Genomic DNA, 115,343 nt, shown 5'->3' on the forward strand with positions numbered 1-115,343 from the left:
CTTACGCCCTGTTTCCGCACATGTCGGTCGAGGCCAATGTGGCGTTTGGCCTAAAGCAAGAGGGGGTGCCCCGCAATGAGATCCACGAGCGCGTGTTCGAGGCGCTGGACCTGGTGCAGATGGCGGGCTTTTCGCGCCGCAAACCCAATCAGTTGTCGGGTGGGCAACAACAGCGTGTAGCCCTGGCGCGTAGCCTGGTCAAACGCCCCAAACTGCTTTTGCTGGACGAGCCCATGTCGGCTCTGGATAAGCAGATTCGTCAGAAAACGCAGATCGAGCTGGTCAAGATTCTGGAGCGCGTGGGGGTGACCTGCATTATGGTCACTCACGATCAGGAAGAGGCCATGACGATGGCCAACCGGCTGGCGGTGATGTCCGATGGGCAGATCATCCAGTCTGGTACGCCTTACGATGTGTACTCCTTTCCGAATTCGCGCTTTGTGGCGGGCTTTATCGGCTCCACCAATTTGTTCACTGGCGTGGTGACGGTGGACGAGCCGGATCATGTTCACATTGAATGTGAGGAGCTGAACCGGCCCTTGTATGTCAGCCACGGGATCAGCGAACCGCTGGGCATGGATGTTTACGTGTCCGTTCGCCCCGAGCAGATCAAGGTGGGCCGCGAATTGCCCTCGGAGGATACCAACTGGGGCCACGGCATTGTGACCCACGTATCCTGGATGGGCAGTTACACCCGCTATCAGATTCGTCTGGATGCCGGCATGTTGATCGAAGCGCAAATGCCTAGCGGCACCTTGGCTCAACCTGATGCTCCGGGTGTGGATGAAGAAGTCTACGTGTCCTGGTCCGACGATAGCGCAACGGTACTGAGCACATGAAGAACCTGTCCTGGCGCAAACTGCTGCCCACCAGTCGCACGCTGGTGGTCGCGCCCACATTCTTGTGGATGATTCTGTTTCTGCTGGTGCCGTTTTTGCTCGTGCTCAAGATCAGTTTTGCCGATCTTGATTTCGGGGTGCCACCGTATACGCCCTTGGCCCAGTTTGCCGAGGAAAGCATTTCCTTTGTCCTGAACCTGCGCGGCTATATTCTGCTGTTCAGCGACAATCTGTATTTGGCGACCTACGTCAGTTCCCTGAAGATGGCCGCTGTCACCACGATCTTTTGTATTTTGATCGGCTACCCGGTGGCCTACTACATTGCGCGCTCTGCACCGGCTGTGCGTAGCCTGCTCTTGCTGGCGGTGATTTTGCCATTCTGGACCTCCATGCTGCTGCGCGTCTATGCCTGGGTAGGCATTTTGCGCGGCGATGGCCTGCTCAATCAGGTCTTGCTGTGGATAGGCATTATTGATGCGCCTTTGGAAATTTACCGCACCGACCTGGCTGTTTATATTGGTTTGATCTACGCTTATCTGCCGTTTTTCATCCTGCCCTTGTATGCGAATCTGGTCAAATTGGATATGCGCATGCTGGAAGCGGCTTATGATCTGGGCGCCCGTCCCTGGTCGGCGTTCTGGCACATCACTTTTCCCATGTCCATGTCCGGCGTGATTGCTGGTGCCATGCTGGTGTTCATCCCGGCAGTGGGCGAGTACGTGATCCCGGAAATGCTGGGTGGTGCCGATACCTTGATGATGGGCCGCGTCATGTGGACCGAGTTCTTCAATAATGCAGACTGGCCCATGGCCGCTGCCGTGACTTGCGTGATGGTCTTGCTGCTGATCATTCCTTTGATCTTTTTCCAGTACAGCCAGATGCGACAAATGCAAACGCAACGGGGAGGCCGCTGATGACCAAGCCTAATCCCTGGTTGCGTGCCCTGGTTCTGACACTGGGCTTTGGCTTTTTGTACATACCCATTCTGTTCCTGATTGTCTTTTCATTTAATGAATCGGCCATCATGACGTCTTGGTCGGGCTTTTCTTTGCGCTGGTACGAATCCCTATTTCAGGACAGGGCCTTGCTCAGTGCTGCCAAGCTGTCTTTTCTGATTGCTGTGTTGACGGCCACCATGGCCACGATTTTGGGCACCTGGGCTGCCTATGTGCTGGCTCGTATGGGCCGCTTCAAGGGGTTTGCGCTGTATATCGGCTTGGTCAGCGCACCGTTGGTCATCCCGGAAGTCGTGTTGGGCATTTCCTTGCTGCTCATGTTTGTGGAGCTGAACTCCTTGTTTGGCTGGCCGGAACAGAACGGTATTTTCACGATCTGGATCGGGCACGTGGTGCTGTGTACCGCCTATGCCACTGTAATTCTGCAATCGCGCATGCGTGAGCTGGACCGTTCTCAGGAAGAGGCGGCGCTGGATCTGGGGGCGACTCCCTTACGAGCGTTTTTCCAGGTTGTGTTGCCTTCGATCGTGCCGTCCTTGATGGCGGCCTGGTTGCTGGCTTTTACCTTGTCGCTGGACGATGTGGTGATTGCCTCTTTCCTGTCTGGCCCGGGTTTTACCACCTTGCCGGTGGAAGTTTTTTCGCGTGTCCGTCTGGGGCTCAAGCCCGAGATCAACGCCCTGGCAACCCTGCTGATTTTGGTGATCGGTATTTTTGTGATCGTCGCCAATCGCTTGCAGGTACGCCGCGAGCGTCGCGCCTGATTGATAAGGAGTCTTGCCGTGTTCACGATGTATGGTTTGAAAAACTGCAGCACCTGCCAAAAGGCGATGGCCTGGTTTGAGCAAAATGGTCTGTCGTTGACCTTTGTGGATTACCGCGAACATCCCTTGGAAGCGGCCCGTTTGCAACAATGGGCGCAGGAGCTGGGCGGTTGGCCCAAACTGGTCAACCGCGCTTCCATGACCTGGCGTAATCTGCCGGCGGAACGTAAAGAACCGCAGGACGATGCCCAATGGCTGGCCTTGATTGCCGAGTTTCCTGCCCTGGTACGCCGTCCCTTGCTGATTACGCCCGAGGGTGAAGTTAGCGTGGGCTTTAACGAAGGCAAATTTGCTGCTCGTTTTCTCAAGTAAACCAAAGGGGGGCCCAGCCCCCCGATTTTTATATTTGCCATGTACACACAGTCCGAACTCAAACAACAGGTGGCTCAGGCCGCCGTTGAATACGTCCTTCCTTTCCTGACTCCTGATTCGATTCTGGGTGTGGGTACGGGTTCCACGGTTGATCTGTTTATTGATGCCCTGGCGGCGCACAAGCATGCCTTCAAGGCTGCAGCTTCCAGTTCGGAGCGCTCGACCGCTCGCCTGCAAAGTCTGGGTATTGACGTGCAAGACTTAAACACCATCGAACGCATGGACTGGTATGTCGATGGTGCTGACGAAATCGACGCTGCCCTGAACATGACCAAAGGTGGTGGTGGCGCACTGACTCGCGAGAAAATTGTGGCGTCAGTCTCGGACAAGTTTTTGTGTATTGTGGACGACTCTAAATTGGTGGATCGGCTGGGTGCGTTTCCCTTGCCGGTGGAAGTCATCCCCATGGCCAAAAATGCGGTCGCCCGTCAGTTGCGTGCCCTGGGCGGTAATCCCGTCGAGCGTGCGGGCTTTGTCACCGATAATGGCGGCCTGATTCTGGACGTGTCCGGCTTGTCCATTGAAGATCCGGCCGCTTTGGAAGCGCGCATCAACAATATGCCCGGTGTGGTATGTTGCGGTCTGTTCGCTATTGCCCCGGCCAGCGTGGCCTTGATTGCCGGTCAACAAGGTGTGCGTACCCTGTCTGGCGACGGTTTCTGAAATTTAATGTCTCTGTCATAATCGGTGCTTAATCTATATACGGATTAAGCGCTGGCGCGAGCCATTTTGCTGTTAAAGAAGGCCACTATGAACGAACATACCAATAAGCAGTTTCACTCCGATCTGGAGGCCACCCGTTCGCTGTTCTTGCAGATGGGCGGTATTGTTGAATCTATGGTTCGCAGTGCGACCGAAGCCCTGCAAACCGGGGATATGTCGCTGGTTGACCAGGTTCGCGAGCGTGAAAAAGAAATCAACCGCCTGGAGGTGGAGATTGACGAGCGCATCACCAACTTGATCGCCCGTAATCAGCCCACCGCCATTGACTTGCGCATGTTGTTGTCCATCTCCAAAATGCTGACCGACATGGAACGCTGTGGGGACGAGGCCGAGCGCATCGCCAAGATGGCGCGCCGTTTGCACGAAGGTACCGCAGGCTATGAGCCGGTGGTCGAACTGCGTCACATGAGCTCCTCGGTGGCTGGTATGATCAACGACGTGCTGGACGCCTTTGCCCGTCAGGATGCCGTGCACGCGGCACAGATTGTACGCAGTGACAAGGAAGTGGATCGTGAGTGGAAGGGTTCGCTGCGTCACATCATCACGTACATGATTGAAGACCCACGTACGATCTCGCACTCTATTGACCTGATCTTTATTGCTCGTGCGCTGGAGCGCATTGGTGACCACGCCAAGAACATGGCTGAACGTGTAATCTACATGGTGCGAGGTGACGATGTGCGTCACACTGGTGTGAAAAATACCGAGCGCACGGCACGCGGCGAGCCTTTGCCCGAGCCAGAGTCTGAAGACAAAGCCTGATTCTGATCCCGGCCTTCTTGCTTCAAGCCTTGCATGCTTTCATGCAAGGCTTGTTTGCTTTCAGCGCCGTGAAAAGCAGCCGGTTTTTAGCGGGACGGCGATGTTTCAGAAACCAAAGCCGTAGCCCTGGGGAACGTGTCCGGGATAGAACTGGGTACGAACGAGCACCGCATCTTGGACTGTGATCAAAGCGGGTGAGTCCCACCAGGATGGCGTCAGGGTAGGCAGGGCAAGCAGATAGCCTTGTACGCCGTGTGCGCCAGACTGGCGCACCAACTCAAGGTCAGTCTCGTCCTCTACCCCTTCAATCACGACATAGGGGCAGTAATCGGCGCAGACATTGACCAGATTGCGCAGCAAGTGGGCCGGTTGTCCGGGGCTGCGTGCCCGCAGCAAAATAGAACGATCAATTTTGATAATGTCGGCGTGGGTCTGGGCCAGAAAGGCCAGCGTACTATTGCCTGAGCCGGTATCGTCCAGCGCAATGCGCACGCCCAGATTCTGCAATTGTGCAATCAGACGCAGCGCGGTGGGTTTGTGGGCAATGGTGCCGGTTTCAGTTACTTCCAGAATCAGACGCTGGGCGACATCCGGACGGCTGTCCAGATAGCTGAACAAGTCTTGCCACCACAAGTCATCCTGCAAAGAACCAGCGGACAGGTTGGCACCCAGACACAGAGTCGTTTGCGTGCTGAGCAGTTTCACCACGCTGCCCAGGACGCTGCGATCCAGCCGCGAGATCAGTCCCAGTCGCTCCAGGGCGGCAATTGCCTCGGGCAGGGAATAGTCAGTACCGCTGCTGTGGCGAATCAGTGCCTCTTCATAAAAATCTTTGCTCTTGTGGTGCTCACTTAGGTGAAAGAGGGGCTGAAAAGCCAGCACCAACATGCCGGTTTGCAAATCATCCAGCATACGCACTGCCAGGCTCATGTCGTCCCGGTAGGTCTTGGCCCAGACCTTGTGCCAGGCCGCCAGCGTGGCCGGATGGGTGTGAGAGCAGGGGTTGGGTGTTGGAGGGTGGAGCAGATCCGTATCGTACTGCCGGCTGTCATAGTGATAGGCCATCTGTGTATGCAAGTAGATGCGGTGCTCGTCCTGAGTGATGGGATCGCACTCCAGGGCTGCGCCCAGCAATTGGGCCAGTGCGTTGGGGTGGGTGCGCTCAAAGCGGTTCTGCTTACTCAGTTGCTTGAGGGCAATTAGGACAAAATCCCCCTGGATAAGGATCTCGTCTGTATTCAACCCACAATCCAGCAGCCTTTGCTGCACCGTGTCCAACACGAAAGCATGGAACTGTGGCCCATACAAAGCCTTCAGATAGCTCAGATTGACCAGCCACAGGCGCAAATGGGTGGAGTACTGGACAATCTCGGGGAGGTCTAGGCGGCACATGAACTTCTTTTCCTGTGGGTAAAGCAGTAAGTGGCTGTGCTGTTCAGGTCCGGCGCAAGGCGCCGAGCTTGGTTGCTCAGACATGGACACGTGATGGGCCTGTGTGGCTCGGGCTAGGCAAGCCAGTATTGAATTGGCGCAGGACTGTGCCAAGGCATGGCGGCAGCGTTGGGGAAGGGCATGCTCCCTGCAGCATTATTCCTGTGTTTGTGCTGCGCTCCATGCTTGGCTTGGGTGCTCTGCAAGCACATTAAGGCCAGCCGTGATTTTGTGCTTTAGGGCGATTCATAATTATAGAAAATTTCCATTTCTTTTGATTTTTAACCAGTCTGAAACTGACTTGTCGCGCAGTGTTTCATTTAATTACTGTTATGGGTGGCGTGCGAAAGGGGGGATGGTTTGCGTCTTGGGCAGGGAAAGGCAAAGAGACGGGAGCAGAAATAAAGAAACCCCGGAGCACGATGTCATGCTCCGGGGTCTGTCGCCTGTGGTCAGCGAGTGGGGCTGGTCCTAGGCGGAAGGGGCGGTGAAGCCGTCGGCTTCCACATCCTTGTCTTCAAACAGATACTGCTCCATTTGTTCTTTCAAATACGTGCGGGCACGGGCGTCAGCCAGATTCAGGCGGTTCTCGTTCACCAGACGGGTTTGCACATCCATCCAGTTGGCCCAGGCCTGTTTGGAAATTGAGTGCCAGATCTTGGTGCCCAGTTCGCCGGGGTAGGGGGGAAACTCCAGGCCCTCGGCTTCCTGTTTCAGCTTCACACAGTGAATCATGCGTGCCATATGTGTTCCTTTTCAATCAAATGCGTGGATGGGCGTATTGTACTGAGGGGCGCAGGACGGTCAAACCGGCTTACAGCTTTTTAATAAAGACCATGCTGTTGCGCGATCGGTTGTAATGCGACTGTTTGCCTTTAGGCAGATCAGATACGCCACCTTGCACAAACCCACGCTTGATAAACCAGTGAGAGGTGCGCGTGGTCAGCACGAACAGGCGCTTGAAACCGGCTGCACGGGCCTTGGCCTCGGTGTGCCGCAAAAGGATTTCGCCTTCGCCCGAGCCTTGCCATTCGGGGTGCACGATGAGACAGGCCATCTCGGCCATGCTTTCTTGTTCGTAGGGGATCAGGGCAACGCAGCCGTAAATAATGCCGTCATGCTCCAGAACCGTGAACTGCTCCACTTCGCGCTCGATGACAGAACGACCACGGGGCACTAGGGTGCCGTCAATTTCCAGTGGTTCGATCAGTTGCACAATTGCACCCACATCGTCCAGATTGGCCGGGCGCAAATCGTCCAGCGAATCTTCCACCACCATGGTACCCACCCCATCGTGGGTGAAGATCTCCAGCAAAATGCTGCCGTCCTGCTTGTAGGGCACCAGGTGTGCACGGGCAATACCGCGTTTGACTGCTTGCGAGGCATAGCGCAAAAAGGTCGAGCAGTCCTGATCCAGCTTGCCCGAGGCCAGCAGGCCATCGGCATCGGCACGGGCCAGTTCCGAGTCAATATCCAGATTATTGGAGTGACCAATATGTTCCGGTGTCAGGAAAATCAGTTTTTCAGCGCGCAGCGCGATGGCCGTGCTGGTTGCCAGATCTTCCATATCCAGGGTAAAGGCCTCCCCGGTTGGAGAAAAACCCAAGGGAGAGAGTAGAATAAGCGCACCTTGATTCAGGATGACGCGCATGGCGTCCACATCAAGTTTGCGCACCGAGCCAGAGTGCTTGAAGTCTAGGCCATCAATGACACCCACAGGACGCGCGGTCACAAAGTTGCCCGAAATAATGCGAATCTGGGCATGTGACATGGGGGTGTTGGGCAAACCCTGACTGAATGCGGCTTCAATATCCAGGCGAATTTCACCGGCGGCCTCTTTGGCGCATTCCAGAGCGACGGCGCTGGTCGGCTCGGTACCACGGCCAAATTGCGTGGTTTCCCCTTTCAGGCGTAGCTGTTCATTGACTTGGGGGCGTGAGCCGTGCACCAGCACCAGCTTGATGCCCAGCGCCGACAGCAGCGACAAGTCCGGGATCAGGGTGTAGAGCAATCCATCGTTGATGAGCTCGCCCCCAAAGGCCACCACGAACGTCTTGCCTCGAAAGTCGTGTACATAAGGCGCCACTTCCCTGAACCATCGCACAAATTGTGCCTGGGACTGATCAGGTGTTTCGATGGCGTTGTACGAGTCGGGGATGTCTGTGTTCATTGCGGGGGATCTTTGCGTCCAAATGGTTTCAAGCCAAAATTATAATGATGTCTGTACCAGAAACTACCTTTCATGCACGAGTCCGACGAATTGACTGAAAATCCACCCTCTTTACCAACAATTTCCTATCCTGATGACCTGCCAGTCAGCGCCCGACGGGCCGAAATTGCCCAGGCAATCAAAGACCATCAGGTGGTCATTGTGTGTGGTGAAACCGGCTCGGGCAAAACCACCCAATTACCTAAAATCTGCCTGGAGCTGGGGCGCGGCCTGCAGGGCAAGATTATTGGTCATACCCAGCCGCGCCGTCTGGCGGCTACATCGGTTGCCAAGCGTATTGCCCAGGAGCTGCAATCGGAGATTGGTGACTGGGTAGGGTATCAAATTCGTTTCAACGACAAGACCGGACCGCGTTCGGCCATCAAGTTGATGACGGACGGGATCTTGCTGGCCGAGTCCCAGCGCGATCCCTTGTTAAGCCGCTACGACACCATCATTATTGACGAGGCCCATGAACGCAGTCTGAACATTGACTTTCTGCTGGGCTTTTTAAAGCAGTTGCTGCCACGGCGTCCGGATTTAAAGCTGATCATCACCTCGGCCACCATTGATGCCGAGCGTTTTGCGGAGCACTTTGCCCACAAGGGCAAGAAGGCGCCCGTGATTGAAGTGTCGGGCCGTCTGTATCCCGTGGATATTGTGTATCGCCCGATTCTGGACCCGTCTTTGGTCGATGCCGAAGAACGCCGTTCTGCCTCCGAGGAAGAGCGGGATCTGATGCAAGGCATTGTGGATGCGGTGCAGGAATGCGCCCGGCACGGCACTGGCGATATTTTGGTGTTTTTGCCCGGCGAGCGCGAGATCCGTGAAGCCACCGAGGCACTGGAAAAAGAAAAGCCCATCAATACAGTGATCCTGCCTTTGTTTGCGCGTCTGTCGCAGGCGGATCAGGAACGTATTTTCCGCCCCAAAGGCAATGCGCGCCGTGTGGTGCTGGCGACCAACGTGGCCGAAACTTCCTTGACCGTGCCTGGCATACGCTTTGTGGTCGATAGCGGCCTGGCGCGTATCAAGCGCTATTCCTGGCGCAACAAGGTCGAGCAGTTGCGCATTGAAGCGATCAGCCAGGCCTCGGCCAGCCAACGGGCAGGGCGTTGTGGTCGTATTGGTCCCGGTATCTGTATTCGTCTGTATGACGAGCAGGACTTCAAGAGCCGCCCCCCCTTTACCGATCCCGAGATTCTGCGCTCCTCGCTGGCCTCGGTGATTCTGCGCATGAAGGCCCTGCATCTGGACGATGTGGAAACCTTCCCCTTTGTGGAGCCACCGACTGGCCGCGCCATTGCTGATGGCTATCAAATCTTGCAAGAGCTGGGCGCGCTGGATGAACAGCAGCGCCTGACCAAAGTTGGCCGTTCCCTGGCCAAGCTACCGGTGGACCCGCGTGTGGCCCGCATGATTCTGGCCGGTCACGAACATCATTGTTTGACGGAAATGCTGATCGTGGCCTCGGCCATGTCCGTGCAAGACCCGCGAGATCGTCCTGTCCATGAACGTGAAGCGGCCAATCAGGCCCATGCCCGTTTCAATGACGACAAGTCCGAGTTTCTGTCCTATGTGAAGCTATGGAACTGGCTGGAAGAGCTGTCGCAGGAACAAAGCTCGCAGCGCAAGTTTGCCAATAGCGTTAAACAGGCCCTGCTGTCACCCTTGCGGATTCGGGAGTGGCGTGATGTCCATACTCAATTGCGTAGCCTGGTGCAGGAACAGCGCTGGGTCGCCAATCCCTCGGCTGCCACTTATGAGCAGGTGCATCTGGCCTTGCTGACGGGGCTGATCGGCAATATTGGCTACAAGAGCGAAGAAACCGGCGTCTATCAAGGCACGCGTGAGCTGCGTTTTGTGATTCACCCCGGTTCCAAGCTGGTCAAGAAAGCAGGCCGCTGGATTCTGGCCGGCGAGCTGATGGAAACCACGCGCCTGTTTGCCCGCTGTGTGGCGCGTATCGAACCGCAATGGATTGAAAAAGTTGGCGCCCATTTGCTGCGTAAAACCTGGGGCGACCCGCGTTGGGAGAAAAAGGCCGGTCAGGTCGTTGCCAATGAGCGTGCGACCTTGTACGGCTTGCTGATTTACAGTGGCCGTCGCATTCACTTTGGCCGCATTGATCCGGTGCAGGCCCGTGAATTGTTCTTGCGTCAGGCTCTGGTGCCGGGCGAGATTGATTCCAACCTGCCTTTCCTGCGCCATAACCGTCAGCAAATTCAGGCGGTAGAGCGTTTGGAGCACCAATCGCGTCGTCCTGACATTCTGGTGGATGAGGAACTGATCTACGCCTTTTACGATCAGCGTATCCCCAAGGACGTGTACCAGACCGCCACATTGGAAAAATGGTTCAAGGGTTTGTCCAAGGAACAGGCTAAGGGCCTGGAGCTGAACCGCGACGAGCTGATGCAGCACGACGCAGCCGGTATCACCACCGAGGTGTTTCCGCGCTCGGTTGAATGGCAGGGCGTGAAGATGGCGCTGGATTATCACTTCGAGCCGGGTTCGGTGCGCGATGGGGTGACCTTGAGTGTCCCCTTGTTCGCCTTGAACCAGATCGACGCCGCGCGTTGCGAATGGCTGGTGCCCGGCATGTTGAAGGAAAAAGTGCTGGCTTTGCTGAAATCCTTGCCACAGCGTATTCGCCGTCATTGTGTGCCCTTGCCTGATTACGCGGCCGCCTTTCACCAGCGCTGGTTTGAAAAAGCATCCGATCCCGGAATGAGCCTGCTGGATGCGATTTCTCAGGATATGTGGGCGCACGTCAAACAAAGACCACAGCGCAGCGATTTCAAGCCGGAAACGTTGGCGACTCACTTGTTCATGAACTTCCGAGTGATTGACGAGCATGGTCGCATGTTGTCGGGCGGCCGTAATCTGGACCAGCTCAAGGCCGAACATGGCCGTCAGGCGCAGGCGTCCTTCCAGCAGATGGCTGCCAGCGACGAGCAAGTGGCGCAGGTGCTGGATCACGAGCAACTGACCAGTTGGAGCTTTGGCGAACTGCCCGAGCTGATGGAAATCAAGCGCAAAGGTCGCAGCTTTATTGGTTACCCGGCCTTGATCGACAAGAAAACCCATTGCGATCTGGATGTATTTGACGACCCGGCTCAGGCCCAGCGTCAGCACCGTTTGGGTTTGCGTCGCTTGTTCCGTTTGGCCTTGCGCGAGCAAGTGCGCTTTCTGGAAAAGAACATTACGGATCTGACCCGCATCAGCATGCTGTATATCAATCTGGGTACGCAGGAACAATTGCGGGATCAGATTATTGATGTGGCCCTGGAGCAATCCTGCATGATGGAGCCGTGGCCGAAAAACCAGGCCGAGTTTGAGGCACGCGTACAAGAAGGTCGCAGTCGCTTGGGTCTGGTGGCCCAGGAAGTAGCGCGTCTGGCCGGTCAGATTCTGAATGAGTGGAGTGCCGCCCAGAAAAAACTGGCGCAAATCAAAGCTCACCCCGAGGCCTTGAAAGACATACAGCAGCAATTGAATGCCTTGATGCCCGCCATGTTTCTGGAAAGCAATGAATACGCGCAGTTGGCTCATATGCCGCGCTACCTGAAAGCCGTACAAACCCGGGTGGACAAGCTGCGAGCCGATCCGGCCCGCGATCAACGCTTGATGCAGGATATGTCAGTCTTGCTGACGAAGTACCAGCGTGCCGTGGCGGCGCTCAAAGGCGCCACCGATAGCGGTTTGCGGGACTTTCGCTGGATGCTGGAAGAGTTGCGCGTGTCCTTGTTTGCGCAAGAGTTGCGAACTCCCATGCCGGTTTCGGTCAAGCGTCTGGAAAAAGCCTGGGCTGCCTTGCAGCGCTAGGTTGTTTGTTGTTTTGGTATTGGTCGGTAGGGGGCGGGTGATTGTGCGTTTGTTGTTCAGCCAGATGTGAACCAATCGAAACATATTGCCTGCCCTTATTCACCCTGAGCATCGCTTCAGGGCCACCAATGTCCATTGGCTTAAGTACAATTCCATCATGAGCGAAACCACCCCTTCCTTTGTCCATTTGCGATCCCACTCGGAGTTCTCCGTGGTGGACGGCATCGCCCGTATTCCCGAAATGATCAAAAAAGCGCAGGCCTATGGGCAGCCTGCATTGGCGTTGACGGATTTGTGCAACTTGTTTGGACAGATCAAGTTCTATACCTCGGCGCGTAAAGCCGGGCTGAAAGCCATCATGGGTTGTGATATTTGGCTGCAGAACGAGGAAGACCGCGAAAAACCGTCGCGCCTGCTTTTGCTGGTGCAAAACGAAGCAGGATATTTGAGCCTGTGCGACATCTTGACCCGTGCCTGGCTGGGCAACCAGTACAAAGGACGTGCCGAGGTACAGCGCGCCTGGTTGAAAGAGTGTAGTGGCCTGATTGCCTTGTCCGGCGGGCGTATGGGTGATATTGGCCATGCCCTGGCCGATGGCAATCTGGACTTGGCCCGGGATTGTGCCCGCCATTGGGAAGACTTGTTCCCCGGTGCCTTTTATATTGAACTGCAGCGCAGCGGTGCGGACGGCGATGAGCTTTATGTACAAGCCGCTATGCGTTTGGCCGCAGAGCTGGATTTGCCGGTGGTGGCGACGCACCCGATTCAGTTTATTGCACGGGACGATTTCCGTGCGCACGAGGTGCGGGTATGTATTGCTGAAGGCGAGCAATTGGCCAACCCCAAGCGAGTGAAGCGTTTTACGCCAGAGCAGTACTTTCTGAGCACGGATGAAATGCAGCAGCGTTTTGCGGACGTTCCTGTTGCACTGCAAAACACGCTGGAGATTGCCAAGCGTTGCAACCTGGAGCTGGAGTTAGGCAAACCTTATCTGCCCGACTTCCCGACACCCGATGGCATGTCGCTGGGCGACTTTTTGATCCAGCAGGCCAAGGACGGTCTGGAAATCCGCTTGACGCAGCTGTATGCCGATCCCCAGGAGCGCGAGAAGCAACGCCCGACCTACGAAGAGCGCTTGATGTGGGAGTGCAACACCATCATCTCCATGGGGTTCCCCGGCTACTTCCTGATCGTGGCGGACTTCATTAACTGGGGCAAGCACAATGGTGTGCCGGTCGGACCGGGCCGGGGCTCGGGGGCGGGGTCGCTGGTGGCCTACAGCATGGGGATTACCGACTTGGACCCCTTGCGCTATGACTTGCTGTTTGAACGTTTCCTGAACCCCGAGCGGGTGTCCATGCCTGACTTTGACGTGGACTTTTGCCAGGACAACCGCGAACGCGTGATTGATTACGTGAAACAGAAGTATGGCCGCCAGGCTGTCAGCCAGATTGCCACATTCGGTACCCTGGGTGCGAAAGCCGTGGTGCGTGACGTCGGTCGTGTGCTGGAGCTGCCCTACAGCCTGTGCGATGGCTTGTCCAAACTGATTCCTTTCAACCCTGCTGATCCCTGGACGCTGGAACGGGCGCTGGCCGATGAGCCTGCCTTTCGCGAGCGTTACGAGAACGACGAAGAAGTCAAAGCCCTGATCGATCTGGCCCGCCCCTTGGAAGGCCTGACCCGTAGCGTGGGCATGCACGCCGGGGGGGTTCTGATTGCGCCCGGCAAGCTGATTGATTTTTGCCCGCTGTACGCGCAGTCCGGCCCCGACGCCAACGCCGTGTCGCAATACGACAAGGACGACGTGGAGGCCGCCGGTCTGGTCAAGTTCGACTTTCTGGGCCTGCGTAACCTGACCATTCTGGACTGGGCCGTGCGCTATGTGCGCCAGTTCAATGCCGACAAGCGCGAGTTCGACATCATGGCCTTGCCATTGGATGACGACGCCTCCTACAAACTGCTTTGCGAAGGCAATACCACCGCCGTGTTCCAGTTGGAATCGCGCGGTATGAAGGAGCTGCTGCGTAGTCTACGGCCCTCCACCTTTGAAGACATTATCGCCATGCTGGCCCTGTATCGTCCGGGGCCACTGGAGTCGGGCATGGTGGTGGACTTCGTGAACCGGAAACACGGTCGGGCTGAGGTGGATTATTTCCATCCGGATCTGGAAAGCACGCTGAGCAGCACCTACGGGGTGATCGTCTACCAGGAACAGGTGATGCTGATCTCGCAGATTATCGGTGGCTACTCACTGGGTGGTGCCGACTTGCTGCGTCGTGCCATGGGCAAGAAAAAGCCCGAGGAAATGGCCAAGCATCGCGTCTTGTTCGAGGAAGGGGCGGTCAAGAAAGGTCACGACCCTGAGCTGGCGGTGAAGTTGTTTGACCTGATGGAAAAGTTCGCGGGTTACGGCTTTAACAAGAGTCACTCGGCTGCTTACGCGCTAATTGCGTATCAGACGGCCTGGTTGAAAGCTCACCATCCGGCCGAGTTTCTGGCCGCGACCTTGTTGTCCGATATGGACGATACCGACAAGGTGCAGATTTTCTGGAAAGACGCGCTGGCTAACGGTGTGGAAGTCTTGCCACCCGATATCAACGCGTCCAATTACCGCTTTGAGCCGGTTAAGGACAGCTATACAGAAAAAGGTTTGCCGCCGCGTACTATGCGTTACGGCCTGGGGGCTGTGAAAGGGACGGGTCAGGCCGCCGTTGAAGCGATTGTGGAAGCTCGCAAGCAAGGTGGTCCTTTTACCAGCCTGTTTGATTTCTGCCGTCGCGTGGACCGTCATCAGGTCAACAAGCGCACGATTGAAGCCTTGGTACGCGCCGGTGCTTTTGATTCGATTGACGAAAACCGCGCCGCCTTGCTGGCCAGTATTGGTGCCGCCACGGAAGCGGCTGAGCAGGCCGAGCGTAGCGCGAATCAATCCTCGCTGTTTGATGATGACTCCAACGATATCGTGGAAGGCGAGGTCGCGAAAGTCGCCCCTTGGAGCCTGCAAGATCGCTTGCGTCAGGAAAAGACGGCACTGGGTTTTTACTTCAGCGGCCACTTGTTTGACGCCTGGCGGGATGAAGTTCGTCGTTTCGCACCGACACCCTTGGCACGCCTGGAAGCCTCGCGCAGCCCGCAGTGGTTTGCTGGCGTGCTGTCAGCCGCGCGGGTACGCATGACCCGTCGCGGCAAGATGCTGTATGCCATGCTGGATGACGGCTCGGCGCAACTGGAAGTGGCGATCTTCAATGAACTGTTTGAAGAGCACCGCCAGCGTCTGAAAGAAGACCAGTTGATCATCATTCAGGGCAAGGTCAGCAACGACGACTACACCGGCGGTCTGCGTATCAATGCCGATTCGATTTTTGATCTGCAGTTGGCCCGTGAAGCGCGTGCCAGTTGCTTGAGCATTGCTTTGAATAACAATGCGGACGCGCAGCGTTTGCAAGCCTTGCTGGCGCCGCATCGAGCCGAGCAGCAGGGCGGTGTGCCGGTAGAGGTGCAGTTGCAACGCCCCGATTACGAATGTGTGGTGCAGCTAGGCCCGCAATGGCGTGTTCGTCTGGCTGATTCCTTGCTGGAGCAGTTGGAAGGCTGGGATGCCACACACGAGGTGGAGATCAGCTACCGATGAAGCCCTTGCGCATTTTGCACTCGGAAGCAGCCACCAGCTTTGGCGGTCAGGAGAATTACATCCTGCGTGCCATGCGTATCTTGCGTGAGCGTGGGCACCAGGTGGAGGCCGCGTGCCAACCCCATGCACAATTGACCGAGCGCTTGCGCGATGAGGGCTTTGTTGTTCATACCCTGTTGATGGATGGCCCGGCCAATTACATGCGCGGTGTGCGCCAATTGCGTCGGGTCTTGCGTCAAGGCCGGTTTGATGTGCTCAATAGCCATAGCCGCCGGGACACCATGCTGGCTGGCGTGGCCGGACGCTTGGCAGGGACGCCTTTGATTGTGCGCACGCGTCATCTGGCCAAGAAGGTCGGTTCCTTGATGTCTTACACCATCGTGCCCAAACGAGTGATTACGCCCAGCGATTATGTGCGCGATCACCTGATCGAGCGCGGCGTGAAGCCTGAGCATGTCCAGGTGGTCTACCCCTGTGTGGACCCCAGTGTGATCGATTCGGCACCCGCCCTGGATTTGCGCGCTGAGCTAGGTTTGGCATCTGACTCCTTGCTGGTAGGCTGCGTTGCCGTGTTGCGCCGTGAGAAAGGCCATCGTGAGCTGATTGCCGCTATGCACCCCTTGTTTGACCGCTATCCTCAATTGCACTTGGTGCTGGTGGGGGGCGGCTCGCCGGGCTACGAGCAATTGCAGGCCTTGATTGTGGAGCTGGGATTACAGAAGCGGATTCATATGCTGGGCGCTCGTGCGGATGTGCCCTCGATTCTGCCCAATCTGGATATTTTTGCCTTGGCGACCCATATGGAAGCCTCGGGCACCGTATTTGTAGAAGCGGGGTGTGCTGGCATTCCCGTGCTGGGCAGCCGCGTCGGTGGAGTGCCGGAGATGATGTTGGACGGTCACAGCGGTTTTTTGGCGGACTTGCATGACCCTAAGCAGTGGCGCGCCGCATTGGAAAAAATGATTCAAAGCACTGAGCTGCGTCAGGACATGGGAGCCGCAGGCCGCCTGTTTTGTCGTAGCGACGAGCGCTTTACCCCGGTTGCCATGGGTGACCGGCTGGAAAGCGCTTACTACCGCTGGTTAAAGGAGCTTCAGGGATGAAAGTGGCAAGCACGGTGCCCGTCATGATGTACCACCATGTCACCCCGGAAGGGGGCATGATCAATGCCAGTCCCGAGCATTTCGAGCAGCATTTGCAATGGTTGAAAAAGCATGGCTGGACCAGCCTGACAACCGAGCAGTTTGTAGGCCATCTGCAAGGGCAGGGTGTACCGCCCAAATCGGTGCTGATTACCTTTGATGATGGTTACCTGGATAACTGGGTCTACGCCTATCCTTTGCTGAAAAAATATGGCTTCAATGCCGTGATTTTCCTGGTGACGAGCTGGATCAATGAGGGGCCTGTGCGTCCTTATTTGGGCCAGGGCCAGGACGTGCCCGAGTGCCCGGATCATCGTGAATGTGAAGCGCGTATCGAGCAAGGTCGTAGTGACGAGGTGATTTTGCGCTGGAGTGAAATCCACGCCATGCAGGCTGATGGCGTGTTTGAGTTCCACAGCCACACCCATACCCATACTCGCTGGGATTTGAGCGAACAGCGCGATCAAAAGAATGACAAGATGCGTTGGGAACTGGAGCAGTCGCGTACAACCTTGAGAGCCAATATGGGCACGGTCTCCGATCAGTTGTGCTGGCCTCAAGGTTATTTTGATCCAGATTACGTGCAGGTCGCCCAGCAGGCAGGTTTCCGCTATCTGTACACGACGCGTGCCTTTGGCTCCAACCAGCCTGGCAGCGATCCTTTGCATATTTATCGCTTCGCCGTGCGTGATACGACTGGCGTGTCAGTCGGGCGCAGGCTGAATGTCGCGGTACATCCCGTGATTGGTCCGATTTTCAACAGGTGGAAAGCATGGCGTCGTCGTCAACGACAGAAGTAGAGCGAAGCGCCTCCGGCAAGCGCCTGTCCGTTATCCTGATTACCAAAAACGAGCAGGCGCATATTCGTGCCTGCCTGGAGTCGGTGGCCTTTGCGGACGAGATCATTGTGGTGGACTCGGGCAGTACCGATCAGACCGTGGAAATTGCCCGTTCCCTGGGCGCGAAAGTCACGGTTACCCCGGATTGGCCCGGCTTTGGGCCGCAGAAGAATCGGGCGCTTGATCAGGCCACGGGCGAATGGGTGCTGTCCATTGATGCGGATGAGCGCGTTACCCCCGAGCTGGCACAGCTGATTCAGCAGGAAATAGCCCAGCCGCGTGGCACGGCTTACCGGATTGCCCGCCTGTCTGAATTTGCTGGCCGCTGGATGCGTCATAGTGGCTGGTGGCCGGACCGGGTGTTGCGCCTGTTCAAGCGCGGTACCGCTCGCTTTAACGATGCCAAAGTCCATGAAAGTGTGCAGACTGAACATCCTGTCCTGATTCTGGATGGGCATTTCCTGCATTACCCCTACGCCAGCCTTGAAGTCTTTATTGACAAGATCAACCGCTATTCCTCGGATGCCGCCCGTCAAATGCAGGCCAAGGGCAAGACCACTAGCTTGCCGGGTATCGCCGGTCATGCCAGTTGGACCTTTGTACGTCACTATATTGTTCGACGCGGCTTTCTGGACGGCCCGCAAGGCTTCATCCTGGCGTGTATGGCCGCCGCAGGCAGCTTGTTTCGATATAGTAAGCTGTGGTATTACACCCGTCAGAAGTCTGATTAGCCCCTTATAATGCCGCCTATGATTCCGATTCTTATGTACCACCAGGTCGGGGTGCCTGCTCCCAAAGGTTCGCCGTATCGAGGCTTGACCGTGCATCCCACTGATTTTCGGCGCCAGATGACGTGGCTGAAGCGCTTGGGCTATCAGGGTTTGTCCATGGCGCAATTGATGCCGTACCTGCGCGGTGAAAAGCAGGGCAAGGTTGTGGGAATCAGCTTTGATGACGGCTACCGTAACGTGTTTCAAAATGCCATGCCGGTGCTGGATGAGTTGGGCTTTACCGCCACTAATTACATTGTTGCGCGGCATCTGGACGGCTCCAACTTCTGGGATCAACCCAAAGGTGTGCCGCATTCCGGTCTGATGTCCTTGCCCGAGCTGCGCGCCTGGGTAAATGCCGGTCATGAAGCCGGTTCGCACACCTTGGACCATGTGCATCTGACTGATGTGTCCTCGGAAATTGCCCATTACCAGATCGCGCAATCCAAGGCAGAGCTGCAAGATGCGCTGCAAGTGGAAGTCAGCGCTTTCTGCTATCCCTATGGCGATCAGAATCAGGCTATCCGTGAGCAAGTGCGTCAGGCAGGGTATCTGAACGCCACCACCACCAATCGTGGCCTGGCGCGTTCGGACGATGACTTGTTTGATTTGCCCCGCGTGACGGTCTCGCGTTCCACCAATATTTTGCGCTTTGTGCAAAAGTGCGTGACACGCCTGGAAGACAAGCGCCGTACGGTTTCCCGCTCATGAGTTCAGATCAAATCCACGACACGCCTGCTGCGATTGCCGAGCGTTTACGCATTGCTTTTGTGGTCGATCGTTTTGGTAACCGCTTTGGCGGTGCCGAGGCCTATGGCGTGGAGCTGATGCGTGAACTGGCCGAAAAGCACGAAATTACCGTGTTTGCGCGTGAGTATGACAGTCGTTGCGACTTGAAGCTGGCCTACGTGCCTATCCGTCATTGGTCACACTGGCCTGGCTGGATACGCGGCATCCTGTTCGCCCGCAAGGCGGCCAAGGCCACGGCCCAAGGTTTTGATATTGTGCATTCGCACATGAACGGGTGGTGCGGGGACGTGGAAGTGGTTCATGTCACCCCCGTGCGTTTCAACTGGCGGGTGCGACCCTTGCCCTGGCTTAAAAAGCTGGGTTCCTACTTCAGCCCGCGTGTCTGGGGCTATCTGGGTCTGGAAAAACGCCGTTTGCGGCCCGGCCCTCATGCCGTTGTCGCCGTTTCAGGCTTGATTGCCGAACAATTGCAGCAAGCCTATGGCAGCGTGCACGATTATCCCGTTATCGCTCCTGGCGTGGCCTTGCCGCAAGCCGATTTGCAAGGGGAAGAGCGTACCAAAGTGCGTGAGTCCTTGGGTTTCACCAAGGAGCAGGTCGTCTGTCTGCTGGTGGCGCGCAATCCCCTGCGCAAAGGCTTGAGTACGGTGCTGGAGGCCTTGGCGAAATTGCCATCTCATTACCGCCTGTTGGTGGTGGGTGGAAAACCTGGCCTGCGAGATCAGATGCGCCAACAGTTGCAGTCTCTGAATATGCAGGATCGTGTCATCTTGCAAGGCGAGACCTCGAACGTCGAACCCTTTTATCGTGCTGCCGATATTTACGTGCATCCCACCCTGAATGACAGCTTTGGCATGGCACCGCTGGAAGCCATGTCCTATGGTTTGCCGGTCGTCCTAAGTCCGGCGCCGTGGTGCGGCTTTGCCCAATATGTGCAGGGTGGTTATCACGCCTTGCTGCTCAGCCATCCGGAAGATGCCCAGGAACTGGCCCAAGCGATTGAGAAAATCAGCAAGGATCCGGTGATGGCCCGTAATCTGGTCGAGAACTCTCGGGAATTGCTGGCCCAGTTCAGTTGGCCTGCGGTGGCAAGTCGTTATCAGGAGCTGTACCAAAAAGTGTTGCTTCGCCGCCAAGCTTAAAACGCTGTTTTCTTTGTTATTGGTATTAAATTTTCAAAACTGCTGTTCAGTCATTGTTCAGCTTGCGCAATAGCGGATACACTTTGTGACCCGTAGATGCTCGGCCAGAGCATTTGCCTGTCATTCATAGCCGCTGACGGAGCGAGTTTTGAAGGTCCTGATCACTGATATTCATCACGGTAATGGCGGAGGCCATGTTACCTATATTTTGGGTTTGTTGCGTGGGTTGGCTCATCAGTGTGATTTCACTCTGGCGGCCCCGGCAACAGGCCGACTGTATCGTGAAGCTTTGCAGGTACCTGGCGTCAGAGTGTTGCCGGGCCTGTACACCGCCCGTATCGGGACGGCGTTATCAGAGATATGGAGTTTGCGCCGTTTTTTGCAGCGCGAGGCTTTTGATATCGTGCATTGCAATGGCAGCACCGATCACCGCCATGTCATGATCGCGTGTAAAACGCTGCCTAATCCTCCGGTCATTATCTGGACCAAACACAATACCAACCGTCTCCATAGCGTGGGTAACCGCTTGCGGGCGCGCTTTGGGACGGATCTTTGTATTGCCGTTAGCGATTATGTGGCGCGGCAACTGGCTAATTCCGATTACCGACGTTGCAATGTGGAACGTATTTATCACGGCCTGGACCTGGAGCATTATCGTCCAGTGAGCCCGCAGGAAAAGTGGGCCGCACGTCAGACGCTCTTCGGCTCGACTTTGCCTGACAATTGTCTGGTGCTGGGCTCGGTAGGTGGTACCGATCTGGAAAAAGGCTGGTTGCTGCTGGTGGAGGCGGTTGCTCGTCTGGAACCAGAGCTGAAACAGCGAGTCCGGGTGGTGGTGGCGGGGGATCCGCCAGCCGCCGCCGTCTGCGAAAAAGTGCAGGCTTTGGGTTGCGCCGAACAAGTGCTCTTTCCTGGATTGGTCAAGGATGTACGTTCGGTGTTGGCTGCATGTGATGTGGGTTTTGTGTTGTCTTATAAAGAATCTGCCTCCTACGCGTGTTACGAGTCCCTAGCACTGGGGCTGCCAGTTCTGATTTCCAATGCCGGTGGCTTGCCTGAAAGTATTGAACACTTGTATGAAGGCTGGGTGGTGCCTTGCGGTGATGTCGGGGCCATTGAAGCGCATGTGCGAGACATGCTGTGTCAGAAATATTGCTTGCAAACGGTGGGCAGACGGGCCAGGAAGCGGGCAGAGAAGCGATTTGACGCGCAACGCTTTTCAGTAGATACCTATCAGGCCTATTTGAAAGCGCGGGCGCTGTCAGCGTCAGCTTATTAAGGGTGTATACAAAGAGGCGTTTTGAGTGTATTTCAGAACACCTCTTTTTTTATATCTCGCTCGTTAGGGCTGGGGGGGGCTGTCAGCGTTTCCAACTCTGCCAGCCAGAGCAAGGCTTCTTCGCGCTTGGTGCCACACATTTCAGGCGAGGCCTGTAAACCAGAGCAACAGGCAGGCCGTTCGGGCTGGCCGAAAATCCGGCAGCGCAGTTGCTCATCCAACTGGATACAGGGCACACCGGCTGGCTTGCCGTGGGGCATGCCGGGGATAGGGCTGGAAATTGAGGGGGCGATACAGCAGGCCCCGCATTCGGAGCGACAAATCATGCCCAGCCTCGGGACCAATACACCAGAATCCCGACATATTCTTTAATGATGGAGCGGCTGGACTGCAGGGCCATCAGATTGGGTTTCCACCTGGAAAACCCGGGACTGTTCGGAACCGTTAACTGTGGGGCTGCACCGGCTGGAATCACATCAACCCCTTGCTTGCGGAAAATGGCCATGGCACGTGGCAGGTGCAAGGCTGAAGTCACCAGCAGGACATGCTTGGCCTGCTTTTCTTGCAACAGTTTGGCCGTATATTCGCCATTTTGTTGAGTGGTCAGGCTGTCGTTTTCCATCAGTAGGGCCGAGGTGGGGACATCCAGGTTGTTCAGGGTGTTGGCCATGACCTTGGCCTCGCTGATGCCGCCGTCCAGCGCTGCTCCCGACAAGACGATGTAAGGCGCACGTCCTGCCTTATACAGATCAGCCGCCCGTTCTACGCGTGCCGATGTCTTTTGGGCTGTCTGTGGTAAGAACCAATTACTGCGGTTTTGGGCAGTGTGGCCACCTAGAACCACAATGGCATCGGCCTGCATCACCTGTTCAGCAGGCTGGTAGGGATACATTTTTTCCAGATACCCACCGGCATACAGGCTGGTGGCGGGCAGGGACCAGGCACCGGTCCAGAGCAGTCCGGCCAAGGCCAGGGCGGCAGCCGTTTTACGCTGGCGCAAGATAAACAGCAACACTGCCAGAAGTAATAGGGCTGCAAACAAGTTCAATGGAATGACCAGGCTGGTCAGGATGCTCGATACGCTCATGGGTGCTCCTGTTCTGACTCCAACACTTGCAGCACTTCGTTCAGCGTAGGCCATTGGCCATCACGTCCCAGGCAGATCGCCCGTGGTGACCAGGGGCCGGTGTCTTGTGGGTTGGTGACGCCACATAAGGTCAGCTGCTGCGCCTTGATGGCCGCGGCGACATGGGAGACGCCAGAGTCATTGCAAACTACCCACTGCGCCTGTTGGCAAAGCCGTGCAAACGCCCCTAAGGGTAGGGGCGGCAGACAACGTGCGCTGGGCGCATTGTGCAGGGCAGCCTCATGCTCGTTGGGCGGAGGACACATAATGACGGTTTTGCCTTGGGCTTGCAGATGTCGGGTCAGTTGGTCGAAATAGGGCCAGACTTTGACGCGGCCTTTGTGCAGTCCCGTTGCAGTAGGGGCGATCAGAATATAGTCACCGGGGCGCAGGGCGGCTTGGCGCAAACTGTTGTCGCCTTCTTGCCGTTGCAGGGGGCTGAGCGTCAAATCCAGGGTGGCTGGGGCTTGTTCGGCTGCCGGGTTCAAATTCCACAGCTTCAAAGCCTGTTGAACAATATAGAACCAGGATTGCACCGCGTGCAACCGCTTTTGCGGCTTATTTAAAGGCCAACGTAATAAAAGGCTACGGCCGTCGTCCCGATAACCGCAGGCTGGCAGGCCAGCCAGTTTGAAGCTGAGCGCACTGCTAAGCGAATCAGGCAGCAGCAGGCCATACGCATGGCGATGGCCGTGCTGGCGACGATAGCGGCGTATGGCTTTGGCATCCTGGTGCCAGTGGCTGCTCATGGGGATGAAGCCATGCAAAGGGTACGCCGACAGCAGCTCGCGGGCCCAGGGACGGGCGCAAACCACAACGGGCAAACCGGTATCGAGCAGAGCCTGTAAACACGGCAGGCTCATGCATACATCGCCTAGCCAATTAGGCAATCGTAGGTAAAGGGCAGAGGGATCAGACATGAACAGGGACAACGAGGCAGAACGAACCAAAGCGGGGACGCTCGATTCAGGCAATGAGCGTTAGAATAAACACAATTAGATAGTATATAGGGTGTCCTCGTTGTCCAACGCCATAGAAACTAAAATCAAGCCTGCTGGGCACGATCCCGTCAAATCCGATCTCTGGAGGCGCATTTACAGCCGTTTGCTGCCTTATTGGAAGGTAGCGGTGTTGGCATTGATCCTGGTCAGTCTGTCCTCGGCTACCCAGCCGGTGCTGGCGGTGATCATGAAGCCGTTGCTGGACGATGGCTTTACCGGTGCCAAGCCTGATTACATGTGGTCCATTCCGCTGGCCGTGATCGGACTGATGTTTGTGCGGGGTGTGACCAGTTACGGTAGCTCCTATTTGTTTGCCTGGATCGCCAACAAAATGTTGCTGACTTTACGTGGCGACATGTTCTCCCGCTTGCTGGGATTGTCCGACTCGGAGTTCAAGCAAGGGGATACGGGGCGTTTGCTGAACCGTTTTACGATTGATGCTGGCACCATGACCGGGGTGGCTACCGAGGTGGTCACGGTCGTGGTGCGTGAAACCCTGACAGTGATTGCCTTGCTGGGCGTCTTGCTCTATATGTCCTGGCAATTAACGGTCATCGTGTTTTTGGTCATGCCCGCGTCGGTCTTTGTTGCCAAGATGGTGTCGCGTCGCTTGCGCCGCATTAACCGCGATACGGTGAATATGAACGCCGAGCTGACCCGCGTGGTCAGCGAAGCCATTGATGCTCAGCGTGTCATCAAGCTGTTTGACGGCTACGAGCGTGAAAACACACGTTTCATGTACGTGAGCGCGCGCCTGCGCCGTTTTGCCATGCGCGCCGCTTCTGCGGATGCGGCCTTGTCGCCCATTACGCAGTTGTTTGTGTCCATCGCTGTGGCCGGGGTGATTTTTGTGGCTTTGTATCAGGCCAATACCGGCACACTGACTATCGGTAGTTTTGCGGCGTTCATGGCTGCTTTGGGGCAGATTTTTGATCCTATCAAACGTTTGACCAATATTACGGGCACCATGCAGCGCATGTTGGTAGCGGCAGAAAGCGTGTTCAAGCTGGTTGATCAGGATCCGGAGCCTGACACAGGAACACGGGAGTTCAAGCAGCCCGTTCGTGGCCATATCGAATTTGATGCGGTCTCTCACCGTTTCCCTAACGCCCATCGCGACACCCTGTCTGAGGTCAGTTTTGCGGTGCAGCCCGGCCAGACCATTGCGCTGGTTGGTCGTTCCGGCAGTGGCAAGACCACGCTGGCCAATATGGTGCCGCGCTTTCTAATTCCAAGCAGCGGGCAACTGCGGGTCGATGGTATCCCCTCGGAAGAGCTGACGTTGCGCAGCTTGCGTAGCCAGATTTCTTTGGTCAGCCAGGATGTGGTGCTGTTTGAGGCGACGATCGGCCAAAACGTGGCTTATGGCGCGGGAGCCGAGGTCTCACCGGAGCGTATCTGGGAGGCCCTGGAAGCAGCCAATCTGCGTGAGTTTGTAGAGGGTTTGCCTCAAGGCTTGGATACGATGGTTGGTGAGAACGCCAACTTCCTGTCAGGTGGCCAACGTCAGCGCTTGGCAATTGCTCGCGCCCTGATAAAAAATGCACCCATCTTGATTCTGGATGAAGCAACCTCCGCCTTGGATAACGAATCCGAGCGTCAGGTTCAAATGTCTCTGGAAACCTTGATGAAGGGGCGCAGTACCTTGGTGATTGCTCATCGCCTGTCTACCGTACAAAATGCCGATCAAATCCTGGTGCTGGATGAGGGACGGATTATTGAGCAGGGCAGTCACGACGAATTGCTGGCCCGCAATGGTGTGTATGCCGGGTTCTACCAAATGCAGTTTCAGTTCAACGAATAAGCGGCTTCAGGCTGCACGATAAGGAACATCATGAAGAAGATCATTCTTGCGCTGGCCGGGCTGGCTGTGTTGGCAGGATGTGCCAAGCAGAATGCAGAATTGCGGGAACAGGATTTGCGTCGATCCAGTTTTTTCAAGACTGAGCGACGCATCAATATGGATTTTGTGAGCATTCAGCGTGCCTTGTTCAAGCACCAGGCAGAGTGTGGCAAAGCCGCTGTGTTCAAGATGGAACCGGGGCAGGCCAGCTACGGCACCTTGCGTTATGAACTGGAGCCGGGGGCGGGTTGGGATAACAGTATTTTGATTGATCTGACCTTGATGCAAAAGGGGTGGGTAGATGCCAAGGTCTATAGTTACCGTGCCGATGTAAAAAAAGAAATCAAGGAAATCTTCACCTCTATTCGTGCTCCGGGCGTGTGCAATCCTGATGATGCGCCCAAAGAGGTGTTGCCCGAGGATGATTTTGTCCCCGTTGCACCGCTGTAATAGTTCAAGCGTTGCGCAACGAGGCACTTCCAATACGTGAGGTGCCCAAACGGCAGGACAAGCCTGCTTTTGACCCGTCTTTTCAGGCGGGTTTATTGTTTTTAGTTGCTTCTAATAAGAGAGATGATGATGGATTCTGCCTCTACAACCCAAGTCAAACAGACCGCCGTGACGGCAACAATGCTCTATCTGATTTGCGGCAAGATTGCGGCGGGCAAATCCACCTTCGCCAAGAAACTGTCCGAGCAGTCAAAGACAGTCCTGATCAGCGAAGACTTTTGGCTGGCTAGCTTGTATCCCAGTCAAATTGGGTCTTTGGAGGATTACGCTCGTTGTTCCGGCTTGTTGCGTACCGCCATGGCACCGCATATTACGGGTCTGTTGCAGGCCGGGGTATCCGTGGTGCTGGATTTTCCCTCCAACACGCTGGCAACACGAGCTTGGGCGCGGGAGTTGATTGAAAACGCGGGCGTGGCTCACGAACTGCATTATCTGGATGTGGCTGATGCTGTGTGCAAAGCGCGTTTGCATGCCCGTAATGCCCGTGGGGAACATCCCTTTGAAGCAACTGAAGCGCAGTTTGATTTGTTCAGCCGCTATTTTGTAGCACCGCAGCAGTCAGAGGGCTTTAATGTTATTCGTCATCAGGTTGCGGAATAGGCTACGGGCTTGTTTTCTGGCTGTTAGTTGCCAGATACCGTTTGCTTGACTGCCTCTGCATGTGTGTCTGGGCTTTGTGTGTGTCGATGCTCGCGCGAGTGAGCTGTAATACAGCGTTAGCCTGGGAGTAGTGGTGTGTTTGTTGATGCCTTTTATGACAAACCACTCATGGCGCACATAAAGCGCTTTGCTCTATTTGTTTGATTTGTTCTATTGAGCTGGCCAACTGAGTCCAAACCGCTATTGAGTGGTACCTGCTTGCAGACTGCAGAGATCTTGCCGTGCGATAAGGGATGAAGGGGATTGGCTACCCAGCCAATCCCAAAACAGAGCACTTACAGCAAGATAATGTCGTACTGTTCCTGGGAGTAGTGCGGGTCTACTTCCAGGGAGATAGGCTTGCCGATAAAGTCGCCCGCCACGGCCAAATGCTGGCTTTCTTCTTCCAGAAACAGATCCACCACTTCCTGAGCCGCCAGAATACGGAACTCTTTAGGGTTGAACTGCTTGGCCTCGCGCAGCACTTCGCGCAGGATTTCATAGCAGACGGTACGGGCCGTACGTACGGAACCACGCGATTGGCAGGTGGGGCAGGGCTCACACAGTTGGTGCGCCAAGGAATCACGCGTGCGTTTGCGTGTCATCTCCACCAAACCTAACTGGCTAAAGCCATTGATCGTCACACGAGTACGATCTTTGGCCAGTGCTTTTTGCAGCTCTTGCAAGACAGACTCCCGGTGAGTGGGGTCGTCCATATCAATAAAGTCCAGAATGATGATGCCACCCAGATTGCGTAGGCGCAGTTGGCGGGCCAGGGCAATCGCTGCTTCCAGGTTAGTCTTGAAAATCGTGTCGTCGAAGTTGCGGCCGCCGACAAAACCACCTGTATTCACATCTACCGTCGTCAGAGCTTCGGTCTGATCGATAATCAAGTACCCCCCCGATTTCAGATCCACTCGACGTGACAAGGCGCGGTTGATCTCTTCATCGACATGGGCGGTATCGAACAAGGCGCGGCTGCCTTTGTGATGATTAATGCGCTCCAGCACGGATGGCGTATAAATCTGTGCCCATTCCTTCATCTCTTGCACGACCGTGCGCGAATCCACCACGATGGACTGGGTGTTGGGTGTGACCATATCGCGTAAAACACGCTGCGCCAGGTTCAAGTCCGTATAAAGCACAGAGGGGGCGCCTTGCTCGCGGATACGCTCTTGAATACGGGTCCATAAGGTGCGCAGGTATAGCTGGTCTGCACTGATCTCTTCATCGGTTGCGCATTCGGCTTGAGTCCGTACGATAAAACCGCCTTTTTCATCCTTGGGCATCAGACGGCTGACGCGTTCGCGCAGCTCGATCCGGTCAGCATCCGAACCAATGCGTTGCGACACACCAATATGAGGATCAAAAGGCAGATACACCAGCATGCGGCCAGCAATGCTGATCTGCGTCGAGACACGAGCGCCTTTGGTGCCCAAAGGATCCTTGATGACTTGTACTAATAAAGACTGGCCTTCGAACAGGAGCTTTTCAATTGGCGTGGTCGCACTACCTTGATTGCGCTCGGCGCGATTCTGGCGCAAGTCGGCCACGTGGATAAATGCCGCGCGTTCCAGCCCTATATCAATAAAGGCACTTTGCATGCCGGGCAAAACCCGAGCCACTTTTCCCAGATACACGTTCCCCACATAGCCGCGTTGGATGCTGCGCTCGATATGAATCTCCTGGACAGCACCTTGCTCGACCAGGGCAACACGGGTTTCAAACGGAGTGACGTTAATCAGGATGTCTTCATGCATAGTTAGTTTCGCTAAAGGAATATCTGTTCCGAGCTAGTGTAGGGCCAAGTCAGTGAGGCTGCTATGCCTTTATGACTATATAGAGTGTTTAGGGGTGATGAATGCTTTGCTTGTCTTTGTTCAGGAGGCTGCTTTGGGGTGGATGTGGTTCTAGCCGCTCTATGTAGGACGCCGCTAAGGGCCTCGGTACGGGGTGATGGGGCGGACTACGTGCCGGCGCAACGCGCCGGTCCCCTTGTCAGAGCCACCATCAGGGCGCAGTCTGAACTCGCCCAGTGATTGGTCCCCCGGACCAATCACAAACCTTGGGCTCAAACAGCAGACTGCTTGCATCCCCGATGGTGACTCCGACTGCGGCAAGTCGTCTGACTCGCCCCAACACCCCGTACCGGGGCCCCGAGCGGCTAACAGCTCTGCATCGTGCTCGATCTTGGAGGCCACTCAACCGCCTATCTATATAGAGACACTCTTGATTTGGGGCGAGGGCATGGCGCTGTGTGTTTACCGCCGCTAGCCTGTTTGCCAACCATCCAACCATCCAACCATCCAACCATCCAACCATCCAACCATCCAACCATCCAACCATCTAACCATCCAGTCAGTCAGTCAGTCAGTCAGTCAGTCAGTCAGTCAGTCAGTCAGTCAGTCAGTCAGTCAGTCAGTCAGTCAGTCAGTCAGCCGATCCATCGACAGACGACTATTTTGGGAAGGAATTTCCCCTCCTATCTATATGGAGGGGGGGGGTTATCAGAGGGTGGGGGGGATGAACTGACGAATTTCTGTGAGGAAAACAGCGGTCAGTCCATGTTTTGCTCTGTAGAGGGCTGAAGTCTTCCGCCCGTAGGCAAAAATTCGAAGTTAATCTAAAAATTATTTTTATAGTTATTCTTCATAGTTATCAATCGACTACATCGTTTTGCAGAGTTTTCTCTCCTCAAATATCCAGAAAAATGTCAAAGAAGGCTTGCAGGGCGGAAAATCATCGTGCTATAGTTCTTTTCTCGCTGCAGCACACACAGGGTTTTCCCGGAAGCGCCGCAGAGAGCAGTTAGACAAGTTTCACCGCCTTGGCCAAGAGGCCCGCACCGAAGCTTGAATGACTGGTCAGGTAACTGACACGGTGTAAAACCCGGAGCTTGACAAATCAGAAAATTCTGTGTTAAAGTTCTAGGTTCTGCTCCAGAGAACGCAACGTTAAGTTTTTAGCTGTTTTGAAAGTTGAAACGGTTTTGAAAATTTACCCTTGTTTGTGAAGTTGAATGGTTAGCCTGACGGTTGATTGTTCGCCAGGTAGGACAGAACGAAAGTTCTAGTTTAAGCGGGACGAGTTAGACGGTTTAAAACTTTCTAGCCTCTTCAAAAAAACGCTTGACACGCTGCCTGATCTGCTTCATAATCTCGTTTCTCTGCTGCTAACACAGCAAGGCACGAAGCGCTAAACGCGACGAGCCAGCCGGGTTAGTCAGTAGAACGACAGGCAACTGTCACTGCTCTTTAACAATTAACAGCCGATAAGTGTGGGCGCTTGGAATGAGCGAGTCGAACCCTTCGGGGATCGCCACAAGTTTGTATCAAGTGCTCACAAACGAAAGATGAAGAATTACCTTGTGTAACTCTGAATTTTTCTTTGAGACACAATCGGTCTCGTCGCAAGACGGGACAACCACAGAGATTAAACTGAAGAGTTTGATCCTGGCTCAGATTGAACGCTAGCGGGATGCTTTACACATGCAAGTCGAACGGCAGCACGAGAGAGCTTGCTCTCTTGGTGGCGAGTGGCGGACGGGTGAGTAATATATCGGAACGTGCCCAGTAGCGGGGGATAACTACTCGAAAGAGTGGCTAATACCGCATACGCCCTACGGGGGAAAGGGGGGGATTCTTCGGAACCTCTCACTATTGGAGCGGCCGATATCGGATTAGCTAGTTGGTGGGGTAAAGGCTCACCAAGGCAACGATCCGTAGCTGGTTTGAGAGGACGACCAGCCACACTGGGACTGAGACACGGCCCAGACTCCTACGGGAGGCAGCAGTGGGGAATTTTGGACAATGGGGGAAACCCTGATCCAGCCATCCCGCGTGTATGATGAAGGCCTTCGGGTTGTAAAGTACTTTTGGCAGAGAAGAAAAGGTATCTCCTAATACGAGATACTGCTGACGGTATCTGCAGAATAAGCACCGGCTAACTACGTGCCAGCAGCCGCGGTAATACGTAGGGTGCAAGCGTTAATCGGAATTACTGGGCGTAAAGCGTGTGTAGGCGGTTCGGAAAGAAAGATGTGAAATCCCAGGGCTCAACCTTGGAACTGCATTTTTAACTGCCGAGCTAGAGTATGTCAGAGGGGGGTAGAATTCCACGTGTAGCAGTGAAATGCGTAGATATGTGGAGGAATACCGATGGCGAAGGCAGCCCCCTGGGATAATACTGACGCTCAGACACGAAAGCGTGGGGAGCAAACAGGATTAGATACCCTGGTAGTCCACGCCCTAAACGATGTCAACTAGCTGTTGGGGCCGTTAGGCCTTAGTAGCGCAGCTAACGCGTGAAGTTGACCGCCTGGGGAGTACGGTCGCAAGATTAAAACTCAAAGGAATTGACGGGGACCCGCACAAGCGGTGGATGATGTGGATTAATTCGATGCAACGCGAAAAACCTTACCTACCCTTGACATGTCTGGAATGCCGAAGAGATTTGGCAGTGCTCGCAAGAGAACCGGAACACAGGTGCTGCATGGCTGTCGTCAGCTCGTGTCGTGAGATGTTGGGTTAAGTCCCGCAACGAGCGCAACCCTTGTCATTAGTTGCTACGCAAGAGCACTCTAATGAGACTGCCGGTGACAAACCGGAGGAAGGTGGGGATGACGTCAAGTCCTCATGGCCCTTATGGGTAGGGCTTCACACGTCATACAATGGTCGGGACAGAGGGTCGCCAACCCGCGAGGGGGAGCCAATCTCAGAAACCCGATCGTAGTCCGGATCGCAGTCTGCAACTCGACTGCGTGAAGTCGGAATCGCTAGTAATCGCGGATCAGAATGTCGCGGTGAATACGTTCCCGGGTCTTGTACACACCGCCCGTCACACCATGGGAGTGGGTTTCACCAGAAGTAGGTAGCCTAACCGTAAGGAGGGCGCTTACCACGGTGGGATTCATGACTGGGGTGAAGTCGTAACAAGGTAGCCGTATCGGAAGGTGCGGCTGGATCACCTCCTTTTAGAGCGAATGGCTCGCAAAGCGAAAGCGTCCACACTTATTGGCTGTTAGTTAATGTCATGACCATTGAAGGTATCGCCCACTGGTGATAGATGGGTCAGTAGCTCAGTCGGTTAGAGCACCGTCTTGATAAGGCGGGGGTCGTTGGTTCGATTCCAACTTGACCCACCAACGATTACCTCGGGGGATTAGCTCAGCTGGGAGAGCACCTGCTTTGCAAGCAGGGGGTCGTCGGTTCGATCCCGTCATCCTCCACCACCGCTTTTGTGGTTGGTAGATACAGCAAGGTTCATGACAGAGTATAGGGCACAGGACAACAACGGTTGGCCTGGCGTTAGATTCAACGAAGAGTGTTCTTTTACAAGAATACTGCTCGTTGGGTTATACAACCCACGAATTGCTCTTTAACAATTAGGAAGAAGCACAACGAAGGTGTGTTGTCTAATAAACGCAAAGCGATTAGTCGCCTTGTGATGACAATACACGGGTTGTGATTGCAACAGAACAAATTATGTTCAACGAAAGTTCTCAAAAATATAGACGTTGTTCAGTCCTCGGATTGAATAACAGCTAAGGATTGATGAACGGCAACAACGTATACTCATATTCCTATAACAGCACCAAGCGTTATAGGATCAAGCGAATAAGTGCATATGATGGATGCCTTGGCGATCACAGGCGATGAAGGACGCGGTAGCCTGCGAAAAGCTACGGGGAGCTGGCAAACAAGCTTTGATCCGTAGATGTCCGAATGGGGAAACCCACCGTAGTAATACGGTATCCCATGCTGAATACATAGGCATGTGGAGGCGAACCGAGTGAACTGAACCATCTCAGTAACTCGAGGAAAAGAAATCAACCGAGATTCCGGAAGTAGTGGCGAGCGAAACCGGACCAGCCTGGATGTTTTAGCGTAGTGAATAGTCGAATGGAATGGAAAGTCCAGCCGTAGCAGGTGATAGCCCTGTAGGCGAAATTCAGTACGTGGAACTAAGCATCGAACAAGTAGGGCGGGACACGTGAAATCCTGTCTGAATATGGGGGGACCATCCTCCAAGGCTAAATACTCGTGATCGACCGATAGTGAACCAGTACCGTGAGGGAAAGGCGAAAAGAACCCCGGAAGGGGAGTGAAATAGATCCTGAAATCGTATGCATACAAACAGTAGGAGCACCTTCGTGGTGTGACTGCGTACCTTTTGTATAATGGGTCAGCGACTTACATTCAGTGGCAAGCTTAACCGAATAGGGGAGGCGTAGCGAAAGCGAGTCCGAATAGGGCGATTCAGTCGCTGGGTGTAGACCCGAAACCAGGCGATCTATCCATGGCCAGGTTGAAGGCACGGTAACACGTGCTGGAGGACCGAACCCACTAATGTTGAAAAATTAGGGGATGAGCTGTGGATCGGAGTGAAAGGCTAAACAAGCCTGGAGATAGCTGGTTCTCTCCGAAAACTATTTAGGTAGTGCCTCGTATATTACTGCCGGGGGTAGAGCACTGTTATGGCTAGGGGGTCACAGCGACTTACCAAACCATGGCAAACTCCGAATACCGGCAAGTACAGTACGGGAGACAGAGCACCGGGTGCTAACGTCCGGACTCAAGAGGGAAACAACCCAGACCGCCAGCTAAGGTCCCTAACTATGGCTAAGTGGGAAACGAAGTGGGAAGGCATAGACAGTCAGGAGGTTGGCTTAGAAGCAGCCATCCTTTAAAGAAAGCGTAATAGCTCACTGATCGAGTCGTCCTGCGCGGAAGATGTAACGGGGCTAAGCCATAGACCGAAGCTGCGGATGTGTACTTTTAGTACACATGGTAGGAGAGCGTTCCGTAAGCCTGTGAAGGTGTTCCGTGAGGAATGCTGGAGGTATCGGAAGTGAGAATGCTGACATGAGTAGCGATAAAGGGGGTGAAAAGCCCCCTCGCCGTAAGTCCAAGGTTTCCTGCGCAACGTTCATCGGCGCAGGGTGAGTCGGCCCCTAAGGCGAGGCAGAGATGCGTAGCTGATGGGAAGCGGGTTAATATTCCCGCACCGTCGTAGAGTGCGATGGGGGGACGGATTGCAGAATGTTATCGGGGTGTTGGATGTCCCCGTTGGCGCATCATAGAAGGCACTTAGGCAAATCCGGGTGCGTAATTCAAGGGTGTGACTGGATAGAGCTTCGGCTCTAAACTAACTGGAAGCAGTTCCAAGAAAAGCCTCTAAGCTTCAGCTCTACGAGACCGTACCGCAAACCGACACAGGTGGACGGGATGAATATTCCAAGGCGCTTGAGAGAACTCAGGAGAAGGAACTCGGCAAATTAATACCGTAACTTCGGGAGAAGGTATGCCTCATTAGTGTGATGTGCCTGCGCACAAAGCATGAAGAGGCCGCAGTGAATCGGTGGCTGCGACTGTTTACTAAAAACACAGCACTCTGCAAACACGAAAGTGGACGTATAGGGTGTGACGCCTGCCCGGTGCCGGAAGGTTAAGTGATGGGGTGCAAGCTCTTGATCGAAGCCCCGGTAAACGGCGGCCGTAACTATAACGGTCCTAAGGTAGCGAAATTCCTTGTCGGGTAAGTTCCGACCTGCACGAATGGCGTAACGATGGCCACACTGTCTCCTCCTGAGACTCAGCGAAGTTGACATGGTTGTGATGATGCAATCTCCCCGCGGCTAGACGGAAAGACCCCATGAACCTTTACTGTAGCTTTGCATTGGATTGTGAACCGGCCTGTGTAGGATAGGTGGGAGACGTTGAAGCGTGGTCGCCAGATCGCGTGGAGTCATCCTTGAAATACCACCCTGGTCTGTTTGCGGTTCTAACCTAGGTCCCTTATCGGGATCGGGGACCGTGCATGGTGGGCAGTTTGACTGGGGCGGTCTCCTCCTAAAGTGTAACGGAGGAGTTCGAAGGTACGCTAGAGACGGTCGGAAATCGTCTTGATAGTGCAATGGCATAAGCGTGCTTGACTGTGAGACTGACAAGTCGAACAGGTACGAAAGTAGGACATAGTGATCCGGTGGTTCTGTATGGAAGGGCCATCGCTCAACGGATAAAAGGTACTCTGGGGATAACAGGCTGATACCGCCCAAGAGTTCATATCGACGGCGGTGTTTGGCACCTCGATGTCGGCTCATCTCATCCTGGGGCTGTAGCCGGTCCCAAGGGTATGGCTGTTCGCCATTTAAAGAGGTACGTGAGCTGGGTTTAAAACGTCGTGAGACAGTTTGGTCCCTATCTGCCGTGGGCGTTGGATATTTGACGGAGCCTGCTCCTAGTACGAGAGGACCGGAGTGGACGTACCACTGGTGTATCGGTTGTCATGCCAATGGCATTGCCGAGTAGCTACGTACGGAAGAGATAACCGCTGAAGGCATCTAAGCGGGAAACTCGTCTGAAGATTAGATATCCCGGAGGCTTGACCTCCCTGTAGGGTCGTCCGAGACCAGGACGTTGATAGGCTGGGTGTGGAAGTGCAGTAATGCATGTAGCTAACCAGTACTAATTGCCCGTGTGGCTTGATCCTATAACCCTTGAGGTTGTAGTGAGTTAAGTTGTTGACCACAGAACGTAATATTGAAGTGCAGCGCAACCCGCGCTCGACACCTTCGTAACCGCTGCTAGCTGATCCGTACTGATCGCTGGCAGTGTGCTTCTTCCAATTGGCTGGGACGTCCCTGTAAAGACGGCCTGGCAACCAGTTACGCTTGACGACCATAGCAAGGTGGTCCCACACCTTCCCATCCCGAACAGGATTGTGAAACGCCTTTGCGCCGATGATAGTGGACGGACGTCTGTGAAAGTAGGTCATCGTCAAGCTCTTATTGCTCAAAACCCCCGCAAGTATCCCTTGCGGGGGTTTTGTTTTTTATGCGCGCCACACGTACACACGGCTGCTCAGCCGTGTTCTGGCGGCATAAGGACCGGATCCCTGCGATCATCGGTCGGACGTCCCTTCCTGCCTCCTGGCCCGTTCTGGGCACCTTGTCTCCCTTCTTCTTCTGTACGGCTTACTAGCGTCTGCTTCGGCTTGCCCCTCGGCAAGAGGACTGATTCGCAAGGCAGTTGCATACTCGTGGTGGGGAAGTAAGGGGGAGACGTAGTTCGGCATTTAATGCTCGGCTGTTTCTTGCCCAGTAAGCGGGAAAGAGTCAAATTCTGAAGCAAGCCAAGCGTTTTAGATTAATTGCATAAGCGCACTTTTCTTTACCTGAGTAGGGTATGAGTGGGTGTGCAGGTGGGCGTGTACCTCGCTTTTTGTAGCGTGCTGAGTAGTCCTTGAGTCGATAGTGAAGGGTGTTGTCATTATAAGAATCGCTTATCTTGTGAGCGGTGGGCTGATAGTAGATGAAGTGTGATTGTGGGCGCGGTATATATCCATGATCCATTATTTTTTCGTACTGATCATGTCTATTATTTTGCCCCGTGATGACAGCCGCTGTGGCTGGTATAAGTTGCTGACAGTCAATCGCCCCAGTCGCCAAATTCACGGCACACAGGCGGCAGATGTGGTGATTGTGGGTGCTGGCTTTGTGGGTTTGGCAGCTGCTCGTGCCTATGCCTTGTTAAAGCCTCAGCATCGGGTTGTATTGCTGGAGGCATTGAAGGTTGGGCAAGGGGCTTCGGGTCGGAATTCAGGATTCCTGATTGATCTGCCCCATAAGCGTGACCTGGAGTTTGGTAGCCTGGAGCGCAAGAAAAAGATTTACAGACTTAATCTGGAGGCGATTGAGGACTTGCGATCGGCTGTACAGCAACATCAGATCCACTGTGATTGGGAAGAGGCTGGAAAGTATCAGGTTGCGGTCGGGCAGCGTGGCATTTCATTTCTGAACGATTACGCCAGCTTGCTGGATGATTTTGATTACCCTTACCAGCGTATTGAGGGGCAGTCGCTTGCCCGAGTGCTGGGCTCGACCTACTACAGCCAAGCTATCTATACAGAGCGTTCGGTGCTTGTACAGCCTGCGGCTTTAGTCAATGGGCTGGCCGAGCATTTGCCGGCAAATGTGGAGCTCTATGAAGAGCACCCTGTGCTGGAGTTCAAACAGCACAATGGTCAATATCATATCCATACCCAAGATGCGGTGTTCCAGAGTCCCAAGGTGATTCTGGCAACGAATATCTTTACCCAGGAGTTTGGTTACTTGCGCTCTCGCATGTTGCCGACCATGACGTATGCCAGCATGACCCGAGCCCTGAGCCTGCAGGAAATGCAATTGTTTCGGGAGCAGCATTCTTGGGGGGCCACGCCTGCCGATCATGGTGGGACAACTCTGCGTTTGACTCGGGACCGACGCTTGGTGATCCGCAATAGTTACCAGTTTGTCCCCAAGTACCATGACGACCTCCAGAGCCGACGTGCCATACGGGACAGCCATCTGCAAGGTCTGCAGGCGCGCTATCCATCACTGGAAAACTTGACGCTGGACTATACCTGGGGTGGAGCTTGCGCCTTGTCGCGTAATTACCAGCCTTTCTTTGGCCAATTGGATAGCAATCTTTATTTTTCGGGTGTCCACCAAAGCGTGGGGGCCACTCGGGGATCTATTACCGGCAAGTTATTGGCGCAATTGGCCTTGGGTGAGCACTCCGAGAGCCTGTCGGACATGCTGGAGATCAGCCAGAAACCCGCTATCAACCCCCCTGAACCTTTCTTGAGTATCGGCGTTAACGCACGCATGGCCTTGGCCAGGCGTGCGTCTGCCAGTGAGCTATAAGCTCTGCCACTAACAATAACGAGGAGCATATTGAATGACTATTTGGAGTTTAACCATCGATTTTGGCATTGCCAGCGGTTTGATCCTGCTGTGCAAACTGATCCGGGCCAATGTCACCCTGGTACAAAAGCTGTTTATGCCGGTCGCCCTGATTGCTGGCTTGTTGGGCCTGGCGCTGGGACCACAGGGGGCTGATATTTTGCCGTTCTCCGGTTCGTTCAACGCTTACGGCGGGATGTTGATCGCTGTTATTTTTGCTGGCGTTGGGCTCTCTACCCGTTTTCCTGCACCGTCATTGCTGGTGTCACGATCCGGACAGTTATGGGCGTTCAATCAGATGGCAACGGCATCGCAGTGGTTGCTGGGGTTGGTGGCAGGAGCTTTGCTGTTTACCTACTTCTGGCCGGATCTATCCCCTGCCTTCGGGCTGATCATGCCTGCTGGTTTCATGGGGGGCCATGGAACTGCTGTGGCGATGGGGAACTCGTTTGCCGAGTTGGGCTGGGCAGATGCCACAACCTTGGCTTTGACCTCGGCAACGGTAGGGGTGTTTGCCGCTATTTTGATTGGTCTGGCGATTATCCGCTATGGCGCCCGCAAAGGTCTGATCAGTGGTTTGACCCCATTTGAACAAATGGAGAAGCATCATCGCAAGGGCTTGATTGAGGCGGCAGACCGCGTCGCTATTGGCAAAGAAACGGTATCGGCTTCCTCGATTGATGCCTTGTCCTTGCATATTGCACTGATATTGCTGATTACCGCCGGTGCATACTATTTGAGTTCTTACCTGTCTGGTTTGAATGACTTTATTTCCGTGCCGACTTTTGCCTGCGCGTTTTTACTTGGAACGGTCAGCCGATCCTTGCTGGATCGACTGGGCTTGCTTCAGCATTTTGACGTCAAGCTATTTAATCATGTCTCCAGTACAGCAACGGACTATCTGATCGTCTTTGGGATTGCGTCGATCAAGATTACTGTGCTGTTGAGCTATGCTGTACCCCTGTTGGTACTGATGATCATCGGTTTGCTATTGTGCCTGTTCATGGTGTTTTATGTGGCACCTCGCATGCTCGACGAACGTTGGTTCGAGAAAGGTGTGTTTTCGTGGGGCTGGATGACGGGCACGGTGGCGATTGCCATTTTGCTCTTGCGCATTGCCGACCCGGATCGTAAAACGTCGATTCTGGACGATTACGCCATTGCGTATGTGCCCGGCGCTGTGTTCGACATTATTTTGATCTCGTTCATGCCTGGACTGATTCTGCAGGGTTTCATTTATGAAACAATGGCTGCCTTGGTCGCTTATATGATCGTAGTGGGCGTGATCGGTCGAATGCTCAAGGGGCGTGCCTTGCGCTTGAAGGCGGCCTGACACCCGCAGTTCATTTCACAGGTCTATGGAAAAAATAGGATTTGAATTAAGGCAGATCCAGGCTTTGGTGGCAGTGGGAAAAACGCGAAGTTTTTCCGCTGCCGCACAACAATTGCAGCTTAGCCAAGCGGCGGTCTCGCAGAATATAGCCAAGCTTGAGGAGAGCTATGGCGTGTTGTTGGTGCAGCGTCAGAACCGCCCGGTCAGACTGACGCAGGCTGGTAAAAAACTGCTCGAACTGGGTCAGTCCTGGTTATTGCAAGCGGTTCATATGCAGAATTTTCTGCAGTTCAGCCATTCCTCTCAGGTCAAGCATCTGCGTATCGGTATCATCGATTCAATTACCTCGGTTCTGGCACCGTTCATTGTCGAGAACTTCTCTGATCGTGCTCAAACACTGCATGTGCAATCGGGGGTGATCAGCAGTCTGGATTCCAGTTTCAATGCGGGCGAGCTGGACTTGTTGGTAAGCACGCACGTGGCCTCGGGTACGCCCGCCTGTCGCGCGTCTTTGTTGGTGCAAGACCCGTATGTGCTGATTGCCCCCAGTATTCACGCCCGCCTCACCTTCAATGAGATGGTTCAGCAACTGAGCTATATCGGCTATGACAGGCGCTCCCAGATTGGTCGTCGAATAGAATCCATTTTTCAAAAGCACGACATCACGGTCAACAATACGCTTTATGTCGACTCTTTTGATACGCTCTCCAAGCTGGTCGCCTCCGGGGTTGGTTGGGGCTTGATTTCGGCCTTTAGTCTGCAAGGGATTACCGCCTTGTCTCCCCATCTGATTGTGCGCAATGTGTTTGACGGACGCTACTCCCGCAACATTTATCTGCTGAGTAATAGTGCCCTGGCTCAAGACTTTGTTGAACATACGCGGGTAATGTTTCAGGAGTTTCTGAAAGAGACCGTCCGAAGAGGTATTCAGCAGCATTTCCCGTTGATTACGTTTTGAGCCTTGCCGGTATCAGGTGGCGTGTCAACGTGGCCTGAGCAGGCGGTGGATAAGGAGCCGCTTTTTTTACCTGCTTTGGAGTTTGCACCGTAAAATACAACAAAATAGTTTAGAGCTAAAGGAGTTGTGGTGAGTGCAGAGACAACAGTAGATGCGATTGTGGTTGGGGCAGGGCACAATGGCCTGGCGGCGGCTGTGGAGTTAGCCAGCCGTGGTTGGAGGGTTCAAGTTGTGGAAGCCAAAAGTTCGGCTGGCGGTGCGGTCAGCACTCAAGAGCTGACCTTGCCGGGCTTCAAGCATGACGTATGTGCCATGAACCTGTCCTCTTTTGCCGGCTCTGCGTTTTTCCAGCGTCATAAGGATGCTTTGGGCCGCCATGGTCTGGCTTTCGTCCCCGCAGAGCATTGCTTTGCCAGTGTGTTCCGGGATCAAAGCTATTTGGGTGTCAGCACGAATTTGGAAACGACCTTGGCGCGCATTCGTGCGGTTTCTGAAAAAGACGCTCAGGCCTGGCAAGCCATGCTGGAGGACTTTCAGCGTAAAGCTCCTCATTTGTTTGCGGTGCTGGGTAGCCCTATGCCTTCCATGGGCCTGTTCAAAAGCGCGTGGAAGAGCTGGCGTGAGCTGGGCAAGGATGGCGTGGCCGAGCTGATGCAATTGCTGCTGGCGACGCCTCGTGACTTTCTGGACCGCCATTTCGAGAGCGACTCATTGAAAGCCATGATGGCGGCCTGGGGGCTGCATGTGGATTTCACACCAGACACTGCCGGTGGTGCCTTGTTCCCTTACCTTGAATCCATGGCTAATCAAGCTTTCGGTATGGTGATCGGGCAGGGCGGTGCCGATACGATTATTCGTGCCATGACGGGTTTGTTGCAGGAGTTGGGCGGGGAGCTGCTATTGAATGCCCCCGTGCAAACGATTGAGCAGGAAAACGGTCGAGCCAGTGGTGTCGTTCTGGCCGATGGCCGCCACCTGAAAGCGCGCAAGGCCGTGATTGCGAATCTGAATCCTCAACTCGTCTTTGGTCGTCTGGTGCAATCCGCTGCGGTTCCCAAAGATTATCAGAAGAAAGTCGATGCCTTCCGCCCCGGTTTGGGCACCATGATGATTCATTTGGCGCTGGATGGCTTGCCTGACTGGAAAGCCGGTGCCGAGCTGCAGCGTTTCTCCTACGTGCATCTGGCACCCGATATGGCCATGATGAGCCGTGTCTACGCCGAAGCCGCCGCAGGCTTGTTGCCTGCCGAGCCTGTGCTGGTGGTTGGGCAGGGTACGGCCCTGGATCCTTCCCGCGCCCCAGCGGGGAAACATACCTTGTGGATTCAAGTGCGTGTGCTACCTGCTCAGGTCAAAGGCGATGCTGCTGCTCAGATTGCGGCCGGCGACTGGTCACAGCTGAAAGAGGCGTATGCAGAGCGGGTTCTGGATTTGCTCGAAAGCTATGCGCCCGGTTTGCGTAGCAAGATTCTGGGCCGCCACATCATGTCGCCCCAGGATCTGGAGCAGTTCAATGCGAACTTGATTGGTGGTGATAACCTCTCGGGCAGCCACCACCTGGATCAGAACTTTTTCTTTCGCCCAGTGGCCGGCTACTCCAAATACAAGACGCCGATCAAGGATCTGTACTTATGCGGTGCCTCGACCTGGCCGGGTGCAGGGACAGGGGCTGGATCAGGCTATATGCTGGCCAATCTGCTGGCGAAGTAAGCCCACACAACCTAGAGGCCATTCAGACGCTGCCGAGCATGCTCCAGGCGTAACTGTTTGGCCTCTATCTCCTGAAGCTGTCGCCGAATCCCATCAATATGTTCTTTGGCTGCGCGTCGGGCCAAGTCCGCTTGACCTTGCGTGACGGCATTACATAAACGGGCATGCTGCCTGTCCAGCCTGCGTTTGGAATCATGATCGGGGTACAGGTGCTGCACGGACACGCGTACCGTGGACAACATCAAGTCGTTGAACAGGCTGATCATGTGTACCAGCACCGGATTATGCGAGGCCTCACAGATAGCGGCATGAAAAGCGTGGTCGGCACGAGCAACCTGTTCAGGAGCCGCATCCTGCATTTGCAGATCTTCCAGTTCCTGAAAGCGCCGTCTTATCATGATGTGATCCGCTTCTGTCCCTCTGGAGGCAGCTAACTGGGCGGCCTCGCTTTCCAATAACTCACGCACTTCCAGCAAGTCATACAGTGTGCGCCCTTGCGCTTGCAGCAGATGCTCCAGCGGTTTGCTGACAGTGGAGTCAATCAGGTTGGCAACGAAGGACCCTTTGCCATGTCGGGTTTCAATCAAGCCGCGCACGCGCAGGATTTGTAGTCCTTCCCGCAGGGCAGAGCGGGACACTGCTAGCCGTTGCGTCAGTTGCCGCTCGGACGGCAGAACTTGTCCCGGTTTCAGGACGCCATCCATAATAAATGTTTCGATGCGTTGGGCGACCAGCTCGGCGGTGACTTCTAAACGCTTGGATTCCTGCATGTTCATTCGTGGTCAGACCAGTTGTGTGCGTGTGAAAATGATAACAAGCTGATTATCTATCTGTCTGATTTTTAAGTATAAATATAAACCCTAATACTCTCTAAGGGTAAAAACTGGTCGGACCAGTAGTCTGGCGGCTGGACAAGCCCGCCAGCATCAAAGACCATCCGTTTCAGGAGACTTTAAAAGACAGGAGGCGTCATGAGCTTGCGCTACGACGAAAAACTGGACGGAGTGCTGCCCCGCGTGGACAAAATGCAGCTGCTTAGCCGTTTGCGTGATGATATTCCCGGCCTGGATGTGCTGCACACGGATGAGCAGTTGCACCCTTATGAGTGTGATGGGCTCAGTGTGTATCGCGCCAAACCCTTGCTGGTGGTGTTGCCCCGTAATGTGGAGCAGGTACAGGCCGTAATGCGTTTGGCCCATGAAGTCGGCGTGCCGGTGGTGGCCCGTGGTGCGGGTACCGGTTTGTCGGGCGGTGCCATGCCTTTGGAGCAGGGCATTTTGCTGGTGATGGCACGCTTGAACCAGATTCTGGATTTGGATCCCGTAGCCGGGATTGCCCGTGTTCAGCCAGGCGTGCGTAATATTGCGATCTCTCAGGCGGCCCAACCCTTTGGTTTGTATTACGCGCCGGATCCATCTTCGCAGATTGCCTGTTCGATTGGTGGCAACGTAGCGGAAAATGCGGGTGGTGTGCATTGCCTGAAATATGGCCTGACCGTACATAATATTTTGCGCCTGGAAGTCATTACCGTCACAGGCGAACGCTTGATTCTAGGCTCCGAAGCCCTGGATTCGCCCGGTTTTGATCTGATGGCTTTGTTCACCGGTTCCGAAGGCATGTTGGGCGTCGTCACGGAAATTACGGTCAAGTTGTTGGCGCGTCCGCCCTGTACGGTGGTGCTGCTGGCCAGTTTTGACGAAGTGGAAAAAGCGGCCGATGCCGTGGCGCAGATTATTGCCCAGGGCATTGTGCCGGCAGGGCTGGAGATGATGGATCAAATGTCCATCCGTGCGGCCGAGGACTTTATTCACGCAGGCTATCCCGTTGATGCACAAGCGATTTTGCTTTGCGAGATTGATGGCGCTTTGGAAGATGTGCAGGACGATGTGGCCCGTGTCGAGCAGGTGTTGTTCCAGGCCGGTGCGCAAGAGGTGCGAGTGGCTCGGGACGAACAGGAGCGGCAGCGTTTCTGGGCTGGTCGTAAAAATGCTTTCCCCGCCGTAGGCCGGATCTCACCCGACTATTACTGTATGGATGGCACCATTCCGCGTCGTCAGTTGGCCTATGTCCTGAAGAAAACCGCCGAGCTTTCCGAAGAGTACGGCCTGCGTGTCGCCAACGTATTTCATGCTGGCGATGGCAATATGCACCCCCTGATTTTGTTCGATGCCAATGAGCCCGGCGAACTGGAACGCGCGGAAGCCTTGGGTGGCAAGATTCTGGAATTGTGTGTGGAAGTCGGCGGCACAATTACTGGCGAGCACGGCGTAGGTCGAGAAAAAATCAATCAGATGTGTGTGCAGTTCAACGAAGACGAGCTGCAGTTTTTCCATGCGATCAAAGCTGCTTTTGATCCCAAAACCATGCTAAATCCCGGCAAGAACATTCCTACCCTGCATCGCTGTGCCGAAATGGGTGGCATGCATATCCATCACGGGCAACTGCCTTTCCCAGAGTTGGAGCGATTCTGATGAGTACCGTAGAACACAAGAATCAGGATCGCAGCGCTGAATTGCTGGAGCAGGTTCAGCAAGCCCTGGCCACGAAAACCCCGTTGCGTCTGCAAGGCGGCAACACTAAAGCCTTTTTGGGCAAAGCCGTGCAGGGGCAAGCGTTGAGTCTGGCAGGCCATGAAGGTGTGGTCGATTACGACCCGGCGGAGCTGGTGGTCACGGTGCGCGCCGGGACGTCCTTGCAAGCATTGGAAAAAGTCCTGAACGAGCAAGGCCAATGCCTACCTTTTGAGCCACCTCTGTTTGATGGCCGAGCTACGGTTGGCGGAGCCACCGCCTGTGGTTTGTCGGGACCGCGCCGTCCCTGGGTAGGTTCACTACGGGACTATGTGCTGGGCTGTCGTTTGATCAGTGGCATGGGCACACATATGCGTTTTGGTGGCCAGGTCATGAAGAACGTTGCCGGGTATGACGTGTCGCGACTGATGGTCGGTGCGCAGGGTTCCCTGGGTGTGATTACGGAAGTGTCCTTCAAGGTCCTGCCGCGCCCACGTAGTCGCGCCAGTCTGGTGCTGGATGTCGCTCAGCAAGACATTGCGGGTTTATTGCGTGGCTGGCGTGACCAAAGTCGCCCCATTACGGGTGCAGCATGGCAGGACGGACGTTTGCATTTACGTTTGGAAGGGGGAGACAGTTCGGTGCAGTTGGCTCAGGAGCAAATCGGCGGGGAGGCCTTGGACTTGTCCTATTGGGATGATTTGTGCGAACAGCGCCTGGAGTTTTTCAGGCAGCCCGGCACTTTGTGGCGAATTGCTTTGCCAGTGGATGCACCCGTACAAACATGGCCCGGCCAGATTCTGGTGGACTGGGGTGGGACACAACTGTGGCTGAAATCCGATGCCCCTGCCGAGCAGATTCATGAGCAGGCTCAAACCATGAAAGGGCATGCCCGTTGCTGGTCTGGATCAGGCGCCGGGCAGGATATCTTGCCCGAGTCCTTGTTGATATGGCATCAGCGCTTGAAGCAACAACTGGACCCTGTTGGGATTTTTAACCCTGGCCGTCTCTTTCCTTCGCTGGAGTCCACATGCAAACACAATTGACATCATGGGCTCAACAACTGCCGCAAGCCGAGCAAGCCCAGGCCATTTTGCGCTCCTGTGTGCATTGCGGGTTCTGTAATGCCACCTGTCCGACTTATCTGGATCAAGGCAATGAGTTGGACGGTCCCCGTGGCCGTATTTACCTGATCAAGATGTTCCTGGAAGGCAAGGCGACCTCGGAGCTGACTCAGCACCACCTGGATCGCTGCCTGAGTTGCCGTAACTGTGAAACCACCTGTCCTTCGGGGGTGAAGTATCACAACTTGCTCGATATTGGCCGGGCTGCGTTGGAGCCCAAAGTCAAGCGTCCTTTAAAGGATCGTGCCATGCGAGTCGCCTTGACGCAGATTCTGCCAGAACCTGGTCGCGTCGGTGCCTTGTTGGGGGTCGCGCGAACTATGCGTCCCTTGCTGCCATCTTCTTTACAGGAAAAAATCCCGCCCAAGCAGAATGCGGATTTGACGCGCCCTGCACAGCGACATAGCAAACGCGTCCTGATGCTGGAAGGCTGTGTGCAACCTGCCATGGCACCGTCTATCAACGCCGCGACGGCCAGAGTGCTGGACCGCTTGGGCATCAGCGTCACGCCTATCGCTCAGGCAGCTTGCTGTGGCGCATCGTCCTTTCACTTGGGCGCGCAAGAGCAGGGCTTGGAGCAGGCCCGTCGAAATATCGATGCCTGGTGGCCGCAGATCGAACAGGGGGCGGTGGCGATCGTGCAGACCGCCAGTGGCTGCGGGGCCTTTGTGAAAGAGTATGTGGATCTGTTCAGGAATGATCCTGCCTACGCCGAGCGCGCTCGCCGCGTCAGTGAACTGGCCAAAGATCTGGTCGAAGTGCTGGAGGAGCAGCCTTTGGAGGAATGCCTGAACACGCAAACCCGCCCACGTCTGGCTTTTCATTGCCCTTGTACTTTGCAGCACGCGCAGAAACTGGGGGGGCGAGTCGAGGCGGTGCTGACTCGTCTGGGTTTTGATCTGGGTGCGGTGCCTGATAGCCATTTATGCTGCGGCTCAGCCGGTACGTATTCACTGACTCAACCTGAAATTGCCGGACGCCTGCGGGACCGCAAGATGGATGCGCTGGAGAGCAGCAAACCTGACCTGATTGTTACGGCCAATATGGCTTGCGGGAATCATTTGAATGGAGCGGGCCGCACGCCGGTCAAGCATTGGATTGAGCTGGTGGATCAATACCTGAGGTAGGCGCAGGACTGTGGACTGCTTGGGCTGTCGGGTATCTTTCTGCTGCGCGTTGATGGGCTCAGAAAGGCCTGGTTCAAAGCAGCCACATCGTTTGCGTGTGAGTATCGAGGCAGGCAGGGGCAAAGTAGGGGGTTTTGCCATCCTGCCTGCCGTTCAATAAAGCCCCTTGATGATGTGCTTGCCGCTGTTGGGCCGGCAGTCTGTGTTGCGGGAAGGGGCGGTGCGGGCTTAGGCGGTCAGTTGTTTTTCGAGCTGGTCCAGTGTTTCATAGCAGGCCAGCACTGAGGCCACGCTGGAGTTGGGCTCGCGATTTTCCAGAATGGCCGCGATAAACTCCCGGTCTTGCAGTTCAATACCATCCATGGAGACATCCACCTGCGAGACGTCGATCACCTCGTCCTTGCCGGTGGTCAGGTCGTCGTAGCGGGCCAGATAGGTTCCCTTGTCGCAGATGTAGCGAAAGAAGGTGCCAAAAGGCCCATCATTGTTGAACGATAGCGATAGTGTGCACAGTGCCCCGCTTTCTGTCAGCAACTGGATGGACATGTCCATGGCAATGCCAAGCTCAGGATGAATAGGGCCTTGGATGGCATTGGCCTTGATGACTTTGGAGCCAGTCTGGTATTGAAAAAGATCGACGGTGTGCGCGGCATGATGCCAGAGCAGATGGTCTGTCCAGGAACGCGGCTTGCCCAAAGCATTGGTGTTGCTGCGGCGGAAAAAATAGGTCTGTACATCCATTTGCTGAATGTTCAATTCACCCGCCTGTATCTTTTGATGAATCCACTGATGGCTGGGGTTGAAGCGGCGCGTGTGGCCAACCATGGCCACTAGGCCTTTTTCCTGTTGTACTTGCAGCACTTCCTGGGCGCCGGCCAGGGTGTCCGCCAAGGGAATTTCAACCTGTACGTGTTTGCCCGCTTTCAGGCAGGCCAGTGTTTGTTCGGCGTGCATTTGAGTCGGGGTACACAAGATGACGGCATCGACTTCCTTGCTGGCCAGCGCCTCGTTCAGATCGCCCGAGGCGTGGGGGACCCCGTACTTTTGCGCCACTTCCTGGGCCTTGGCCTGGGTGCTGGACACGATATAGGTGACCTGGGCTTCGGGGATACGGGCCAGGCCGTCCAGGTGCTTGATGCCGAAGGCGCCAGCGCCTACCAGTGCAATATTGACTTTCTTCATTTCTATTTCCTTTCGTTCAGAGTGTGGGGCCAGGCCCGCTCACGCTGTCTCTTTGTTTTCCAGGATCAGGTGTCCGACCGCGGTATTGGAGGCGGGCACATGGTAGAAGCGGTGGCGCACATCGACGTGTGGATTCATGGCGCCACGCGCGACCAGCCACATCACCAGCTCAATGCCTTCCGAGCCTGCCTCACGCACATAGTCGATATGGGGCACGCGAGCCAGGGCATCGGGGTCGGCAATCAGGCGATCCAGAAATTCGTTGTCCCATTGCGCGTTGATCAGTCCGGCGCGCGGGCCTTGCAACTGGTGGCTCATGCCGCCTGTGCCCCAGATCTGGACATTCAGATCTTCGTCATACGAGGTGACTGCGCGACCGATTGCCCGGCCCAAATCCAGACAACGCTGGCCGGAGGGGGCCGGATACTGAACCACGTTGACGTGCAAGGGGATCACGGGGCAGGGCCATTGTTCGACCTGACCGAACATCAGCGACAGCGGAACGGTCAGGCCATGGTCCACTTCCATTTTGTTGCACAGTGTCAGGTCGAAATCGTCCTGAATGACCGAGTGGGCAATGTGGGCCGCCAGTTCGGGATGCCCTTGTACCGTGGGAACCGGGCGTTTGCCCCAGCCCTCGTCACTGGGTTCAAAAGAGGCGCCTGTGCCCAGGGCAAACGTGGGGATCAGGTCCAGGCTGAAGTTGTTGGCGTGGTCGTTGTAGACCAGGATGATGACATCCGGCTTGTTTTCCTGCTCCCATTGCTTGGAGAATTCGTAGCCGTCGAACACTTTTTTCCAGTAGGGCTCGGTGTGCTTGCCCAGGTCCAGCGCGGCACCGATAGCGGGAACGTGCGAGGTATAAACAGAGTGTTTGATCTTTGCCATGATAGGTTCCGGTTATTTTTCTTGTTCGTGTAAGTAGCGGTTGCCTTCGGGGGAGCGGCCACCCTTGAGCATCATTTCCCGATAGTCCTGTTCGCTCATCCCGGTCATGCTGCCCGCCATTTGTTGGAAGGACAGGCCATCGGTAGCGCCGATCTTGGCCAGAAAGTAGATGTTGCCGCCCAGTTGCATGCAGCGATTCAGGTCACGGCTAAGTACAGCCTGTTTTTGCTCTGCACTCATGGGCCATTCATCCAGATAGGCGGACTCGTCCGCTTTAAAGCGGGCCCGGTTTTCTGCTTTCATCAGTGACATGCAAAACTGGTTCAGGTGGTAGCCCTTACGCGATTGTTCCGAGTCAAAAATAATCGTGCCCGGTATATCCTGGTACGGTTTGTCCAGTGCCATCGTTATCTCCTCAAATTCATGTCAACTCTTCTGGCCAATACAGGCGCATCGGGTTGTCCACTAGTAGTAATTGTTGCTCTGCGGGACTGGGCGCAATTTGCGCCACGTAGTCAACCAGCAAACCGTCATCGGGCATATGGTCTTTCAGGTTGGGGTGGGGCCAGTCAGTGCCGAACAAAACGCGGTCGGGGAACTGCTGCATCAATCGGCGGGCAAATGGCACGACATCCTGATACGCATGCTGCTCGCCATGTAGGGCGGCAGGCCCGCTTTTGCTCAGACGTTCGGGACACGAGAGCTTGGACCAAATGTTCGGGTGTTCGGCCATCAAGCGTACGAACAGGTCGAACTCGGCACTCTCAGCCCCTTTGCTGACATCCGGACGGCCCATGTGGTCAACGACCACTGTGGTCGGTAGACCGGTGAAAAAATCCCATAGTTCTGGCAAATCCTGTGCCTCGAAGTACACCACCACATGCCAGCCCAAAGGCGCTATTTTATGGGCAACGCTCAGCAGTTCTTCTTTCGGCGTGAAATCGACCAGACGTTTGACAAAATTGAAACGCACACCGCGCACGCCAGCCTGGTGCATGGCGTCCAACTGCTGTTGCGTGACATCCGAGCCCAGGGTGACAACGCCACGGGCCTTGCCGTGTGAGGCCTGCAAGGCATCGAGCAGGGCGCGGTTGTCCTTGCCGTGACAGGTGGCTTGCACAATGACGTTGCGGGCAAAGCCCAGGTGGTCGCGCAAGGCAAACAACTGCTGTTTGCTGGCATCGCAGGGAGTGTATTTGCGCTCGGGGGCGAAGGGGAATTGCTCAGCGGGACCAAACACATGGCAGTGGGCATCAACCGCGCCAGCCGGCAACTGGAGCCGGGGTTTGGAGGGGGCGGCGTACCAGTCCAGCCAGCCGGGAGTCTTCTCGAAATGGCTCATCATCCTTCCTTCAGTCGATATAGCGGAGCCCGGCCTTCTCCAGGGGCTCGCGCATTTTGTACATATCCAGGCCCAGGACACCGCTGGCCAGCTTGGCGCGTTTTTCCCCCTCGAAGCTTTCTCGTTTTTGGGCAGCGGCCAGCGTGACGGCGGCCTGGGCGGCGGGTACGCACACCACGCCATCATCATCAGCCACGATGACATCGCCGGGCGTGACCCACATGCCGGCACACACGACTGGAATATTGACCGAACCCAAGGTGGCCTTGATGGTGCCCTTGGAGGAGATGGCTTTGCTCCAGACGGGAAAGTTCATTGCCTGCAAGGTGTTGATATCGCGCACTCCGGCGTCAATGATCAAGGCGCGCGCTCCACGGGCCTGGAAACTGGTGGCTAGCAGGTCGCCAAAATAGCCGTCGCTACACTCCGAGGTCACCGCAGCGACCACGATATCGCCGGGCTGTATCTGCTCGGCGACGACGTGCATCATCCAGTTGTCGCCCGGTTGCAGCAGCACCGTGACGGCGGTCCCCGAGACTTGCTGGCCGGGGTAAATCGGGCGCATATAAGGTTTGAGCAGACCGACACGGCCCATGGCTTCGTGGACAGTGGCCGAGCCCAGGGCTGCCAGTGCATCGGCGGCCTGGCGGTCGGCACGTTGAATGTTGCGGTACACGACACCCAGTTCGTACATGGTTGTTTCCTTGGTGAATGGTTGCAGGTGGCTTACAAGCCTTTTTTCTTCAGGGCAGCGTCCAGGCGCGGGAACACGCGGCGGGCGTTGCCTTCGTAGATCTGGTGGCGTTCTTGTTCGTTCAGCTTGAGCGTGGCTTCGATATAGCGTTTGGTGTCGTCGTAGTAGTGGCCGGTCGTGGGGTCAATGCCGCGCACCGCGCCAATCATTTCGCTGGCGAACAGGATGTTCTTGACAGGGATAACCTCGGTCAGCAGGTCGATGCCCGGCTGGTGGTACACGCAGGTGTCAAAGAAGATGTTGTTGAGCAGGTGCTCGTCCAGCAGGGGCTTTTTCAGCTCCTGTGCCAGACCACGGAAACGGCCCCAGTGATAGGGCACAGCGCCGCCACCATGAGGGATAAGGAACTTGAGCGTGGGAAAGTCCTTGAACAGATCGCTGGTCAGGCATTGCATGAAGGCCGTGGTGTCTGCGTTCAGATAATGGGCGCCGGTGGTGTGAAAGCAGGCATTGCAACTGGTCGAGACGTGGATCATGGCAGGGATGTCGTACTCCACCATTTTTTCGTAAATGGGGTACCAGGAGCGGTCGGACAGCGGCGGGGCCGTCCAGTGACCACCGGACGGGTCAGGGTTCAGGTTGATGCCGACGTTGCCATACTCTTCTACACACTTGACCAGTTCGGGAATGCAGGTTTTGGGGTCCACGCCCGGCGATTGCGGGAGCATGGCAGCCGGGATGAAATGGTCTGGAAACAGTTCGCTGACGCGATAGCACAGTTCGTTGCAAATGGCGGCCCAGGTGCTGGAGGTCTCGAAGTTGCCGATATGGTGGGCCATGAAACTGGCACGGGGACTGAAGATGGTCAGGTCCGAGCCGCGTTGTTTCATCAGCTTGAGCTGGTTGTTCTCGATGGTCTCGCGGATCTCGTCATCGCTGATCTTCAGATCACTGGCGCGGGGCGTTTGACTGGGGTCTTTCAGGCCGGCGATCTGCAAGTCGCGCCAGGCCCCCAGTGCGGCGGGGGCCGTGGTGTAGTGCCCGTGTACGTCGATGATCATGGAAGGGTCTCCTGCGTCTTGATGCTTAAGGGGTTAATGAGAGGGGGTAACCGTGCCGTCTTGCGGCTGCGCACGGCTGTATTGCTTGATGAGGAGGGCGGCCATGGCGATGACGCCTGGGATGGCCACAACGGTAAAGATCTGGCTGAAATCCAGGTCGCGCGCCGTCAGCTCGGCCACCAGGAAAGAACCGGCAATCCCGCCAAAACGGCCGATGCCCAGCATCCAGGCCACGCCCGTGGCGCGTCCCCGAGTGGGGTAGTAGGCGGCTGCCAGCGCAGGCATGGAGGACTGTGCGGTATTCATGAGCGTGCCGGCCAGAAAGACGACCACGACCAGGCCGCCCAGATGTCCGGCCATCTGGCCTATCCACCAGATGGATACAGCGGTCAATGCGTAGCCCAGAGCGATGATGCGGTTGGCGTTGAAGCGATCCATCAACCAGCCAGAGAGCACCGCACCTACACCACCCAAGGGGAATAGGGCGGCGACCAGGGTGCTGGTCTGGGAGCTAAGCCCGGCCTCTTTGAACAGCACGGGCATCCAGTTCATCAAGGCGTAGAAAATGACCAGCCCCATGAAGTAGGCCAGCCAGAGCATGAGTGATCCCAAGCGGTACTGACGCGATAACACGATAGCGATGCCACTGTTGGCGGCAGGCTGGGGGTTGGTCTCGCTCAGGGTAAAGCGTTGGACGCCGTCCACGGCCTTGCCGGCAATGGGGGCCAGTGCTCGGCGGATGCGGTCGGCGGAGTCATTTCGGGCGACCATGTGGCGCACGGACTCGGGCAGCTTCGGGATCAGCACGATCAGTAGCAGCAGGGGGGCAATGCCACCCAGTATCAATACACTGCGCCAGCCAAACTGGGGAATCATCCAGGAGGCCAGAAAGCCGCCCAGGGCGGCACCCAGAGGAAAGCCGCAGAACATGGCATTGGTCAGGGTGGCACGGCGGGCATCGGGGCAGTATTCGCTCATCAAGGTGACGGCGTTGGGCATGGCCGCTCCCAGGCCCAAACCGGTCACAAAGCGCAGAGCGGCCAATGTCCAGATGTCTGGGGAGAAACCGGAGGCCAGGCAGGCGAGGGCAAAAACCGCTACCGAGCTGACCAGCACCGTCTTTCTGCCCAGCCGATCAGCCAGTGGCCCGGACAGCAAGGCTCCCGTTGCCAGTCCGAACAGAGCAGCGCTGAGTACGGGGGCCAGAGCAGGCTTGCTGACACCCCATTCGGCGATCAAAGAAGGGGCGATATAGCCGATGGCAGCCGTATCAAAACCATCGAGCAGCACAATCAAAAAGCACAAACTGAAGATGAGCCATTGAAAGCCAGAAAAGGGGGACTCGTTGAGCAAGGTTTGCACATCAAGGCTGGGTTGGTCTGTGTTGTTGGCTAGGGATGTCATGGTTTGTCTCGTCCAATATCATTGTTTTTCGGTGGGCACCGTATGCGCAGGCGCAGCCCACCCCCTGCCACCCCAGTGGCGCAAGCCCTGCGGTGTTCTTTTTTTGTTTGAAATGCGTTTAGTTCGAGTGCGGGACCAGAACGTCGCCGCGCATCAGTGCTCTTGCGGTACGCAGCAATGCTGCCTTGGTCACAATCTCGGGGTTTTCGGGGTCGCTATCGAGCGTGACGCTGAATTCGCCAGTGGGATGTTCGACCGATAGCGTGACTGGACCTTGAGCTTGCTCGAAGCGGGCGATCCCCTCGCAAACCGTGCCGGGCAGTTTGATGGCCGTACCCACTGTCACGGCAGCCAGCACGCCAATGGCCTCATGACATACATGGGGGATGAAACTACGGGTGGTCACAGCGCCGCCGTGTTCAGGCGGGGCGATCAGTGTCATCTTCGGGTAATTCTTGGTCGAGACATCGCCCAGTCCCATGCGTTCGGATATCTGCAGGCGCAACGCTTCTACGCGTTGCTTCAGTTGCGTATTGGCGTTGAGCTCAGCCACGCTTTCCAGACCGCTTACGCCCACATCGGTCGCCTTGAAAATCACTAGCGGCATACCGTTGTCAATGCAGGTGACATCTAGGGTGAACGGGGGCAAGCCGTCCGCATGAACGGTGATGGTGTCTTTTGGGTTGCCCGTGGGCAGCAGGCCCGAGCAAACCGAGCCTGCCGTATCCAGAAAATTGATGGCAATCGGGGCGCTGGTGCCCGGTACACCGTTAATCGCGGCATCGCCGTCGTAGCTGATGACGCCTTCGGGGGTTTGCACCTGAATTTCGCTGACCATGCCGGTATTGAGCGTCAGGACTTTGACCGTGGTGGTGGGGCCTTGCGCCTGGATCAGGCCTTTTTCCAAGGCAAAGGGGACGACCGCCGCCAGCATATTGCCGCAATTGGGCTTGGTGTCCACCAGATCGGAGTCGGGCTGCAGTTGGGCAAACAAAAAGCTCAAATCAGCTTGGCCGGTGCTGCAGATGTCCACGATCCCCACTTTGCTGGTCAAGGCGTGGGCGCCACCGATGCCATCGATCTGACGACGGTCGGGTGAGCCCATCAGCCTGAGCAAGAGTCGATCTCGTTCCTGGATATCGTCGGGCAGATCTTTGGCGTAGAAGAATGGACCTTTGGATGTACCCCCCCGCATCAGGATACAAGGAATGCTATATTGGCTGGCCATAGGTGGTGCTCCATAGGTCACTGAAAAAACAGGCAAACTGCGAGGCACATTGACTGTGTTCCCATTCGCTCTTGCTATGCGTACCTATTTTAGTAAGCCCGATAAAAGATAAAAGAACGAAACCCGACTAGTAGATATGTCAAAAAAACATAGCGAAGACAAGCGCCCTATGGAATACGTGATCGATCTCAAGCAATTGAGCTACTTCACGCATGTGGCCGAACTGGGCAGCTATACCCGAGCTGCAGAATTTACCAATGTGGCTCAGCCAGTCCTGAGCCGGCAGATTCGCAAGTTGGAAATTGATTTGCGGCAGAATTTGCTGATTCGTCACGGGCGCGGTGTCATGTTGACCGACGCCGGCAAGATCTTGCTCAAACACAGCCGCTTGATTTTGCGCCAGTTGGAGCAGGCGCAGGAGGATCTGAGTCTGTCTGAGGGCAAGCTGACGGGGCACATGTATTTAGGTTTGCCGCCAACGGTGGCGCGCACCATTTCTTTGGATGTCGTGCAGGCGTTCAAGGAACAGTTACCCGATGCACACCTGACGATTATCGAGTCCCTGACGGTGAATCTGGAGGAGCAAATTCATCTGGATCGGGTCAATATGGGATTGCTGTATAACCCTTCTTCCTCGCCAACACTGGAGACGCAGCTTCTGGCCGAGGAACAGTTGCACCTGATTTGCGGTGTGGACAGCCCTTATGCGCAGGGACGCAGCCGTATAGCGCTTAAAGATCTGGCCGATATTCCGCTGATCATGCCCAGCCTGTCCAACAGTTTTCGGATGTTGGTGGAAAAAGAGATGCAAAAGCTCAATCTGAAGCCGCAGATTGAGTTTGAGATCAACAGTGTGGGGGTGATCATTCAATTGCTGGCCAAAGGCATGGGGGCTGCCATTTTGTCCCGCTCGGTGTTGGAGTTCATCCCGCAAAGTGGCTTACTGACGGCTATTCCAATCGAGCAGCCGGCCTTGGTCAATCGTTTGTACCTGGCCTATTCCTCCAAACGTTTGCCCACCAAACTCCAGGTTAAAGTGCGGCAGATCCTGATTGATATTTGCCAGCGACATTTCCCTGGTCGGGATGATTAAGCGCCTTGCTTTTGGGTCATGTTATGCCCATCCATGGCATGCAGGCGTCGAAAAATGAATGCGGAGCTCAGGGTAATGAGCCCGACAATGACAAACGTGAACTGGAAGGCTGTGGTGGCCGTTTGTACGGATGAGGCGCCAAACAGGGCTTGTCCGTAGCGCAGGAGCATGGCACCGATGGCGGTTCCCAAACCCATGGCCAGTTGCTGGTTTACCGCCATCAGGCTATTGCCGCTGCTTTTTTGATAGGGACGCAATCTGGCCATGGTCAGGGTGTTGACGGCGCTGAACTGAATCGAGTTGGCGGCTCCCAAAAGCAGTAAGTGCAGACTGATCCACACGGTACTGGTTTGCGCGTCAATAAAAGCCAGCGCCGTAATCAGCAGGCCGATCAGGATGGTATTGCTGAGCAAAATGGACCGATAGCCAAATCGGTTCAGCAATGGGTGCAAAAAGGGTTTGGCTGCCATGGCGGAAATGGCCATGGGCAACAGCAAGAAAGCGGATTGTACGGGGCTGTAGGCAAAGCTGATCTGAAACAGCATGGGCAGCAAAAAGGGCAATGCTGCCATGCCGATCCGGCTAAGCAGATTGCTGCTCAAACCAATCCGATAGGTACGTACAGACAGCAGATGGCCTGGATACAAGGCGTTTTGTTTGTGCGTGCTATGGCGCTTGTAGCCTAGCAAAAGAAAAAAACCGGCCAGTATTAACACCCCTGACAAAGCGGGGCTGGCGATGTGGCCCGCCAATTCAAAGCCCAGCGTCAGCAGGCAGGCGCTGCCAATGAACAGCAGCAAGCCGTGCAGATCCAGTTTTCCCGGCTTTTCGGTGTAGTTAGGCATCCACTTGCTGGCAAAAAACAGGGACAGCAGGGCAAAGGGCAGATTGATCAGGAAAATCCAGTGCCAACTGGCATATTGCACCAGATAGCCGCCTACCAGCGGCCCCAGTATGGGCCCCAGCAGAGCGGGCATGACGGCATAGTTCAGTACACGCAATAACTCGGCATTGCGAAATGATTTCATCAATACCAGTCGTGCCACTGGGGTCAGCAAGGCTCCGCCCATGCCCTGAATCACACGGGAGACCAGCAGCATGGACAATTGCGAGGACAGGGCACACAACAGCGATCCCAGGCCAAACAGAAACATGGCGGCCATGAAGATTCGTCGGGTGCCAAAACGGTCGCTCAGGTGTGCGCTGATGGGGATGCATACTGCCACAGTCAGGACGTAGCTGACGATGACCGACTGCATGTGCAGGGCTGAGGTGTTCAGGTCGCGGGCCATGCTGGGCAGCGCCGTGTTGAGTACGGTGACGTCCAGCATTTGCATGAAGATTGCCAACGCCAACAGCGCGGGCAACATGGTTTTTTGAAAAGGAGCAAGCGGTGCGGGGGCAGGGTGAGGCATGACAACAGGGCGCAGGGTCGGCCCGGGACCGATCCTGCGCCCGGGCCTGCAGGCCAGATTTATAAAGGATACTGGCGGGGGGTCGTCTGGACGGTAATCCAGCGCAGTTCGGTGAACTCATTGATGGCGGATTTGCTGCCAAAGCGGCCATAACCGCTGGCTTTCATGCCGCCAAACGGGGCTTGGGCCTCATCATGGACGGTGGGGCCATTGATGTGGCAAATACCGCTTTGTATCTGTTTGGCAATACTCAGGCCACGGTTCACATTCTGGGTGAATACCGCTGCCGCCAAGCCATATTCGCTATCGTTGGCCAAGCGGATTGCCTCGCTGTCCTCGTGATAGCGGGTCATGGTGACGACCGGGCCAAAGGATTCCGTGGCATAGAGCTGCATGTCGGGGGTGACGTCATTGACGATCAGCGGATGCATCAGGGCGCCCTCGATGTTCAGGGGGAGCGGCAAGGTGGCACCTTTGGCAACGGCGTCCTCTACCAGGGCTTTGATGCGCTGGGCAGACTGGGCACTTTCCAGATAGGCAAAGCGCGTGTCTGCCTGATCGGGTGAGCCAACCGGAATGGTCTTGATCTTGGCGACCAGTTTTTCCAGAAAGGACGAGGCAATCGACTCATGCACAATCAAACGCTCGGTTGACATGCAGATCTGGCCCTGGTTGAAGTAGGCGCCAAAGGCTACGCCGGCAACGGCCTGCTCCAGGTCGGCGTCTTCGCACACAATAACCGGTGCCTTGCCACCCAGTTCCAGCAGGACGGGTTTGAGGTATTTGGCGGCGGTGGCGGCGATGATCTTGCCGACCTTGGTGGAGCCGGTGAAGTTGATGCGTTTGACGGCCGGGTGGGCAATGAGCTGCTCGACGACGGCAGGCGCATCTTCGGGAGCGTGGGTAATGACGTTGATCACGCCGGCTCCGACGCCCGCGTCATTGAGCACTTGTCCCAGCAGAACATGCGTGGCCGGACACTGTTCGGAGGCTTTCAGGATGACGGTGTTGCCGCAGGCCAGGGGCATGGCCATGGCACGGGTGGCAAGAATCACGGGTGCATTCCAGGGAGCGATACTCACGACCACGCCGCAGGGAACGCGATAGGCCATGGACAGGCTGCCGGGCAGATCCGAGGGGATGATGGAGCCGTCAATCTGCGTGGTCATGGCAGCGGCTTCACGCAAGATGTTGGCCGACAAATGTACGTTGAAACCATACCAGGAGTCGGTCGAACCTGTTTCCTGACGGACCGTGGCGATGAACTCGGCTGCGCGCTCGTCCATGAGGTCCGCCGCTTTGAGCAGGCGCAGGCGGCGCTCGGTGGGGCCCAGGGCTGACCAGTGCACAAAGGCTTGCTCGGCGGCCTGCAGCGCGGCTTGTACATCATCGGGCTGGGCGGCCGCCGCGACGGTCGCGGTTTGGCCGGTAACGGGATTCTGACGCGTAAATGTCTGTTGACCACTGGCCTCACGAAGCTGGCCATTGATCAGTAGTTGACTGGTGTTCATTATGTCTCCTGCAATGCTGCGGATAGATAGGCAAAGTTAAAACGGGTTGTTCAGGTCAATGCCGGATTTGCCCGGTGCCAGGATATTGTTCGGATCCAGGGCGCGCTTGATCGCGTGTTCGACCTGGCGTTTCACCGTTCCGTATGATTGGGCGACCCGCTCCTGAAAGCGTGTATTGACCCGATACACGGCATACCCTTCTTTCTCGAACTCATCGAGCAGTTCATTAAAGCAGGCATCGGCCCGTGCCGTCTCTTGTGGATTGCTGCGATCGTAAAGCACATCGATGACATGGTGCATGTCTCGCCAGCCCACAATGAACTCACCGACGTAATCGAGCCCGTGCTTGTTCAAAATGGTCTTGGCCAGTGTTTTTTGTTTGTCGCATTCGCTGCCACGGGCCTGGCTGACGGGGGCGAACCACATGGAGCCACCGCCTCCGCGCCAGTTGTACAAGCCAAATTCCTGCAAGTTGGGCACGCCCGACATCAGTTCGGCGCGGTATTTGAAGGGTTGTGTATCGCCCGCCTCTTCCTGGGTCACCAACGTGCCTTTACCCATTTTCTTGACTGCTTCCTGGACAATTTTCCAGTTCACATCCACTTGCTCTTGTGTACCGTACAGGGCGGCGTAGACGTTCCAGGCTCCCAGGTTCTTGTCTTTCTGGATTTGCTTCAGAACGCTGTCCGGGGTGGCGCCCGGTTCACTCAGGTAGTCGCTGCGCCGCGTATTGCAGGTAGCGGCTTCCCACAGAATATTGGCAATAACCACCGAGTTGGGGATGACCTGGGCAATGCGCAAGGGGCGAATCATCTCCACGATATCGGCAATATCGGCCTCTTGCTCGAACTTGATTTCAAAGGGTTTATAGACCGGAGGTTTGGGCATGAGCCAAAACCCCATTTTGGTGCAGATGCCGTAATTGGCCTGGGTAAACATCCCGTCCAGAGTGGGACCGTATCCCCATTTGAAAACCTGCCAGGCCTTGTCGCCCGGAACACTGCCCATGCCGGTACGCAATACCTGACCGTCGGCCAGCACCAGCTCCATGCCGCATTGCATCATGAAGTGTTCGCCGTACGGGGTATAGCCCACGCCACGATCCATCGTATTGCCCAACGGGCCGGCAATGGCCGAGGGCGCAGAAAAGGACAGCATGAGAGGAATATTGTTGTCCTCCAGATAGTCGTAGAGCTGCTGATACGTCACCCCGGGTTCGACCAAAGCGGTGCACAGATCAGGGTCCACATGGAGGATCTTGTTCATTTTTTTCAGATCCAGCACCACCTGGCCCCGTTGTCCGGGCGCGGCCGAGCCATAACCGAAGTTGCGCCCAGTGGAAATGGTCCAGATAGGGATCTTGTATTCGTTGCAGATCTTGACGATCTGCTGTACCTGCTCCACGGTGGTGGCCGACAGCACCGCCGAGGGCGTATGCGCCTCTTCGGAGACCGACATCATGATTTTGGTGTAGGGCTGAATCTGTGCCGACTCCAGCAGGACATTTTCCTTGCCCAACAAGGTCTGGAACTGGGTCAGCGCCTGTTGAAACTGGGACTGATCTACCCCTTTGGGTAGCACCATTTGTTTGTTGTTTTGCACGACCCCCTCCTTAAATTTCGAGCATGAACGACACGTGATGGCCGTTTACGTAGTGTGTGTTTTGAATGGCAGATTGTATGGGTGCGGCCCCGGCCAAGGCAGCGCCCAGACCTTGGCTGTCCCGGGTGCTGAGCTGTGCGTGGTGGGCCTGCCAATGCAGACGGCCCTGAGCGCTGCGCAGCAGATCGATCACAATGGTGGCGCTGGCATCATCGACCAGCCCCAGGATTTTTTTAGGCCCTGTCTGCTCTAGCAGGGTTTGCCATTGGCGCAGAAAGGACAAGTCGGTGCTGGTGTACAGCACCTGGGGGGCTGACGCGGGCTGGTACGCCTTTACGCCGCTGAGAAATGCCGACGCGCATTGGCCCGGAGTAAGGATGACATGCAGGGGCGGCTCTTGCTGTACAGGGGTTGCCCAGGTAGTGACGGATGAACTCAGGCTGCCCAGGGCCGATCCTGTCAGTACCATGCCTTTGAGAACCTGACGACGTTGACTGTTCATGCCAGGCTCCTTATTTGCTGGTCGCGCTGGCGGGCACCCGGGCCGGGGAGGTGGACAGATACTGACCTAGCTCCTTGAGGGTGGCATCGCTGATATGGGTCTGCGGAAAGGCAGGCATGGCTCTTAGGCCGCTGCGCACAATAATGGCAAAGAACTCGGGCGGAAGCTGCCGGCCTTTCAGTTCCGGGCCGATTCCTGCTTCGTGACAGTAAATACAGGTTTTTTCGTAGGTTTTCTGCCCCAGTGTCTTTGCTTGTTCGGCGGCAGCGCCTGTCGACAAACACAAGCTTCCCAGGCCCGCCAATGTCAGCAAGCGAGCCGTTCTGAGAGCGTGGCAAGTGAAGCCTTGTATTGCTGGCCTGTGGTAAGCCATATCCGTCTCCTGGTTACGATTGATTTTGATGTTTTTTGTTAGTAGGGAAGACCAACGTAGTTCTCGGCAAGCAGGCGGGCGCCGTGCTCGGAGTTCATCAGTTGGTTAAATTCTGCTGCCTGAAGTTTGTGATCCCAGTGATTCATGTCCGGGAAGGTGTGCATCATCCGGGTCATGTACCAGGAGAACCGCTCCGCGCCCCAGATGCGTTTCAGACAACGATCCGAGTAGCTCTCTATTTTGTCGCGACACTGGTTCTGGTAGAAGTCCAGCAGCGCCTCCGAGAGGTACAAGACATCACTGGCGGCCAGATTCAGGCCTTTGGCGCCGGTGGGAGGAACAATATGGGCCGCATCACCTGCCAGGAACAGGTTGTGATGGCGCATGGGTTCGGTCACGAAGCTGCGTAAAGGGGCAATGCTTTTTTCAATGCTGGGGCCGGTGACCAGGTTGGCAGAACGTTCAGGCCCCAGACGGGTGCGTAGTTCGTCCCAGAAACGCTCATCGGACCAGTCTTCTACCTTGTCGCTCAAGGGCACCTGAAGATAGTAGCGGCTGCGTGTTTTGGAGCGTTGGCTGCACAGTACAAAGCCGCGCTCATGCTTTACATAGATCAGTTCGTCCGAGACCGGTGGGGTGTCAGCCATCAGGCCCAACCAGCCAAAGGGATACACACACTCGTAGGTTTTCAGGATATCGGCCGGAATGGCGGGACGCGATACACCATGAAAGCCGTCACAACCGACGATGAAGTCACAGTCCAGACGGTGTGTCTGCCCTTCGTGCTTATAGGTGACATAAGGGTGGCTGCTTTCTACTTCATGCAAGGCCACCTCTTGGGCTTCATAGACGGTTGTTGCGCCGATCTTTTCACGTGCCTGCATCAAGTCGCGGGTGACTTCGGTCTGGCCATAGACCACGACATGGCGATTGACCAGTTTTTCAAAATCGACTCGAAACGAGGTGTCGCCAAACACCAGTTCACAGCCATTGTGTACTAGACCGTTCTTTTTCAGATTATCGGTGACACCGGCCTGCTCCAGGGCATCGACGGTGACGCTTTCCAGCACGCCGGCCCGAATGCGGCCCAGAACGTAGTCTCCCGTTTGACGTTCAAGAATGATGTTGTCGATACCGTTTCGGGACAGAATCTGTCCCAGCAGCAAACCGGACGGGCCCGCTCCGATAATAGCTACTTGAGTTCGCATTTTTTTCTCCACCAAGATGTTGCTGTGTTACTCGCTGTTTGGCGTATTGTCGTGAAAAAATCAGCAGGCAAATACATCGAATATGTACTAGCAGCTATGCGTTTTTATGCGAACAGTACTGTTTGAGTAGCCGAATCAATTTTAGGTGTTCTGTCTTCGAGTTGGACGTGTGTCTTTTCCTTTTGCACGGTGAGCGGATGAGCTTAAGGCCCTGTCTGCCTGGGCCAGCACACGGTATGTTCGATACTTTGGCATGGTGCGGCGCAGCCGTGGTGAGAGCCGCAGGGTCCGGCCTTATATCGCTGGCTGGCCTGATGCGTGCCGATAAGCCATGACGTTTCGTTCCTGAAAATAGCGCGCGGACGGTACGCCTGAGGCTAGGTTTCTAACGCAGTTCACGCACTTTGCAACGAGTCTTTCCTAGCTCGTCCTTTCGGCAAGAGGTCGCAGCGGTGCCCTCAGCATCAAAATAAATCCCCATGTCTTCTTTCTTGTTGTCGGGCGGGCCGAAGCGATTGGCCGGGTTCCTGTTCTGTTCAAGCTGAGGCAGGCGGTTGCGCTCCAGTTGCTGCTCGCGAGCCGCCTGGCGTGCTTTTTCCTCATTGTTCAGTGCCTTTTGGAAGTTTCTGCTGAACTCCGAGTCCTGGGCTGGAACTCTGGGCGTGCTTGGCGAAGGACTCGCTTGGCCTGGCATGGCGGAAGTCGAGCGCAGTTTTTTAAGATCTTCAGTGGTGACGGAAAAGTCGGTAGAAGCCGCGTGGCTGGCAACGGCAAGGAGACTGAGCAAGCCAATTGCAATGGGATTCAGGTATTTGCGCATCAGAATGTACTCGACGTGAATGAGGTTTGATTATCTATCGCTTGATAGACATTTCATGTTTTTTTGTTGGCATTCGATGCAAAGGGTTTGCCAGAGCACAAACGGCAACAGGGTGAACCAGGCGTCCGCAGCTCAGCCAGATAGCGCCAAGCTTTGCCAAGAGGGCGATAGAACAGAATAATGTCACGCACACACGCGGTCGGACGTTTAATGTGGTTTTCGGAAATAGGCTTGGGAAAACGCATTTGGCACCGTGGCGACGTAACATGTGCTGTGTATCCAGACAAGGCCTTAGGGAGGAGAGGAAATGAGCGGGCAGAAACAAGATCGCAGTGCATTTTTTTCAGTACGAACAGTCGCTATATCGCTCGTACTCTGTATGGGAGGTGCAGCGGCTCATGCTGCGTCAGTCTCGTTTTCTCATAAGGACTGGGACCTGAGCTGCGATAACACGCTAACTTGCCGTGCTGCCGGTTACGCTGCTGATGGTGAAGAGTCCGGTTCAACGGTTTTATTGGCTCGTAAAGCGGGCAGTGGAGAGCCGGTGGCCAATAGAGTCATGCTTGCCCACTATAGTGATGCCAAGTGGCAAAAAGGCTCAGCACCAGAACTTGTTATTGCGGGCCGTAAAGCAGGTCCACTGAGTTTTGCGAGTGACGAGGCATGGCAAATGAACGAGGCACAGTTAGCCCTGTTTTTGACAGCCTTGCAAAAAGATCAGGCAATCTCCTTTCGTGAGAATGGCAGCACCTATGCGTTCTCGGGAGCCGGTTCAAGTGCGGTCTTGTTGAAAATGGACGATGTTCAAGGGCGGGTAAATACCCCAGGCGCTATTTTGCGTAAAGGAAAAGGCAGTGAGTCTTCGGTAAAGGCGCCTATTGCTGCGCCAGTTATCAACCGTGCCCCGGTAGTGGATAAAAGCCTGCGCCCGATGACAGCGCAAGAGGACGCCTTGATCAGGCCTGTGCTTTTGAAGGTGCTAGCCGCTGACCAAGAGCCATCCTGCAGCGCAGACATACTGTCCGAGCCATGGGAAATTGCACGACTGAATCAGCAGTTCTCCCTGGTTGGCGCGCCTTGCTGGCTAGCGGCTTACAACGCTGGGGCAGCCTATTTTGTGATCGATAACACTATGCAGTCTGCTCCAGTATTAGTCAGTACCAGTGCCACTGACTACGATAATGGAACCATTTCGTCCAGCATGAAGGGCCGTGGGTTGGGCGATTGCTGGAGTTATGAAGCATCGGTCTGGGATGGAGCCGAGTTTGTTGCAAGTGAACGCGGCGACACGGGGCGCTGCGCACTGATTCGAGCGGGGGGCGCTTGGGTTATTCCGGAGTATCTCAGCCAAGTTGTTGGGCCGTGAGGCTGTACAAAAGCCATTGATGCGGCCTTTGGAGATTGATAAGCCCCGGTTTTGGAGTCTGGGGTTTATTTTTTTGTGCTCAGTCTGGCGATGGTGTGTTGGCAAGTTGAAAGATGCCGACGGCTTCTGGGCTGGACCGCGATGGTTGCCCGCCTGTTTTGTCATGCGCCTATTTTCGTGGGGCCTGCCGTGGGGCTTTTTGGGGGCCGTCTATGTGGAATAGTTGAAGCTAGGCGATCAAATGCTTCTGCGCTGAGAAAGCTAAACCATTGATTTGATGACTATTGATTATTTTATTTCAATGGTTTTAGATTAGCTGGTGCCGATGAAAGGAATCGAACCCTCGACCTTCTCATTACGAATGAGCTGCTCTACCGACTGAGCTACATCGGCTAACCTAAGACAGTAAGTATATCCTGTTTTTTTTGAGTTTGTAAATTCTGCGCGCGCATTTGCGGCGTAGCGTGCTATGTTGGGCGTTTTCAGCCTGTTAAGGGGACGGTGATGCTGGGGATCAAGATCAGTTTGGTAGTAGCGGCTTTCTTGCCTTGGTTGGCAGCGATTTGTGCTAAAGCCGGTGCGGCGGGTTTTACGAATCACGAACCTCGTCCGTGGCTGGCCAGTTTGTCGGGCTGGCGCTCTCGGGCCAATGCGGCGCAGGCCAATGCGTTTGAGGCACTGCCGTTCTTTTATGCGGCGGTGTTGTTGGCCTTGTGGTCGGGGGCGGATGCCTTGCGCGTGCAAAACCTGATGATGGTCTGGATCGCGCTGCGTGTGTTGTATCTGCTGATGTACATCATGGACAAGGCCAGCTTGCGTTCGCTGGTGTGGTTCCTGGCCGTGGCGGTCAATATCTGGATTTTGTTTTTGCCAGTGGTCGTGGTGTAAATCTGCTGCAAAGGTAAAGGGGCTGGTTCCGCCTGAGAAGGTAGAACCAGCCCCTTTTTTATACATCCAGACAACACGTTATCTCATCTGATAAACCGGCCAGAGCAGCGGATGTCTTGGGCTGGGTGCTTGGGGCTTAGTTACTGTGATTTTCCTGTTCTTCAGCTTCAACGCGGGCGCTGACCGCCGAGGGGAACAGATCCCAGCAGGCAATGAACATGGCGGCGATCAGCGGGCCGATCACAAAGCCGTTCAGGCCGAAAATCGACAAACCGCCCAGGGTGGAGATCAGAATCACGTAGTCCGGGATTTTGGTGTCTTTACCCACCAACAAGGGGCGCAGCAGGTTATCGACCAGGCCAATGACCAAAATACCGAAGGCCGTCAGGATAATGCCGGGGACGTAGTGACCCGCGACAAAGAAATAGATGGCGACGGGAGCCCAGATCAGCGAGGCACCTACAGCGGGCAACAAGGACAGGACGGCCATCAGGACACCCCAGAACAAGGCGCCCTGAATGTCCAGGAACCAGAACATGATCCCGCCCAGCGCCCCTTGAGTGGCAGCCACAGCAATATTGCCTTTGACGGTGGCACGCACCACGGTGGTGAATTTGCGAAACAGATGGGTTTTCTGGTTCTCGCTCAAGGGAATCAGTTGGCGGTAGTGACGACCCAGCTCCACGCCATCGCGCAGCAGGAAAAACAGCATGTACAGCATGATGCCCAGGCTGACCAGGAACTGGAAGGTGTTCTGGCCTACGTTCAGGGCTTGTTTGGTCAGGAACTGGCCACCTTGTACGGCAAACTGGGAAAACTTCTCTTGCAGGGATGCGGTGTCATGTAGGCCGAAACGGGCGGCAAAGTCATGCACACTTGGAGGCAGGGCATTGAGGATCTTTTGCAAATAGGCACCAGGGTTCAATTGGCCGCTATTCATCAACTCGTACAGAGAGGCGATTTGTTGAACCAATGACATGGAGATCAGGATGACCGGAATAATGACGATCAACACAATAACCAGCAAACTGATCAGGGCAGACAGCGAACGCCGGCCTTTTGTTTTAGCCAGCAGCTTGCGTTGCAAAGGAATAAACAAAATAGCCAGAACGGCACCCCAGAATATGGCGCCGTAAAAGGGAAGAAGTATCCATACAAAGGCAGCGGAGACCGCGGCCAGTAAAAGCAAAAAAGTACGGAATTGTAAATTTGGCCGGGTGGACATGGAGTTTTTCCATTAGCGTGAATTTGAGCCGATTGTAAGGGGAATCCTGACGACGGGAGTGAATCTTGGTATCTGTTTGCAGGGTTCTGGTCAGTCTTGGAACAAAGGCTCTTTCATATTCTTGTTATATGAGTCTTGCCACGCAGGAGGGCTGCAATAGCTGCTTTAGGTATGAATCGTCAGGTGGGAGCATGTCTGCCTGCGGGTAGCGGCGTCACCTTGGTGGAACCGGGGCGTTGTGGCTCACAGTTCCGTTTGGCGGGCCAGATTCAAGTAATAGCTGCTGCGCCAGACATGCTGGCTGCTGCGTTCGAACCAGCGGTGGGTATCGGTGATACGCAGGGTACGGGAGGCGTCGTCATGGCCTTGCGGAGCGGCCAGAAGCTGGCCGCGAATGGTGCTCAAGCGTTCAGTCAGGGCATGGGCCTTGACTTGTATCTGCTCGAGCCAATCGGCAGGGGCTTGCCCGTGCAGGCTTGCCTGGGCCAGGGTATTGAGTTCGGTGGCCAGGGTTTGGGCTTGCTGATAGCGACTATCGTGCAGATCGCCGTTGGGAGGGTTTTGCAAGCGGCTGCGCAGGCGATGCATGTGGTCAATGGTGTGCAAGAGGGCACTGATGCGGGTGGCCACGGCAGGATCATCCGCTGCGCTGGGGATACGCAGTACAAATTCGTAGGCTTGATCCAGCACGGTTTCGATTTGTTGTAAGTCGGCGGTAGCGGTGTTGGGGCGGCTCATGTTCAGGGTGTGCTGATACAGGTTCAGTAGACGCTGCGCCAGCTCCTCCAAGGTGCGTTGGGTGGTTTCCAGAGCAAGAGCCGGTACTTGTAGCAAGCTGTCGTCCAGGTGGTGCTGGGGACGGGCCGAGCGATCTGGCACCAGTCTTTGCACCCAACGGGCAAATTGTTGCGTAAAGGGCAGGCACAAGGCGGCGCCGATGCTGATGAACAAGCTGTGAAATGCGGCCAATCCGACTGCGCCGGGCGGGATGTTGATATAGGAACCGGTGGCGTGCATGGCCTTGAGAAACACAGGAAGGATCAGCAGCCCCAATAGACCGGCAATGACGTTGAACAGGATGTAGGCGATGGCCGTGCGCTTGGCGTAGATAGTGCCACCGATGGCGACCAATATTCCGGTCAGGGTGGTGCCGATGGAGGCACCCACGACAACGGCGGCGGCCTGGTCAAAGCTGACGGCCCCGGCATCCAGAGCGGTCAAGGTCATGGCAATAGCGGCTGTCGACGATTGCAGCACGGCAGTCAGGGCCAGGCCGGTCAACATGATCAGAAAATGAGCACCATAGCCCTGCGTAGGCAGATGAGCCAGGCTGAAACTGGCGGCCAGCCCTTGCATGCCGTCTTGCAACATGCTCAGCCCCAGAAACAGGATGCCAAAACCCGCCAGCGCACGGCCAAGTTCTTTGTAGCGACCGGGGGCCAGCAGTTTGAGCAGGGCACCCAAACCAAGGAGTGGCAGGGTGTAAAAGCCCAGATCCACTTTTAGTCCCAGGCCGGAGACGATCCAGCCGGTCGCGGTATTACCCAGACTGGCACCGATGACCACGCCAATGGCTTGTGTAAACGAGATCAGTCCTGCACTAACAAAGCCGATCAGGGTGACGGTGGTGGCGGTAGAGGATTGTGCCAGGGCGGTAATCAGCGCGCCTGAGGCAAAGGCCTTGATAGGTCTGCCGGTAAACGCCAGCAGAATCTGCTTGAGAGAGCCGCCTGCAAAAGCCACCAGCCCTTCGGACAGCAGCATCATGCCAATCAGGAACAGACCAAGCCCCCCTAAAAAGGGGAAAAGAGTATCAAGCATATAAAAGTGCGAACAGCGAAATAATCGGCAGGTTCTGGCGAGAAAAGCCGGAACACAATGTTGGATGGTGCATTATCGCCAGTTACGCTGTCTGTGGAGTGAAATTCTTGAGTGTTGCACACAGGATGCTGGTGCAAGCGTATGGTGCAAATGCAGCGATCATTCTCTTTTTGTGTAGAAAAGCGCTGGGATCCCTATTGTAAAAGAGAGGGCAATGTGGATTCTTGTAAAAGCGTGAAGCTGGCCGCAGGGGCCATGCTGCTGAGGGTTTGAAGGTTAGTCAGGCGCAGGCGGTTCAAATGTGGCATTCCGATACGGTATTTGCGAATCAGGGGATGGGCGCTGCGAACGCTACGTTTGATTCCCTAATGGAGCCTGTTCAGGCGCTGAGCAAGAAAAACAATAAGCTGGTGGCTGAAGATGTGATCGAGGTGGACGATGTTGGCAGTTCCAGTGTCGATCGTTATGCCACTGCGTATTGGCATAACGAAATCGCTTGCGATCAGAATTTGCGAGTGGAGGTGACGGGGGCGACGGCGGTGATGAATGGCGAGCGTGTTGATTTGCTGGCCAAGGACCGGCTGGATGTGCAGAACTTTGTTCCATAGAGATCCGCATCACGCCCGCAGGAGCAACGTAGGCGATCCAGGATCGTGATCTGGCCGGCAAAGCCTCTTGCGTAATCAAGAGGCTTTTTCATGGCAGCAGACGTAGAAAAGCCCAGCGACTTGCGTCGCTGGGCTTTGGTATTTTTGGCTCCCCGACCAGGGCTCGAACCTGGGACCTGCGGATTAACAGTCCGTCGCTCTACCGACTGAGCTATCGGGGACCAGCAAAGAAAATAATTATAGGGTAAAGCTATCGAGCTTGTAAAGAGTTATTTTATAAGAAATGTATTTTCATATACGCAAAACTGGATGCAGATTTGGCAATAGGCGTAATTCCTGATTTTTCCCTTGAAAACATACCGTCTGGTCAATAAGGTCCATCGCTCTGTTTTGTAGCAAATGGTTGCAAGCCGGTTGTTTACTGGCTTTGCGCCTGCTTTGCCTGTTTTTTGCTGAATTCTCTGTAGGTGAAAAACTAGGGAAAATGCGTATGAAACCTAGAAAACACGCTGCATTCAATTTGTTGACATCAATATTGTTTATGTCTGAAATATAAATACTTGCAGTATATGTGCTTCAACTATCAAGCCCCTTTCGTTCCCGTTTCAGGGTTGATCTGTTGAGCCGTTTTGCTTCAAGAAACAGGAGGGGTGCGGGAATTTGACGCTGGTAAATCAGCGTTCAGGCGGTAGGTCTCAGCACTGGATCAAGAGTCGGACAAGACAAGAAATCCGGCATTCAGACGTTTACAGAGAACAGAGAACATGAAAAAAACTATCTTGGCAGCCTTGTTGATGCCCGTATTGGCGGCTCCCGCCTACGCAGCATCGAACGTGACCTTGTACGGCGTGGTGGACACCGGCCTGGGCTACGAGCAGTGGAAAGGAAGTGACTTGAACGGTGGCGCCGTCAAACAAAGCCGTTTTGGTCTGTATGACCAGGGTTGGATGGGTAATCGTTGGGGCCTGAAGGGCAGCGAAGATCTGGGCGGCGGTCTGAAAGCCAACTTTGTGCTGGAAAGCGGCTTTGATTTGAGCACTGGCAATATGCGCCAAGGCCGTTTGTTTGGCCGTCAAGCGACGATCGGTTTGAGTGGAGATTCCTGGGGGCGTGTGGACCTGGGCCGTCAAACCACGGTTACTTCCTTGTACGTTGCCGGTGTGGCCAGCCCCTTTGGTGGTAACGGCTACCAGTACGGTGTTGGTGCTGCATTCAACGCCGCCAATACGGTTCGTTATGACAATATGGTCGCCTACCAAAGCCCCGAATTTTCCGGCTTTCAGTTTGGTGCGGGCTACTCCTTCAACACCAATGGCACCCAAAAGTGGGATCGCAGCGGTTTGACGGGCAATGCCATCAACAGCGATGACGCGAATGTCAAAGCCTTTAGCGTCGCCATGCGCTATAGCGATGGTCCGTTGAAAGCCGCCTTGAGTTTCGACCAGGCCCGTTATGGTTCGGCGCGTGAGCAAGGTGGCAACCTGGTTGCGGCTGAAAGCGGCAATGTCAGCGCCTGGAGTCTGGCCGCCAGCTACCAATTCAGTTTTGCTACGGTGCATGCTGCCTTTGGTCAAAGCCGCAACGGCTACATCGGTGGCTCGCTACAAACAGAACAGTTTGGCCCTGGTCTGCGCAAAGACCTGAAGGTCAATTCCTATGCCTTGGGTGTGACCGTTCCTACCGGGAAGGCTGGTTCGGTTCTGGCTTCCTGGACCATGGCTGACCCTCGTTCGACGCCACGCAGCACGGATGATGCCAAGACTCAACACGTGTTCAGTGCTGGCTACCTGCACAATCTATCCAAGCGCACCAATCTGTACGCCATTGGTTCCTATGCTCGCAATATCGGTTACTACAACGATCTGAAGAGCACGGTTGCTACGGTCGGTATTACGCACCGTTTCTGATCTTTTTGACTGATTCTGCCAGTCCCGGGTCGACGTAGTGCGTTAGCAGCGGCGGCATCGTCCCGGGCAGGGGCTAGGTCAGGGGAAAAGAGCCACAGCGGGGCTGCATCAACATGCAGTCCCGCTGTCCTTTATAAGTGGGTGGATTTTGTTTGTCCAAATGTTAATAACGCCGTTTCTTCGTGATGGGATGGACGCGTTTTGCAGGGACAAAAAAATCAGCCCAAAGCAAATGCGATGGGCTGATTTCGATGGTTTTCTTGGCTCCCCGACCAGGGCTCGAACCTGGGACCTGCGGATTAACAGTCCGTCGCTCTACCGACTGAGCTATCGGGGACCAGAGAAAAAGAATATAGCATGTATTTTTAGAAATGTGCAAGCCTTTGTGGGCGGGAGCGATAAAATTGTTTGCACATTGATGCTGTTTTCAGGATGGCTAGGCGAGGTCTTGGCCTTGATTGAACCCCGTTGTTCGATATCGCTTCAGGCACACCCTTCTGTTTTTGGTGCGCTGTAGGGGCTGCTTCGTCATTGTGGAGAATGCGAGCAGGGACAACATGGCCGCAGTGCAAGGCAAAGGGTAGAATCGACATCTTATTGTCCTTACTGACTCTTTTTTCGCCGGGGCCAATAGCTCTTGCGCTAACCATGTCGCCCTGCAAAGTGATGAATCCCCATGCAAGTTAGTCAAAGCCCCAGTGCGCAACGCAGCTCCTTTTTAATTGGGCTGGCGCTGTCGGGGGGCGGTTCTATTCTTTTCTCCGCCAAGGCGGTGGTTGCCAAGCTGACCTACCAATACGATGTCAACGCCCTGACCGTTATTGGTTTTCGCATGTTGTTGTCCTTGCCTTTCTTTTTGGCCATCGCTCTATGGCAGGTAAAAAAGGTACGTCAGGGCAAGCTGGCCGCACTGACTGGCCGCCAGAAACTGGAGCTGGTGGTGCTGGGCTTTCTGGGTTATTACCTGGCCAGTTTGCTGGATTTCATTGGCCTTGAATATATTTCGGCAGGATTGGAGCGGCTGATTCTGTTTTTGTCGCCTACCTTTGTGCTGCTGTTCTCCGCCGTTTTTCTGAAACGACGGATTTTGCCTAAGCAGTGGCTGGCTCTGGCGCTGGCTTATCTGGGGGTAGGGCTGGTCTTTATACAGGATTTGAGCCTGACAGGCGATGATGTGTTGCTGGGCGCGCTCTGTGTACTGGGCTCGGCCATTTCCTATGCCATTTACTTGATTGGCTCAGGCGAATTGCTCAAAGCGATTGGCTCTACACGGCTGGTGGCTTATGCCATGTCTTTCTCGGCGGTCTATACCCTGATCCACTTTTTTGCCGTGCTTGGCTGGCAGGGTTTGGTGCAGCCCGCTCCCGTTTATGGTCTGTCCATGATCCACGCCGTCTTTAATACGGTCTTGCCAACTTTTATGACGATGTGGGCGGTGGAACGTATTGGCGCGCCCATGAGTGCTCAAATGGGTTTGATTGGCCCGGTCTCGGTCTTGTTTCTGGCGAACTGGTTCCTGAATGAGCCCATTACGCTCATGCAATTGCTGGGTACGGCCTTTGTGCTTAGCGGCGCGATGGTCTTGAGCCGCCGCTAAGTCCCTGCACAGGCTGGCTTACTTGCCGTTGTTTGCCAGCCGTTTTTCGATTTCGTCGCGATGTACGTCGTAGGTGGTAAAGCCGGCCAGATTTGCAGGCATATTCAGTTTGTCACGGTGGATCAGCGTCTGGCGAATATCATCCAGGCCACTGCGCCAGTGTTCGCGCATGGTCATGCGGCCAAACTGGTAGTCCTTGTAGTGCTGTTCGTAGGGCTGGTTGCGATAAATCAGGTGCACCACGTTGTAGCGTTTGTTGCTGGCCAGCTCTTCGGCCAGACGGCAAGGCAGCAGTTCTTTGCGTTGCTCTTCGGGGATCAACGGCAACAGCTCTGACAGGATATGACGCATGTACTGCGAATGACGCATGTCCTCGGTCACCATACGCGTACGGCTGGAGTAGCGGATTTCGTTCAGGCGGTCGCTGACTTCGCCCATATTATTGGGCACCGGGCCACGCGCACTCCACAAATCCACTTGAAAAACCAGGGTGTCGCGGCGGGGGGACTGATCCAGCACATAAGACAGCGGCGTATTGGAGACCAGGCCACCGTCCCAGTAATACTGCCCATCAATTTCCACAGGGGCGAAAGCTGGGGGCAGAGCGCCCGAGGCCATGAAGTGCTCGGCCCGCAGCGTGGTGCGATGGTTGTCAAAGTACACAAAGTTACCCGTGCCCACATTGACCGCGCCGACCGAAATGCGCTGACGTTTGTCGTTGATGCGATCAAAGTCACACAAGCGCTCCAGCGTGTCTTTCAGTGCGCTGGTGTCGTAATAGCTGGCTCCCTCGGGAACGCCTGGTGTGGCTTGCATGGGAGGGGGAAAGCGGGGGCGAAAAAAGCCGCGCTGTCCCAAGACCAGGGCATTGCTGGCATTGAAGGCGCTGATGGCCTCGCGCATCACATCGTTAATGCCAAACAGGGCGCGCTCCAGGCAGGCCGGGCTAGACCAGCCATAGTAGGGCTCACAAATGGTGTTCCAGAACTCTCGTAAGCGCTCTACCTGCCGCTCGGGGGGATTGCCCGCAATAATCGCGGTGTTCAGGGCGCCAATAGAGATGCCGGACAAACAGTCGGGCTCAATTCCTGCTTCCAGCAAACCTTCATACACACCGGCTTGGTAGGCCCCCAAGGCGCCACCGCCTTGCAACACCAGGGCGACGGTTTCGTAGGGTGGCAAATAAGAGGGACGGGCAAAAGCGGGGACGTCTTGCGCTTGTGGCGTAGGAACAGTATTCATGGCATCACTCGGTTCAAGAGGTGGGCAGGAGAGCGGGATTTATGATCCCTTCTGTTTATGCTGCACTGCAGCAAGGATACCATTGCCGCCGGTCTTCACCCTTTCAAGAATGCAAACTTGCGTCAATTTTCCGTGCCTGACGAGCCCGGTTCCGGGCTGTGCAGATGTTGCGCAAAGGCGCTTAAAACCTGGCTGCGGTAGCGTTCCTTGTGTAGCACCAGAGATAGACGACGCTTTAAGTCCAGAAAGGGCGTATCCAGAATACGTAGTCGCTGATTGGCAACAGCATCCTGAGTGGCCGCTTGTGGCAGGCAGGCCAGACCTAGCCCGGCGATGACGGCCTGTTTAATGGCTTCCACCTGGCCCAGCTCCATCAGCACATGCCCGCCAGGCAGCACATTCAGGGCTTGTTCGGTCAGCGCACGGGAGGCCGAGCCACGTTCGCGCATGATCCAGCTCATGCCCGCAAAGTCCTGTTTTTTCAAAGTGGTTTTGGTGGCCAGTGGGTGGTCGGGGGCGGCGCAGACCACCAGCGCATCGTCGCGCCAGATCCAGGCTTCCAATTGCGGATGGTTGACCGGACCCTCCACGCAAGCGATGTCGCAGCTGTGCTCGAGCAACTGGTTGATGATGTTGGCCGTGTTGTCTACCGACACATGCAGGGACACGCGCGGATGCTGGCGTACAAATGGCCCCACCAGATCCCCGATCAGGTAGTTACCGACCGTATTGCTGGCCCCGATGCGAATTTCGCCACGCAGCTCGCGCTCGTTCTGCTGGCTTTGCATCTCCCGCAGACGCTCCAGGATTTCGCGCGCGTGCGGTAGCAATTGCTTGCCACGACTGGTCAGCTGCATGCGCCCTGGTGTGCGTTCAAACAAGGGGCAATCCAGCTGCTTTTCCAGTTCGGCCAAGGCCATGCTGGCGGCGGGTTGGGACAAGTGAATGTTGGCCGCGCAAGCGCGCACCGTGCCCAAAGTGGCAATGCCGACAAACACTTCCAGTTGTCTGATGCTGATCGCGTTCATGATAAATAAAATTGATACTTACGATAAGTAATAATGAATTTTTTAATACTCGGGGTCAACCTAAAATTACTTTTACTTATTACATATCTGGAATGACGAGATGAGCAGTGTGACCGATTTACCAGCAGGAAGCACCGCCCTGAAGGCGCAGGGCAAATCGGGTTTCTCTCTGAAGCCGTCCCGTTTGTGGGGCTTTTTACTGGCGGTGGCTGTGGGTGTTGCCGCCATGGGCCTGGGGAAATTGTGGCCGTTGATTGGCGGCCCTGTTTTTGCGATTGTCCTGGGGATGGTACTGCGTAACAGCATGGGCGTGGCTCCGGTGTTTCAGCCCGGTTTGCGCTTTTCGTCCAAAGTGCTGTTGCAGTGGTCGATTATTGGCCTGGGTTTTGGTTTGAGCCTGCCGCAAGTGATGCGTACCGGCATGGATTCGCTGGCTGTAACTCTGGTGACGTTGACGGTGGCTTTTGTGACGGCACTGGTACTGGGCCGAGCCTTGGGCATTCCTTCCAAGCTGCGTACCTTGATCGGGGTGGGGACGGCGATTTGTGGCGGTTCGGCGATTGCGGCGGTGACACCGATTCTTAAACCCGAAGAGCATGAAACGGCTCTGGCGATCTCGACCATTTTTATCTTCAATATTGTGGCGGTGCTGATTTTCCCCTTGGCCGGTCACATGATGAATATGTCCGACGCCGGTTTTGGGGTATGGGCGGGCACGGCCATCAACGATACGTCCTCGGTGGTGGCGGCAGGGTATAGCTACAGCCGTCAGGCTGGTGACCACGCCACGATCGTGAAATTGACGCGTGCCACCCTGATTATTCCTATCTGCCTGATTCTGGCTGGCCTGGAAATGTGGCGTTCGCGTCAGGCGGGTCGGGATTTTGACCTGATGCGGGTGTTTCCTTGGTTCATTGTCTGGTTCATGGTGGCCTCGGCAATGCGCTCGCTCGGTTGGGTGCCGGTGGAGTGGTTGGAACCGCTGCGTTTCCTGGCTGAATTCCTGATGGTGCTGGCCCTGGCTGCCATTGGCTTGTGCTCGGATTTAAAGGTGATGGCACGAGCCGGCGCGCGACCTGCCTTGCTGGGCCTGGGAGTCTGGATTGCAGTTGCCGTCAGCAGCTTGTTGGTTCAGCGCTGGATAGGTGTCTGGTAAGGCGGGGCAGTAAAAAGCCCCTGGCAGTGGGGATAATCCTCCACTGCCAGGGGTTTTTTTATGTGCTGCTTGTGTGCTTAAACGAACCAGGAAGCCGGGCTGCGGTTCAGCGCCACGCCCACGATATAGGCAAAGATGGCAATCGCGATCAGTGCGGCCACACCTCGGCTAAAGGGGGTTTTACCGCGTTTGATGGCATAGCTGCCTACCACGATATAAACCACCAACAGCACAATTTTGGTTATCAGCCAGGGTTGGTTGGCCGCGGCGCCCAACATGCCGGCCAGTGCTAGACCACAGACCAGCAAGACGGTATCGATCACATGTGGGGCAATGCGCACAAAGCGATTCTGCAAACAGGATGAGCCGGACACTGACCAGAAGGCCCGAATAATAAAAAACAAGATGCTCAGCCCGGCGGCTGTCATGTGCAAGTGTTTGAGGGCCATGTAAGTCATGCCTGGTATTTCCTTCTGAAGTTCGGGTTGCAGAAAAAGGCAGTATACGCAGGCTGGGACTTAAAAGTTTTTTTGCGCCCGGGCCTGTGTCTGCCTGGGCGCAAAGTACAGCCGTATTCAGAGTTGATTGACGGGCAGCTTCAGATAGACCTGACCATTGCTTTCTGGCTTGGGGAAGTGGCCTGCCCGGATATTGACTTGGATGGATGGCAGGATCAGGCGCGGCATGCCCAGGGTTTTATCGCGTGCTGTGCGGCGCTCGCAAAATTGCTCCACGCTGATGCCATCGTGTACATGGATGTTGCCCTCTTTTTGTTCTTGAACCGTGCATTGACATTGAGGTTCCCGCCCTTCAGGCGGATAGTCGTGACACATGAACAAGACCGTCTCTGCGGGCAAGGCCAGCAGGCGCTGGATGGATTCATACAGATGGCTGGCGCTGCCCCCCGGAAAGTCGCAACGGGCGGTGCCGACATCGGGCAAAAACAAGGTGTCGCCTACAAAGACGCCCAGCCCTTGAACGTGATAGGCCATATCGGCTGGCGTGTGGCCGGGTACGTGCAGGGCTTGCACCTGAATCGCACCAATCTGGAACTGTTCCTGATCCTTGAACAGCGTATCAAAGGGCGTGCCATTGGCCTGAATTTCGGCCTCTATATTAAAGATGCGGCTGAACGTGGACTGCACTTGCTTGATGTGCTCACCAATGGCGATTTTGCCGCCCACTTGTTCTTGCAACCAGACCGCAGCAGACAGATGGTCGGCATGGGCGTGAGTTTCCAGGATCCATTGCACGTCCAACTGCTGCTGGCGCACAAAATCCACGACCTTTTGAGCCGAGACAGTGCTGCTGCGGCCAGAGGCGGCGTCATAGTCCAGCACCGAGTCGATGATGGCGCATTCGCGTTGGCCTGCGGCATAGACCACGTAGGTGAACGTGGAGGTGTCTGTGTGAAAGAAGCTGGCGACCTGGGCTTGTAGCATGTCAGACCTCTTGTTGCTTATAAAATATTAAAAGATATTATATAATAATATATATTGTGTTTTTGTAGAACGATATGGATCAAACAAAATTGGACGCCTTGCGGCAGGTAGCAGGCCAAGCCAGCAGCCTGCTGGCCAGCCTGGCCAATCCCGACCGCCTGATGATTCTTTGCACCCTGGTGCAGGGAGAATGCAATGTGGGAGAGTTGGCACAGCGCAGTGGCATTGCTCAGCCTACTTTATCGCAGCAATTAACAGTTTTGCGGCGCGAAGAGTTAATTGCCAGCCGCAAAGAGGGTAAATACGTTTATTACCGTTTGGAGAATCCAGCGGTGCTGGCGGTAATGCAGACTTTATATGGAATCTTTTGCGCCCCGGGAGGCACTGATGATCACAATTGATTGGGCTTCGTTTACACCGTGGAGCGCCTTGTTTGGGGGCGCTTTGGTGGGTTTGGCAGCCTCTATTCTGGTGCTGTTCAATGGTCGGGTGTTTGGCATATCCGGCTTGTTGTCCGGCACCTGGAGCGGGGAGGCGGGGGACAAGGGCTGGCGTTGGATGGCTCTGTTAGGTTTGGCGGCGGCACCCTGGCTGTATCGCTTGCTCGGGGAAAGTGTGCCTGCCGTACAGCCGCAGCCCTGGATGTGGGTGGTCGTGGCCGGTTTGCTGGTGGGTTTTGGAACTCGTCTGGGTTCAGGTTGCACCAGCGGGCACGGTGTGTGCGGCCTGTCGCGCCTGTCGCCTCGCTCTTTGGTCGCAACGCTTGCTTTCATGGCCAGCGGTTTTTTGACTGTGTTTGTGCTGCGTCATCTGGTGTAAGGAGCTTGCCATGCAATATTTCATCGCTTTAATTTCCGGCCTGATTTTTGGTTTGGGCTTATTGATTTCCGGCTTGGCCAATCCTGGCAAGGTGCTGGCGTTTCTGGATCTGGCCGGGGCCTGGGACCCATCTTTGGCCTTGGTGATGGCTGCGGCGATTGCGGTGGCGATTGTGCCCTTCACTCTGGCGCGTCGTCGTCCTTGTGCGTTTGTGACGGGTCAGCCCATGAACCTGCCCAAGCAACGTCAAATAGACCGTCCTTTGGTATTGGGTTCCCTGATTTTTGGTGCTGGTTGGGGGATAGCGGGCTTTTGTCCGGGACCGGCCGTTGTGCTGGCGGCGTCGGGCGCGCCCTTGGCGGTGTTGTTTTTAGTCGCAATGCTGATCGGAATGTGGGTGGCAGGGCGGGTGCGTGGCTAAATGCCACGTCACACAGCCTTAACCCAAATGAGTGCTGGGAGCCGGAACCTGATCCGGCTCCATATTCACCAAACCCTGCAAAATGCCGCAATGCTCCAGGCCACCAGCTTGTCCGCAGCGGTGGCGAAGCTCAATCAATTGCTTTTGCAGGTGTTCCAGTTCCGCAATTCGTACGGCAACGTGCTCGATGTGTTCATCGAGCAATTCGTTTACCGGGGCGCAGTCTTGCGCCGGACCGTCCATGAACGCCAACAGACCGCGAATTTCTTCGTGCGTCATGTCAAGGCTGCGGCAGTTGCGGATAAAACGCAGCCGTTCCAGATGGATAGTGCGATATAGGCGGTAGTTGCCCTCGCTGCGCTCAGGTTCGGGCAGCAGCCCGACCTTCTCGTAATAGCGGATGGTTTCCGTGTTGCAGTGGCTTTTTTCAGCCAGCTCGCCAATTTTCATTGCTTTGCCTCCAATAGGCTTGACCTTGTAGTTACTTTAGGCTTTCTACTGGTCTCATGCAAGAAGCGAGGAACTGCTATGACATCAGCGAACAATACGTCCAAGCCCGAGGTGGGGCTGCGCACATCATCGGCCTGCCAGACCGGCCATGAGCATAGCCATGATCATGGCCATGCGATGAGCGATCACAACCATGAGCATGATCACCGTCACGACCATGCTGAACAGGCGCCACACGCTCACGAAGGGGCGTGCTGCTCGGCGCCTGTTTTGGGGCCATCGGTCGCGTTGGCGGCCAGTACTTCTACCCGTCTGGTGGTGCATATTGCCGACATGGACTGCCCGGCGGAAGAGAACATGATTCGCTCCGGCCTGAAAAAGCTGGATCAGGTCCAGAGTCTGGGTTTTGATCTGATGCAGCGGGTTTTGACCGTGGATCACATGGAGGGCGCTCGCGACAAGGTGCTCAGTGCCCTGCGTGGCCTGGGTTTTGAGCCCCGCATGGCTGACGAGAAGCCTGTAAAGCAGGTCTCGCCTAAACAAGGTCTGATCCGCATTGCCGGGGCTGTGGTGCTGGCTTTGGCCGCCGAGATCAGTCATTGGCTGGCGGCACCCGAGTGGCTGGTCATTATTCTGGCTCTGGCGGCGATCTTGTCCGGCGGCGTTCAGGTCTACAAAAAAGGCTGGATTGCGCTGCGTAATGGTCAGCTCAATATCAATGCCTTGATGAGTATTGCCGTTACCGGCGCGGTGCTGTTGGCCCAATGGCCCGAAGCCGCCATGGTGATGTCCTTGTTCAGCCTGGCTGAATGGATTGAGGCCCGTTCCCTGGACCGCGCCCGTAACGCGGTGGACAGTCTGCTTAAGCTGGTGCCCGATGAGGTGCTGGTCAGTGCCGATGGCAAGGACTGGCAACGCGTACCGGCCAATCAGGTACAGGCTGGCTGGCAGGTGCGAGTGGCCCCTGGTGAACGGTTTGGTCTGGATGGTGAAGTTCTACAAGGTCAAAGCACGGTAAATCAAGCACCTATTACGGGTGAAAGCGCCCCCGTAGATAAAGCCCCTGGTGATGAAGTCTTTGCAGGCACCATCAATGGTATGGGCGAGCTGGTCTATCAAGTCCAGGCTGCGCATGATGACACCTTGCTGGCCCGCATTACGCGCTCGGTACAGGAAGCCCAAGCCAACAAGGCCCCGATTCAGCGTTTTGTCGACCAGTTCTCTCGCATCTACACCCCCTTGGTGGTGGTGGCGGCAGCCTTGATGGCCGTGGCCTTGCCCCTGATCTGGGACGTGAGCTGGTCGGAGTCCGTGTACCGTGCTCTGGTTCTGCTGGTGATTGCCTGCCCTTGCGCACTGGTGATTTCCACCCCGGTGGCGGTGGTCAGTGCCTTGGCCAGTGCCGCACGTGCCGGTATCTTGATTAAAGGCGGCGTGTATCTGGAACGGGCTCGTCAATTGCGCTACCTGGCGGTGGACAAGACTGGCACCCTGACTTTGGGCGAACCTTCCTTGAGCGAATACGGCAGTTTGCGTCCAAGCCTGTCGGATAGCGAAGTGCTGGATATGGCGCTTGCCTTGGCCGAGCGTTCGGATCACCCCGCTTCGCAAGCGATTGCACGTGGTCGCGTGGCATCGGGCCTGCTAAGCCTGGACCAGTTCGAGGCCTTGGCCGGCAATGGTGTGCAGGCACAAGGGGCGACAGGCCAATTGCGTCTGGGCAAGCGTAGCTGGGTGCTGGGCCAGAACCAGGCCCAGTCCAGTCAGGGCGAACAGCAAGCCGTAGAGAGCGGTGCCACCATGGTGTATCTGGGTGATGAGCAAGGGCTGCTGGCCTGGTTCGCCATGATGGATACCCTGCGTCCCACCACCACCCCAGCGATCCGTGATCTGCAGGCGCAGGGCGTGCAAGTGGAGGTGCTCTCGGGCGACCACGAACAAGCTGTGCGCCATGTAGCTCGGCAAGCCGGAATCAAGGATTTCCGAGGCGGGTTGCTGCCACAGGATAAGCTGGACCGTATCGAGGAAAAGCTGGGCAAGGGCCTGGTGGCGATGGTGGGCGATGGCATCAATGATGCGCCTGCCCTGGCCCGTGCGGATGTAGGTATCGCCATGGGGGCGCTGGGTTCAGACATTGCAATTGAAACTGCTGACGTGGCCTTGATGGACGATGATCTGGGCAAGATTGCCTTGCTGATGCGTCAGTCCCGAGCCTTGCACGCCGTTCTGTGGCAGAACATCAGCCTGGCCTTGGGTATCAAGGCGGTATTCCTGGTGATGGCCCTGACCGGACAGGCCACCATGTGGATGGCGGTGTTTGCCGACGTGGGCGCCAGCTTGCTGGTGGTGCTGAACAGCTTGCGTCTGCTTCGCGCCCGCAATCCTTAAATTCCGTGTTTCGTGCAATTGAGCCCCACCTCTTTTAGGTGGGGTTTTTTTATGCTTCATTCTTATGTTGCGTCAAATAAGCCCATCACTAACGTGAAGTTGATTTGACACACAGTAGTATCATTAAGGCTTCATTTGAGTTTGGGCCCCGCTTGTTTCTCATCTGTGTCGAGCAGGCTGGGCATGACAAGGACGCGCGATGATTGCACTGCTGGAAGCGGGTCGAGCCGGGCTCCTGGGGCGAAAACATTGGCTAAATAACCTGCTGGCTGGTTTGGTGGTGGGGGTGGTGGCCTTGCCGCTGGCCATGGCTTTTGCTATTGCATCTGGAGTCAAGCCCGAGCAGGGTTTGTATACCGCCATTATTGCCGGTTTGGCGGTTTCTTTATTTGGTGGCAGTCGGGTCCAGATTGCCGGGCCGACGGGCGCTTTCATTGTCATCTTGTCCGGGGTGGTGGCCCAGCATGGCGTGGCTGGGCTGCAAATTGCCACGCTGATGGCTGGGGTGATTTTGCTGCTGCTGGGCCTGTTGCGCCTGGGGGCGGTCATCCGCTTTATCCCCGATCCGGTCATTGTGGGTTTTACCGCAGGTATTGGGGTGATTATCTGGGTGGGCCAGTGGCGGGACTTTTTTGGCCTTCCCGTTGTCGAGGGGCAGCACTTTCACGAGAAGCTCTGGTTCTTGCTACAGAACCTGCCTTCACTGGATGGGGCAACCACGCTTTTAGGTGCCTTGTCCTTGGCTATTTTGATTCTGGTCCCCAAGGTTCCCAGTCTGGTGCGTTTACCCGGCCCTTTGGTGGCCTTGGTGCTCATCACGCTTATCCAGGCGATATTCCGTTTTGAGTCGGTGGCCACGATCGGTTCCAGCTTCGGGGCCTTGCCCAGTGGCTTGCCGTCGTTCCAATGGCCAGACATTACCTTGACCCGTGTGGTGGAGTTGATCGGGCCTGCCTTTGCCATTGCCATGCTGGGCGCGATCGAGTCCTTGCTGTCCGCGGTCGTGGCCGATTCCATGACTGGGACCCGCCACGACTCCAATCAGGAGCTGGTCGGGCAGGGGATTGCCAACGTACTCTCGCCCTTGTTCGGCGGGATCGCGGCGACCGGGGCGATTGCCCGTACCGCTACCAATATTCGTAATGGTGGCGACAGCCCCATCGCCGGTATCGTGCATGCGGTTTTCCTGGTGCTGGTTTTGTTACTGTTAGCGCCGCTGGCCGCCTATATTCCGCTGACGGTGCTGGCCGCCATTTTGTTCATGGTGGCCTGGAACATGAGTCAGGCCAAGCTGGTGCTTCGTTTGCAGCGTCGCATGCCCCCGGCTGACTTATTCATTTTATGGGTGACGTTTGCGCTGACGGTATTTGCGGATCTGGTCGTGGCCGTCAACATCGGGGTGGTTCTGGCCATGTTGTATGTGCTCAAACGCACCTCAGATGGGGTGCAGGTGCGGGCGCTGGAAGGCCGTCGTTTGCAGCGGGCATTGGATTTGCCCCTTAACCAGGAGCTGCGCCAGGATATTTCGGTGCTCACCTTGGAAGGGCCGTACTTTTTTGCCAGCGTGGAGGCGGTGAATCGTTCCTTGCTGACGGTGCCCGAGCCGGTTCGGGCCGTGGTCCTGCGTCTGAATTACGTGCCGTTTGTGGATGCGACGGCCATGCAGGCTCTGGAAACCGCCCTGGCGGAGCTGGAGCAGCGCAATGTCATGGTGGCTCTTTGCGAAGCCAACGAGAAAGTGACTCGCAAGCTGGTACGCATGGGACTGTTCAAGCAGATTCACGCCAGTCGTGTGTTTGATAGTTTGCAGAACGCTTGGGAAAGTGTCAGCGAGACTCTGGACCACCGGGCCGGCAAGGAGAAAGACGTGGCCCTGTCTGAAACAGGCGTGATGACTTAAGCGAAGCGTTTTTGTTAGCCTGCTCGTGACAAGACCTTGTGTGAAATCATCCCCTCGTCAACAACGAGGGGATGATTGTTTGGAGCCAGGCTTGGCAAGAACCAATCCTGTTTTTCCAGTTTTTACTTTTGTTCCCTATTCAGCACGGTACGAAAGCCCACATGCTGGGTAGACAGGGTGGTTTCCTGTGGCTGTCGTGAGGCTGGACGATAGCGTACGCAGAAATTGGCCGCACACAGAAACGAGCCGCCCTTGATGACGCCCGTTGCCGGGTTTTCCTTGGCATCCTTTGCCGCTGCGACAAGGGGTTTGGGTGTCAGGGGCCGATGTTGGGGCTGCCATGCACTGCGTGTCCATTCCCAGACATTACCGACTGAATCCCACAGGCCATAGTTGTTGGCCGGAAAACAGCCCACAGGGGCAGTGCCTTCGTAGCCATCACGCAGCAGGTTTTTGGCGGGGAAGTTACCTTGCCAGGTGTTGGCCATCAAACGGCCACGCACTTCAGGCGTATTGCCCCAAGGGTAGCGTGCACTTTCCAGTCCGCCGCGCGCCGCAAATTCCCATTGCTCTTCGGTAGGCAGATCGCGTCCCAACCAGCGGGCGTAGGCCAGCGCATCCTCGTAAGCAATATGGACGACCGGATGATTGTCCCGGCCATTCAGATTGGTATCGGGGCCACCGGGGTGGCGCCAGTTGGCACCCGGTACCCATACCCACCAGTTGTAATTGCTGGTAGGGGCATGCTGATTGTGCCCGTCGTGGTGATCGTGATCGTGGTCATGTGTCGCTGACGGTGGCGTAAAGACGGCGGATCCGGGCTGACGATACTGCTCGGGAACCTGAGCATTCGATGGGAATTCCGGCACCCGTTCCGCCTGGGTGACATAGCCTGTCGCCGCCACAAATTGCGCGAACTGGGCATTGGTGACTTCGTGCTGATCTATCTGAAAGGCCTGGACTTGCACGGGGTGTACCGGCTTTTCTTCAGGGTAGCCCTCGTCGGAACCCATCAGAAAGCGCCCGCCAGCAATGGCGACCAAACCGGCCTGATTGGCGACGCCTTGCTTGGCTGGGCCGAAGCCTGCCGGTATGCCGCTATACGCCTGGCAATCGTGCGCTGGCATCGGGGGAGGGGGCAGGACGGAGCCTTGTGCCGCTGCGGGCAGCGGAGCTGTTGCCAGCAGTCCGCATACTGTCAGCAGTGCCTTGGCTCGGGGGAGCTTAAAGGACTTCATCCAGATCCTTGTAGTAGTTCAGGCTGTTGCTGTAGCCAGGGCGGGACGCCAGACCTTCAAAATCCTCCACACCGTTACGCTTGGCATAGTGCTCGTACTCGGCAATCAGCTCTTTCAGCTTTTCAGGATGTGTTTCGGACAGGTCGTTCAGCTCGGCGCGGTCTTCGGCCAGATTGAACAGCTCCCAGCGGTCTTTGCCCCACGGTGCATTGGCGTAGACGATTTTCCAGTCACCCAGGCGCATGGCGCGGCGGCCATTCAGCTCCCAGCCTTGGCGGAAGGTTTCATGCACTTGATCGCTGAGACCTGTCAGCACATCCACCATGGAGTTACCCTGCATGGGGATAACTTGGCGGCCACGGTATTCGCCCTTGGGTTGCTCGATCTGGGCCAAGGCCAGAATCGTGGGGGCGATGTCGGTGACGTGAGCTGGGGCGCGCACAAACTCGCCCTGACGTGTAGCACCGGGTACGCGCATGATGCTGGGCACCGAGATACCGCCTTCATACATAAAGGCTTTGTAAAGGTTGAATGGCGTGGAGCCAACTTGTGCCCAGCCTGGGCCATATTCGACAAAGGAGCCGGGACGGCCTGTGTTCTCGTAGCTGTTGTCGCGATGCTTGTGCGCCCAAGCGCGGGTTTCACCTTCATCCAGCACGGTATTGCCGTCGGCACCGTTGTCAGACAGGAAGATCACGACGGTGTTGTCGTATTGGCCGGTTTGTTTCAGGTGGTCGATGACGCGGCCAATTTGCGCGTCCATGGATTCCACCATGGCGGCGTAGACGGCCATTCGTTTGCTTTCTACGCGCTGCTGCTCAGGACTCAGCGCTTTCCAGCGTGGCCAGGCTGGATTGCCCACATAGCCTTGCATGTCCTGGGGGACTAGCCCCAGTTTCTTCATGCGTTCCAGGCGTTCTTCACGCAGCACGTCATAGCCTGCATCGTAGCGGCCTTCATATTTACGTATGTATTCTTCGGGCGCATGCAAAGGCCAATGCGGCGCGGTAAAGGCCAGGTAAGCGAAGAAAGGCTGGTCCTGGCGCGTGTCCGCGTCCATGTAGGACAGCAGGCGCGAGGCAAAAAACTCGCTGGAGTAAAAGTCCTTGGGCAACTGCACTTGCTTGCCGTTTTCACGGTACAGGGCAACCGGCGCTTTGTTGGCGTCGAACGTGATGATGCCGCTTTGGTCAAAGTGGCTGGCGCCACCGTGCATCAAGGCATAGGACTGGTCAAAGCCGCGATTGGGTGGGGCGACCTCTTCGGTCACGCCTAAATGCCATTTGCCCACCATATAGGTTCGGTAGCCATTGTCTTGCAGGACCAGTGGAAAGGGCAGGGCCCGGTCGCTCAGAAAGCCTTCGTAGCCCGGTAGGGCGCGCTGCTGAGGTGTCATCAGTTCGGCCATGCCACCAAAGCCGACCTGGTGGTTGTCCGCGCCGGACATCAGCATGGCGCGGGTCGGGGAACAGAAGGGGGAGGCGTAAAAGTCGGTCAGGGCTACGCCGTCTTTGACCAGGGCGTCCAGGTTGGGGGTGGAGATTTCCCCGCCAAACGCACCTATGTCTGAATAGCCCAGATCATCGGCCACGATCAGCAAAATATTGGGGCGTTGTGTCTTTGTGGCGGCGTGGCTGCTTAGCGTGCAGGCGGCCAAGGCCAGGCCCAGCACGCTGCGCAGCAAATAGGTAGTTTTAGTGCATCGCATTGTCTTGTGTCTCAATCTAGTTATGTTTGTCGTGACCCTCGTCATCTGGCGGACCTCCGATGCAAGTTGCAGATGTGCCCGCTTATGAAGCCGTGGATGCGAGTGCCATAGGGAGTGTCCTCCCGGATTTGATTGAACACGAAGCAGCTTGGAGATTTCCAAGACTAAAAAGGTTTACTTGAATACCTAAAAAGTATGGTGGCTAATATAAATGTTGAAAATCAAGGAGCTAGGCTTGGGTGCCGCGCGCGCTGTGGTTTTCCCTGATAGAGCCACAAAACCTTCTGAATGGAGCGTGTTCATTTGCCGCTATCAAGTTTGGGGAACGCACCAAGCGGTCAGCCAGAACAATATCCCCACGCTACGCCTTTGGCTTGCGCTCCACCTCGCGGCCTGCATGCCGCTCGGATTCACCTGGCACACAGCAGCCCGCAATGGACTGCTGTGTGTCCCGGCTCATCCCCAAAGGTTGGATCTGTCTCCAACTTTTGGGGTGTCGTTACCGAGTAAGGGGGGGAATGATGAAAATTAACGAACCAGCTTGAACTCGTCGTCGCCCATGAAGGCGTAGCGCAAGGCGTCGATCAGGGCCAGGAAGTAAGCCAGCGGGGCCCAGATGGCAAACAGTACCAGGAACAGCAGTCCCATGCCGATCTGGCCCAGGTAAAAGCGGTGTACGCCTAGCCAGCCCAGGAAAATCGCCAACACAATCGCAATCTTGCGGTGGCTGTTGGGTTTGGACATCTCATCTTTTTTGTTCTTGGAAATCCAGATGACCAGCGGGATGGTAATGAGCAAGGCAATCAAGGCCTTACCCCAGTGGACCGTCAGGTAATGCTGGACTTCACGCATCAAGTGGACGAAGTCATCAAACAGAAACCCCAGGTAGGAGGAGAGGTAGCGGATGATGGCCTCGCCAAAGGTTAAGCCCAACATGACGATCAGGAAAATGGCAATGCCTAGAATGATTTTTTGCAGCATGGTGTTTCCGTCAAAAAAACAGCAAATTCAATAAGTACGCGCCTGACGCACGGCTTGTTCCCAACTGAGCATCAGGGTTTGAGCTTCGTCGCGCGACATGGCCGGCTCGAACACCCGATCGCATTGCCACAGCGCCGCGATTTCCGGCAGACCTGAATACAGACCGCTGCCCAGGCCCGCCAGATAGGCTGCGCCCAGGGCGGTCGTCTCAATAGTAACGGGACGCACGACAGGCAGGCCCAACAAGTCTGCCTGAAATTGCATCAGAAGATTATTGGCGCAGGCTCCGCCATCCACACGCAGCTCGTGCAAAGTTGGGCCGCCGTTGGCTTGTACATCTCGATTCATGGCTTGCAGCACGGCGGCGCTTTGGTAGGCAATACTGTCCAGGGCCGCGCGGGCAATGTGGGCCATGGTAGAGGCACGTGTCAGACCGGTAATGGTGCCTCGGGCTTGGGCATCCCAATAGGGGGCGCCCAGGCCAGTGAAGGCGGGAACCAGCCGTACGCCCTGGGCATCGGGCACGCTGCGGGCCAGCTCTTCAACTTGGGCGCTGTGTTCCAGAGCGCCCAGCCCGTCGCGTAGCCATTGGACGACTGCACCGCCAATGAAAACACTGCCTTCCAGTGCGTAGGCAGGAGTGTCGCTGTGATGGGCTGCACTGGTCGCGATCAGCCCGTTATGGGATTGGGGAATGTGCGAGCCACAGTGCATTAACAGGAAGCAGCCCGTGCCGTACGTATTTTTGGCCATGCCGGGCTTGGTACAGGCCTGCCCGAACAGGGCGCTTTGTTGGTCGCCCGCCACACCGCAAATAGGGATGGGGCTGCCCAGAATCTCGGGGCTGCAACAGCCAAACTCAGAGGCGGAGCTTTGTACCTGGGGCAATACGCTGGCCGGGATGTTGAACAGGGTCAGCAACTCCTCGTCCCATTGCTGGCTATGAATGTTGTAGAGCAGGGTGCGCGAGGCATTGGTGACATCAGTGGCGTGGACCTTGCCGCCGCTTAAATGCCAGATCAGCCAGCTATCAATTGTGCCGAAAGCCAGTTCACCGCGCCGTGCCCGCTCACGGGCGCCGGGAATGGAGTCCAGCAGCCAGCGCAGCTTGGAGGCTGAAAAATAGGCATCGATGGGCAGGCCGGTTTTGCTGGTAATGGTGGCTTCGTACCCCTGCTCGCGCAACTGGGCGCAGAAGTCCTCGGCGCGCCTGTCTTGCCAGACAATGGCCTTGTGCAGGGCCTGTCCGGTTTTCCGGTCCCACAGCACGGTGGTTTCACGCTGATTGGTAATGCCTATGGCGTGAATGTCCTGGGGGCGCAGACCGGCCTGCTCAATCGCTTGTCGGGCGGTCCGAAACTGTGTGTCCAGAATTTCCTGGGGATCGTGTTCCACCCAGTCTGTGCGTGGATAGTATTGCTGGGTTTCCTGCTGCGCCTTGGCCAGAATGCGGCCGTCTGCCGCGACAACTAGGCTGCGCGAGCTGGAAGTTCCCTGATCAAGAGCAAGTATGAATGTCATGCGAATGAGGCAGTAAAAGCGGAGCAGACCACAGTGTACTGGCTCTGTGTAGCCTGTGTCCGGTAGCTGAAGGCACCTTGATACGCGAGCAAACAAGTTTCACTGGACGGTAAGAGTTCAGGGGCTAAAATCAGGGTAAATCCCGAGCCAGCCAGTGATTTTTCGGGTGTCTGCTAATTTCAGGTCCAAAGCTCATCTTATGACTACATTAAGTTCCCCCTTATTAACCGATAGAGCCCAGATGATGGGCGCCTTGGCGCGCACCACTCAGGCGGATATGGTCGTGGTGGGGGGCGGGGCAACCGGCCTGGGTGTGGCCCTGGACGCGGCCCTGCGCGGCTTGAGTGTGGTGGTGTTGGAAGCCCAGGATTTTGCCAAGGGCACATCCTCGCGGGCCACCAAGCTGGTACACGGTGGGGTGCGTTATCTGGCTCAGGGCAACGTCAGCCTGGTACGCGAGGCCTTGCGCGAACGCATGCATTTGCTCAGTAATGCGCCGCATCTGGCGCAGCGCCTGCCTTTTGTCATGCCCAGCTACAAATGCTGGGAAACCCCGTTCTATGGGGTTGGTTTGATGGCGTACGACGGTTTGGCAGGGCGGGAAGGGTTGGGCCATACCCAGTTTCTGAGCGCTTCTAAAATTCGGCAACTGTTGCCGGGCGCCCGTCAAAGTGGCTTGAAAGGCGGTGTCAAATATTGGGATGGTCAGTTTGACGATGCGCGTCTGGCTTTGGCCCTGGCCCGTACGGCAGCCTTGAATGGTGCCTTGCTGGTCAATTACTGCCCGGTTGTAGAAGTGATGCACCGCGACGGTAAGGTGTCCGGGGTGAGCTGCCAGGACGGAGAAAGTGGTCAAACCTATACGATCCAGAGTCACTGCGTGGTCAATGCCACGGGGGTGTGGGTGGATCAGGTTCGAGAACTGGACGCGCGGGAAGCCGGGCGTCAATTGCGGCCTATGGTCTCGCCCAGCCAGGGGGTGCACTTGGTGGTCGATCAGACATTTCTGCCCGGTGAACACGCTTTGCTGGTGCCGCGTACCAAGGATGGCCGAGTACTGTTTGCCGTGCCTTGGCTGGGCAAGCTGATTCTGGGAACCACGGATACCCCCCGGGATGATGTTCCTTTGGAGCCGCGTCCTATGGCCCAGGAAGTGGATTTCATTCTGAAAGAGTCTGCGAATTATCTGCAAAAAGCTCCGACTGCGCGGGACGTGCGCAGTATCTGGGTAGGCTTGCGGCCCTTGGTGCGTCCGGCTGCTGAGTCGGCTGCGGGGAAAACGCAATCGATCAGCCGGGAACACAGCATTACGGTGAGCACCAATGGTTTATTGACGGTAACGGGTGGCAAGTGGACAACGTACCGAGCTATGGCTGAGGATGTGCTGGAACGTTGCCAGCAGTCCGGTTTGCTGGGGCCTTTGCCTGCCTGCCGGACTCAGGAACAACGCTTGGTGGGGGCTTCTTATGTAGGCGATCGGCGCTCTTTGGGGCGTACCGCTGGCCTGGATGCTTATGGCAGTGAGGCTGATTGGGTGCAGACCTTGCCCGGAGCCGATCAAGAGCTGGCTCCAGGCCTGAGCGTCGCCATGGTGCGCTTTGCCTGCCGCTTTGAATATGCCCGTACCGTGGAAGACATGCTGGCCCGTCGTTCTCGGCTTTTGTTCCTGGATGCGCGCCTGGCGCAATCACTTGCCCCGGCAGTGGCAGCGATTATGCAAGAGGAAACGGGGCGTTCGCCCGAGCTGGATGCTTTTCTGGCGTTGGCCGAGCAATACGCCACCGTGCCGACGTGCTAGCCGCATCGCAATAAAAAAGGGGCCCACTCATCATGGGCCCTTTTGTTATTTGTGCTCAATGGAACAGGGTCTTGTCATACAGGCTCATGTTCCATTCAATCCCGATACTGCAGGCTTGTCGATGAATCAATCAAAGAATGTGCGAGCCGTTTCAAAGCGTTTGGCGAAATAGGGATTATCCAAAGAATCAATTCGTACGCGCCCACCACTGGAGGGCGCATTGATGAACTGTTGCTTGCCTATATAGATACCGACATGCGAGTTGGGCGTGCCCAGTGTATTAAAAAACACCAGATCGCCAGGGCGTAGCTGCGAGCGGCTGACGCGCCGCGCCGCGCCGGCCTGATCGCTGGTACGACGCGGAACAGGGGAGCTGGATTCCTGACTGAATACATAATGCACCAGCCCACTGCAATCAAAGCCGGTAGATGGTTTGTGCCCGCCGTAGCGATACGGGGTATCCAGCAGGCTCAAGGCGGACAGGACCACGGCGGAACGCCGTTGCTCATCAAGCTCAAAGGTATGGGTAGTTGGAGGGCGTGAAGAAGGGGTATGTGCGCAAGCCGCCAGAAGCAGAGTCAGGCACAGGGTAAGCAGACGTTGCGTAAAAGCAGCAGGAATCATGGGCTGTTACAAAACGGATGTGGGGTTGGCGGCACAAACGCTTATCGGAAGAATATCCGATATTTCGTCGATTTTCAGGCAGAGCCTAAGCGGGATCGACGAAATAGTCATGAATTAATGATTAATACATGCAACAAAACACATTTTTGATACAAGCGTTTTGATTTTTGTCATGTTACATCTAGTTTATATATACAACATTAAGTGAGCATCTGATAATATTCTGCTGTGTCTTGATACGTTTATTGCATATATCCGACGTTTTCCATGTTTTTAGAGTATTCATGGACAGTTTGTGTCGAGAGCGTTGATAATGTAAAAAATGTATTCATGCAATATATTGCAAGGCATGAAACATATTTATGTAACTTTATATGTTTTAAATATGTTTCGTTACAGAACTAGCTGATTAACAGTTTTACAAGGATGGCTGACATGCCCGTATCGGAAAATTCGCTGCTGAATGATATTCAGGAAGTCAATTTGTCGTACTTGTTACTCGCACAACGTTTGCTGCGGGAGAATTTTTCGGCAGGTATGTTCCGTTTGGGCTTTGACTCCGATGTGGCAGAGACTTTGCTGCGTCTGTCACCTGCTCAATTGGTCAAACTGGCCAGCTCCAGTTCGTTGATTTGCGGTTTCCGTTTCAACGATTACGACCTGCTTACCACCTTGACGCAGGATGTGCTCGGAGGGGTATTGCAGCAGGCCCACTCCACCATTCTTCTGTCCCAACGCGCGACGGCAGAGCAAGCCGGTTAAACCCGCTGCGAACTTATTACATCAAGAACTATGGCTATAAAAAGCGTCGCCAAAGAAGCCCAGGAAATTGGGCTGGCTTCCGACATGATTGAGCTGGGGGCGCGCTTGCAGGTTTTGCAAGCAGAAACATCATTGAGCTATGACCGGCTGGCCCGTTTATACCGCGAAGTCAAAGGCTGCTCGCCGCCTAAAGGCATGCTCCCTTTTTCTGTCGACTGGTTCATGACCTGGCTGCCCAATATCCACTCCAGTCTTTTCTTTAGTATTTACCAGTTCATGGCTGTGCATACGCCTTGCGACAAAAGTCGTGCGCTGGTTGAGGCCTATCGTTTGTACCTGGAGCAATCCTCGGCCGGGCGCTCGGAGCTCGAGCCAGATGAAGAGCCTGTGCTCAGTTTTACCCGTGCGTGGATGCTGTTGCGCTTTTTTGATAGTGGCTTGCTGCAACTGTCCCAATGCGAACGCTGCAAAGGGGGCTTTGTGGCCCATGCGCACGACCCTGACGCGGGCTTTATTTGTGCCATTTGCCGTCCGCCCCCACGGGCAGGCAAGACGCGTGCCAGCAAGGCGCGCAGCGCCTCTACGTCTCCTGCTAGCAAAAGCCGAAAATCGGAGCCTGTCAGGCAGTCGCAATCCAGAGCCCCGGGGCATGTCAACGTCCAGGTAGACGTGCCCGTTTAACAAGAGCTTTTGTATCGTCAGTGTGCAGCAAAGCCGGATGGATGCTGGTTTTTGATGTGGATCTGATAAGAATCTGAACGTGTCAAGGCAACTGGAAGCGTCGATCTAGGCTGGAAAAAGGCCATTAACGCGTCGTTTTAGCCCGGTTGCTTGCCGCCATCATTAGCAGCGTGTATTTGAAGAAGGCGTATCCGTGCTTATCATCCTTGGATATATCATTGTTTTCGTTTCCGTTTTCGGGAGCTTTGTGGGGCTGGGTGGGCATCTGGGTGCGCTCTACCAGCCTTTTGAGTTATTGCTGATTGGTGGCGCGGCCCTTGGGGCCTACTTTGCGTCCAACAGCGGTAAGTCCATCAAGCTGCTGGCCAGAGCCTTGCCGACCGCCTTTCGCAGTAGCCCCTACAACAAGCAGTTATATATGCAACTGATGGGCATGCTGTCGGTGCTGCTGAACAAGGCACGGCGCGATGGCATGATGTCTATCGAGGCCGATATCGAAAATCCTCAGCAAAGTCCTATCTTTTCCGATTACCCCAATGTGGTGAAGGATCCGGTTCTGATGAACTTTGTGTCCGACTACCTGCGTTTGATGATCAGCGGCAATATGAGCTCGTTTGAAATTGAAACGCTGATGGATCAGGACATTGAAACCCACGAGCATGAGCTGAATGTGCCAGCGCGCGCCTTGCGTGAAGTGGCTGATGCCTTGCCCGCTTTCGGCATTGTGGCGGCGGTGCTGGGGGTGGTGAAAGCCCTGGCTTCGGTTGACCAGCCGCCCGCCGTGCTGGCTGATCTGATTTCCAAGGCCATGGTGGGGACCTTTCTGGGTATTTTGATGGCCTACGGTTTTGTCGCGCCACTGGCCGCAACGATCGAGCGCCGTACGTCGGACTCGGTCAAGGTTCTGGAATGCATCAAGGTGACCTTACTGGCCAACCTGAATGGCTACCCTCCCCAACTGGCGGTGGAGTTTGGCCGTAAAGTGCTGTTTTCCTCCGATCGCCCCTCGTTCCAGGAACTGGAGGAGCATGTGCGTCAGGCCCGCTCGGGTGCTGGTCGCAAAGCGTAAGCGGATGCGTTCATGAGCAATCATAAGGATCGCGTGGTCATCCGTCGCAAGAAGATGGCCCATGCCGAGCACCATGGTGGTAGCTGGAAAATTGCCTATGCCGATTTCATGACGGCAATGATGGCTTTTTTTCTGGTGATGTGGATTCTTTCTCTGGTTCCCAAGCAGGACTTGAAGGAAATCGCCGATTACTTTCGCATGCCCTTGATGGATGCCGTCTCTGGTGGCCATCAGTCTGACTATTCACGCAGTGTCATCCCGGGTGGTCAGCCCAGTCTGGTTCCCAATCCTCATCCTGGTGTCAGCAACAACCAGGCCGCCGACGACCGTCAGGACGTCGAGCGTCTGGAGGATTTGAAATCAGCGCTGGAGGAGTTAATTCGTATTGATCCCGTCCTGAAAGAGTTCCGTCCGCAGTTGTTGCTGGACATGACCCAGGACGGTTTGCGTATTCAGATTATTGACCGTCAAAGCCGCCCCATGTTCTCTACGGGCAGTGCCCAGGTGCAACTTTACATGCGGGCCATTTTGCGCTCGCTAAGTTCCCCCTTGAACGAGATGCCTAACCGGATTCTGATTTCCGGTCACACCGATTCGCTGCAGTACGCCAGTGGCGAGCGTTTGTACAGTAACTGGGAGTTGTCCGCCGACCGTGCCAATGCCGCTCGACAGGAGCTGGTGGCTGGCGGCCTGGCCGAGGCCAAAGTCAAGCAGGTGGTGGGTTTGGCCGATAGTGTAAGTCTGGTTAAAGATAACCCGGCTGCAGCCGTAAATCGACGTATCAGCCTGCTCGTGCTCAATAGCCGGGCGGAACGACGCATGGATGAGCAGGCCGCAAGCGGTTCGGAAGAGTTTGATTTGCGCGAAGCCATGCAGGAGACCGAGGGACCCATCAGTATTCATATTCCCGGTCTGCCTGAAATGCCTTCTGCCTTGCCAATGGTGCCTTAAGGCCTGTTAATAGGCCCGATGGCCTACGCGATTGGGCTGTGCTTTTTGTTTTGTTGTTCTAAGCCATAACCAGGAAGGAAGTGTTCATGAGCTCCGGCGTAGATCTGAGTCAGTTTTACGAAACCTTTTTCGATGAAGCCGATGAGTTGCTGGCGGACATGGAGCGCTTGCTGCTGGAGCTGGATCTGGACGAGCCTGATCGCGATCAGCTCAATGCCATCTTCCGGGCCGCGCACTCAATCAAGGGTGGTGCCGGCACGTTTGGTTGCTTCGGTCAGCTGGCTGAAACCACCCACTTACTCGAAAATCTGCTCGATCTGGTCCGTAATGGCGAAATGCAATTGCGCAAGGACATGATTGACCTCTTTCTGGAAACCAAGGACGTGCTAACCGGACAAGTCAATGCCTACCGCGAGGAACAGGAGCCTGACGAGGAAGCCTACACCCGCATCTGCGCGCAACTGAGGCAATTGGCCCTGGAACAAAAGGGCATTTTGGCAACCGATACGAAAGGCACCGAAGCGATTTTGCAGGCCGAGCCTGAACCGGAACCCGAACCGGCTGCCGATACAACCGGCCTGCCGCTGCGGGTGTCCATGGGACCGGTGTCGGATAAAGATGCCCAGGCTTTGCAACAGGAAATGGAGCTGATGGGCACCATCGTCCATCAGACACGCGAGGGTGACCGCCTGGATATCTGGGTGGAAACCACGGGTTCGGCTGACGATATTCTGGCTGTGTGCTGCTTTATTTTGAATGCCGATCAGGTGTCGGTAAAACCGGCCGCTGTGCCGGGACAAGCCGCTGCACCTGCTCAGGCTTCAGAGGCGACCGTGGCTTCTGTGAGTACCGAGGCTGCCGAGCCTCCCGTGACAGCACAAGCGACTGCTGCGCCAGTTCCGCCAGTTGCTGCGGCTGCCGAACCTGAGAAAACCCAAGCGGTTGTGCCTGCTGCCACGGCCAAAGCAGCAGAAAAACCGGCCAAGGCTGCCGCTCCCAAAGAGTCCGGCACTATCCGTGTCGGTGTGGAGAAAGTGGATCAAATCATCAACCTGGTGGGCGAGCTGGTCATTACCCAAGCCATGTTGGTGCAAACGGCCTCGACGCTGGATCCAGTCGTCCATGATCGTTTGCTCAACGGTATTGAGCAACTGGAACGCAATGCACGTGATTTGCAAGAGTCCGTGATGTCCATCCGCATGATGCCCATGGACTATGTGTTCAGCCGCTTCCCGCGTGTGGTGCGTGAAAGCGCCGCGCGCATGAACAAGAAAATTCGTCTGGTCACCAAAGGGCAGGCCACCGAGCTGGACAAGAGCCTGATCGAACGCATTATTGACCCGCTCACTCACCTGGTGCGCAACAGTATCGACCACGGCATTGAAATGCCTGAGGATCGTCTGGCTGTGGGCAAGGAAGAAGAGGGCGTGCTGACCTTGTCGGCCCAGCATCAAGGTGGCCACATCATTATCGAGGTGGTGGACGATGGCGCTGGTCTGAACCGCGAACGCATTCTGAAAAAAGCCATGTCCTCGGGCTTGCCAGTGACCGATACCATGCCGGACGATGAGGTCTGGCAACTGATTTTTGCACCGGGCTTTTCTACGGCCGAGAAAGTGACGGAAATTTCCGGGCGTGGCGTGGGTATGGACGTGGTGCGACGCAATATTCAAAGCATGGGTGGTCACGTGCAACTGTACTCACGTGCGGGTCAGGGCACTACCACCCGTATTGTCCTGCCCCTGACGCTGGCCATTTTGGATGGCATGTCGGTGCAGGTAGGCAATGAGGTCTTTATCTTGCCGTTGGCCCACGTGACCGAATCCATGCAGCCCACCGAAGAGCAGTTGCGCCGTGTATCCGATACCGATCACGTGATGTTTGTGCGCGGCGAGTATCTGCCCCTGATTTCCCTGCGGGATATTTTCTCGGTTGAAGAGGCCGAGAAAGATGTGACCCGCGCAATTGCCGTTATCTTGCAGGCCGAAGACATGCGCTTTGCCTTGCTGGTCGATCACCTGATTGGTCAGCATCAAGTCGTGGTCAAGAACCTGGAAGCCAACTACCGAAAAATTCCGGGTATTTCTGCTGCCACCATTTTGGGCGATGGCAGCGTAGCCCTGATTGTTGATGTTTTTGCCTTGCAACGTCTGGCGCGTGACCCCGCCTCGACGTGGGCCTGATTATTCGGAGATCTTTATGTCCAACGACTTTACTTCCCACTCCGAAGCTGCCGAGGCTGGCGGCAAGGAGTATCTGGTATTTACTCTGGGCGACCAGGAATACGGCATCGATATTCTGAAAGTTCAGGAGATCCGGGGCTACGACTCCCAGACCGTAACCCGCATTGCCAACGTACCGAACTTCATCAAGGGTGTCACCAATCTGCGCGGCGTGATTGTGCCGATCGCGGACTTGCGGGTGCGCTTTAACATGGAGCGGGTGGAGTACGACCACCAGACCGTGGTGGTGATTCTGAATCTGCGCGACCGTGTGGTCGGTGTGGTGGTCGATGGTGTGTCGGACGTGCTGGTTTTGCAGTCGTCCCAGATCAGCGCCGCCCCCAGCTTTGGCACGGCGTTCTCGACCGAATACCTGACCGGGATCGGTACGCTGGGTGAACGTATGCTGATTTTGGTGGATATTGAAAAATTGATGACCAGCGAAGAGATGGCGCTGGTCGATAGCGCAGTGGCCTGATCGCCCGAGTCTGCAAAGACTGGCAAAGCGGGGACCTGTTTACCGGGTCCTTTAAGGAATGTTCGGGTCGGGGGAGGCGTCACAAGCGCCTCTGATGTTCGGATCTACTCTAGACAAGGTGCTTGCAATGCTGGATGGATTACGTTTGGCCAATCTGAAGGTGCGGACCAGTCTGATTCTGGTACTGGTGTTTTTTTTAGTCATGCTGGTGGCAGGTGCTGCGTTGGGGATTTTGTCCCTGCGCGCCAATAACGGTGCGCTGCAAAGCATCGTGGTCAATCAGCGAGTAGGCTCGGCCATGTATCAGGCCATCGAGAGCTACAAAGAGACCCAAACCCTGATTGGACGAGCGGCTATCAGCTATGTGGTCAGCAACGATCTGCAAAATCAGGACCTGATGGCCGAGTGGAGCGACGTTGCTCCCAAAACCTCGGCAATCAGCACAGCGACCCAGGATGCCCTGGAGGCAACACGCAAGCAGTTCGAGCTGGCGCAGGAAGCATTTTTTGAGTATCAGGGCATTGCCACGCAACTGGAAGGCACCAACGACTATTATCAGCGCGTGGATGCCGCCTTCATGTCCTTGATGCAAGGTGGGGTGCTGCCTTTGATTGCCTATCTGGAGCAGGGCGATATCGCTGGTTTTCGTGGCTATGTGGCCACCACGACCAAGTTTTTGGAAGAAGATCTCTATAGCGCCTTGAATTCCTTGCAGCAAGCTCAGCAGCGCTCTATCGATGAGCAGTACCAGAAAGAAAACGAGCAGTACAACATGGTGGTCCGTCTGGTGGGGCTGGCGATGGTGTTTTGCCTGTTTATCTCCTTGGCGGTGTATGTGTTCCTGAACCGCATGGTGCTGCGTCCCTTGCGTCAGGCGGGTGCACATTTTGATCGCATTGCCAGCGGCGATTTGACCCAGCGTGTGGAAGTGAAGTCCACCAATGAAATCGGTGTGCTGTATGACGCCGTACGACGCATGCAAAACAGTTTGCAGTCCATGGTGCATACCGTGCGTCAGGGGGTGGAAGAAATTACGTTTGGCTCGCGTGAAATCTATGTGGGCAATACGGATTTGAGCAGCCGCACGGAAGAACAGGCGGCCTCCTTGCAGCAAACTGCGGCCAGCATGGAGCAGTTGGCCAGCACCGTACGTCAGAACTCGGACAATGCCCAGCAAGCGGATCAGGTCGCCAAGAGTGCGTCGGATGTGGCGCTGCGTGGCGGACAGGCGGTCTCGACTGTGGTGCAGACCATGGAAGACTTGTCGGCCAGTTCGGGACAAATTGCCCAGATTGTAAATGTCATTGATGGTATTGCCTTCCAGACCAATATTCTGGCCTTGAACGCGGCGGTAGAGGCGGCCCGGGCAGGGGAGCAGGGCAAGGGCTTTGCCGTGGTGGCCGGCGAAGTTCGCAGCCTGGCCCAGCGCAGCGCGCAAGCGGCCCGTGAGATCAAGGGTTTGATCGAGCAGTCGTTGGCCAAAGTTAAAGAAGGAACCCGTCAGGTCGATGAGGCGGGCAAAGTGGTTATGGAGGTGGTCAGTTCGGTACAGAGTGTGACCACTATCATGGCGGAAATTTCGTCAGCCTCGAACGAACAGTCAGAAGGAATTGAGCAGGTTAACCGGGCAGTTGCACAAATGGATGTGGTTGTGCAGCAAAATGCGGCCTTGGTCGAGCAGGCAACCGCAGCAGCGGGCTCCTTGCAGGATCAGGCAACCCGTCTGTCCGACGCGGTGTCGGCGTTCAAAGTGAGCGCACAAGACATTATCGATGATCCGTATGAGGCGCCCGAGCCGGAGCGATTGCGTTCCGGCGAGCGTCTGTCGACGGGGCCTTTTAGCGGGACCTTGGCCAGCCTGTAGTTATATGAGCACATCTGTGGAACCTTTTGTTTATACATTGCCCTCGATCCCGCAGGCCTCGAGGGCCGACTGTGAGCGAGCCGCGCGCTTGCTCAAGTCGTATGCGGGCATCATCTTAGGTACCCACAAAGAAGATATGGTGGCCCGCACACTGGGTATGCGCAGCCAGAACGCGGGTATGCGGGAGGTGCGACAGTACCTGGATATTCTGGAGCAGGACACCCATAGCCAGGAGTGGCAGGACTTCGTTAACGCGTTCACCATCAATCACACGGCATTTTTCCGTGAACAACATCACTTCGATATTCTGGGCAAGTTTGTCAGTACACGCGGCAAACCTCTGGATATCTGGTGCAGCGCAGCGTCCACCGGCGAGGAAGCCTATTCCATTGCCATGACGGTGCGCGAACATTGCCCTTCGCCGGATGTGAATGTGTCTATCCTGGCCAGCGACATTGATTCGGCCGCCTTGGATAAGGCCCGTCAGGGCGTGTACACCCTGGAGCGTATCCAGCCCGTACCCGATTTGTGGCTGCCGCGTTACTTTCAGCGCGGTGTGGGGGCTCGCAAAGGCCTGGCGCGTGTCAAACCGGTGCTGCGCAATATGGTGGAGTTCGAGGAGTTCAATCTGGTGGGGTCGGCCTGGCCTTCGTCCAGTCGTTTTGATGTGATTTTCTGTCGAAACACCATGATTTATTTTGACCGGGACGATCAGACGCGCATTCTGGAGCGATTCGCCGCTGTGACCAAACCGGGTGGCCTGTTGTTTGTGGGGCATTCCGAGAACTTCTCCTACCTGACCAAAGCCTTTCGCCTGCTGGGTCAGACGGTGTATGTCCGGAACTAGGGTCCAAGGGGGGCTTGCACGCCCTGAGCTCTGTTGGCGCTTGAAATCGGGATTATGAGTAGCATGAAGAAAATTCGAGTTTTGTGTGTAGATGACTCCGCCTTGGTGCGCAGCCTGATGGTGGAAATTATCAATAGCCATGCGGATATGGAAGTGGTGGCCGTTGCCCCCGATCCGCTGGTGGCGCGAGAGCTGATCAAAGAGCACAATCCGGATGTCTTGACGCTGGATGTCGAGATGCCCCGCATGGACGGTCTGGACTTTCTGGAGCGTCTGATGCGCTTGCGTCCCATGCCCGTGGTGATGGTGTCCTCGCTGACCGAGCGCAATTCGGACGTGACCTTGCGCGCGTTGGAGCTGGGTGCAGTGGACTTTGTGACCAAGCCCAAGCTGGGTCTGCGCGATGGTCTGCTGGATTATTCGGACCTGATTGCCGACAAGATCCGTGCCGCCTCCATTGCCCGTCCGCGCCGTGCTGTCCCGGCAGTGCCAGGCTCGGCCCCGGTGCGTCGCTTGACGCATAATTTTTCAACGACTGAAAAACTCATCATGATTGGCGCCTCCACCGGTGGCACCGAGGCGATTCGTCAGGTGCTGGAGCCCTTGCCCGCCAACTGCCCGGCCATCATGATCACTCAACACATGCCAGCCGGTTTCACGCGCTCGTTCGTAAACCGGCTGGATGGTCTGTGCTCCATGCAGGTGCACGAGGCGGAAGATGGCCAACGCGTGTTGCCCGGTCACGTGTATCTGGCTCCTGGTGGCGTGGCGCACATGAAGCTGGCCCGCTCGGGTGCCAACTATGTGGTCAAACTGGTGGACAGTGAACCTGTCAATCGCCACCGGCCCTCGGTCGATGTGCTGTTTCACTCTGCCGCCGAACTGGCCGGACGCAATGCCGTGGGGGTCATTCTGACTGGTATGGGCAAGGATGGCGCGCAAGGTTTGCTGGCCATGAAACAGGCCGGTGCCATGACGTTTGCCCAGGACGAGGCCACCAGCGTGGTCTTTGGCATGCCGCGTGAAGCCTTGCAAATTGGCGCAACCGACATAGCGTTGCCCTTGGGGCAGATTAGCGAACGAATTCTGGCCAGTGTGGGGGCTTTTGGGCACCGTGTATAAACGGTCCTGAACGCACTGGCATGCTACTCATTTGGAGAATGTAAATGGTACAAAAAAATATAAAAATTCTCGTCGTCGATGACTTTCCCACCATGCGCCGGATTATCAAGAACCTGCTCAAGGATCTGGGATACGAGAATGTAGACGAAGCAGAAGATGGTCAGATGGGCTTGGAAAAATTGCGTAATGGCAATTTTGAGTTTGTAGTCTCTGACTGGAACATGCCGAATCTGGACGGGCTGGAGATGCTCAAGCAGATTCGCGCCGATGCCAGCCTGTCTTCTTTGCCGGTGCTGATGGTGACGGCCGAGGCCAAAAAAGAGAACATTATTGCCGCCGCTCAGGCGGGCGCCAATGGCTACGTCGTCAAGCCCTTTACCGCCGCAACGCTGGAAGAGAAGCTGAACAAGATCTTCGAGAAAATGGCCGGTTAATACGGAGTACGTCATGGATCCACAGCAAACATCGAATCATCCCGACCCCCAGAGCGTACCGGTTGATCTGGTTTACCGCATCGCCAATCTGACCCGTCTGTTGCGGGAAAGCATGCGCGAATTGGGTCTGGATCAGGCCATTAAAGATGCCGCGCACGCGATTCCGGATGCCCGCGATCGTCTGCACTATGTGGCTCGCATGACTGAGCAGGCCGCCAACCGGGTGCTCAATGCAGCCGAGCAAGTGCGTCCTTTGCAAGAGTCCCTGCAGGCAGACGCCCAGGCGCTGGATGCCGAATGGGACCAATGGTTTGAACAGCCCCTGGACCAGGATCAGGCTCGCGAACTGGTCAAGCGCACCCGTGGTTTTTTGCGCGATGTGCCTGTCAAGGCCCAGCAGACGCAGGACAATCTGCTGGAAATCATCATGGCTCAGGATTTTCAGGATCTGACCGGTCAGGTGATCACGCGCATGCTCGGTGTGGTCGGTACGATTGAAACCGAACTGGTTCAGGTGCTGGTCGATAACGTTCCTACAGAAAAACGTGAAGAAACTCATAGCCTTATCAATGGTCCGGTGGTCTCGCCCGTAGCCTCGGAAGTGGTCACCAGCCAGGATCAAGTGGACGATTTGCTGGCCAATCTGGGCTTTTGATTTCTGGTCCTACCTGATCATTGGGTTTGCTTTCTTAAGGCGCTGCGCATTGCAGCGCCTTTTTGCTTGTGAGGAACAGCCTGCTTTTATCAGGCTTTCTCCGCGCTATCAGAGCCACAGCCCTCTTTTAGAATGACCCCGCAGCATGCCGTGCGAGCGCAAAATGTGTGCTGCGCGCGTGATTCATTCTTTCAACTCCTGCGTCTTGGCAGTCCATGGCAGAAGACAGCGATCTCGAAAAAACAGAACCGGCCTCACCCCGGCGCCTGGAAAAGGCGCGGGAGGAAGGGCAGGTAGCGCGTTCCAGAGAGCTGACTACCTTCCTGATGCTGCTGGCCGGGATAGGCGGAATCTGGATTGGGGCCGGCTATCTGTACGAGACCTTTGGCGGTATTGTGCGGCGCAGCGTCTGGTTTGATCCACGTGTCGCGCACGATCCCAGTGCCATGGTGATGCAGGCGGCCAGTCTGGCTGGTGAGGCACTAAAGGGGTTGGCGCCCTTGTTTTTGCTGCTGGTGGTGGTCGCGGTGATGGCCTCGATGGCGCTGGGCGGTATGAGCTTTAGCGGCAAGGCCCTGCAGCCCAAGTTCGAGCGCATGAATCCGGCCAAGGGCATCCAGCGCATGTTTTCCATGCAGACGGTCGTGGAGCTGATCAAAACCCTGGCCAAAGCTGGTCTGGTGGGCTCGGTGGCAATGTATGTCATCTGGACCGAGCGCGAACAGATGACGGCCTTGATGTATGTGCATCCCACGGCGGCTATTGCCACGGGGATGGAGCTGATCATCAAGTGTTGTGCCCTGATCGCTGCCAGTTTGCTGGTGATTGTATTGATTGATGCGCCCTGGCAGTTGTGGAGCTTTTACAAGAAGCTGCGCATGTCGCATCAGGATGTGAAAGAAGAGCATAAGGAAAGCGAAGGTGACCCGCACGTCAAAGGTCGCATTCGGCAGCAGCAACGGTCCATGGCCCGTTCGCGCATGATGTCTCAGGTACCGGGCGCTGATGTGGTGGTGACCAACCCCACGCATTACGCGGTGGCCTTGAAGTATCAGGACGGCAAGGGCGGTGCTCCCCGTGTGGTGGCCAAAGGCACGGGCTTGATTGCCGCCAAGATCCGAGGACTGGCGGCGGAGCATAACGTGGCCACGTTGCAGGCGCCTGCGCTGGCGCGGGCCCTGTACTTTAACGTTGAACTGGAGCGCGAGATTCCCGTGGATTTGTACTCGGCGGTGGCCGAAGTGCTGGCCTGGGTTTATCAGCTTCGTAACTGGAACAAGGGGCAGGGCGAGCGCCCGATCATGCCCACCCGATTGAACGTGCCGACAGGCATGGATGAAGGCCCACTGCGTTCGCGCAAACATGAAAAGCAATGAACAATTTTTTTGCCTTACTCAAACAAAATGGTGGCCAACACGCCCGGCTTTTAGCGGGTCCGGTGCTGATCCTCATGGTGATGGCCATGATGATTTTGCCCTTGCCCCCGTTTTTCCTGGACCTGTTGTTTACCTTTAACATCGCTCTGGCCGTCATGATCTTGCTGGTGGCCATGTTCACCAAAAAGCCATTGGACTTTGCCGCTTTCCCGGCCGTGCTGTTGTTTGCCACCTTGCTGCGCCTGGCCTTGAATGTGGCCTCCACGCGTGTGGTGCTGATGAACGGTCACAAGGGCCCGGATGCGGCTGGCCAGGTCATTGAGGCCTTTGGCCACTTTCTGGTCGGTGGCAGTTTTGCTGTTGGCCTGATCGTGTTCGTGATTTTGGTCATCATCAACTTTGTGGTGATTACCAAGGGCGCCGGGCGTATTGCGGAGGTGGGCGCACGCTTTACCCTGGATGCCTTGCCAGGCAAGCAGATGGCCATTGATGCGGACCTGAATGCCGGTTTGATCGGCGAGGACGATGCACGGCGCCGCCGCGCTGAGGTGTCGCAAGAGGCCGAGTTCTACGGTTCCATGGATGGTGCCAGTAAGTTCGTGCGCGGTGACGCCGTAGCGGGCCTGCTGATTATGGTCATCAACGTGATTGGTGGTCTGGTTATTGGTGTCGTGCAGCATGGTTTGAGCTTTTCGGAGGCCGGCCGCGTCTACACCTTGTTGACCATTGGTGATGGTCTGGTTGCCCAGATTCCTGCTTTGATCATCTCGACGGCTGCCGGTGTGGTGGTCTCGCGCGTGGCGACGGACGAAGACGTGGGCCAGCAGATGGTCAACCAGCTTTTCCGCAACCCTGTGGTGCTATATATCACGGCCGCAATTTTAGGCTTGATGGGTTTGATTCCCGGCATGCCCAATCTGGTGTTCTTGCTGCTGGCTGCGATTTTGGGAGCGGGCGCCTGGCTGATGCAAAAGCATCAGAACGAACAGGTGCAGCAAGCCACTGAACCCAACGACGAAGTCTTGGCGGCGGCTGACTCTGCTGCCAGCGAAGCTAGCTGGAATGATGTGTCCATGGTGGACCCCTTGGGCCTGGAAGTGGGCTATCGCCTGATCTCTTTGGTAGACCATGCGCAAAATGGCGAGCTGCTGCATCGTATCCGCAGCTTGCGTAAAAAGTTTGCGCAGGAAGTGGGCTTTTTGCCGCCTGTGGTTCACATTCGGGATAATCTGGAACTCAAGCCTAACGACTATCGCATTTTGCTGGCTGGGGTGGAAATTGGCCGTGGTACCGCAACGCCAGGCCAGTGGCTGGCCATTGATCCCGGTGGCGTCACCATGAAGCTGCCGGGTACACCGACTACGGATCCGGCTTTCGGTTTGCCGGCAGTATGGGTGGATGTCAGTATGCGCGAGCAGGCACAGATCGCGGGCTATACCGTGGTCGATGCCAGCACGGTCATTGCCACGCACATCAACCACTTGCTGCATCGCCACGGGGCCGATTTGCTGGGTCGTCAGGAAGTGCAGCAACTGCTCGATCATGTGGGCCGCGAAGCGCCCAAGCTGGTCGAGGATTTTGTGCCGCAAACCCTGTCTCTTAGCCTGTTGCTCAAGGTCTTGCGGGGCCTGCTGGCTGAGGACGTTCCTATTCGTGATATGCGCAGCATTGTGGAAACCTTGGCCGAGCATGCGCCGCGTATTCTGGCTCCTGGCGCGGTTCAGCCTGGCCAGGAGGCCGGTGAGCTGCTGGCTGTCTTGCGCGTGGCGCTGGGCCGCGCCATTGTGCAGCAGTGGTTCCCTGGCGAAGGCGAGTTGCGTGTGATCGGTCTGGATGCTCGTCTGGAGCGGGTCATGACGCAGGCGCTGACCAGCAGCGGTGCGCTCGAACCCGGACTGGCCGAGTCGGTATTGACCGATGCCATGCGGGCTACACAGTTCCAGGAAGAGCATGGTGATCCGCCTGTGCTGGTTGTGCCCCCCATTTTGCGGGCCACCTTGTCCCGTTTCCTGCGACACCACATTCCCCAGCTGGGTGTCTTGTCTAACGCTGAAATTCCTGAAGAACGCATCCTTCGGGTCACCACCATTATTGGTCAGTCTGAATGAATATAAGTCGCTTTTTTGGTAGTACCAGCCGTGAAGCCATGCGTCAGGTACGCATTGCCTTGGGCCCCGATGCCCTGATTGTGTCCAACCGTCGTGTCAATGGCGGGGTGGAGATTCTGGCGACGGATTCCAGCTCCGTGCCCGGTGCCGCCACCGAGCGTGCGCCCATGCCAGGCAGCGTGCCTCATCAGGCCGCCGGCATTCGTCAGCAGGAAGTGGCTCCGCCCCCAGCGGCTGACAATGTCATGGGCGCGATTGGGGCATTGCGTGGCGCATTGGAAGGACGCATGGATGATTTGGTCTGGAGTCACCAGATGCGTCGCACGCCTGTGGCGGTGAATCTGTTTCAGAGCCTGTTGTCGCAAGGTTTCAGTACCGCCTTGTTGCGTGCCATGCTCAAGCGTTTGCCCGAGGAGCTGGGCGCGCGTGCGGCCTTGCAATGGGTACGTACAGAGTTGGAAACCCATTTGCCGGTGCTGCGTTCTGAGGACTCCTTGTGGCAGCCTGGCTTGGCCTTGGCCTTGGTGGGGCCCACGGGAGTGGGCAAGACCACCACGCTGGCCAAATTGGCGGCTCGAGCCGTGCGTCGTTTCGGTCCCGATAAAGTGGTTTTGCTAACTACCGATACGTATCGGATCGGTGCGCATGAGCAATTGAAAATTTATGGCGATTTGATGCGGGTCGCCGTGCATATTGTCCAGGATGTGGCGCAACTGCGTAGTGTGATGCTGGGCGTGCGACCCGATCAGGTGATCCTGATCGACAATATGGGCATCAGCCAGCGTGACCGCTATGTGCGTGAGCAGGCCGCTTTGCTGGCCGGTGCCGGACGCCGGGTGCAGCGTTTGCTGGTGCTCAATGCGGCCAGCCAAGGCGATACCCTGGATGAGGTGGCACGTAGCTATACGCACGATGGTGGCACTGCGCTCAGTGGCTGCATCATCTCCAAAGTGGACGAGGCCATCAAGCTGGGCGGCCCTCTGGATACCGCCATCCGCTTCAAATTGCCCATTCATTACGTGTCTAACGGCCAGAAAGTGCCCGAGGATCTACGCTTTATGAGCGCTGCCGAACTGGTCGACTCGGCCTTGCAGGTACGCGAGGGTCAGCGCCCCCTGTACGCGCCCAGTTCTGGCGATCTGGCGGCCTTGCTGGAAAGCGGCGGGCACTCCGCACAGGAACTGCAAGCCGAACAAGAGCGCCGGGCGCGGGTTTTGCCGCGCCTGTTGTCGGCAGCCTCTGCCGGTGGCCCTATTTCCCCGGAGCAGGCCCGTCGCGCTGCGGCGGATCTGGACGAACGCTTGGCCTGCGCCGAAGCCTATGATTTTTGGCGTGATTTGCATGCGCCCAATGCCTCCGTTCAGGATGGGGCGGCGGCGCAACGGGCGCAAGGCTTGATGCGTGCCGCGTGTCAGGAGGTCAGCGAAGGCAATATGTCCCGTTTGCTTGTGATCCACGCAGATCATCAACCGGCGGGTGCTCAGGAACAATGCTCTTTTAGCTTTCTGTTCAGCCCCAAAGGGCAGGCCCTCAGTATTCCGTACTATCAGCGGCAAACTCCGTCGCAGTGGTCGGATGTGCGTGGTGTGCGCAGTATGGAGCGGCCCAGCCCCACCCAGGCACTGAATCAGGCCATGCAGGTTCTGAACGCTCAGGCCCAGCCTGTGAATTTGCTGCATATTTTCGAAGGTGGTTCGCCCACGATGTGGCGTCAATGGGCCGATATGCAAGCCGATTGGCTGGCTCTGATTCCAGGCGCGACTTCCTTGTGGCACAAAGACGGCAAGACCACGCCTAATGCCTTGAGCAAACAGTTGGCTTTTCACGCCATTCCTGATTTGGCAGCGCGCCTGCATCTGGAAACACTGGGACGTGCCAAGCTGGGTGAAATTGCCTTGTGGTATGCCGTGGAGCCGGTGCAATTGCGGCACCGCAATGCCGAGCCTGTTCATCTGGATTTGATCGTCTTGCGTACCGTTGCTCGTCACGATGGCAAAGTGTTGAAAACCCGCTTTGCTTTGATGCATCATTGCGTCGGCTCCGAGGCCATTGCCCCGGCTAGTCTGGCCTGCTACATGATGCTGCGTAGCGAGGTACAGGAAATGGCACGTTTGTTTAATGCGGTGCGTGGCTTGTTGCCTGCCAGCAATTCCGAGTTTGAAGAAGAGCTCCATTTGCTGGCTGCTGCTCAATTAACGCTGGCTTCCTGGGATTTGTTGCAGGCGCCGGATAATCGGGGAGTGCGGCAACTCAGTGCGCGTTTGCTGGGCAAGCCGAACCTGAAGTCCGGGCAGTCAGTCGATGCGCTGGTAAAGATGCTGGTGCTGAAAGAAGCGATGAGCTAAATCCAGCGAGATTGAAAAAGCCTGCCACACGGCAGGTTTTTTTATTTCAAGCGCTGCAAATTGCTGCTTAGTCCCTGGAAGAGGGCGTCTTTGATATGTTCAGGGAAATGCGCTGGCAATCGTGCCGCGACATTTTGAATGGCTGGCTCCACAAGCTGGTGAAGGTCTTCGATTAAGGATTCAGTGGCTTGCTGTCCTATATAGGTTTTTCCTACGGCAAGCCAATGCCGGAGAAGCATTTCCTGCATCTTGTAGCGAGTGTTGCTGGTGCGTAGTGCCATCGCCATTTTGACGTGCTGAATAGGGCATTGATTTTGTTTTGTGCCTACCCAAGGCCAGGCCGAGAGCACATCGTAAAGTGGTGCCAGACGGAAGTAGCCGCCAGGTTCTATGGCCAGGCTGAAGTTCTTGGCATGGCCATCTGGGGCGGCCAGCAAGTAAAACACCAACAAAGTTTTGAAGAAAGCCTGTCGGTCAGCCAGAGCATTGGACGAGCCGGATAAGACCTGCATGATGGCATGGATGCCAGGGCCACCGTCGGACTCGTATTTGGCATGGGAAGGCAAACCACTTGCCTGTAACAGGTCTTCATGGGGCAGGCGTATCAAATGACCATGACGGCTCCAGGCACGGTCAAAGCGCTCCACGATGAGAACCTTTTGATCTTCAAACTGGCCAATTTGGGTTTGGGCGACATTCAAGCCCAGTTCTTTGAGCAGCTCCATGCAGAGCCATTCGTTTTCCACCGAGTGGCTCAGATCAAAGCGGACATTGCCCGCCAATCCTAAGGGTAGTTTGAAGATGTGTGAGCTGGGTGTCGATCCCTGCGGAATGTGCCATTGCCCGTGATGCCATAACAGAGCCGTTTTTTCCTGGGCACCTGCCAGTGAAAAACGAAAGTCTTCGGGGGCCAGATCCTGGCGGGCGGTAATTGTGCCGCGTAAATGTTCGGCAACGTCGCTTTCAGTGAGAGGGCGGGCCGTGAGGGTGTGAATATCCGGCGCTGGAGAGTTCTCAGGCAGAAGTTGCACGGCACCAGCAGCATCCCGACCTATTGCTTCGAGCAAGGCAAACGTTTCCAGCGAACGGGTCTTGAAGCGGGAGGCGATGCGTTGGCGAATCCCGGGATTGTCGGGCAGTAGATTGTCAAAGTAGTTGTCTACGACCTCGCCACGAAGTGCTTCATTGTTGAATGTAAAGGGTAGGGATAGAGACAGCGGCCGGCCTTGAGGATGGGCGATCCAGTCTGGTGCGTAGCGAAGTTGTGATGAGCCGTGGGTAGGCTTATACCACTTTCCAACGAAGAGACCATTCATCCACAGGTCCAGAACAGGCATCACCACTCCATAGATTCAGGTTTGTCAGGTTCGTGAGCGTCAATAATGGAGATCTTGGCTTCCAGGACGGCCAGAACCGAAAACAGGTTTTTAAGCGATAAGCCCGACGCGTCATTTTCCATGCGCGAAATGGCTTGCTGCGTCGTGTTCAGCTTGTCTGCCAGCTCTATCTGACTCCAGCCTTTACGCTTGCGCAGCGAGCGGATGAGCTTGGGCATTTGCTCCGGGCTGTGCAGTGCAATGGCGTCTAGTCTTGTTGGCATCGCCTAGCTCCTTTGAATTCTAAATACAATAAATTTGATGTATTTTAAACATACATCGTTTTTGGTGTATTCAAAGAATACATCATATTTAATGTAATGGAGTTCAGGCATGCGGACATTCAGGCGTTCAGCCCTTGTACCTTAGCGTGGCTTGCAGCGTTCTCCGTATTCAGGCAGGACAAAAAAAGCGCCAACTATTTAGTTGGCGCTTTCAGTCTCTGGCATGACCCTGCTTGAGTCTGTTGGGGCTTAAGCCTTCAAGCTCAAGGAAGACTGCGTGTTCTGTGTTTTCCCGGATGCGTCGTAAAACGTGTTGCGGCCCGTAAAGGCTTCCAGCGCGTCCAGGTTCTGTTGGGTATCGATCAAAAAGGTGTCAACCAGAATGCGGTTATTGTCGCTGGCGTTGCGCACTTTCTCGCTGAGCTCGATCAGTTGTTCCAGCTCGTCTTCCAGTTCGTCTTCTTCCGCGGCGTAGCGCAGACCTTGAAGGTTGTTCTCCAGTTCGCGCTCTTGCAGGAGTTGAGCACGGCTCTGGTCCAGTTGTTCGATGCGTTCAAGTAACTGGTACTTGCGCAGGGTAATCTGGGCCAGCTCTTCGGGCACGAAGCTGCGCAGTAGCAGGGTGTGTTCTTCTACCAATAGCTGCTCAAAATCCAACAGGCTCTGGTGTTGATCGGCAAGACAGGTTTGCAAAGACATGGCCGTTTCGGGAGGTTACTTGAGAAGATCGCGCACGGAGGCAATCAGGGAGTCGGCAATCCGACTGGTATCAATCTTGAGCTCGCCTGCTGCAATGGCCTCGCGCAAGGCCTGGACTTTTTGCATGTCTACATCGGCGCTGCTGTCTTGCAGCGAATTGAGCTGGCGGGCGGCGGCGCTGAAGTCCACTTCGTTGGTGCTGCCGCTGTTGTACGCTTGGTGCGCACGATTCGAACCCGTACTGCGTTCTGCGGTAGTGGTTTCAGCAAGCGGTGTCTTGAGGGAGGAGGGGCTGATCTTCACGTGTTTCTCCGTGCGGCCTGTTCTTTGCGTTGATCTTGTAACGGCGCTCTGGAGGCAAACTTTAGCATGCTCATCGGATTTAGTTTAGAGAACGACCTGAACCGTGGACGCATCCAGTACCGTGGCTGAAATCACTTGCCCTGAACTGGCCTTGATCTGAATCTGGGTGCCCGGTGCGCCACTTTGCAAGGCCTGGCCCTCGCCGGTGGCGACAAAGCCCGCGCCACGTGCAACGGTTCGCACTGTCTGGCCGCGCATAATCGACTGTGGATCGCGCAGCGCCGAGGCGCGTATCGCACTGCCTAAAGGAATACGCTGGCTGGCGACATAACCGATGATCTGCTCGGGGTTGATGACCACGCCGTTGGCCAGGGCCAGCAAATCTCCTTCGCGTTCAAGCAGGTCGTCCTGATGGATCGTCTCGCCCGGATTGATGCGGCGGTTGGGGACGTAATAGTGTCCTTGGATAGAAAGGGTGGCACCTATGGAGGTGCTCCAGCTTTGTGGGCTCAGGCAGCGCACACCGATGCTCATACGCGATCGCAGACGCTGGCCGCTGGGCAGAAAAAACTGGTTTTGAGTGCAGGCGGGCATGGCGTGCAGGCGCGATGCATCCAGCGTGATGGTGGCGATGCCAGGATACATCTGCGCTTGCTGGAGCAGGTAGTCCTGCGCCTGATCCTGCATAGCTTGCACACTGAGAGCCTGAACGTCCTCTTGAGCGCGTACGCTTGCTGTCGCACCCAAGGTAAACAGACACAGGCAGGTCAGGAGTCTATATAAGGTCATGGCTGAATTTTACGGACTCGGCAGCCAGGTCAAGAGCTGAATTGGCCGATAAATTGCGTTTTGTTCCCGGGTTTGTGAAGCAGTACCTCTGGCTACCATGCTGTTATGACGGTGAAAAGGCGTGCGCGCGTTCACTGGATCTCAAACTTGAACACAGAATATTGGCTTGACTCCATGATTGATCGCATCGGTGAGCACCTGAAGTTTTACCAAACGGCACTGGCTTTGCGCCAGGAGCGCCAGGAGGTGTTGGCCTCCAATATTGCCAATGCCGACACGCCCAACTACAAGGCCAGAGATATGGACTTTACGGCCGCCATGAAGGCGGCTTTAGGGGGGCAAGGGCAGATGGCCTTGCCCAATACCAGCTTGGCCTTGACGTCCGCCCGCCATATTCCCGCCCAGGCAAGCCGTCCACCCAGTACGGACGAGTTGCTCTATCGCGTTCCTGTACAACCTTCTTTAGACGGCAATACGGTCGAGATGGACGTGGAGCGCATGCAATTTGCCGATAACACCTTGCACTATCAAAGCACGATCAACCTGGCGTCCCAGCGATTGAAAGGCTTGATGGCGGCCTTGCAACAGTAATAGCGAGTCTTCATGTCCAGTTTCAGTATTTTCCAGATAGCCGGCTCTGCGCTGACGGCTCAGTCCCAACGCATGAACGTGTCGGCCAGTAATCTGGCGAACGCCGATAGTGTGGTTGGGCCCGATGGCCAGCCTTACAAAGCTCGCCAGGTGGTGTTTCAAATGACCCCCCAGGGCAATAGTCCTGTGGGTGGTGTGCAGGTGGTGGGCGTGCAAGAGAGCACCGCACCTGGCCGTCTGCAATATGACCCTGGCAACCCGTACGCGGACGAGCAAGGTTACGTGACCCTGCCCAACGTGGATGTGGTGGCCGAGACCGTCAATATGCTGGCCGCCTCGCGCTCCTATCAGGCCAATGTGGAAGTGGTGAACACGTCCAAGAATCTGATGTTGCGTACCTTGACCATTGGTCAGTAAGCCGGTTTACGGAAAAAGAGAGCATGAGCACAGTCAATAACGATCGTACTTCCCTGGACCCCACCGCAGGAGCGATGGCCGGGGTGGATGCCCGTAACAAAAGCGCCATGGCCGAGACGGAAGACCGTTTTCTGACCATGCTGATTACGCAGTTGCGTAATCAGGACCCACTCAACCCTATGGATAACGCCCAGGTCACGACTCAGATGGCGCAGATGTCCACGGTGGCGGGGATTCAGCAGCTGAACAACACTTTGCTGGCGGTGGCCGGGCAAATGGACGTCAGCCAGTCCATGCAGGCCGCTAATCTGATCGGCAAGCAAGTGCTGGTGCCGGGCGCGAAAGTGTCTCTGGGGACCAGCCAGAGCGGCGAGAAAGTGGCTATGCCCTACGGAATTGATCTGGTCAGCGGGACGACTTCGACCGTGGTGCAGATCAAGGACAGCAGCGGCAAAGTGGTGCGTGAATACGATCTGGGTCCTAAAGAGGCGGGTGTGTACTCCATGGAGTGGGACGGCCTGGATAACGATGGTTTACCGCTGGCCGACGCCTCGTACACCGTCAGTGTCTTGGCCAGCAATGACGGCACGGCCGTCACCGCCAGTCCATTGACGCATGGCAAGGTCGATAGCGTGGCTTATACCTCCAGCGGTTTGATGCTGGATCTTGGCCTGACCGGTTCGTTCTCCCTGCTGGATATACGCAAAATCATGTAAGTGCCACCAGCCCGTCAGTGGGCTGGGCCAACACGACATTAAAAGGAAAGTTCATGAGCTTCGGACAAGGATTGAGTGGCTTGAACGCCGCCTCCCAAAACCTGGATTCTATCGGTAATAACATTGCCAACTCGGGCACCGTGGGCTACAAGGCCTCGACGGTTCAGTTTGCGGATGTGTATGCCAACTCCCGTATCGGTCTGGGTGTGCAGGTATCGCGTGTCAGCCAACGTTTTTCGGTCGGCAACATCAGTAACTCGGGCAATATGTTCGATATGGCCATTGACGGGGCAAATGGCTTGTTCCGTCTGGAGCAAAGCAACGGCGCCGTGCTGTTCTCGCGCAATGGCCAGTTCTTTCCAGACAAGGCCGGCTACCTGGTCAATGCCCAAGGTCATTACCTGACCGGTTACGGTGCAGGCAGCACTCAGTTGCAACGTCTGCAAGTGCCGTCGGCCAACGTGCCTCCCAAGGCCACGACGGCTCTGGATTTCAAGCCCAACTTGCCTGCGGATGCTGCGGCGATTCCTACAGAAGATGCCAGTGGTAATCCCATTAACGCATTCGATCCCACAGACGACACGACGTACAGCAACTCGTTTAGCTATTCCGTCTACGACTCGCTGGGTAACAGCCACGAAATTTCCCAATACTTTGTCAAGCGCCCCGCCAATGCGGCCGGTGAGAGTGTGTGGGACGTGTACTACATGAAAGGCAGCACACCGTTGTCGCCTGCCAGCGCGACCCTGACCTTTAACGGTTCAGGCGTGATGACCAGCCCCAATCCGGCTACCGTCAACGTCACCCTGGCCAATCCCGGTGGCAATGCCTCGCCCGCGGATGATCTGGTGTTTGATATGCGTTACACCGGCACCACCCAGTTCGGTGGCGAGTTTGCCAAGGGCAAGCCTTATCAGGACGGCTATGCCACGGGTGAGTACGCTGGCATGAACATCGACAAGGACGGCACCATGGTCGCGTCCTATACCAACGGTGTCACGCAGCGTCTGGGCTCGCTGGTGTTGGCTGACTTCAGCAACCTGCAAGGCCTGAGTCCAGTGGGCGGTAATGCCTGGGCCGAGACCGGCGCATCGGGTCAGCCTATCTTGGGTCGTCCTGGCGAGAACGGCCTGGCGTCGATCAAAGGTCAGGCGGTGGAAGATTCCAACGTGGATATGGGGCAGGAACTGGTCAATATGATTATTGCCCAGCGTACTTACCAGGCTAATGCCCAGACCATCAAGACACAGGATCAGGTTCTGCAAACCCTGGTCAACCTGCGTTAAGCCTTGTCATGGATCGCCTGATTTATACCGCCATGAATGGCGCCCAGCGCACGCTGGAACAACAAGACGTCATTACCAATAATCTGGCCAACGTGAACACGTCCGGTTTCCGCCAGCAACTGGCGTACTACCGTTCTGTTCCCGTTACCAGCGACGTGGGTTCGCAAACCCGCGTCGGCACGGCCACGGTGACGCCGGGCAGCCGCTTTCAGCCTGGTGCCATGGCCGAGACCGGCAATGCGCTGGATGTGGCCATTGCGGGCGAGGGCTGGTTTGCCGTTCGTGCGCTGGATGGCCAGGAAGCCTACACGCGGGCGGGCGATCTGGTGGTCAACGCCCAGAACCAGTTGGTGACACAAGGTGGCTTGCCCGTGCTAAGCGCCGATGGGCAGGCCATTGAAATTCCGGATCGCGGTTCGATCACCTTCTCCAGCGACGGTCAATTGACCGCCTTGGGTGCCGGTGACAACCCGCGCGATATCCAGGTGATGGGCCAGTTAAAGATGGTCAATCCCCCGTCAGCCGATTTGCTGCGTGGCCAGGATGGCTTGTTTCGCATGAACAATGGCGCGCCGGCCCCGGCTGATCCGTCGGTGCGCATGGTGTCGGGCTTCATCGAAAAAAGCAATGTGAACCCGGCGGAGGCGATGGTCGCGATGATTGCCAATGCGCGTCGTTTTGAGACCCAGATGAAGGTCATCCAGGACGCCAGCGCCCGCGAAGATCGGGCCAATTCTCTACTTTCATTTAATGGCTAAGCCGCGCCGATAGCGCAGGCATTGGCTTTAAGGATTACACACACATGATTCGCTCTCTGTGGATTGCCAAGACCGGTCTGGAAGCCCAGCAGACCAATATGGACGTTATCTCCAATAACTTGGCCAACGTAAATACCACCGGTTTCAAACGGACCCGTGCGGTGTTTGAAGACTTGATGTATCAAACCCTTCGTCAGCCCGGCGCTCAAGTAGGTGCGGCCAATCAGTTGCCTACGGGCTTGCAGATCGGTACCGGTGTGCGCACGGTGGCGACCGAGCGTATCCATAGCCAAGGTGACATGAAGCATACGGGTCACAATATGGATATTGCCATTCAGGGCAGCGGTTTTCTGCAAGTGGAAATGCCGGACGGCACCTTCGCCTACACGCGCGATGGCAGTTTGCAGCGCGACCAGAATGGTCAACTGGTTACCGCAGGTGGCTATCCTATTCAGCCTCCTATCAATATTCCCGATAACGCACTGGAACTGACGATTGCCCGTGATGGCACGGTATCGGTCACTCAGCCTGGTGCCGCAGGTGCCAGTGTGGAAGTGGGCCAGTTGCAACTGAGCACCTTCGTGAATCCGGCTGGCTTGCAAAGCATGGGCGAGAACCTGTACATCGAAACCGATGCCTCGGGTGCTGCCAACTTCCTGCAGCCCGGTATGGATGGCGCAGGTCTGGTCATGCACAAGTACAACGAAACCTCCAACGT

The 115,343-nt window shown here is 55.9% G+C and carries 97 protein-coding genes, 5 tRNA genes and 3 rRNA genes (2 of these 105 only partly in view); 62 read left to right on the top strand and 43 right to left on the bottom strand.

Features of this window, described 5'->3' with window-relative positions:
• The 6 genes from OKX01_RS05510 to phoU form a co-directional block, all read left to right on the top strand.
• On the top strand, positions 1-839 hold the 3' portion of the coding sequence (locus OKX01_RS05510; protein WP_094196027.1) for an ABC transporter ATP-binding protein. 292 nt of this gene lie to the left of the window's left edge; the window shows 839 of its 1,131 coding nt (coding positions 293-1,131); the start codon falls outside the window, past its left edge; it ends in the stop codon at positions 837-839.
• Complete coding sequence (locus OKX01_RS05515) at positions 836-1,753, top strand: ABC transporter permease subunit (RefSeq protein WP_108727887.1); 918 nt, start codon at positions 836-838, stop codon at positions 1,751-1,753. The genes OKX01_RS05510 and OKX01_RS05515 overlap by 4 nt, the downstream gene beginning before the upstream one ends.
• Complete coding sequence (locus OKX01_RS05520; protein WP_094196029.1) at positions 1,753-2,559, top strand: ABC transporter permease subunit; 807 nt, start codon at positions 1,753-1,755, stop codon at positions 2,557-2,559. Before OKX01_RS05515 ends, OKX01_RS05520 begins: the two co-directional genes overlap by 1 nt.
• Positions 2,560-2,586: 27 nt before the next feature.
• Positions 2,587-2,931: a Spx/MgsR family RNA polymerase-binding regulatory protein gene (locus tag OKX01_RS05525; protein WP_094196030.1), complete on the top strand. Its 345-nt coding sequence runs from the start codon at positions 2,587-2,589 to the stop codon at positions 2,929-2,931.
• A gap of 39 nt (positions 2,932-2,970) precedes the next feature.
• The gene (gene rpiA / locus OKX01_RS05530; protein ID WP_094196031.1) at positions 2,971-3,654 is read left to right on the top strand and encodes a ribose-5-phosphate isomerase RpiA; all 684 of its coding nucleotides are present in this window, start codon (positions 2,971-2,973) and stop codon (positions 3,652-3,654) included.
• Between the two features lie 87 nt (positions 3,655-3,741).
• Positions 3,742-4,476, top strand: a complete 735-nt coding sequence (phoU, locus tag OKX01_RS05535) for a phosphate signaling complex protein PhoU (RefSeq protein ID WP_009461659.1) — start codon at positions 3,742-3,744, stop codon at positions 4,474-4,476.
• 105 nt (positions 4,477-4,581) lie between these two features.
• Here phoU and OKX01_RS05540 read toward each other — a convergent pair whose 3' ends face one another.
• The 3 genes from OKX01_RS05540 to argA all read right to left on the bottom strand — a co-directional run bounded on the left by OKX01_RS05540 (position 4,582) and on the right by argA (position 8,077).
• Positions 4,582-5,868 (bottom strand): EAL domain-containing protein, encoded by a 1,287-nt coding sequence (locus OKX01_RS05540; RefSeq protein ID WP_249461519.1) that lies wholly within the window; start codon positions 5,866-5,868, stop codon positions 4,582-4,584.
• A gap of 510 nt (positions 5,869-6,378) precedes the next feature.
• Positions 6,379-6,651 (bottom strand): oxidative damage protection protein, encoded by a 273-nt coding sequence (locus OKX01_RS05545; protein WP_009461661.1) that lies wholly within the window; start codon positions 6,649-6,651, stop codon positions 6,379-6,381.
• Between the two features lie 70 nt (positions 6,652-6,721).
• Positions 6,722-8,077 (bottom strand): amino-acid N-acetyltransferase, encoded by a 1,356-nt coding sequence (gene argA, locus OKX01_RS05550; RefSeq protein ID WP_094196033.1) that lies wholly within the window; start codon positions 8,075-8,077, stop codon positions 6,722-6,724.
• A 72-nt stretch (positions 8,078-8,149) separates the two neighbouring features.
• Here argA and hrpA point away from each other — a divergent pair, with 72 nt between their 5' ends.
• The 8 genes from hrpA to OKX01_RS05590 all read left to right on the top strand — a co-directional run bounded on the left by hrpA (position 8,150) and on the right by OKX01_RS05590 (position 21,497).
• Positions 8,150-11,941 (top strand): ATP-dependent RNA helicase HrpA, encoded by a 3,792-nt coding sequence (gene hrpA, locus OKX01_RS05555; RefSeq protein WP_264672587.1) that lies wholly within the window; start codon positions 8,150-8,152, stop codon positions 11,939-11,941.
• Positions 11,942-12,098: 157 nt separating this feature from the next.
• Entirely contained in the window at positions 12,099-15,575 is a 3,477-nt protein-coding gene (gene dnaE, locus OKX01_RS05560) for a DNA polymerase III subunit alpha (protein WP_264672588.1), read from the top strand.
• On the top strand, positions 15,572-16,678 hold the full coding sequence (locus OKX01_RS05565) for a glycosyltransferase family 4 protein (RefSeq protein ID WP_264672589.1): 1,107 nt from the start codon (positions 15,572-15,574) through the stop codon (positions 16,676-16,678). Before dnaE ends, OKX01_RS05565 begins: the two co-directional genes overlap by 4 nt.
• Positions 16,675-17,517: a polysaccharide deacetylase family protein gene (locus OKX01_RS05570; protein WP_264672590.1), complete on the top strand. Its 843-nt coding sequence runs from the start codon at positions 16,675-16,677 to the stop codon at positions 17,515-17,517. The genes OKX01_RS05565 and OKX01_RS05570 overlap by 4 nt, the downstream gene beginning before the upstream one ends.
• The gene (locus tag OKX01_RS05575) at positions 17,490-18,287 is read left to right on the top strand and encodes a glycosyltransferase family 2 protein (protein WP_108727883.1); all 798 of its coding nucleotides are present in this window, start codon (positions 17,490-17,492) and stop codon (positions 18,285-18,287) included. The genes OKX01_RS05570 and OKX01_RS05575 overlap by 28 nt, the downstream gene beginning before the upstream one ends.
• Before the next feature lie 33 nt (positions 18,288-18,320).
• On the top strand, positions 18,321-19,037 hold the full coding sequence (locus OKX01_RS05580; protein ID WP_094196039.1) for a polysaccharide deacetylase family protein: 717 nt from the start codon (positions 18,321-18,323) through the stop codon (positions 19,035-19,037).
• On the top strand, positions 19,034-20,218 hold the full coding sequence (locus tag OKX01_RS05585) for a glycosyltransferase family 4 protein (protein ID WP_125278018.1): 1,185 nt from the start codon (positions 19,034-19,036) through the stop codon (positions 20,216-20,218). Before OKX01_RS05580 ends, OKX01_RS05585 begins: the two co-directional genes overlap by 4 nt.
• A gap of 148 nt (positions 20,219-20,366) precedes the next feature.
• The gene (locus OKX01_RS05590; RefSeq protein WP_108727881.1) at positions 20,367-21,497 is read left to right on the top strand and encodes a glycosyltransferase; all 1,131 of its coding nucleotides are present in this window, start codon (positions 20,367-20,369) and stop codon (positions 21,495-21,497) included.
• A gap of 32 nt (positions 21,498-21,529) precedes the next feature.
• Here OKX01_RS05590 and OKX01_RS05595 read toward each other — a convergent pair whose 3' ends face one another.
• The 3 genes from OKX01_RS05595 to OKX01_RS05605 are packed head-to-tail and all read right to left on the bottom strand — an operon-like array spanning position 21,530 to position 23,486.
• A complete protein-coding gene (locus OKX01_RS05595) occupies positions 21,530-21,823 on the bottom strand; it encodes a YkgJ family cysteine cluster protein (protein ID WP_108727880.1) in 294 nt (97 codons plus the stop codon).
• Complete coding sequence (locus OKX01_RS05600; protein WP_094196043.1) at positions 21,820-22,584, bottom strand: YdcF family protein; 765 nt, start codon at positions 22,582-22,584, stop codon at positions 21,820-21,822. Before OKX01_RS05600 ends, OKX01_RS05595 begins: the two co-directional genes overlap by 4 nt.
• Positions 22,581-23,486 (bottom strand): glycosyltransferase family 9 protein, encoded by a 906-nt coding sequence (locus OKX01_RS05605; RefSeq protein ID WP_230019173.1) that lies wholly within the window; start codon positions 23,484-23,486, stop codon positions 22,581-22,583. Before OKX01_RS05605 ends, OKX01_RS05600 begins: the two co-directional genes overlap by 4 nt.
• 148 nt (positions 23,487-23,634) lie before the next feature.
• Here OKX01_RS05605 and msbA point away from each other — a divergent pair, with 148 nt between their 5' ends.
• From msbA to OKX01_RS05620, 3 genes are all read left to right on the top strand, one after another.
• Complete coding sequence (gene msbA / locus OKX01_RS05610) at positions 23,635-25,428, top strand: lipid A export permease/ATP-binding protein MsbA (protein WP_094196045.1); 1,794 nt, start codon at positions 23,635-23,637, stop codon at positions 25,426-25,428.
• A 30-nt stretch (positions 25,429-25,458) separates the two neighbouring features.
• Entirely contained in the window at positions 25,459-25,917 is a 459-nt protein-coding gene (locus OKX01_RS05615) for a hypothetical protein (RefSeq protein WP_094196046.1), read from the top strand.
• A gap of 123 nt (positions 25,918-26,040) precedes the next feature.
• Positions 26,041-26,577 carry an AAA family ATPase gene (locus OKX01_RS05620; protein WP_264672591.1) on the top strand — a complete coding sequence of 179 codons (537 nt, stop codon included), beginning with the start codon at positions 26,041-26,043 and terminating at the stop codon, positions 26,575-26,577.
• A gap of 335 nt (positions 26,578-26,912) precedes the next feature.
• On the opposite strand, the gene rng is transcribed toward OKX01_RS05620, so the two are convergent.
• Positions 26,913-28,376, bottom strand: a complete 1,464-nt coding sequence (gene rng / locus OKX01_RS05625; RefSeq protein WP_094196047.1) for a ribonuclease G — start codon at positions 28,374-28,376, stop codon at positions 26,913-26,915.
• Positions 28,377-30,050: 1,674 nt separating this feature from the next.
• Here rng and OKX01_RS05630 point away from each other — a divergent pair.
• The 9 genes from OKX01_RS05630 (at position 30,051) to OKX01_RS05670 (ending at position 41,340) form a co-directional block, all read left to right on the top strand.
• Positions 30,051-31,589 (top strand): 16S ribosomal RNA (locus tag OKX01_RS05630).
• 93 nt (positions 31,590-31,682) lie between these two features.
• A tRNA-Ile gene (locus OKX01_RS05635) sits at positions 31,683-31,759 on the top strand.
• Positions 31,760-31,770: 11 nt separating this feature from the next.
• Positions 31,771-31,846 (top strand) — tRNA-Ala (locus tag OKX01_RS05640).
• 375 nt (positions 31,847-32,221) lie between these two features.
• Positions 32,222-35,106, top strand: a 23S ribosomal RNA gene (locus OKX01_RS05645).
• 180 nt (positions 35,107-35,286) lie between these two features.
• Positions 35,287-35,399: ribosomal RNA gene (gene rrf / locus OKX01_RS05650) — 5S ribosomal RNA — on the top strand.
• Together the 16S, 23S and 5S rRNA genes with 2 tRNA genes alongside form the textbook arrangement of a ribosomal RNA operon.
• Positions 35,400-35,986: 587 nt before the next feature.
• Positions 35,987-37,300 (top strand): NAD(P)/FAD-dependent oxidoreductase, encoded by a 1,314-nt coding sequence (locus tag OKX01_RS05655; protein WP_203226731.1) that lies wholly within the window; start codon positions 35,987-35,989, stop codon positions 37,298-37,300.
• A 34-nt stretch (positions 37,301-37,334) separates the two neighbouring features.
• The gene (locus OKX01_RS05660; protein ID WP_108727112.1) at positions 37,335-38,672 is read left to right on the top strand and encodes a sodium/glutamate symporter; all 1,338 of its coding nucleotides are present in this window, start codon (positions 37,335-37,337) and stop codon (positions 38,670-38,672) included.
• 25 nt (positions 38,673-38,697) lie between these two features.
• A complete protein-coding gene (locus tag OKX01_RS05665; protein ID WP_094196050.1) occupies positions 38,698-39,630 on the top strand; it encodes a LysR family transcriptional regulator in 933 nt (310 codons plus the stop codon).
• A 129-nt stretch (positions 39,631-39,759) separates the two neighbouring features.
• Complete coding sequence (locus tag OKX01_RS05670) at positions 39,760-41,340, top strand: phytoene desaturase family protein (protein ID WP_264672592.1); 1,581 nt, start codon at positions 39,760-39,762, stop codon at positions 41,338-41,340.
• A gap of 11 nt (positions 41,341-41,351) precedes the next feature.
• Here the strand turns inward: OKX01_RS05670 and glcC are convergent, their stop codons facing one another.
• Positions 41,352-42,116, bottom strand: a complete 765-nt coding sequence (glcC, locus tag OKX01_RS05675) for a transcriptional regulator GlcC (protein ID WP_264672593.1) — start codon at positions 42,114-42,116, stop codon at positions 41,352-41,354.
• Positions 42,117-42,311: 195 nt separating this feature from the next.
• Here glcC and glcD point away from each other — a divergent pair, with 195 nt between their 5' ends.
• Genes glcD through glcF form a run of 3 tightly spaced genes read left to right on the top strand, consistent with a single transcriptional unit; the run spans position 42,312 to position 46,101 of the window.
• Positions 42,312-43,811: a glycolate oxidase subunit GlcD gene (gene glcD / locus OKX01_RS05680; RefSeq protein WP_108727114.1), complete on the top strand. Its 1,500-nt coding sequence runs from the start codon at positions 42,312-42,314 to the stop codon at positions 43,809-43,811.
• Positions 43,811-44,896 (top strand): glycolate oxidase subunit GlcE, encoded by a 1,086-nt coding sequence (gene glcE, locus OKX01_RS05685; protein WP_264672594.1) that lies wholly within the window; start codon positions 43,811-43,813, stop codon positions 44,894-44,896. The genes glcD and glcE overlap by 1 nt, the downstream gene beginning before the upstream one ends.
• The gene (glcF, locus tag OKX01_RS05690; protein ID WP_094196055.1) at positions 44,881-46,101 is read left to right on the top strand and encodes a glycolate oxidase subunit GlcF; all 1,221 of its coding nucleotides are present in this window, start codon (positions 44,881-44,883) and stop codon (positions 46,099-46,101) included. Before glcE ends, glcF begins: the two co-directional genes overlap by 16 nt.
• Positions 46,102-46,329: 228 nt before the next feature.
• On the opposite strand, the gene OKX01_RS05695 is transcribed toward glcF, so the two are convergent.
• The 8 genes from OKX01_RS05695 to OKX01_RS05730 all read right to left on the bottom strand — a co-directional run bounded on the left by OKX01_RS05695 (position 46,330) and on the right by OKX01_RS05730 (position 53,900).
• Positions 46,330-47,283 (bottom strand): Gfo/Idh/MocA family oxidoreductase, encoded by a 954-nt coding sequence (locus tag OKX01_RS05695; protein WP_094196056.1) that lies wholly within the window; start codon positions 47,281-47,283, stop codon positions 46,330-46,332.
• Between the two features lie 39 nt (positions 47,284-47,322).
• Positions 47,323-48,171, bottom strand: coding sequence for a class III extradiol dioxygenase subunit beta (locus OKX01_RS05700; RefSeq protein ID WP_125277740.1), 849 nt, complete (start codon positions 48,169-48,171; stop codon positions 47,323-47,325).
• Positions 48,172-48,183: 12 nt separating this feature from the next.
• Positions 48,184-48,576: a protocatechuate 4,5-dioxygenase subunit alpha gene (gene ligA, locus OKX01_RS05705; RefSeq protein WP_094196058.1), complete on the bottom strand. Its 393-nt coding sequence runs from the start codon at positions 48,574-48,576 to the stop codon at positions 48,184-48,186.
• 16 nt (positions 48,577-48,592) lie between these two features.
• Positions 48,593-49,513, bottom strand: coding sequence for an amidohydrolase family protein (locus OKX01_RS05710; protein WP_094196059.1), 921 nt, complete (start codon positions 49,511-49,513; stop codon positions 48,593-48,595).
• Positions 49,514-49,523: 10 nt separating this feature from the next.
• Positions 49,524-50,207, bottom strand: coding sequence for a 4-carboxy-4-hydroxy-2-oxoadipate aldolase/oxaloacetate decarboxylase (ligK, locus tag OKX01_RS05715; protein WP_094196060.1), 684 nt, complete (start codon positions 50,205-50,207; stop codon positions 49,524-49,526).
• Positions 50,208-50,239: 32 nt separating this feature from the next.
• On the bottom strand, positions 50,240-51,268 hold the full coding sequence (locus tag OKX01_RS05720; RefSeq protein WP_094196061.1) for an amidohydrolase family protein: 1,029 nt from the start codon (positions 51,266-51,268) through the stop codon (positions 50,240-50,242).
• A gap of 33 nt (positions 51,269-51,301) precedes the next feature.
• Positions 51,302-52,672, bottom strand: coding sequence for an MFS transporter (locus tag OKX01_RS05725; protein ID WP_125277742.1), 1,371 nt, complete (start codon positions 52,670-52,672; stop codon positions 51,302-51,304).
• Positions 52,673-52,790: 118 nt separating this feature from the next.
• Complete coding sequence (locus OKX01_RS05730) at positions 52,791-53,900, bottom strand: 4-oxalomesaconate tautomerase (RefSeq protein ID WP_094196063.1); 1,110 nt, start codon at positions 53,898-53,900, stop codon at positions 52,791-52,793.
• 136 nt (positions 53,901-54,036) lie between these two features.
• Between OKX01_RS05730 and OKX01_RS05735 the strand changes: the two genes are divergently transcribed.
• Positions 54,037-54,993 carry a LysR family transcriptional regulator gene (locus OKX01_RS05735; RefSeq protein WP_022983202.1) on the top strand — a complete coding sequence of 319 codons (957 nt, stop codon included), beginning with the start codon at positions 54,037-54,039 and terminating at the stop codon, positions 54,991-54,993.
• Here the strand turns inward: OKX01_RS05735 and OKX01_RS05740 are convergent.
• From OKX01_RS05740 to OKX01_RS05770, 7 genes are all read right to left on the bottom strand, one after another.
• Positions 54,990-56,408, bottom strand: a complete 1,419-nt coding sequence (locus OKX01_RS05740) for an MFS transporter (protein WP_230018738.1) — start codon at positions 56,406-56,408, stop codon at positions 54,990-54,992. The two genes, OKX01_RS05735 and OKX01_RS05740, sit on opposite strands and share 4 nt — an antisense overlap.
• A gap of 59 nt (positions 56,409-56,467) precedes the next feature.
• Entirely contained in the window at positions 56,468-57,919 is a 1,452-nt protein-coding gene (locus OKX01_RS05745; protein ID WP_094196064.1) for an aldehyde dehydrogenase, read from the bottom strand.
• 36 nt (positions 57,920-57,955) lie between these two features.
• A complete protein-coding gene (locus OKX01_RS05750) occupies positions 57,956-59,521 on the bottom strand; it encodes an FAD-binding oxidoreductase (protein ID WP_234354390.1) in 1,566 nt (521 codons plus the stop codon).
• Positions 59,522-59,531: 10 nt separating this feature from the next.
• Positions 59,532-60,023: a hypothetical protein gene (locus tag OKX01_RS05755; RefSeq protein WP_264672595.1), complete on the bottom strand. Its 492-nt coding sequence runs from the start codon at positions 60,021-60,023 to the stop codon at positions 59,532-59,534.
• A gap of 10 nt (positions 60,024-60,033) precedes the next feature.
• Positions 60,034-60,396 (bottom strand): c-type cytochrome, encoded by a 363-nt coding sequence (locus tag OKX01_RS05760; protein WP_125277744.1) that lies wholly within the window; start codon positions 60,394-60,396, stop codon positions 60,034-60,036.
• Between the two features lie 38 nt (positions 60,397-60,434).
• Positions 60,435-61,604: a 4-hydroxybenzoate 3-monooxygenase gene (pobA, locus tag OKX01_RS05765; protein ID WP_094196067.1), complete on the bottom strand. Its 1,170-nt coding sequence runs from the start codon at positions 61,602-61,604 to the stop codon at positions 60,435-60,437.
• A 385-nt stretch (positions 61,605-61,989) separates the two neighbouring features.
• A complete protein-coding gene (locus tag OKX01_RS05770; RefSeq protein ID WP_108727119.1) occupies positions 61,990-62,424 on the bottom strand; it encodes a hypothetical protein in 435 nt (144 codons plus the stop codon).
• Positions 62,425-62,731: 307 nt separating this feature from the next.
• Here OKX01_RS05770 and OKX01_RS05775 point away from each other — a divergent pair, with 307 nt between their 5' ends.
• The gene (locus OKX01_RS05775) at positions 62,732-63,790 is read left to right on the top strand and encodes a DUF1176 domain-containing protein (protein WP_264672596.1); all 1,059 of its coding nucleotides are present in this window, start codon (positions 62,732-62,734) and stop codon (positions 63,788-63,790) included.
• Positions 63,791-64,107: 317 nt separating this feature from the next.
• Here OKX01_RS05775 and OKX01_RS05780 read toward each other — a convergent pair.
• Positions 64,108-64,183, bottom strand: a tRNA-Thr gene (locus tag OKX01_RS05780).
• Between the two features lie 111 nt (positions 64,184-64,294).
• Between OKX01_RS05780 and OKX01_RS05785 the strand changes: the two genes are divergently transcribed.
• Positions 64,295-64,678, top strand: coding sequence for an MAPEG family protein (locus OKX01_RS05785; protein WP_094196070.1), 384 nt, complete (start codon positions 64,295-64,297; stop codon positions 64,676-64,678).
• 136 nt (positions 64,679-64,814) lie between these two features.
• Here OKX01_RS05785 and OKX01_RS05790 read toward each other — a convergent pair whose 3' ends face one another.
• Positions 64,815-65,903, bottom strand: coding sequence for an AI-2E family transporter (locus OKX01_RS05790; protein WP_108727120.1), 1,089 nt, complete (start codon positions 65,901-65,903; stop codon positions 64,815-64,817).
• Between the two features lie 243 nt (positions 65,904-66,146).
• Positions 66,147-67,724 carry a Na/Pi cotransporter family protein gene (locus OKX01_RS05795; protein ID WP_199827862.1) on the bottom strand — a complete coding sequence of 526 codons (1,578 nt, stop codon included), beginning with the start codon at positions 67,722-67,724 and terminating at the stop codon, positions 66,147-66,149.
• Positions 67,725-68,023: 299 nt separating this feature from the next.
• Between OKX01_RS05795 and OKX01_RS05800 the strand changes: the two genes are divergently transcribed.
• Positions 68,024-68,332, top strand: coding sequence for an IrmA family protein (locus OKX01_RS05800; protein WP_264672597.1), 309 nt, complete (start codon positions 68,024-68,026; stop codon positions 68,330-68,332).
• A gap of 145 nt (positions 68,333-68,477) precedes the next feature.
• Here the strand turns inward: OKX01_RS05800 and OKX01_RS05805 are convergent.
• Positions 68,478-68,553, bottom strand: a tRNA-Asn gene (locus tag OKX01_RS05805).
• A 543-nt stretch (positions 68,554-69,096) separates the two neighbouring features.
• On the opposite strand from OKX01_RS05805, the gene OKX01_RS05810 reads away from it, so the two are divergent.
• On the top strand, positions 69,097-70,239 hold the full coding sequence (locus tag OKX01_RS05810; protein ID WP_094196073.1) for a porin: 1,143 nt from the start codon (positions 69,097-69,099) through the stop codon (positions 70,237-70,239).
• 261 nt (positions 70,240-70,500) lie between these two features.
• Here the strand turns inward: OKX01_RS05810 and OKX01_RS05815 are convergent.
• Positions 70,501-70,576: transfer RNA gene (locus OKX01_RS05815), tRNA-Asn, on the bottom strand.
• Positions 70,577-70,915: 339 nt separating this feature from the next.
• On the opposite strand from OKX01_RS05815, the gene OKX01_RS05820 reads away from it, so the two are divergent.
• Positions 70,916-71,836 carry a DMT family transporter gene (locus OKX01_RS05820; RefSeq protein WP_094196074.1) on the top strand — a complete coding sequence of 307 codons (921 nt, stop codon included), beginning with the start codon at positions 70,916-70,918 and terminating at the stop codon, positions 71,834-71,836.
• An 18-nt stretch (positions 71,837-71,854) separates the two neighbouring features.
• On the opposite strand, the gene OKX01_RS05825 is transcribed toward OKX01_RS05820, so the two are convergent.
• Together OKX01_RS05825 and OKX01_RS05830 are read right to left on the bottom strand one after the other, a co-directional pair.
• Complete coding sequence (locus tag OKX01_RS05825; protein ID WP_094196075.1) at positions 71,855-73,078, bottom strand: patatin-like phospholipase family protein; 1,224 nt, start codon at positions 73,076-73,078, stop codon at positions 71,855-71,857.
• Positions 73,079-73,200: 122 nt separating this feature from the next.
• A complete protein-coding gene (locus tag OKX01_RS05830; RefSeq protein WP_264672598.1) occupies positions 73,201-74,106 on the bottom strand; it encodes a LysR family transcriptional regulator in 906 nt (301 codons plus the stop codon).
• A 100-nt stretch (positions 74,107-74,206) separates the two neighbouring features.
• Between OKX01_RS05830 and OKX01_RS05835 the strand changes: the two genes are divergently transcribed.
• Positions 74,207-75,262 carry a YeiH family protein gene (locus OKX01_RS05835; protein ID WP_264672599.1) on the top strand — a complete coding sequence of 352 codons (1,056 nt, stop codon included), beginning with the start codon at positions 74,207-74,209 and terminating at the stop codon, positions 75,260-75,262.
• A 77-nt stretch (positions 75,263-75,339) separates the two neighbouring features.
• On the opposite strand, the gene OKX01_RS05840 is transcribed toward OKX01_RS05835, so the two are convergent.
• Both OKX01_RS05840 and OKX01_RS05845 read right to left on the bottom strand, forming a co-directional pair.
• On the bottom strand, positions 75,340-75,720 hold the full coding sequence (locus OKX01_RS05840) for a SirB2 family protein (protein ID WP_094196078.1): 381 nt from the start codon (positions 75,718-75,720) through the stop codon (positions 75,340-75,342).
• A gap of 117 nt (positions 75,721-75,837) precedes the next feature.
• Positions 75,838-76,704, bottom strand: coding sequence for an MBL fold metallo-hydrolase (locus OKX01_RS05845; protein ID WP_264672600.1), 867 nt, complete (start codon positions 76,702-76,704; stop codon positions 75,838-75,840).
• A gap of 74 nt (positions 76,705-76,778) precedes the next feature.
• Here OKX01_RS05845 and OKX01_RS05850 point away from each other — a divergent pair, with 74 nt between their 5' ends.
• The 3 genes from OKX01_RS05850 to OKX01_RS05860 are packed head-to-tail and all read left to right on the top strand — an operon-like array spanning position 76,779 to position 77,944.
• Positions 76,779-77,105: an ArsR/SmtB family transcription factor gene (locus OKX01_RS05850; protein ID WP_094196080.1), complete on the top strand. Its 327-nt coding sequence runs from the start codon at positions 76,779-76,781 to the stop codon at positions 77,103-77,105.
• Entirely contained in the window at positions 77,092-77,523 is a 432-nt protein-coding gene (locus OKX01_RS05855) for a YeeE/YedE family protein (protein ID WP_199827863.1), read from the top strand. The genes OKX01_RS05850 and OKX01_RS05855 overlap by 14 nt, the downstream gene beginning before the upstream one ends.
• A gap of 10 nt (positions 77,524-77,533) precedes the next feature.
• A complete protein-coding gene (locus OKX01_RS05860; RefSeq protein WP_094196081.1) occupies positions 77,534-77,944 on the top strand; it encodes a DUF6691 family protein in 411 nt (136 codons plus the stop codon).
• An 18-nt stretch (positions 77,945-77,962) separates the two neighbouring features.
• Here the strand turns inward: OKX01_RS05860 and cadR are convergent, their stop codons facing one another.
• A complete protein-coding gene (gene cadR / locus OKX01_RS05865; RefSeq protein ID WP_094196082.1) occupies positions 77,963-78,394 on the bottom strand; it encodes a Cd(II)/Pb(II)-responsive transcriptional regulator in 432 nt (143 codons plus the stop codon).
• Positions 78,395-78,472: 78 nt separating this feature from the next.
• Here cadR and OKX01_RS05870 point away from each other — a divergent pair, with 78 nt between their 5' ends.
• The gene (locus OKX01_RS05870; protein WP_264672601.1) at positions 78,473-80,782 is read left to right on the top strand and encodes a heavy metal translocating P-type ATPase; all 2,310 of its coding nucleotides are present in this window, start codon (positions 78,473-78,475) and stop codon (positions 80,780-80,782) included.
• A 199-nt stretch (positions 80,783-80,981) separates the two neighbouring features.
• On the top strand, positions 80,982-82,682 hold the full coding sequence (locus OKX01_RS05875) for a SulP family inorganic anion transporter (protein ID WP_094196083.1): 1,701 nt from the start codon (positions 80,982-80,984) through the stop codon (positions 82,680-82,682).
• A 122-nt stretch (positions 82,683-82,804) separates the two neighbouring features.
• On the opposite strand, the gene OKX01_RS05880 is transcribed toward OKX01_RS05875, so the two are convergent.
• The 4 genes from OKX01_RS05880 to glpK all read right to left on the bottom strand — a co-directional run bounded on the left by OKX01_RS05880 (position 82,805) and on the right by glpK (position 88,130).
• A complete protein-coding gene (locus OKX01_RS05880) occupies positions 82,805-83,920 on the bottom strand; it encodes a formylglycine-generating enzyme family protein (protein WP_264672602.1) in 1,116 nt (371 codons plus the stop codon).
• Complete coding sequence (locus tag OKX01_RS05885; protein WP_264672603.1) at positions 83,907-85,628, bottom strand: arylsulfatase; 1,722 nt, start codon at positions 85,626-85,628, stop codon at positions 83,907-83,909. The genes OKX01_RS05880 and OKX01_RS05885 overlap by 14 nt, the downstream gene beginning before the upstream one ends.
• 528 nt (positions 85,629-86,156) lie before the next feature.
• Positions 86,157-86,609 carry a TM2 domain-containing protein gene (locus tag OKX01_RS05890; protein ID WP_108727128.1) on the bottom strand — a complete coding sequence of 151 codons (453 nt, stop codon included), beginning with the start codon at positions 86,607-86,609 and terminating at the stop codon, positions 86,157-86,159.
• 27 nt (positions 86,610-86,636) lie between these two features.
• Positions 86,637-88,130, bottom strand: a complete 1,494-nt coding sequence (gene glpK, locus OKX01_RS05895; protein ID WP_264672604.1) for a glycerol kinase GlpK — start codon at positions 88,128-88,130, stop codon at positions 86,637-86,639.
• A 199-nt stretch (positions 88,131-88,329) separates the two neighbouring features.
• On the opposite strand from glpK, the gene OKX01_RS05900 reads away from it, so the two are divergent.
• The gene (locus OKX01_RS05900) at positions 88,330-89,928 is read left to right on the top strand and encodes a glycerol-3-phosphate dehydrogenase/oxidase (RefSeq protein ID WP_264672605.1); all 1,599 of its coding nucleotides are present in this window, start codon (positions 88,330-88,332) and stop codon (positions 89,926-89,928) included.
• Positions 89,929-90,054: 126 nt separating this feature from the next.
• Here OKX01_RS05900 and OKX01_RS05905 read toward each other — a convergent pair whose 3' ends face one another.
• Positions 90,055-90,552 carry a C40 family peptidase gene (locus tag OKX01_RS05905; RefSeq protein WP_108727131.1) on the bottom strand — a complete coding sequence of 166 codons (498 nt, stop codon included), beginning with the start codon at positions 90,550-90,552 and terminating at the stop codon, positions 90,055-90,057.
• Between the two features lie 435 nt (positions 90,553-90,987).
• On the opposite strand from OKX01_RS05905, the gene flhD reads away from it, so the two are divergent.
• From flhD to flhF, 14 genes are all read left to right on the top strand, one after another.
• Positions 90,988-91,314, top strand: coding sequence for a flagellar transcriptional regulator FlhD (gene flhD / locus OKX01_RS05910; RefSeq protein WP_094196089.1), 327 nt, complete (start codon positions 90,988-90,990; stop codon positions 91,312-91,314).
• A 30-nt stretch (positions 91,315-91,344) separates the two neighbouring features.
• On the top strand, positions 91,345-91,995 hold the full coding sequence (flhC, locus tag OKX01_RS05915; protein WP_094196090.1) for a flagellar transcriptional regulator FlhC: 651 nt from the start codon (positions 91,345-91,347) through the stop codon (positions 91,993-91,995).
• A 193-nt stretch (positions 91,996-92,188) separates the two neighbouring features.
• On the top strand, positions 92,189-93,064 hold the full coding sequence (gene motA, locus OKX01_RS05920; protein ID WP_108727132.1) for a flagellar motor stator protein MotA: 876 nt from the start codon (positions 92,189-92,191) through the stop codon (positions 93,062-93,064).
• Between the two features lie 12 nt (positions 93,065-93,076).
• Positions 93,077-94,015, top strand: a complete 939-nt coding sequence (gene motB / locus OKX01_RS05925) for a flagellar motor protein MotB (protein ID WP_108727133.1) — start codon at positions 93,077-93,079, stop codon at positions 94,013-94,015.
• An 86-nt stretch (positions 94,016-94,101) separates the two neighbouring features.
• On the top strand, positions 94,102-96,198 hold the full coding sequence (gene cheA / locus OKX01_RS05930) for a chemotaxis protein CheA (protein ID WP_264672606.1): 2,097 nt from the start codon (positions 94,102-94,104) through the stop codon (positions 96,196-96,198).
• 16 nt (positions 96,199-96,214) lie between these two features.
• On the top strand, positions 96,215-96,715 hold the full coding sequence (locus tag OKX01_RS05935; protein WP_094196094.1) for a chemotaxis protein CheW: 501 nt from the start codon (positions 96,215-96,217) through the stop codon (positions 96,713-96,715).
• A 127-nt stretch (positions 96,716-96,842) separates the two neighbouring features.
• Positions 96,843-98,579 carry a methyl-accepting chemotaxis protein gene (locus OKX01_RS05940; protein ID WP_094196095.1) on the top strand — a complete coding sequence of 579 codons (1,737 nt, stop codon included), beginning with the start codon at positions 96,843-96,845 and terminating at the stop codon, positions 98,577-98,579.
• 4 nt (positions 98,580-98,583) lie between these two features.
• Positions 98,584-99,426 carry a CheR family methyltransferase gene (locus OKX01_RS05945; protein WP_230018714.1) on the top strand — a complete coding sequence of 281 codons (843 nt, stop codon included), beginning with the start codon at positions 98,584-98,586 and terminating at the stop codon, positions 99,424-99,426.
• Between the two features lie 63 nt (positions 99,427-99,489).
• Entirely contained in the window at positions 99,490-100,548 is a 1,059-nt protein-coding gene (locus OKX01_RS05950) for a protein-glutamate methylesterase/protein-glutamine glutaminase (protein ID WP_094196097.1), read from the top strand.
• A 44-nt stretch (positions 100,549-100,592) separates the two neighbouring features.
• Positions 100,593-100,982: a chemotaxis response regulator CheY gene (gene cheY, locus OKX01_RS05955; RefSeq protein WP_094196098.1), complete on the top strand. Its 390-nt coding sequence runs from the start codon at positions 100,593-100,595 to the stop codon at positions 100,980-100,982.
• A gap of 13 nt (positions 100,983-100,995) precedes the next feature.
• The gene (cheZ, locus tag OKX01_RS05960; protein ID WP_108727136.1) at positions 100,996-101,637 is read left to right on the top strand and encodes a protein phosphatase CheZ; all 642 of its coding nucleotides are present in this window, start codon (positions 100,996-100,998) and stop codon (positions 101,635-101,637) included.
• 215 nt (positions 101,638-101,852) lie between these two features.
• Positions 101,853-103,013 (top strand): flagellar biosynthesis protein FlhB, encoded by a 1,161-nt coding sequence (gene flhB, locus OKX01_RS05965; RefSeq protein WP_230018712.1) that lies wholly within the window; start codon positions 101,853-101,855, stop codon positions 103,011-103,013.
• Complete coding sequence (flhA, locus tag OKX01_RS05970) at positions 103,010-105,121, top strand: flagellar biosynthesis protein FlhA (protein WP_094196101.1); 2,112 nt, start codon at positions 103,010-103,012, stop codon at positions 105,119-105,121. The genes flhB and flhA overlap by 4 nt, the downstream gene beginning before the upstream one ends.
• Positions 105,118-107,466, top strand: a complete 2,349-nt coding sequence (gene flhF, locus OKX01_RS05975; RefSeq protein WP_264672607.1) for a flagellar biosynthesis protein FlhF — start codon at positions 105,118-105,120, stop codon at positions 107,464-107,466. The genes flhA and flhF overlap by 4 nt, the downstream gene beginning before the upstream one ends.
• 41 nt (positions 107,467-107,507) lie before the next feature.
• Here flhF and OKX01_RS05980 read toward each other — a convergent pair whose 3' ends face one another.
• The 5 genes from OKX01_RS05980 to flgA form a co-directional block, all read right to left on the bottom strand.
• Positions 107,508-108,782: a type II toxin-antitoxin system HipA family toxin gene (locus tag OKX01_RS05980; RefSeq protein ID WP_264672608.1), complete on the bottom strand. Its 1,275-nt coding sequence runs from the start codon at positions 108,780-108,782 to the stop codon at positions 107,508-107,510.
• A 20-nt stretch (positions 108,783-108,802) separates the two neighbouring features.
• Positions 108,803-109,066, bottom strand: coding sequence for a helix-turn-helix domain-containing protein (locus OKX01_RS05985; RefSeq protein ID WP_052363008.1), 264 nt, complete (start codon positions 109,064-109,066; stop codon positions 108,803-108,805).
• 249 nt (positions 109,067-109,315) lie between these two features.
• Complete coding sequence (gene flgN, locus OKX01_RS05990; protein ID WP_108727138.1) at positions 109,316-109,765, bottom strand: flagellar export chaperone FlgN; 450 nt, start codon at positions 109,763-109,765, stop codon at positions 109,316-109,318.
• A gap of 15 nt (positions 109,766-109,780) precedes the next feature.
• On the bottom strand, positions 109,781-110,068 hold the full coding sequence (flgM, locus tag OKX01_RS05995; protein WP_094196104.1) for a flagellar biosynthesis anti-sigma factor FlgM: 288 nt from the start codon (positions 110,066-110,068) through the stop codon (positions 109,781-109,783).
• A gap of 84 nt (positions 110,069-110,152) precedes the next feature.
• A complete protein-coding gene (flgA, locus tag OKX01_RS06000; RefSeq protein WP_094196105.1) occupies positions 110,153-110,857 on the bottom strand; it encodes a flagellar basal body P-ring formation chaperone FlgA in 705 nt (234 codons plus the stop codon).
• A gap of 174 nt (positions 110,858-111,031) precedes the next feature.
• Here flgA and flgB point away from each other — a divergent pair, with 174 nt between their 5' ends.
• The 6 genes in view from flgB to flgG are tightly spaced (at most 53 nt apart) and all read left to right on the top strand, a layout consistent with a single transcriptional unit that may run on beyond the window.
• Entirely contained in the window at positions 111,032-111,448 is a 417-nt protein-coding gene (gene flgB / locus OKX01_RS06005) for a flagellar basal body rod protein FlgB (RefSeq protein WP_094196106.1), read from the top strand.
• A gap of 12 nt (positions 111,449-111,460) precedes the next feature.
• A complete protein-coding gene (flgC, locus tag OKX01_RS06010; RefSeq protein WP_094196107.1) occupies positions 111,461-111,865 on the top strand; it encodes a flagellar basal body rod protein FlgC in 405 nt (134 codons plus the stop codon).
• 23 nt (positions 111,866-111,888) lie between these two features.
• Complete coding sequence (locus tag OKX01_RS06015) at positions 111,889-112,581, top strand: flagellar hook capping FlgD N-terminal domain-containing protein (protein ID WP_264672609.1); 693 nt, start codon at positions 111,889-111,891, stop codon at positions 112,579-112,581.
• 53 nt (positions 112,582-112,634) lie between these two features.
• Entirely contained in the window at positions 112,635-113,867 is a 1,233-nt protein-coding gene (gene flgE / locus OKX01_RS06020) for a flagellar hook protein FlgE (protein WP_125277755.1), read from the top strand.
• Between the two features lie 8 nt (positions 113,868-113,875).
• Entirely contained in the window at positions 113,876-114,625 is a 750-nt protein-coding gene (gene flgF, locus OKX01_RS06025; RefSeq protein WP_108727141.1) for a flagellar basal-body rod protein FlgF, read from the top strand.
• Between the two features lie 44 nt (positions 114,626-114,669).
• Positions 114,670-115,343, top strand: the 5' portion of a protein-coding gene (gene flgG, locus OKX01_RS06030) for a flagellar basal-body rod protein FlgG (RefSeq protein ID WP_094196111.1). It continues 112 nt past the right edge of the window; the window shows 674 of its 786 coding nt (coding positions 1-674); its start codon is at positions 114,670-114,672; the stop codon falls past the right edge of the window.

Source organism: Alcaligenes sp. SMD-FA (assembly GCF_025960365.1).
GTDB lineage: Bacteria > Pseudomonadota > Gammaproteobacteria > Burkholderiales > Burkholderiaceae_B > Alcaligenes > Alcaligenes aquatilis.

What these genes read in the sequence shown, in the direction of transcription:
- OKX01_RS05515 (WP_108727887.1), top strand. Translation starts at nt 836, where the DNA reads ATGAAGAACCTGTCCTGGCGCAAACTGCTGCCCACCAGTCGCACGCTG.
- OKX01_RS05520 (WP_094196029.1), top strand. Translation starts at nt 1,753, where the DNA reads ATGACCAAGCCTAATCCCTGGTTGCGTGCCCTGGTTCTGACACTGGGC.
- OKX01_RS05525 (WP_094196030.1), top strand. Translation starts at nt 2,587, where the DNA reads ATGTATGGTTTGAAAAACTGCAGCACCTGCCAAAAGGCGATGGCCTGG.
- rpiA (WP_094196031.1), top strand. Translation starts at nt 2,971, where the DNA reads ATGTACACACAGTCCGAACTCAAACAACAGGTGGCTCAGGCCGCCGTT.
- phoU (WP_009461659.1), top strand. Translation starts at nt 3,742, where the DNA reads ATGAACGAACATACCAATAAGCAGTTTCACTCCGATCTGGAGGCCACC.
- OKX01_RS05540 (WP_249461519.1), bottom strand. Translation starts at nt 5,868, where the DNA reads ATGTGCCGCCTAGACCTCCCCGAGATTGTCCAGTACTCCACCCATTTG.
- OKX01_RS05545 (WP_009461661.1), bottom strand. Translation starts at nt 6,651, where the DNA reads ATGGCACGCATGATTCACTGTGTGAAGCTGAAACAGGAAGCCGAGGGC.
- argA (WP_094196033.1), bottom strand. Translation starts at nt 8,077, where the DNA reads ATGAACACAGACATCCCCGACTCGTACAACGCCATCGAAACACCTGAT.
- hrpA (WP_264672587.1), top strand. Translation starts at nt 8,150, where the DNA reads ATGCACGAGTCCGACGAATTGACTGAAAATCCACCCTCTTTACCAACA.
- dnaE (WP_264672588.1), top strand. Translation starts at nt 12,099, where the DNA reads ATGAGCGAAACCACCCCTTCCTTTGTCCATTTGCGATCCCACTCGGAG.
- OKX01_RS05565 (WP_264672589.1), top strand. Translation starts at nt 15,572, where the DNA reads ATGAAGCCCTTGCGCATTTTGCACTCGGAAGCAGCCACCAGCTTTGGC.
- OKX01_RS05570 (WP_264672590.1), top strand. Translation starts at nt 16,675, where the DNA reads ATGAAAGTGGCAAGCACGGTGCCCGTCATGATGTACCACCATGTCACC.
- OKX01_RS05575 (WP_108727883.1), top strand. Translation starts at nt 17,490, where the DNA reads ATGGCGTCGTCGTCAACGACAGAAGTAGAGCGAAGCGCCTCCGGCAAG.
- OKX01_RS05580 (WP_094196039.1), top strand. Translation starts at nt 18,321, where the DNA reads ATGTACCACCAGGTCGGGGTGCCTGCTCCCAAAGGTTCGCCGTATCGA.
- OKX01_RS05585 (WP_125278018.1), top strand. Translation starts at nt 19,034, where the DNA reads ATGAGTTCAGATCAAATCCACGACACGCCTGCTGCGATTGCCGAGCGT.
- OKX01_RS05595 (WP_108727880.1), bottom strand. Translation starts at nt 21,823, where the DNA reads ATGATTTGTCGCTCCGAATGCGGGGCCTGCTGTATCGCCCCCTCAATT.
- OKX01_RS05600 (WP_094196043.1), bottom strand. Translation starts at nt 22,584, where the DNA reads ATGAGCGTATCGAGCATCCTGACCAGCCTGGTCATTCCATTGAACTTG.
- OKX01_RS05605 (WP_230019173.1), bottom strand. Translation starts at nt 23,486, where the DNA reads ATGAGCCTGCCGTGTTTACAGGCTCTGCTCGATACCGGTTTGCCCGTT.
- OKX01_RS05615 (WP_094196046.1), top strand. Translation starts at nt 25,459, where the DNA reads ATGAAGAAGATCATTCTTGCGCTGGCCGGGCTGGCTGTGTTGGCAGGA.
- OKX01_RS05620 (WP_264672591.1), top strand. Translation starts at nt 26,041, where the DNA reads ATGATGATGGATTCTGCCTCTACAACCCAAGTCAAACAGACCGCCGTG.
- rng (WP_094196047.1), bottom strand. Translation starts at nt 28,376, where the DNA reads ATGCATGAAGACATCCTGATTAACGTCACTCCGTTTGAAACCCGTGTT.
- OKX01_RS05655 (WP_203226731.1), top strand. Translation starts at nt 35,987, where the DNA reads ATGTCTATTATTTTGCCCCGTGATGACAGCCGCTGTGGCTGGTATAAG.
- OKX01_RS05660 (WP_108727112.1), top strand. Translation starts at nt 37,335, where the DNA reads ATGACTATTTGGAGTTTAACCATCGATTTTGGCATTGCCAGCGGTTTG.
- OKX01_RS05665 (WP_094196050.1), top strand. Translation starts at nt 38,698, where the DNA reads ATGGAAAAAATAGGATTTGAATTAAGGCAGATCCAGGCTTTGGTGGCA.
- glcC (WP_264672593.1), bottom strand. Translation starts at nt 42,116, where the DNA reads ATGAACATGCAGGAATCCAAGCGTTTAGAAGTCACCGCCGAGCTGGTC.
- glcD (WP_108727114.1), top strand. Translation starts at nt 42,312, where the DNA reads ATGAGCTTGCGCTACGACGAAAAACTGGACGGAGTGCTGCCCCGCGTG.
- glcE (WP_264672594.1), top strand. Translation starts at nt 43,811, where the DNA reads ATGAGTACCGTAGAACACAAGAATCAGGATCGCAGCGCTGAATTGCTG.
- glcF (WP_094196055.1), top strand. Translation starts at nt 44,881, where the DNA reads ATGCAAACACAATTGACATCATGGGCTCAACAACTGCCGCAAGCCGAG.
- OKX01_RS05695 (WP_094196056.1), bottom strand. Translation starts at nt 47,283, where the DNA reads ATGAAGAAAGTCAATATTGCACTGGTAGGCGCTGGCGCCTTCGGCATC.
- OKX01_RS05700 (WP_125277740.1), bottom strand. Translation starts at nt 48,171, where the DNA reads ATGGCAAAGATCAAACACTCTGTTTATACCTCGCACGTTCCCGCTATC.
- ligA (WP_094196058.1), bottom strand. Translation starts at nt 48,576, where the DNA reads ATGGCACTGGACAAACCGTACCAGGATATACCGGGCACGATTATTTTT.
- OKX01_RS05710 (WP_094196059.1), bottom strand. Translation starts at nt 49,513, where the DNA reads ATGAGCCATTTCGAGAAGACTCCCGGCTGGCTGGACTGGTACGCCGCC.
- ligK (WP_094196060.1), bottom strand. Translation starts at nt 50,207, where the DNA reads ATGTACGAACTGGGTGTCGTGTACCGCAACATTCAACGTGCCGACCGC.
- OKX01_RS05720 (WP_094196061.1), bottom strand. Translation starts at nt 51,268, where the DNA reads ATGATCATCGACGTACACGGGCACTACACCACGGCCCCCGCCGCACTG.
- OKX01_RS05725 (WP_125277742.1), bottom strand. Translation starts at nt 52,672, where the DNA reads ATGACATCCCTAGCCAACAACACAGACCAACCCAGCCTTGATGTGCAA.
- OKX01_RS05730 (WP_094196063.1), bottom strand. Translation starts at nt 53,900, where the DNA reads ATGGCCAGCCAATATAGCATTCCTTGTATCCTGATGCGGGGGGGTACA.
- OKX01_RS05735 (WP_022983202.1), top strand. Translation starts at nt 54,037, where the DNA reads ATGTCAAAAAAACATAGCGAAGACAAGCGCCCTATGGAATACGTGATC.
- OKX01_RS05740 (WP_230018738.1), bottom strand. Translation starts at nt 56,408, where the DNA reads ATGCCTCACCCTGCCCCCGCACCGCTTGCTCCTTTTCAAAAAACCATG.
- OKX01_RS05745 (WP_094196064.1), bottom strand. Translation starts at nt 57,919, where the DNA reads ATGAACACCAGTCAACTACTGATCAATGGCCAGCTTCGTGAGGCCAGT.
- OKX01_RS05755 (WP_264672595.1), bottom strand. Translation starts at nt 60,023, where the DNA reads ATGAACAGTCAACGTCGTCAGGTTCTCAAAGGCATGGTACTGACAGGA.
- OKX01_RS05760 (WP_125277744.1), bottom strand. Translation starts at nt 60,396, where the DNA reads ATGGCTTACCACAGGCCAGCAATACAAGGCTTCACTTGCCACGCTCTC.
- pobA (WP_094196067.1), bottom strand. Translation starts at nt 61,604, where the DNA reads ATGCGAACTCAAGTAGCTATTATCGGAGCGGGCCCGTCCGGTTTGCTG.
- OKX01_RS05770 (WP_108727119.1), bottom strand. Translation starts at nt 62,424, where the DNA reads ATGCGCAAATACCTGAATCCCATTGCAATTGGCTTGCTCAGTCTCCTT.
- OKX01_RS05775 (WP_264672596.1), top strand. Translation starts at nt 62,732, where the DNA reads ATGAGCGGGCAGAAACAAGATCGCAGTGCATTTTTTTCAGTACGAACA.
- OKX01_RS05785 (WP_094196070.1), top strand. Translation starts at nt 64,295, where the DNA reads ATGCTGGGGATCAAGATCAGTTTGGTAGTAGCGGCTTTCTTGCCTTGG.
- OKX01_RS05790 (WP_108727120.1), bottom strand. Translation starts at nt 65,903, where the DNA reads ATGTCCACCCGGCCAAATTTACAATTCCGTACTTTTTTGCTTTTACTG.
- OKX01_RS05795 (WP_199827862.1), bottom strand. Translation starts at nt 67,724, where the DNA reads ATGCTTGATACTCTTTTCCCCTTTTTAGGGGGGCTTGGTCTGTTCCTG.
- OKX01_RS05800 (WP_264672597.1), top strand. Translation starts at nt 68,024, where the DNA reads ATGTGGCATTCCGATACGGTATTTGCGAATCAGGGGATGGGCGCTGCG.
- OKX01_RS05810 (WP_094196073.1), top strand. Translation starts at nt 69,097, where the DNA reads ATGAAAAAAACTATCTTGGCAGCCTTGTTGATGCCCGTATTGGCGGCT.
- OKX01_RS05820 (WP_094196074.1), top strand. Translation starts at nt 70,916, where the DNA reads ATGCAAGTTAGTCAAAGCCCCAGTGCGCAACGCAGCTCCTTTTTAATT.
- OKX01_RS05825 (WP_094196075.1), bottom strand. Translation starts at nt 73,078, where the DNA reads ATGAATACTGTTCCTACGCCACAAGCGCAAGACGTCCCCGCTTTTGCC.
- OKX01_RS05830 (WP_264672598.1), bottom strand. Translation starts at nt 74,106, where the DNA reads ATGAACGCGATCAGCATCAGACAACTGGAAGTGTTTGTCGGCATTGCC.
- OKX01_RS05835 (WP_264672599.1), top strand. Translation starts at nt 74,207, where the DNA reads ATGAGCAGTGTGACCGATTTACCAGCAGGAAGCACCGCCCTGAAGGCG.
- OKX01_RS05840 (WP_094196078.1), bottom strand. Translation starts at nt 75,720, where the DNA reads ATGACTTACATGGCCCTCAAACACTTGCACATGACAGCCGCCGGGCTG.
- OKX01_RS05845 (WP_264672600.1), bottom strand. Translation starts at nt 76,704, where the DNA reads ATGCTACAAGCCCAGGTCGCCAGCTTCTTTCACACAGACACCTCCACG.
- OKX01_RS05850 (WP_094196080.1), top strand. Translation starts at nt 76,779, where the DNA reads ATGGATCAAACAAAATTGGACGCCTTGCGGCAGGTAGCAGGCCAAGCC.
- OKX01_RS05855 (WP_199827863.1), top strand. Translation starts at nt 77,092, where the DNA reads ATGATCACAATTGATTGGGCTTCGTTTACACCGTGGAGCGCCTTGTTT.
- OKX01_RS05860 (WP_094196081.1), top strand. Translation starts at nt 77,534, where the DNA reads ATGCAATATTTCATCGCTTTAATTTCCGGCCTGATTTTTGGTTTGGGC.
- cadR (WP_094196082.1), bottom strand. Translation starts at nt 78,394, where the DNA reads ATGAAAATTGGCGAGCTGGCTGAAAAAAGCCACTGCAACACGGAAACC.
- OKX01_RS05870 (WP_264672601.1), top strand. Translation starts at nt 78,473, where the DNA reads ATGACATCAGCGAACAATACGTCCAAGCCCGAGGTGGGGCTGCGCACA.
- OKX01_RS05875 (WP_094196083.1), top strand. Translation starts at nt 80,982, where the DNA reads ATGATTGCACTGCTGGAAGCGGGTCGAGCCGGGCTCCTGGGGCGAAAA.
- OKX01_RS05880 (WP_264672602.1), bottom strand. Translation starts at nt 83,920, where the DNA reads ATGAAGTCCTTTAAGCTCCCCCGAGCCAAGGCACTGCTGACAGTATGC.
- OKX01_RS05885 (WP_264672603.1), bottom strand. Translation starts at nt 85,628, where the DNA reads ATGCGATGCACTAAAACTACCTATTTGCTGCGCAGCGTGCTGGGCCTG.
- OKX01_RS05890 (WP_108727128.1), bottom strand. Translation starts at nt 86,609, where the DNA reads ATGCTGCAAAAAATCATTCTAGGCATTGCCATTTTCCTGATCGTCATG.
- glpK (WP_264672604.1), bottom strand. Translation starts at nt 88,130, where the DNA reads ATGACATTCATACTTGCTCTTGATCAGGGAACTTCCAGCTCGCGCAGC.
- OKX01_RS05900 (WP_264672605.1), top strand. Translation starts at nt 88,330, where the DNA reads ATGACTACATTAAGTTCCCCCTTATTAACCGATAGAGCCCAGATGATG.
- OKX01_RS05905 (WP_108727131.1), bottom strand. Translation starts at nt 90,552, where the DNA reads ATGATTCCTGCTGCTTTTACGCAACGTCTGCTTACCCTGTGCCTGACT.
- flhD (WP_094196089.1), top strand. Translation starts at nt 90,988, where the DNA reads ATGCCCGTATCGGAAAATTCGCTGCTGAATGATATTCAGGAAGTCAAT.
- flhC (WP_094196090.1), top strand. Translation starts at nt 91,345, where the DNA reads ATGGCTATAAAAAGCGTCGCCAAAGAAGCCCAGGAAATTGGGCTGGCT.
- motB (WP_108727133.1), top strand. Translation starts at nt 93,077, where the DNA reads ATGAGCAATCATAAGGATCGCGTGGTCATCCGTCGCAAGAAGATGGCC.
- cheA (WP_264672606.1), top strand. Translation starts at nt 94,102, where the DNA reads ATGAGCTCCGGCGTAGATCTGAGTCAGTTTTACGAAACCTTTTTCGAT.
- OKX01_RS05935 (WP_094196094.1), top strand. Translation starts at nt 96,215, where the DNA reads ATGTCCAACGACTTTACTTCCCACTCCGAAGCTGCCGAGGCTGGCGGC.
- OKX01_RS05940 (WP_094196095.1), top strand. Translation starts at nt 96,843, where the DNA reads ATGCTGGATGGATTACGTTTGGCCAATCTGAAGGTGCGGACCAGTCTG.
- OKX01_RS05945 (WP_230018714.1), top strand. Translation starts at nt 98,584, where the DNA reads ATGAGCACATCTGTGGAACCTTTTGTTTATACATTGCCCTCGATCCCG.
- OKX01_RS05950 (WP_094196097.1), top strand. Translation starts at nt 99,490, where the DNA reads ATGAAGAAAATTCGAGTTTTGTGTGTAGATGACTCCGCCTTGGTGCGC.
- cheY (WP_094196098.1), top strand. Translation starts at nt 100,593, where the DNA reads ATGGTACAAAAAAATATAAAAATTCTCGTCGTCGATGACTTTCCCACC.
- cheZ (WP_108727136.1), top strand. Translation starts at nt 100,996, where the DNA reads ATGGATCCACAGCAAACATCGAATCATCCCGACCCCCAGAGCGTACCG.
- flhB (WP_230018712.1), top strand. Translation starts at nt 101,853, where the DNA reads ATGGCAGAAGACAGCGATCTCGAAAAAACAGAACCGGCCTCACCCCGG.
- flhA (WP_094196101.1), top strand. Translation starts at nt 103,010, where the DNA reads ATGAACAATTTTTTTGCCTTACTCAAACAAAATGGTGGCCAACACGCC.
- flhF (WP_264672607.1), top strand. Translation starts at nt 105,118, where the DNA reads ATGAATATAAGTCGCTTTTTTGGTAGTACCAGCCGTGAAGCCATGCGT.
- OKX01_RS05980 (WP_264672608.1), bottom strand. Translation starts at nt 108,782, where the DNA reads ATGAATGGTCTCTTCGTTGGAAAGTGGTATAAGCCTACCCACGGCTCA.
- OKX01_RS05985 (WP_052363008.1), bottom strand. Translation starts at nt 109,066, where the DNA reads ATGCCAACAAGACTAGACGCCATTGCACTGCACAGCCCGGAGCAAATG.
- flgN (WP_108727138.1), bottom strand. Translation starts at nt 109,765, where the DNA reads ATGTCTTTGCAAACCTGTCTTGCCGATCAACACCAGAGCCTGTTGGAT.
- flgA (WP_094196105.1), bottom strand. Translation starts at nt 110,857, where the DNA reads ATGACCTTATATAGACTCCTGACCTGCCTGTGTCTGTTTACCTTGGGT.
- flgB (WP_094196106.1), top strand. Translation starts at nt 111,032, where the DNA reads ATGATTGATCGCATCGGTGAGCACCTGAAGTTTTACCAAACGGCACTG.
- flgC (WP_094196107.1), top strand. Translation starts at nt 111,461, where the DNA reads ATGTCCAGTTTCAGTATTTTCCAGATAGCCGGCTCTGCGCTGACGGCT.
- OKX01_RS06015 (WP_264672609.1), top strand. Translation starts at nt 111,889, where the DNA reads ATGAGCACAGTCAATAACGATCGTACTTCCCTGGACCCCACCGCAGGA.
- flgE (WP_125277755.1), top strand. Translation starts at nt 112,635, where the DNA reads ATGAGCTTCGGACAAGGATTGAGTGGCTTGAACGCCGCCTCCCAAAAC.
- flgF (WP_108727141.1), top strand. Translation starts at nt 113,876, where the DNA reads ATGGATCGCCTGATTTATACCGCCATGAATGGCGCCCAGCGCACGCTG.